This is a genomic window from Methanothrix sp., assembly GCA_029907715.1.
GTDB lineage: Archaea > Halobacteriota > Methanosarcinia > Methanotrichales > Methanotrichaceae > Methanothrix_B.
Genome location: JARYLI010000003.1, coordinates 57,672 through 162,233, shown reverse-complemented (window position 1 = coordinate 162,233; position 104,562 = coordinate 57,672). Strand labels below are relative to the sequence as shown.

Here is a 104,562-nt window from a genome sequence, read left to right as displayed (position 1 = left end):
ACTTCATGAACTCTCTTTCTACCCATAGTCTGGATAGATCAACGCAATGGTTAAAACATTTTGTTATGGAGCACTAGGATTGTTCTTGGAGATTACCGTTGTCTAAGCAAATCAGGGCCGCGTGCTCGATTCATTGAGCGTCTCTCAGGAATCGCCGATCACCGGCACTGTATCTCTAAATCCTGCGGTGCCAAATGCTGTTGATCTCAATGATACGAGTACACAACCCAGTAAAGACCCACCAGCCAGACCGGTGATCTAAGTCGGGCACAGACTATATCCCCTCAAATATTCGCCATCATGATATACCGAAAACTTTATATTCGACTCGAGCCTAAGTGTTAAACGGCAAAAGTCGAACTCGACACCCTCTTCTCATTGCTACTCCCTTCTACACCCTCCCGACTTTTGCCACCCCCTTAGTTTTTGGTGCTTGCCGGATGCCTCTGCCATGATTCTGCTCAGCGATTCCGCATGGGGGTTATCCGACCTGGCATCATGCCGAATAAGATCATGCGTCACCTACGCCGTCTCCTCGCGGCCCGGAGACCGGATCTCCGTCTCAGACCACCGGCGCGCATCACGCGAGTCGCTGCGATGAGGATCAAAGCAAGGAGCACAGCAGCTGCGATCCATGTTAGGGATGAACGGCCTCTGGAGATTCTCACAGGGAATGTCAGACGCTCCGCGCCCTCATCGTGGTTTATCAGGCATGAGATCCAGTACTGATCGAGGCTGGCATTCTTCTCCACATCGGCCCACACATCTATCAGAGCTGGCTCGCCGGGCATCAGGTCTCCGACCCATACAGCTGGCTGTGACGATCGAATGGGACTTGATGCGATGAGCCTCACAGTGCAGTTCCTCACCGGCCATGGCGACTGGTTTTTGATGACGATCCCCATGCTCCTGTTGGAGCCGGCCCGGAGTTCTCCATCGATATGAAGCACCCTGAGCCTTTCGCTTCTCCAAACCTCCAGAGGTATGCTCCTGTTCGCATTTCCAGGGACGTATAGCTGTACCGGCTTTCCTTTTGAGATCTTGGCATCTATCTGATGCTCGTAAGTTACATTCACGTTCAGGCTGCAGCCAGATGCATTGAAGTCCACGATCACAGGAAGATCGAGAACTGCATGGGAACCTGCCGGCAGCAGAGGCATGCTTCTCCTCTGAACAACCGGCCTCAATGCTCCATCAGATGATACCTCCACAACCACATTCAGAGCATCTGCAGCCCTCATCTCCTCCATCATCTCACCCTCCGGATCCTCACCGGAAAAGCCTGTGGGGATGAGAGCCTCGAGCCTGCCATCGTTTGAAATGAGGAGTTTCAGGATAAAAGGCGCTCCAGCATCGATAACAGGATTCACAGCTGAGATCTGTATATCAGGAGAGCCAGCAGCCTTGTAGCAGTCGTCTGCAAAGAGCATGAACTCCTGAGATGATACACAGGGTATGAGAATCAATGCAACGACCAGCAGGTAGCGGAGCATCCTGGTTGTATAGACCGCATGTACTTATAAGATTCACTCAAACCGGATCAGGATCCGGATGAGCGGAAGATGAACTTCAATATAAAGACGGCATCTACTTATAAGATTCACTTCAAGCCGCGGATTATCACACCGGCACGTTTCTCTGTGATGCAGCTGTGCTGGCGAAGAACGCAGCGGAGGCTATGATTATGGTCGTCGCCCCAGAGGGGAGATCAAAAGCATATGATACCAGAAGACCCGAGGTCACAAATATCATGCCCAGGATAACCGAGAGCGCGATTATCTTCCTGAGATCGCAGAGATGCTGCCTGCTTATGGCAGCGGGTATGGTGAGCATGGCGATCACCATTATTATCCCCACCATCTTTATCAGCATAACAACAGTGAACGCCACCATGCAGAGGAGCAGCATCTTCAGCCGGCTCACCGGCAGGCCCAGAGCCTCTCCGTAATGCGGATCGAACGAGAGTATCAGGAACTCCTTGTAAAGCGCAAGTGCCAGCAGTGTTATGACCACCGTCAGTACGATCATTATCCTCACATCGATCCAGGAGACCGCGAGTATGTTTCCGAAGAGGTAGTCGAAGAGGTCTCTGGAGTAACCGGTGCTCATGCTCATGAAAAGCACGCCAAGCGCCATTCCCATCGCGAGGAAGACGCCTATCGCGGTGTCCTCAGATACCTTAGATCTGCTCACAGCACCGATGCCCGCGGCGGATAGAACAGCCGCTACGAGGGCAAGGATGAGGGGATCGATCCCCAGGAGGTATCCCAGGCCGATGCCTCCGAAGGCAGCATGTGCGACACCATCGCCTATGAATACAATCCTGTTCAGAACTACGTACACTCCAACAACCCCGCAGAGCACGGAGAGCATCAGCCCCGCGACCAGAGCGGTTTTCATGAACTCATACTGCATCATCTCTTCTACCAAGGCGGTCACGGTATCACCTGTGCTCCCTCAGGACCCTGTGCGGAATCCCATGCGCGATTATATCGACTATGGGGCACCCATACGCCTGGACGAGGTCCTCCTCTGTGAGCTCCTTGGATCCATGGTAGTAAAGCCTCTGGTTCAAACACGCGACCTTCTCGACATGCGCTGAGATGGCGGAGAGGTCGTGTGATACCATTATTATGGTCATTCTGCTGTTCAGATGCTTCAGGAGATCATAGAACTCCCTCTGCTGCGCGACATCCACGCCAGCGGTCGGCTCATCAAGCAGAAGCAGCTTCGGATCGGATACGATCGCCCTGGCGACGAAGACCCTCTGCTGCTCGCCTCCTGAGAGAGCCCCGATCTCACGATCGGCCAGACCCAACATGCCGACGGCGTCGAGCGCGCTCCTCGCAGCCTCCATATCCTCTGTTCTGTACCGCCTGAGGATTCCCACGCGCGGGTACCTTCCCATGAGAACGACATCAATGACTTTTACAGGGAACCTCTGATCGAAGATGCTGTGCTGCGGCAGATAGCCAACCAGAGGTCTTGCAGCGACAGGATCCCTGCCGAAGACCCTGATCCGCCCGGAGGAGGGCTTCACGAGCCCGAGGATCGCCTTGAGAAGCGTTGATTTGCCGCCGCCGTTCGGCCCTATAAGTCCCAGAAAATCCCTCTCCTCCACCTCCAGCCAGACATCCTCCAGCACTATCCTGCCATCAAGCCTGACTGTGAGACCCTCAATAGAGACCGCCGACATCATGCTCCAATCGATTCCGCTATGAGATCTCCTACAGCTCTCATGTTATTTATATAATCACCTGCCAGGGGGTCGATCTCCACGACCTCACATCCAGCCTCTGATGCGATCACCTCTGCCATCTTCGGGTTGAACTCCGGCTCGACGAGTATCGCCTTTATGCTGTTATCCTTCACGGTTTTTACTATGTAGCCGATGCGCCTCGGTCCGGGCTCCCTCTCCCCCTCTTCTATCGCAACCTGCACCAGACCGTAATCTCTTGCAAGGTAGCTCCATGCTGGATGATCCACGACAAAGATGCGGCCCTCTGCGCCGGCCAGCCTGCTCCTGAGATATTCATCAAGGCCTCTGAGCTCCTTTATGTACGCATCTCTGTTATTCTCGTAGAACTCCCTGCCCTCGGGATCCACCTCGATCAGGGCACGACAGATGTTCTCAACCTGGATCTCAGCAGACCGGGGCGAGAGCCAGATATGGGGATCGGGGGTATCGTTCAGATATATCAGATCGACGCCCTCAGAGCTGTCCACAACCTTCAATCCCTCTGGTGAGAACCTATCCAGCCACAGCTCCAGACCTGCGCCGTTCCTCACATAGAGATCCGCGCTCTCAATACGCTTCATCTGCGTAGGTGTGGGCTCGAATGTGTGCGGTTCAGCCCCGGGCGGGAGCAGCACAATCACATCAACTCGATCCCCTCCGACTGCCCTGACAAACTCGCCCAGCGGCTGTATCGTGGCGACCACAAGAAGCTTATCGCCTCCGATATCCCCGCGGGGCTGCTCGATGCAGCCAGAGATGATCAGCGATAATACAATAACCATTGCTGCAGCACATGATTTATCGATTAGATGCATGCCGCACACCAAAACAACTCTGGGATTTCATTATGGATTGACGTTCAGATTTTATGAAATCATTCGGGGGATATCCTCAGATCTGCATTCCAGGAATCCTGTCGTTGCCTGATGAAATCTCTGTTCATTTCAGGAATCACATGGATGTTCCCCTTTTGTTGTTTTTTATATCCTCTCCATCCCTGCGGCTCCGCGCCTCGTGCCACTCAGCATCGATCCCGCGTTCAGCCATTGCACGCCGCAGCTCATCCATGAAGATTCCCATCCCCTGGATCTCCTCGTGCTCAGACTCCTGCACCCTTCCTCCCGTGTAGCCTGTGGTTGTGGTGAACACGCCGCAGCTCGGGCTTCCTGCAACACCCACGACCGCTATTCTGTAGCTTCTGGAGAGCATCTCCATTGCATCCAGCGAGGATAACATCAGCTCCCTGCAGAATCGCCTGTACTCTGGCACATCAAGCTGGTTCCTCGTCACAGCCCATCTGTCCAGACCCATGTAGATCACCTCAGGGCAGGGAAGCTGTATCAGTGGGCCTCTGTGACAGAGCTCAGGCTGCCCGAGCCCCCTGACCCTGACGAGTGGGTTCAGGAGGCAGTGGGAGATGACGTAAACGTATCCTTCCATCTCTTGAACTTCATGTACTGATAGAAGCGTATACCCTCGAGCTCATCGTAGAATACCAGGTTCTCTGACAGCTCACCGACCCGGATCTTGATGGTGTTGGTGTGGAACTCGTTGACGTATTCGATATCGGTTATGCGATCGAGCGGTATGCTCTGCACGCTGTCCCAGAGTATCCCGGCCCTCACAAAGTGCAGGTTCTTATCAGTGACGACCACCCAGCTCGATATCCTCACGTCGCCGCCGAGCCTCGCCAGAGCCAGCGTGTTTCTGTCGCAGTGCCGCTCCAGCAGCGCCGGGTACACCATCTGGACGCTTTCCCCTTCCTTTGCGAGCTTCTCCAGCGTGCGTCTGAGCTTTCGGGGCTGCTCTCCATCTCCCGATCCGGGCAAGGTATTCCTCCGTGATCCATCTCAGAATGGCAGTGCTCCCTGAGCTTCGACGAAACGAAGGTTTCGTGGGTCAGATCAGGTCACAATCTTCCTGAGCGCATCACTCTCTATCGCAAGCCTCACCTCTCTGGCCAGCCTCCTCCCTGTGGACATGCTTGTCCGCCAGAGCGCATTTCCGTACGGATGGCCCACAGCCATATGTACGTTTGTCCCTCCACCTATACGGGGCGCGACATCGTAGATGTAGAAGTTCAGGTCCTTGTCCACGCACGTCTGCAGGCAGAACGGGCCGATTATCCCCGGAGGATAGTACTCCTTGGTCGCTGCGACATATTTCTCGGCGAGATCAAACGCCTTCTCCAGTAAAGACTCTCTCAGCGTCGCGGAGTTGTGGCCGCAGACCGTGTACTCAGGGTTTATCTGCTTCTCATTCAGCCGAAGCTGCTGCGGCGCCGGAAGCCTCACATGCCCGTCAAGGCTCGTCTCAAACCTCCAGTCGATCCCGAGAAGCTCGATGCGATCCCTGAGAGGCGAGTAGAAGAAGTCCAGGTTGAATACGGGGCCTATTATGTACCTCTCTATCCTAGCGAGCTCGAGACCATCGCTGTCTATGACCCCTTGGCGGAGAAGAAGCTCTGACTTCTCATAGTACTCCTCTGTGGATGCTGCTGTGAAGAAACCCCTCTCAAGCGTTTTGACGGCATGTGGCAGTTTTACTATGACAAGACAGTCGATCTCATCCGGCTCTATCTGCTCCGGGTAGGGCAGACCCGCCTTCTCCAGCAGCCAGTAGTAGTCCATCTTGTCGCCCCGCTCCTCCGATCTCAGGAGATTCCTGCTGCCCACAAGTGGGACTTCAAACTCGTCCTCCACTGAATCTATCCCACAGTAAGATGTGAATGATCTGTTGGGAACAAAAAGGACGTTCTTTCTTAGTAGCATATCCTGCTGGTCGAGAATATCCTTGAACTTCTTTAAGATCACCACTTCATCTATCATTCCTGTGATTATCCTTCCATCCGGCGCCCGTTCCGCCCGGAAGTACTTCACATAGGTCCTCTCCCGTCCCTCCTGGCAGACAGCCAGGGTTCTGAACCCCTCCTCCACAGCGCCATCAGCGACATCGAGGGCGGAATGAGATGCGATCATGCCTATTCTGACATCATCCATCTCATATCCGTCCAGAATCTCATAGATCCTGCTGCGATCGATCAACTCGACACCTCAAAGCTGTATATGCTGACATGATTTATTATTTACCGATCTGGCCAGAGGCAACGTATAGCTCACCTTTGCCATTTTCAACCAGATCTCCAACATATTTTTTGTAAGTCAAACCACCCAGCTCCACGATCCCCTCGCAGGCGAAGCTGGGAAGCACACGCGCGCTCCCTGCGGTTATGCTGCCCTTGACCATTTCAGCCCCCGGGAGGTGGGCGTGTCCATGTATGCGGATGATACCTCCCTGGTTTGCGCATCCTGGGAAGTCGCCGGCATCTCCCATGACCTCGATCGTCCCGCCACAGAGATGCTCGCCAAGGAATGCACCTGCATTCCCCTTTATAATTATCTCTCCGCCGCGCATGCCACACCGCTCACCGCGGTAGCCGGCGCCAGCGTAGTTGCCCGCGTTCCCTTCGACAACGATCCTGCCGCCGCGCATCTCTCTGCCGAGCCAGTCTCCGGCATCTCCTTTTATCTCCAGTGTGCCACCTCGCATGCTGTTTCCTGCGTGCATTCCAGCATCTCCGATGATCTCCACAACGCCAGCGGACATGCTCTCACCAATGCGCTTGACCTTTGAGAGATCGCCCTCGAGAACGATTCTCGTGTTCTCTGGCTTATCCGGATCAGGATCGCCTGATATCAAAAAGATATCCGAGAGATGCAGTCTCCTGTTGCCCTGCCATACCTCGATCTCAGATATTTCCTTGATGCTGAGACCCGCAAGAACATCCGGAGATATCCTCTCCGCCTCCACCGGAACGCCGCGGTGATCTGGAAGTTTTATGGTGATGGTGCGCATCTCAGATCACCTCTTTCAGAGGCTGCACTCCTGCTCTCACCACAAACGGGTTTGATAAATAAGCGTCCTGCACCATGTAGTTCGACATTCTTATGCTGTAATACCTCTCGAACTTCTCTTTGAGAGCCGATAGCATGCGGTCCATCTCGCTCTCCGGAACAGCGGCATCGACCCAGTACGTCCTTCCTTGGGGCGCTGCGACCACTTCTCCATCTCTGACAACAACAACGCCACCTTTTATTGTGTACTTTGCTCTGGACATGCCGGCCTTCACCTTTGCATGATCCTTCGATGGGTCGATCTCATCAGGTTTGATGCTGTATATCGATATGTCCGCATCAGCGCCGGTGCCCAGATGCCCCTTGTCCTCGAGGCCCAGAATTCGCGCAGGTGCAGCTCTCGTCATTATCACGATCTCCGACCAGTCCATCTCCCTCTCGATTGAGGGCAGTGTGCTTCTCGATCTCACCACCTCATGCAGAGTCTTCATCTCCTCCTCGCGCTTCTCTCTGCTCATCAGCAGCGATATTATCTCAGGATAGTTGACGAACGGCCCTCCGTTCGGGTGGTCTGTTGTCATGACCACCTTCCACGGATCTCTGGTGAGAAGCGCGAGCTCCAGCCCTATGGCCCACTGGACTGCGTTGACTGGCATCTTTCTCATGTAGACCCATGGCACCACACCGCTGGACTCCTCGAGCTCTATATCGTGGTTCGACCACTTCTGATGCCCGATCCTGGCGTTCGCGTACTCCAGCGGCGCATCAGCTGTCATGGTTGTGGCGGGACCGAATATTATCTGGCCGAGATCCATCGTCGCATGATCTGTCTGGTTGAAGTAATCCGCTATCACAGATGCCTTTGACTCGAAGTCCTTCCAGCCTGTGCCTCCGTACGCGGAGAACTGCATGTGCGCGACGTGCACAACCTGCCGCATCCTGCTTGGCTTTATGTCCTTCAGCAGCTCCAGGGTCTCGATGGCTGTGGTGTAGTTCCCCGGTCTCCCCAGGTTGTTGAAGTGCAGATGTATCGAGTGCGGAAGCCTGAGGCGCTCGTTGACCTCTGCAAGCGCTCTTATTATCTGCGCGGGGGTCACATCAAAGTGCGGCACCGGGTCATGCACGCTCTTCACGTTCGAGCCGAAGCCCCAGGCCTCGCCGCCGCCAGGATTCACGATCTTAACGCCGTATCCGCGCGCGGCCCTCAAGCCCCACGCGACGTACGCAGCAAGTCTTCCCAGATCGTTCTCGCGCACGCACTCCATCACTGTCCAGTTGCTTCCGAAGAGCGTGAGGGCGCCCTTGTCAACGATCGGGATCTCCTCCAGCTCCTCATGCGTGTGGCGGGCCTCTATTATCGGCGTCGCGGCCTCGAACGCGGTGGTGTATCCGAGCCTGGCGTACCTGTAGCCTATGGCATAGCAGTTAGGCACTGTGTAACCCGTCGACGGCCTGCAGACCCTCGTCCTCGGCTCAGTTCCCATCCTGGAGTCGTCGGGGCGCATTATCCTTCCAGTGTTCAGCTTCGGCCCTGCGATGTGCGAGTGCGCATCCACGCCGCCAGGCATGACCAGAAGACCTCTGGCATCAATCACCTCCCCGCCGGCGTCCTCAGCTATCCGCCCGTTCTCTATGCATATATCCATCTCCTCGCCGAAGATCCCGTTGGCAGGATCGTAGACGATGCCCCCTTTAATTATCATCTCTGAGCCTCCTGACATTATCGAGAATCGCCTGGAGTATTTCCACATCTCCCGGGTATTCCGCATCAACAAGCTTTCTCAGCCGGAGCGAGAGGCCATCCATCCTGTAGGCAGTCCCCTCGACCTCGATGCCTGCGATCGCGCTTGGTATCACAACATCCGCGAACAGCGTCGTCGGATTCTCGAATGGATCTATCTGTATCACCGGCATCTCCGCGAGAGCCTCGACGCAGCCCCTGGGCAGGTTCGATGCCGGATCTGAGGCTATGATCAGGGCTGCATCGACATCACGCCTGCTCAGGAGATCGCAGCACGATGTCTCTCCGGGATTGTAGTATGGCGCACCACGGGCGTAATCAACAGCCATCGGATACCCGGAGGACCACGCCAGTACCTGTCCTGCGCCGGTGACGTTGTAGTGCCCCCTCATAGCCATTATCACGAACTTCGTGTGGCTGTTGAGCTCCGACACCAGGGAAAGAGCATTGTCGACGTTCTTGTACCTGCCCCTGCTGTGTGTCAACCCAAGACCGAAGAATATCGCGCCGAACTTCGCGCTCTTCATCATCTCCGCGATCTCGATGAGTTCTTTTTTGGAGACGCCCGCTACATCCTCCGGCAGAGACTCTGCCTTTCCTCCGATGATCATGCGCAGCGCGGATATTATCTCGTAGTCCGTCCCCGGCTGGATTCTCAGAAATCTGTCAGCGTTCCTGGCGGTTCTCGTCTCCCTCACATCGATGACCAGAACCTTTCTGTCCTTCCTCCCCTCAGGGATGAATCTGCCGGATGCATTGGACGAGTATCTGAGCGTGTGTCTCGGATGGGCCTCTGATGGGTTGCACCCCCAGAAGACTATGAGGTCTGCGCGGTTCTTTATCTGCCCGAGGGTGGAGCCGACGAGCCCCTTCTCCTCTATGCCTATGATGGATGGGCCGTGGCACACGGTCGCTGTGGTATCGACAACCCCGCCGATCTCCTCCGCGAGGATGATCCCCTTCTTAAGAGCCTCACATGTCGTAGAGGCCCAGCCATAGAGGAGGGGGTGCTTCGCGCTGACAAGAATCTCGGCCGCCTTTCTGTAAGCATCCTCGTAGCTCGTCTCCTTCAGAGTTCCATTCACGCGTATCATGGGCGATTTTATCCTGTTGTGACCCATGATCTTCGAGGATCCCAGCCTGCACGCCCCACGGACCCTTTCTATCCTGCCTTCATTCACCTCGACCTTTATATCATCACAGAGGCAGCCGCAGAAGGTGCAGAGCACATCTTCGATCTGCAATCTCATCGACCTCTCAACATCAGTTCGCGGATATCCAACACCTTCTCATCTGTGGGTGTGACCTCCACCTCCACACCCTTGAATCCGGGCATCCCGCAGCCCTTTGTATCTGTGCCTGTCAGCATGTTCGCCCACGGCCCCATGGGTATGAAAACCATGCCCTGTGGCAGTCCCCTGTCCACACCAGCCCTCAGCACCGCACTTCCATGTGGGCTGGTCAGAAGCAGATTCATACCATCTGAGAGCCCCAGCGCCCTGTAGTCCTCCTCAGAGAGATAACAGCATGAGACCTCGTTGATGTACAGTGGAGACATCTTATCCTCGCAGCCAGCTCCCTGCGCGAGGGTCCTTCCGGAGATCATGACAGCCATCAAACCGGATCACCCGCATTGTTAACCGGTACGCAATACTCATCTAAAAAGTGAGCGGTTTGGATGCTCTCAGATTGGATCCGGAATCAGGCATTCATCTGGATGTGAGGAACGAGAACAGGACTGCCAGTGCTTGAGCGTGGCCCCTTCTCAAGTCCCAGAGATCCGCAGCCTCTGGCCTGCAGCATCGAACCGTCGAGGCAGCAGATTCAAGTTCCACCGTTCAGCTGTTGTTGGACCACCAACAGCACGAGTCTCCTGCCAGCAAAGTGTAATAACCAATCGATCACATAATGCACTCCAGGAATGAGAGATGGATAGAAAGGAGCATCTGATCGAGGTCTGCCCTGTATGCGGGAGCTCTGATATCTACTACGAGGCGGGCGGTTATACCGGCAAGGTGTACCACTGCAAGAGATGCGGCTACATCGGCGCGCTGGTTGTGGAGGCAGACAGCGCTATGATAGAGGCGATACAATCCGAATACGAGATGGGGGCTGCGCGCAGGGGAGAGCCAGATGGGGATTGAAGCACGGACATCTGGAAAGATGATCATCAGATACCTGTAAAATCTGCAGGGAGTTCTGACATGAGGTTCTCTGACATCGGGGAGCGCTCGCTGATATTCAGGATCACCGGGTTACTTGGCGGGCTGGAGCATGACGACTGTGCGGTCATCGAACTCGATGGCGATTGTCTTGTGGTGACAACGGACATGCTCCACAGAGAGACCGATTTCCCGGCCCAGGCAACACCGTGGCAGATCGGCTGGATGAGCGCTGCGGTCAACCTGAGCGACATCGCGGCGATGGGCGCCGAGCCTCTCGGAATTCTGATCGCATCTGGAATACCGCCCGAGACAGACGTTGAGATCATTGATGAGATCTTCAGGGGCATCAGGGACTGTGTGAGGGCATACGGCACAGAGGTGCTCGGCGGCGACACTGATGCACACCGGGAACTCACAATATGCGGCACCGCTCTCGGGAGGGTCTCCAGGGAGAGGATCCTGAGGAGAAGGGGCGCGCGACCTGGGGACCTGCTCTGCACCACCGGCTCTCTCGGCGGAGCCGGAGCTGGACTGAAAGCTCTTGATATCGGGAGGTTTGATCTTGCGCGCCGGCTTCTTGAGCCGCGCCCGAGGGTGAGGGAGGGGATAGCCCTAGCGAGGACAGGAGCCGTTACAGCGATGATGGACAACAGCGATGGGCTCGCGCTATCACTTCACGATCTCGCCGATGCTGGAGGTACGGGTTTCATGGTCGAGTACTGGCGCATACCCCTTGCAGACGAGGTCAGAGAGATCGCTGAGAGCGATGAGGAGGCACTGGAGATGGTTCTCAGCGCAGGAGGCGACTTCGAGCTACTCTTCACCGTAAGAGAGGATATGATCGATGATGCGAGGAAGGCCTGCGAGCTCAGTGTGATAGGTCGTGCTGTGGAAGATGGCGTCTGGCTCGAGAGGGATGGCCGCAGGATTCCCATATCCAGGAGGGGATACGAGCACGGCTCGCGGGATGTGAGATCCGCTCCTGGGTGATTCGCATCCCTGAGGCCGCCACGTTACTGGCCGGGCAGACTGAAAAATGGTGATCCAGTTCGATACATCCTCAGACCACGAACGCCTTTCTGTTCAGAGATCTTTTGAGGATTCCTATCAACCCTCCTGTTCGGGGATCTGCAAGTGCTGCTGTATGCGTTAATCAAATAGGATTTATACCAAAGAGCTGGATTTTTAGGAATCCTCTTTTATCTTCTCCTCGACGCGTATGTATTCGATCGATGTATCTGGATAGCATCCATGCTCATCCTTCTCCAGGGATTTGACCATGTCCCATACTGTCAGAAGGGCCACAGATGCGCCTGTGAGAGCCTCCATCTCGACTCCCGTCCTGCCGACAGATGTCACCTTCACCCTGACGCGAACAGCTGAATCCTCCAAGGTGATCTCAGCATCGACCCCTGTGATCGGGATGTTATGACACATCGGTATAAGGCGCGGGGTCTCCTTCACAGCACTTATCGCGGAAATCCTGGCGGTCGTCAGGACATCTCCCTTGCTGACCATCCCGGACGCAATCGCCTCGATGGTGCTGCGTCTGAGCTTTATCAGGCCGGATGCAGTTGCGGTTCTCCTGACAGGAGGCTTGTCAGTGATATCGACCATACCGGTGTTGTCCCTTACGATGTTGTCTCTTACCATCATAATACCCCCGGTGCACGAGCATTGCAAATTTCATTTAACAGATTCAGATCATCATCGCCTCAGGTATCCTGTCTATGAGATCCGTGGCCACCATCCCGAAATCCTTCTCGCGATAGACGAGATCTCCCGCCCTGCCGTTGACGAATGCAGCCGCTGCAGCAGCCCTCATCGCATCCGCACGCGCGTAAAACGCTCCTGTTATGCCTGCAAGAACATCCCCTGTCCCTCCAACTGTCATGCCCGGGTTTCCTGTGGTGTTCCCCCTCACTACCTCTCCGTCTGTGATTATGTCCATTCTCCCCTTGAGAAGGACGACGAGCCCCCTCTCGCGTGCGAATCTCCTCACCACCTCAATCCTCTCCCTTCCCTTTGGGAGATCCAGTCCGCTTATGCGCCTGAACTCTCCGGCATGCGGCGTCACTATCCCCTTCAGCGGCATACCGGGCTGGAGCGCGTCGGCATCGATCACAACCCTATCGCACAGCGGGAGTATCTCCGATACCGCCTCGATTGTCTCCTCCTCTCTGCCCAGACCCATGCCGATGACGACAACATCATGTCTCGGTATCAGGCTCTTCAGGATCTCGAGGTCGGCCATGCACAGCCTGTCTGATGTCAGCGGCCTGACGATCATGTTCGGTGAAAACGAGGAGATCGTATCCGCGACGCTCCTCGGCGCTGCGACTGTGACTATGTCAGCGCCAGCGCGGAGTGCAGCCATCGCTGATAGAGCGGGCGCGCCAGTGTACGGCCCGCCTCCGATCACCAGTATCCTGCCGCTGTCGCCCTTGTGGCTCTCAGGCCCCCGTCTCCCCAGGAGCCTGAGATCACCGGGGCCGACGAGGAACTCGGCCATTCTCGGTATGCCGATACTCACGACCCTGAAATCTCCCTTCATCCCGATCTTCGGGCGGTGGAATGTTATTGTGATATCTGGAGTGACCTCCTTTCCGGTGCCCAATCCGCTCGGCACGTCGACAGAGAGAATATGCTTTCCACAGGAGTTGATGAGATCTATGACATCCCCCTCAAGCCCCTTTATCGGGCCGCGAACACCTGTTCCGAAGAGGGCGTCGACGACAACATCATATCCGCTCAGATCGATCTCGCTCACGTCCGTGATCTCCCTGAGATCGAGCTCGAGGCGCTTTAGAACATCCCAATTTCTCCTGGCCTCCTCGGTCGATATATCCCTCGCGCGCCCTATGAGGAACACAGTCACCTCGAGATCATCAAGGTGGCGTGCTGCCACAAAAGCATCTCCGCCGTTGTTTCCTCTGCCGGCGATTATGGCGATTCTCCTTCCTCCGATCCCCCTGATCTCACCCGCAAGTGCTGCTCCTGCATTCTCCATGAGCTGGAGCGTGGATATACCGAGATACGCGCAGTTCGCATCTATCGCGCCCATCTCCTCAGCTGAAATATAGCGCATGCATCGTCATTAGCGGCGATGCTGTTAAGGATATCGTTATGGTCATGTCTGAAAACGCTCTCGCTCATATGTACGTGGCAACTTGTAGGGCATGCGATGTGGTTGGTGATAGCACTCATTCATTCGACACGAACGCATAGCATGACCACTGCTCCTTCGGGCAAGTCATCAAATGGATAAGAGCGAACACCTAATCCTTATCCGGACAGGTCCCCAGAATTCATCGTAAGGTTTTTTAAACCATACCTTTCATACATGTACGTTACCTGGGGGTTGATACACATGAATCGGTTTCTGGGGATTGTCGAAAATGGCAGATTGAATATCATGATGCCGCGGGAGCACTGCTGCACCGTGAAGCTGACTCAGATAGCGAAACCTGCAATTTCCGCAGAGGAGCTTGCTGCATCACATGAGCTGGATCTGAGCCAGTATGAGGGATGTGCGATAATGGTGACAGGTGAGCTGCCGGAGAAGAGAGGCTGGATATTCGAGGCGAAGATAATAGACACAGCAGGGCCGATACTGACAGAGGTTGTGAAGAGTCTGTTCTGCTGATGGAGGTTAACAGTGCACAAACTTCAGTAAAGGAGAGCACTGGGGCCTGCAGGGCTCGCATGCATTCTCGATGCGAGCAGCATCTTTTTTTGAGCAAGAAACCGCTAAAGCAGAAACAGAGTACGATTTTTGGGTGCGTTCAGATGCTTACCACCGCTCCTCAGACCTTAAGCACTCCGACTCTCAGTATCTCTGAGAATGCATCGAAGACCTGCATCTCCGAATCGAACAGAAACCGACTCGATCCCACAGAATCGCAGACCTCTGATATCCTGGAGTTGTGCGCCTCGATCTTGGATCTGTAATCGTCTCTGAGCCTCTGGCTGACTCTTGTTATGAGAGATTCTCCGCTCTCCATATCGATGAACCTCGCATCTCCGGCTATTCCGAGATCGCGCTCCTCATGCGAGAGTATCTGCACAACGATGAGATCATGGCGTGACAATCTGTAGATCGCGGTCTCCACCTTATCGAGATCGTCCAGCATATCTGATATGAGAACAACAAGGCTGGTCGTCGAGATCATCCTGTCGAACTGGTCTGATGCCTTCAGTATATCCGTGCCGCCTGAGGGCTCTGTGCCGTCAAGCAGATCTATCGCCTTCAGTAGGTTTCCAACGCCCCTCACAGGCTCGCCTGCCCTGAGCTCCTCTGCGAAGGTGGAGACTGAGAACTTCTCGTTCTCCTGTGCTGCAATGAACGCAAAGCCTGCAGCGATTTTCGATGCAAGCTCGAACTTTCTGTTGAAGCGCATGCTGCCGCTCGAGTCCAGGAGGATGTGAACCAGAAGGCTCCGCTCCTCCTCATGCTCCCTGACGTAGAGCCGTTCCGTCCTCGCATATACCTTCCAGTCGACGAGCTTGAAGTCATCCCCCTTCCTGTACTCGCGGTATCCCACAGGGCTTATCCCGTGGCCGAACTGTATGGACCTTCTGGACCCGATATGTGCTGTGGATACCCTTTTTCTGACCAGCAGGCTGAAACGCTCAAGCTCCTTGAAAAACTCTGTATCCATATCAGATTTTCAACTCTTTCAGTATGTCGGTGATCACCTGGTCCTGAGTCAGGCCCCGTCGCTCAGCCTCGAATGTCAGTATGAGCCTGTGCCTCAGAACAGGATAAGCCATCACATGGAGATCCTCCCTGGATACGTAGTTCCTGCCATCGAGCAGAGCCCTTGATTTGGCTGCGAGGATGAGACCTATGCTGGCCCTGGGGCTGGCCCCGTATCTCACGCCATCCCATCTCCTCGTTGATACCACGAGCCGCACAGCGGCCTTTCTGAGATCCTCGGATATCGGCACCTCCCTCGCTATCTGCTGCAGCCCCAGGATCTCCTCCTTGCTCGCAACGCTCTGGACCCTTGGCTCCACCCGTCCAGTGTATCGCTCCATGATCTGGAACTCCTCATCAGGCGAGGGATAGTCCATCTTTATCTTCATGAGGAACCTGTCGAGCTGCGCCTCAGGCAGCGGGAACGTGCCCTCCATCTCTATCGGGTTCTGTGTTGCCAGAACGAAGAAGGGATCGTCGAGCCTGTATGTTCTGTTTCCAACAGTAACCTGCTTCTCCTGCATCGACTCGAGCATCGCAGACTGCGTCTTTGGCGAGGCTCTGTTTATCTCGTCCGCCAGGACTATGTTTGCGAATATCGGCCCGGGCTCGAACCTGAACCTCTTCTCCCCGTCGACCTCCTCGATGATCGTGGTTCCTGTGATATCAGCCGGCATCAGATCAGGCGTGCACTGTATCCGGCTGAAGCTCAGGCTCATGGTCTTCGCTGTGGTCTTTATCAGCAGGGTCTTCCCGAGGCCGGGGTTGGACTCGAGCAGCGCATGCCCTCCAGCGATTATGGAGGCAAGAAGCTGCTCTATCGCAACCCTCTGCCCGACCATGACCTTCTCGATCTCCCCACGTATCCCCCGGAATATTGCAGGTGCCCTTGCGTAAATGCTACTCAGATCCTCTGACATCTATCTCTCCAGCCCCAGCTCAACTCGGATACATACAATTTAATCTTTTGGAAGCCCGTCGCCTCCAGGCGATCACAGGAAACAGTAGTTTTAGAGAGATCTGTTGCCTGTATCATGTCTCGCATCATCTATGCTTGATCAGTCAAACTTTTATAACGAAACCGCTCAGCTGCTCCCATAGATTCTGATCCACTCAGAGAGCTTCAGCAAAATCGCAAGGCTTAAACCAGAGGGACGCGAAGAACATCATGAACCTTCCGGCTTGTATGGTGATTGTGATGGAGATAAAGGAAGGATCCCTGGTCAGGTACAACGGTACCGGGACTGTCGGGGTCGTCAAGCTCGTAAAAGAGGAGGATGGGGAGACCTGGGCGCTTCTGGATTCCACAGAGCTCTACTATCTGACATCCCACCTGGAGCCGATAGAGAAGGTCCCTGAGCGCAAGGAGCTCAGCGGAATGTCTCTTGAGGATCTTGCGGAGAGGATGAAGGAGCAGAAAGAGCTGATGGAACGTGCCAGGCTCCACGATGAGAACCTCGAGTGCGGCGGATGAGCGTAGGCTCTCGATAGGTGTTGTAATTCATGGTCCAGAGGTAGTGGATACTGGGTTTGCTTTACAGGCCATCGAATGGCTTGAGGGGCACGGCGATGTTGTGGCAGTCCTCGGCGGGACAATGGGCAGGGTTGCTGTTATCGATGCCGGTCTTGAGGGAAGGGTGGATATCAGCAAGCGACGAACTCCCAGCCAGTCTGTTCAGGACCTTCAGCACTCAGACCTCACAGTTCTTCTGAACCACGCTAAGAGCAGGGATACAGGGATTGTTTTTGGAGCAATCGTGGCTGGACGGGCTAGGCCCGCAAACCCCCTGATCCAAGCGGACTCCGGCGGGCGCTTCGTAGCAGCTCTTGCGAATCCGTCTGATCTCAGCAATGCCATCGCAGAGGGGCTCGCATCAGACTTCGGTTTTGAGATTCTTGATGTATGCATGACTGATGATAATTTGCGCCAGGAGGGCGATGTGATTGTGAGAAGGATGAGCGGGGTCCTGCCTGGGGAGAGGATCTCTGTCGACGGCACGGTTATCGGCACGGCCACTGATACCTGTGTGGAGATCATGGCGCGGGACGGGAGGATCGTTGGCGCAAGAGGAATGGATCTCAAAATGCATGGCCTGGAGAAGCTTCAGCATGTCGATCTGCGATCCGCGATTCTTCGAAGTGGGTCTGTGCGGAGAACTGCAGGGACTCTGAAGCCCAGGATTGGCTCCATGAGAACGAGCAGGAACGGCAGGTTTGCGATCATAGATCATGCTGCGGAGGCGTCATTCGAGCTCGCATCTGATGCATCATTTGTAATAACAATAGGCGACGATACAACAGCCATCGCCGGAGATGTTCTGTCCAGGCTCGGGATACCGGTACTGGGGATAGTCGATGGCGATCTCGACGGCATATGCAGCGGGCTTGTCATGCCTGAGGGGAGTGTGATCGTCAGGGTGATGGCCGGAAACGATGATAGCATCGGGAAGGCCATAAGATCGATATCGGAGAAGCGCAGGCCATCCAGCCTGGATGAGGCACTGGATATGGTAAGAGAGGCGGCGGGAGATCGCATCGTCTCCATAATCCGCTGCGATGGCAGATGATATCGCGGAATTCATCAGAGGGTCGATCAGGCTGCAGGTTTGACCGCCTGCTGAGGGCTGTGCATCTCTGCACATTCACAGAGAATCTCTCACAGCAAGGGCGCTGATAATCCTCTTCGCTGGATCCGGGTGGCTCCTGAATTTCCGCATGCAGCGATGCTGCTTATCACCTAGATGATCTGTAGGTCGCTTCTAGGTCTTATCTGACTCACATATAAAAATCAACCTTTTATTCTCTGGCCCCTCCCTCTGCATGTATGATGCTTAAAGAAATGATCATCGGACTGGTGATCGTCGCAGGCCTATCTGCTGCGATGAATCCAGAGGATTATGATGCGCTCTACCCGACAGAGTATCCGGATCAGCCGGTGGATTACTACCAGCCGCCACCTGATAGCGCATATTTCACAAATGAGGAGCCTGCAGATGCCGGGAGCCTGGTTGATCAGGGCGCGGTGGATGATCCATCAGTCCTGAGCAGTGTGCCTGAGGGGAATGGGCTGTGGATAGTTGATGGATTGAATTACGAGCACACGGTCAGCCTGAATGTGCCGACAAAGAGCTGGGCGAACCAGGAGATAGTGCCATCGGTAGGTGGTGACCTGGTCATATACTACGAGTATCCCACCGGCCAGATAGTCACGCAGCATCTGGGTCGCGTGCACCCCTACCACAGATACTGGGCATGGTTCTACGGGCCGTTCCCTGGCGTCTACAGGGTATGGTATGTGATAGACGGCGTTTATAGGAGCAACTACATCTGGTACTATGTCCGCGAGGACTGGCCATGGTGGTACGGAGGCTACACGTTCACAACATACTACTACACGCTTCCGGTCAGGTACTACTACAGGCCAATAGTGTATGAGCCGATAAGATGGACCTACAAGTACACGTGGGAGTGGGGCTCAACGGGCCACACATGGCATGATGGCAGGCACGATGGGTATCACAGGCATGATGGCAGGCATGAGTTCGTCACGACAATAATAGATCCTTGACTGCCCCTCGACTGAGTTCGGTGGGGCATCCTCTGCTGCAGAGGCCTGCTCAGATCTAACATTTTATAATGAAGTTTGCCCTTATCCATCTGATGCTTGCCCGAAGAAAAGTCATGCTATGCGCTCGTTTCGACTTATCTTCGACGTAGTCGAAGTCCTAGCGAGATAATGAGTGCGTTCAGCAACCGGCCTGCATGTCCTCAAGTTGCTGAATACATAAGAGCGACACCGATTTCTGACAGGATGTTCAGCGGTCCAACTCCCTGGATTTGAGAGCCAGCCCGAATGCACACCTGCTCGGGCGATTCATATCACAATCCGACCGTCATCTCCAAAACGGCTATATAGTATCAGAGCACAGAATATAAAAATCTGGAGGGATTCTTAAGCGCTTCTCCGCTGTAAATTAATCGATTGAATGTGGGAGTTTAATACAAATATGAATGATTTTTTTGGTCTGAAGACATGCAGAACACTGTGTAATAAATATGGTACGATGAATATGAAACCATTATGGATATCTTATGTGATGATGCTGTGTATTTTTTGCACACAATCATCAGCTCAGAGCTCTTATACGGATCCGATGGCAGGAGATCTGCTCTATTCAGATGACTTCTCTGATCCATCGAGCGGATGGCCGCGGGTGACCACAGAGAGCTACAGGATGGACTACATGAGTGGCATGTATCACATCTACGTCAACACCTCCAACACCGTAAAAAATGCCAAAGTGCCTGTGGAAAATGAATTCAGTGATTTCGTGCTTGAGACGACTGCATACGTGGTGGACGTGCCTGAGTATGGTGAGTTCGGGCTGAATCTCAGGAGAGATGCGGAGAGCGATGATTTCTACAGGCTTGTGCTGAACACCGATCACAAGTTCGCCTTCTTTAAATATAAAAATGAAGCTTGGACTGATCTCATACCCTGGACTAGGTCAGATGCAGTGGGCCTGGATGTGAACAAAATAAGGGTGGTGGCATCCGGAGATGATTTCACAATATACATAAACGACCGCTGGGTTGGAAGCTGCAAGGACAGCAGCATACGCTCTGGAGTCATAGATATATTCGGCGAGACACAGGATGCGTCGTACGTGCACGTCGCATTCGATGACCTGAAGATATGGTCTGTCAGGGGCGTACCGGAAGGCCATGTACCAGCAGGCGGAGAAATCCTGACGGTTGGTGCGGGTAAGCAGTACTCGCGGATCCAGGACGCCATAAATGCCTCCACTGAGGGAGACACGATCGAGGTCAACCCCGGCACGTACAGGGAGAACATCGTTATCGACAGGAAGCTCACGATACGCGGCATCGGTATGCCTGTGATAGATGCGGGCAGGCTTGGGGATGGCATCACAGTATCTGCGGATGGCGTCACTCTTGAGGGCCTGAGCGTGATCAATGGAAGGGGTGGATTTCTGGGATACTCCGGAATAATGGTCTACTCCAGCAGCAACGTCATAAGAAACAACAGCATAACGCTATGCGATAAGGGGATTGAGCTGTACGAGGCAGGCAGCAACCTGATCGAGGCGAATATCATAGAGGAGAACGATGACAATGGGATATACCTCCTGAGCGGATGTGATGAGAACACGATTAGAGGCAACAGGATATCGAGAAACGGCGGCGATGGGATACATGTTTATGAATCCAATCGGAACCTGATATCCAACAATGTGATTGCAGATAACATCGGTGATGATGCATACGACGATTACAATGCCACAGAGCTCGGGACCGGCGATGCCAACAGATGGGATGACGGATCCAGAGGCAACTACTACAGCGATAATCCCTGCACAGACTCGAACCGCGATGGAATCTGCGACTCTCCATACAGCATTCCAGGCGGTGATGGCGTTGACAGATTCCCGCTTGCATCGCCTTCGATTTCTGAAGAGGAACCGACGGAGGTGCCACCGGAGGAAAGCGGATCTGCCACACTCTCAGGCAGCCAGTCCGGGTCGGTATCTTTCGGCGGTGCTGCTGTTGATATACCCGCCGGATCCATTCCGCCCAACGAGGATGGCACCCCAGGAACAATGGTCGTCAGCATAGAGAGGACAGATATGAGGCCAGAGCTTGCGGAGGGTCTGTCTTCAGTTGGCGAGGTGTATCAGCTCGGGCCTGAGGGCACGGTATTTGAAAGACCGGTGCAGATCACCCTGAGGATACCTGAGGGAGTGGATCCGAACACAATCATCGGAGTGACGACCTTCAACGCCACCTCTGGAAAATGGGAGCTTATACCAGGCACTGTCGATCCGGATGAGAGGACTGTGACGGTATTCACTGATCACTTCTCACCATACTCTCTGGTCAGCGGAGATGATGAATGGATGAGAAGAAACGGCGGCTGGATCGAGGTGATCAATGCACACCGCTACAACAGCATGCCTTCTTACATCCCGTGTGCGAACGAAGAGGGCTGCAGGCGTCTTCCGACGCACACAGAGCACGGCATATGCATAAAGAACGCTGTCTTCAGAGATCCATCTGTGGCGAGCTTCTGGACCCCTCCGGGCAACTGGATGATACTGGCGTATGATGTGATGCCCTCAAGCACTGCAGGCGAGACCAGGACGCGCTTCTGGGTGCCTGCCGGCACTTACACGCTGACCGAGTTTCTCTTCGTGTCAGAGGTGAATCCTGGGGATCCGATGTACGTTCCATGCCATCATGCTAAGTCAAAGCAGACAAAGGTGTACCAGATAAATCCGGGAGATACCCTCCGGTTCGACCATCTGGATGAATCGTCACTCCAGGGGTCGACATGCTTCCTGGGCGGATACCCATGCAGGTCTGCAGTCGCCGCTGCTGCGAGGACCGGAAGGCAGACATCGGTCCACACAGGCGACATCCAGGTCACTCTGACGTGGTATGCGAACGCGGACATCGACCTCTATGTGGAGGATCCGAATGGAGATGTGGTATACTACAGCAACCCCCAGGTCCCGTCGGGAGGCCAGCTGGATCGCGACAACATGTGCTCCAACTTCGAGATGGGCAAGCCTGAGAACATATTCTGGCCGACTGGCGGCGCGCCGCCTGGTGTTTATAAGGTCAGTGTGAACTACTACAGCGATTGCGGCGACGTAGGAGCGGTGAGATGGACTGTGCGCACGGTTGTCGGCGGGGACGTGAAGACATACACGGGAGTCCTGAACACAGAGGGGGAGACGCAGGAGGTCACGACATTCGAGATCCGATAGCTTCATCACTGAAGAACACCCTAATGCTCCGCCCGTCAGTGGGCGGAGCCACTCATTCTGTTTTCAGATCGACATCCGAAAGCTCTTTTTTCCCCGCCTCTGAAATGCCATTTGCCTCATCGAGATGATGATAAGTGATGATGAGGGGTAGTGGGCGATATTATGAGATCGATTGCAGAGATAGACGAGCGGATACGCAGGGGTGAGGCTACTGTGCTCACCGCTGAGGAGGTGAGGGGTCTTGTGGAGGAGAACGCGATCAAAGAGCTTCAGGATGTGGATGTTATCACAACGGCCACGAGAGCTGTCATGAGCGGGACGTACGCCGTGCTCTCATTCGGATTCGCGGAAAAAGGCTCGTTCACCCGCGCGGTGAGCGCTAGGATCAATGGCGTGCCTGCGCATGTGGGTCCGTGCCCAAATGAGAGGCTGGGTCACATGGATCTCATCGTCTTCGGTACCGCACACAGGGACGGAAGGTACGGCGGTGGTCATCTGTTCAGAGACCTTGTTGCCGGAAGAAGTGTTTGTGTTGATGTGGAGACATCAGATGGGCGCAGCATATCGAGAGATATCACCATCGATGAGATACCGCATGCTAGGATCTTCGGCACGAGGCACGCGTTCATGAACTACTCCGCGTTCGTGAATGCGGGGAGTGATGCCCTGAGCACGATATTCCATGCGATCCCGTTTCCTCCGGACATGAGCGGTGCTTCTTTCTCAGGGTGTGGCATTCTGAACCCCCTCAAGAACGATCCACTCCTGGAGACGATAGGCATCGGAACGCGGGTTCTCATAAACGGGGCTGAGGGCTTCGTTATCGGGACAGGGACAAGAAGCACTCCCGAGAGGCCAAATCTATCCGGGTTCGCTGACATGCATCAGATGATGCCTGAGTTCATGGGAGGCTTCGTGACATCTGCAGGTCCGGAGTGCATAACCTCATGGGCCGTGCCGGTTCCTGTTCTGAGCAGGCACGTTCTCGATGCTGCTTTGCTTCCTGAAAGATCCATTCCGATGCCGGTGATGGACATCAGCACGCGATCCACTCTGTGGGCTGCGGATTACGCGCAGGTCTGGGAGGATGTGGATCTCGCTGTTCATGTGAGAGCGGATTCGTGCAGGGATTGCGGGGATTGCATCGCAGAGAGGAGATGCCCGATGGGCGCAATCGAAAGACCGGTGCGCATAGACAGGAGCCTGTGCTTCAACTGCGGCCTCTGCTCGGTGCTCTGCCCGGATGTCTTCCGCGCGCGGCTTGGCTCAATAAGATCGCCGGATGGTCTGGATATTCCCGTGACGTTGAGACAGTCAGACCGCCTGCGCGCTCTCAGGCTTGCGGAGATTCTCAAAAAGAGGATACTCGATGGGAGCTTCAGGATCTCCGCATGCGTGGAGAGGCTCTCTCCATGAACCTGCTCAGGATCCCCTCAGGGGATAGAGGAATCACAGGGACGTCTGCGTTTCCTGGCTCCACAGTGGCCACGACCACACCACTCCCGGAGAGGCTCATCCTGAGCTCTTCTTCGCTTGTCACAACCCTCACATCCCTCACACCTGCGCCACGCGCGACTGCAGCCAGATCTGTGCATCTGGATGTACATGTTGGCTGGCATCCCGTGGAACCATACACACGGTTGTCGAGCACGACGAGAAGGTAATTGGTCGGGGCAAAGCTCGCGATGGTCGCAAGCGTGCCGAGGTTCATGAGTACCGCTCCATCTCCATCGATTGCTACAACCCTCCTATCAGGAAGAGACAGCGAGAGACCCAGAGCTATGGAGGAGGCCAGACCCATCGATCCCAGCATGTAGAAGTTCTCCGGCCTGTCTCTGACGGAGAAAAGCTCCCTGCTCGGGTAACCCAGATTGCAGACTATGAGGGCATTCGATGCATCAGCCACCTCTGCTATGATCGCTATCGCATCTATCCTTCTCATCTGCCCTCCCAGAACTTTATGTCAAGCAGAACCGCAACAGGCCGCTTTTCATTCACTGCAAGGCTCCATGCGGCCTCTACCGTCCCCTCCGCTTCATTTGGTCGCGGCCTGAAGAATTTGATCCCCATCGTCTTCAGCAGCGGCTCTGTCAGCCTTCCCATGGGGATCTGACCCACAAGCCGCTCCCCCTCAGTCCCCCGGTGGCTTATCACCATCAGCAGCGGTATCCCGTAGAGCATGTTCAGGGACGCCAGGGCGTTTATGCTGTTCCCAAGACCTGAGTTCTGCATCGCAATCGCCGGGCTCCTGCCGCCCATGTATGCGCCAGCGCATACCCCGATGCCCTCCTCCTCTCTTGTGACAGGCACGTGGATGATATCAGGATCGGAGGAGAGGAGGCACAGAAGCTCCTGAAGGTTCACACAGGGAACGGATGCGACGAGGTTTATGCCTGCTCTCTTTAAACCTCTGTAGACCAGCTCACCTGGGCAGATATTGAACATGATTCGTGATCCGTTGCAGATCCGCAATAATGTCAGGCGCTAATGTTGATCGCGCCTGTATCATCTCCTCCGGTTCAGCTCTGCAGCTCTGAAGTTCTCCTCAGCCTCTTTATTCATGCCGAGCTTTTGCAACGCCAGGCCCTTGTTGTAAAGGGCGATAGAGTTGCCTGGATCCAGCTGGAGGGCCCTCTCATACATCGCCAGTGCCTCTTGGTACCTCTCCTGGTAGTAGAGGGCTATCCCCTTGCCTATCCAGGCACCTGCGTACGTCTGATTGATGATGATGGCCCTATCGAATGCTGATAGTGCGTCATCGAGCTTCCCCATGCTCACGAGCGTGTTGCCTTTGTTGCCCCAGGCCTCGTAGTTCATTGGATCTGCCTGGATTGCCGCATCGAAACACACGAGCGAATCGTTGTATCTCTGCATCGCCACCAGCACGATCCCCTTGTAGTTCCATGCCTCTGCATCAGATGCAGCGAGCTGTGTGGCCCTGTCGAAGCTCTGGTATGCATCTCTCAGCATGCCTCTTGCGAGCAGTATCTTTCCCCGGAGAAGCCAGGCCTGCTCGATGCTGCCGTCCATTCTGAGCGCAGTCTCTGTAAGATTCAGGGCCTGATCGTAATCCCTCGCAGCAAAAAGCGCCTTTGCATTGTCAACAAGCTCATTGGGCGTGTTCTGAGCCATGGATGCACCGAATAGGAGTACCAGCATGAGCAACACTGTCGTTTTTCTCATGCTGAGCTCCATGCAGCGGAGATCAAATATAGATTCCGGTCAGCATAACTAGCAGCTGCCCCCATGTTTAGTCCCGAAACTTTTGACCTTATATACCCAATCCTGCTGGGTGAGAAATCGTAACATGGTAGTAAAGCCGAACGAGCGCAAGATTCGGTATACAGTTCGGGAGAAGATCAAGAACAGGAGCAACAAAAGGATCGCAGCTGAGATGAAGGTGAGCGTCTCCACGGTTAAGCGTGTCTGGAGGCATTATCTGAGAAAGAGGGAGATGATATCGATAAAGATGTTTGGCCGGCCGAGGAAGGAGATCGATCCTGAGTTAGAGGATCTGGTACTCGAAGTCCACAAAGAGCAAAATTTGGGTGCAAGAAGTCTTGAGCAGATCGCCCTTATCCATTTGATGACTTACCCGAAGGAGCAGGGGTCATGCTATGCGTTCGTTTCGACGAATGAATGCTTTCAGCGACCACATTGCATGCTCTGCAAGTTGCTACGCACATAAGAGCGAATCGCTGAATACGGAAAAGTGCGCATGGTGAAACAGATCGTAACCGACCACGTTAGCCAGTTCCATGCCAGTAATAAAGACAAAAAAAATGGAAACAGCGAAAGCAGGTTCGAGACATTTCTTGCAGAAAACAGGAACATGCTCAATACGTTGAGGTAAATTGCCCTCTTGGCGGATTTCTGGATGAACGGCTCTGCCATAGCAGCTTCACTTGATCAGTAACTCAAGCACGCTCACCATATTGAGCAAATACGTTGCGCCGCGTAGAGCTACAATCGAGGGCAAGGTACTAATAATTGGTCGTACCTCTCTGGCTTGAGGGCCCGTGGTCTAGGTGGTTATGACATCGCCTTCACACGGCGGGGATCACGCGTTCGAATCGCGTCGGGCCCACTGCCCACAAGGCTCTTTTGCGGAATTCGCTTTCATTGTCATCTCACAAAAGCGTTTAACATGTGCTCTTTTGGCCGGCGCGCTGATGCGTCAGCATGTGAGATCCGAGGCATTGGTTGCGTATTCCTCAATACATCCAGGCCCACAGCGGCGTGCTCCTCTCTTTCAAACCATCAGACTGTGATCCTGGGGCAAAGCAGTATATCCATAAACAGCAGATCTTCAATCATATGACAGAGATCTCCATCTGCTTCGAGGTCCACCAGCCGTTCAGACTCAGGAAGGACTTCTTCTGGTCGGGCAGCATCTTCCGAAGGTCCAGTCCGCATTATGAGTTCTACTTTGATGATAAGGAGAACAGGAGCATATTCGAGAGGGTTGCACAGAAGTGCTACCTTCCTGCAAACAGGATCATACTTGATCTCATAAAACGCTTCTCTGATACAGACCGTCCGTTCAAGGTCGCATACAGCCTCTCGGGGGTGTTCGTGGATCAGTGCAGAATATACGGACCGGATGTCCTGGATACCTTCATCGAGCTGGTTGACACCGGCAACGTGGAGTTACTCGATCAGACCTACTACCATTCGCTCACAAGCCTCTTCGACAGGGAGGAGTTCAGCGAGCAGGTGAGGATGCACAGGGAGCTCATGTGGGACCTCTTCGGCGTCAGGCCTGCAGTCTTCGAGAACACGGAGCTTATCTACAACGATGAGATCGCGGCTATGGCCGAGCAGATGGGCTACAGGGGGATATTTGCAGAGGGTGTCATCGCGGATCCGAACCAAGTTTACAGGCCAGAGGGGTGCGAGAGGATATCACTGCTTCTCAGGAATTATCAGCTCACCGATGACATAGGATTCAGGTTCTCTTCGAGAAACTGGGAGGAGTTCCCGCTCACTGCGGACAAGTACGCAGCATGGCTCGCAGCAACCCCTGGAAGATGCATAAACCTCTTCATGGACTACGAGACCTTCGGGGAGCACCACTGGCCTGAGACGGGGATATTTGAGTTTCTGAGATACCTCCCGGGCGAGATCCTGAAATGGAGGAATCTGAGATTCGCCACACCAGCGGAGATCGTTGATATGGTAAAACCCTCAAGCACAGTGAGCGTGAGGAGTGCAAGATCATGGGCTGATCTCGAAAGGGACACCAGCTGCTGGCTTGGGAATGCCCTCCAGTGGGCATGCTACACGTACCTCCAGAATCTCCATGGTCCATCGCGGGAGGCCGGAGAGGAGGTGCTCAGGATATGGAGGCTTCTCGGCCTGAGCGATCACCTCTACTACATATTCACCCACGGCGGCGGCCCGGGAGAGGTGCACAGCTACTTCAGCCCGTACGGAAATCCGTATGATGCGGCTGTGACCTACTTCAGCGTGCTCTCAGACCTTCACCGCCGCCTCTCAGAGATCCTTGACATGGCAGATCATCCGTTTGTGCTCTCCGCAAAGGATGGCTCTGAGATCGGCAAAGCATGGAGCAGTCAGGGAATGGTGAGCCTGCTCAGAAGAGCGGATACTGATGCTCTTGAGCATCACGCATCCCTGGGGAGCTTCGCTACCTGGGCATCCCAGAGCCTGGAAGACGAGAGCCTGGCCGGAGCGCTCAGAAAAGCATCCAGGCTGAAGGGCGAGGATCTCAGGGGCGCTCTGCTGGATGCATTCAGCAGGAGAATAAATAGATCGGCCACAAAAAAGTGATGAGAGAAAGGTGAACCATGATCCCCTACAGCGATGGAATATCCAGGGAATGGATCGTGACCAATGGAATAGGCGGATATGCATCATCCACATCCATCGGTGCGAACACCAGGGCCTATCATGGTCTTCTGATCGCATCTCTGAGCCCACCGGTGGACAGATGGCTCCTCCTCTCCTCTCTTGATGAGACCGTTAACGGTATCGAGCTGGCGAACCATCAGTATCCCGGCGTGATACATCCGCAGGGGTTCCGGTATCTTGTATCATTCACCGCAGAGCCGGTGCCCACGTATCTGTACAGGGCGAACGATGTGGAGCTCAAAAAGCAGATCTTCATGATCCACGGGGAGAACACGACTGTTATCAGGTACCACATCTCCGGCGACTCCCGTATCAGGATCATGCCACTCGTCACATCGAGATGCTTCCACGCAGTATCGGGCAGGCCGGAGATGTGCCAGGAAGCGATGGAGAGAGGCACTCGCCTCAGATCGAGATGCGATCTGTATCTCCTCTCTGACTGCGCGAGATACGTGAGAAATGAGATGTGGTACCACAACTTTGAGTATGAGGTCGAGAGGGCGAGGGGGCTGGGCTGGAGGGAGGATCTCCTATGCCCCGGCTGGTTTGAGGCTGATGTGAAGGGCGAGCTTGATCTGAGCATCACCGCATCCACAGGAATGGTCGAAGCAAACGAATCTGTGATTGAAAATGAGATGAAGCGGCGCCGGGTGGTCCTCTCCACACTTCCTGAGGATATCAGATCGCTTGCCATCGCTGCGGACAGCTTTCTGGTCCGCCGCGGCAGCGGCATGAGCATAATCGCTGGCTACCACTGGTTCGACGACTGGGGCAGGGATGCCATGATCGCTCTTCCCGGCCTCCTCCTCTGCACCGGCAGGTTTGATGACGCCAGGGCTGTTCTCCGGACATTCTCAGAGCATGTGCGTGATGGCCTTGTTCCAAACGATCTCGGAGCGGGCTCCTACAACACCGTGGATGCATCGCTTCTCTTCATAAGAGCTGTGTGCGAGCACTTCAGGCTCACATCAGATCTCACATTTATCAGGGAGCTCTGGCCGACGCTGATGAGCATTATCGAATGCTACACCACCCGAACACCTGTGGGATACATGGACTCCGACCTTCTCATAGCATCCTCGGAGGGCGCGACTTGGATGGACGCGAGAGTTGATGGCAGGTGCGTTACTCCCCGGGCTGGAAAGTGCGTTGAGGTGAACGCGCTCTGGTACGAGGCTCTGAGATCGCTGGAGGCCATCAGCGAGGCGACGGGCATGGAGTGGAGGTGGCAGGGCCTAGCAGCGCGCGTCAGGCGTTCATTCAGGCGGTTCTGGAACACTGCAGGGTATCTTTACGATACGATAGATCCATACGATGGGTCGGTGAGACCGAATCAGGTGATAGCTGTTGCGTTCTCCCGGGGGCTTTTATCGCTGGACCGGACGCGTGCGGTTGTGAGAAATGCGACGGAGGAGCTTCTCACGCCCTACGGTCTCAGGACATTATCTCCGGGGGATCCCGCCTACATCGGGCGATACGAGGGCTCTCCCAGGGAGAGGGATCGTGCGTACCATCAGGGCACAGTATGGCCATGGCTGATCGGGCCTTACATAACCGCGTACCTCAGGGCAAACAGGTACAGCAAAAGGAGCAGGATGCACGCGATATCCCTCCTCAGGCCGCTCCTGGAGGAGAGCCGCTACGGCATTGGAACCATCGCAGAGGTGTATGATGGCGATCCACCGCACAGGCCGGGTGGATGCATATCACAGGCATGGTCTGTGGCTGAGGTGATACGCGCGTTCCTCGAGGCGAGAAACGGGATCGAGAGGCGATGCTGAATTTGAAGATGGGCGAAAGGCATATGGAGTCCATCTGGCTGCGATGATAAGAGATATGAGATATACAGCACGCCGGAGAGCTGCATATCACATATGAGGTTGTGAGATGGTACTCAGATACAGCATTCTTGGAGATGATCTCCAGGTCCTGGAGGTACAGCTGGCTCCGGGTGAGAGCATCAGGTCCGAGGCGGGCGCGATGCTCTTCATGGACGATGGGATAGAGATGAGCGCGTCCACCGGGGGCATCATAAAGGGGTTTAAGAGAGCGTTGGCCGGAGATGGTTTGTTCATAACAGAATTCACCAACCGATCCGATGATATGAAAAGGATTGCGTTCTCCGCGCCATTTCCGGGAAAGATACTGCCGCTGGACCTCGATGATCTCGACGGCCAGCTGCTCTGCCAGAGGGGAGCATTCCTGTGCGGGGAGAGCGGCGTGGAGATAGAGGTGGCGTTCACGAAGCGGCTTGGTGCAGGCTTCTTCGGTGGGGAGGGTTTCATCCTTCAAAGGCTGAAGGGCAGCGGGAAGGTGTTCATCCATGCTGGAGGTGCTCTCATGAGCAGGGATCTCGGGGCGGGAGAGGCGATAAGTGTCGATACCGGATGCCTTGTCGCCTTCTCGAGTGACGTGGATTACGATATACGTTTTGTGGGCGGTGTCAGAAACGCCCTCTTTGGAGGTGAGGGTCTGTTCCTGGCGAGGCTCAGGGGGCCAGGAAGGGTGTACCTGCAGAGCCTCCCGCTTTCCAGGCTCGCGGATCGAATACTTCAGGGGAGAGTGGTCAGCTCGAGCAGCAACACCGACTGAGCTCACGGATTAACGGGGTGCAGCTCGACAAAGAGGGCTTTTGCATTCTCCATATAGTACTTTATGAGACACCAGATCTCATGACGATTTGTTTATATCCAATCTCACACTCCTCGGTCGGAAAAGGTGATCGTGTTTGATGAGCATAAACGAGATGGGCTTTGAGGTCTTCGAGGAGATGCTGGATCTGGCTGATGATCTCAGAGTCGATGTTATAGAGCTGGATAACGGCGCGGTTGTTATAGATGCTGGCGTGAAGGCGCCCGGTGGCCTCTGGGCCGGCATATTCATCAGCAGGATATGCATGGCGGACCTGGCCGATATTCAGATCGTGCCCTATGATCTGAGGGGGATATCAGTTCCCGGGATACAGGTCACCACAGACCATCCTGCGGTATCCTGCATGGGGTCGCAGTGCGCGATGTGGCAGATCAAGGTCGATAAGTACTTCGCTATGGGCAGTGGGCCTGCAAGGGCTCTTGCCCGAAAGACGAAGGAGCTCTATGAGAGGATAGGATTCGATGAGTACTCGGACGTTGGGGCAGTTGTGCTGGAGTCCAGCAGGATTCCGGATGCTGCTGTAGCTGCCAGGATAGCTGAAATGTGCGGAATAGAGCCCTCAGACCTGAGAATCGCCGTCGCCCCGACTGACTCTGTGGCAGGCATGGTCCAGGTCTCGGCCAGGATTGTCGAGACAGGCATGCACAAGCTGTTCTCCATGGGTTTCGATATAACGAAGATAAAAAGCGGCTGGGGCGTGGCTCCAATCGCGCCGGTGGCCGGCGACGCGACAAGGTGCATGGGTGCGTCTAATGATGCAATAATCTACGGTGGTGACACGTACTACACCCTCGAGTACGAGAACCTGGATGAGCTCAAAGATTACATCAGAAAGATGCCATCCTCTGCTTCCAGGGATTATGGCGTGCCGTTTTACAATGCATTCAAGGCCGCAGGTTTCGACTTCTTCAAGGTCGACCACAACATCTTCGCCCCTGCGAGGGTGGTGATGAACGAGCTCAGATCGAGAACAACCATCGCGAGCGGAAGACTGAATCATGATGTTCTCATGGAATCATTTGGGATCCAGGTGCTTTGAACCAGCAGCTTACAATGAAAGCATGACATGGAGGTCAACCTTCGGTGTCGGGGTGTTTCCGGACGAAACCAACACCGCATCAAAGCTTTTCCTTTTGGCGTGCCTTTACTGTCGCATGCGGGGTAATAATGAAAAACGGAGTCATCCCGTCGGGGTTTGCAGGCTTTGAAGAACTCTAATAATCGAACGAGTGAGAGAGGTGCTGATCAACGTTCGGTAACAAAATATTTTAATCATTCTATCTCTTCGGAGACTGCAACTTCAGAGCTCTACTCTCAATCACTTTCGCCCCGCATGGGCAGATGATATTTAGCCAGGCAGCAGAACCACAACACGATGGACCGGTCGATCCTGGCTCAGGGAGCGAGCTTCGATCTCGAGGATCTTGATCACAGGGTTCAGACGCTCAGCAGAAGCACGAGATACGACAGATGCTGCCACAGAAGGAATGACGACTCGCTGATCTACAGCGCATCGGGGCGCAATGGCTGCCATATACGTCTCTTCCGGACGCTCTTCACCAACGAGTGCTACCATCAGTGCGGGTACTGCCCCAATGCAGGAAGGGTATCGAATGGATGCTCCTACACCCCAGAAGAGCTCTCCGATCTCGTGGTCAGGCTCAGAAGGGAAGGGCGCATCGATGGTCTCTTCCTGAGCTCTGGCGCAGGCAGGGATGAGGATTCAACGATGGAGGAGATGGTCGAGAGTGTGCGAAGACTCAGGGAGAGGCATGGGTTCTCAGGGTACATCCACCTCAAGATTCTTCCGGGTACATCCAGGCATCTGATAGAGCAGGCTGTGGAGCTCGCCGACAGGGTGAGCATAAACATCGAGGCCCCTTCCGGGGATGTGATGCAGGAACTCAGCCCCACGAAGGATTACGAAAGGGACATACTGGACAGGCAGATGTACATACGTGATATCCTGGCTAGACGCTCCAGAGGCTCCCAGACGACACAGCTTGTGGTCGGCGCAGCTGGCGAAACAGACCTCGAGATATTCCAGAGGGTCATAAAGGAGTACGGGGAGATTGGGGTTAGCAGGGTCTACTACAGCGCATTTGTCCCCCTCAAGGGGACGATCTTTGAGCAGAGAATGCCACAGGTGAGATGGCGCGAGAGCAGACTCTACCAGCTCGACTGGCTTTACAGGGTCTACGGGCTGTCCCCAGATGAGATCGAGAACGTCTTCGATGATGACGGATTTCTTATCAATCAGGATCCAAAGGTCACGCTGGCCAGGGAATCGCTCGACGGGCCGCTCGATGTGAATGAGGCCGACCTTCAGAGCCTGATCCGCGTGCCTGGCATAGGACCGGAGAGCGCACGCAGGATCATCTCATACAGAAGAAGGAAGAGGATAGAGTGCCCGTCGGATCTCATCAGGCTCGGCATCAGAAGGAAGGCGATACCGTATTTGAAGATAAATGGATGGGTGCAGAAGCGGCTGTTCTGAGAAGATCAGAGGGTTATCGTCCAGGGTTGATACCATGCAGGAGGAGCATTTTATAGCAGTTTCTCCACACAGGCTCTCATGAAGAAGAGAGTGCTATTCGTATGCGTGCACAACTCCGCTAGATCCCAGATGGCAGAGGCACTTCTCAGGGCGCTCAAAGGAGATAAGTATGAGGCGTACAGCGCAGGTACCGAGCCCACAGAGGTCGACCCGGATGCTGTGAGAGCGATGGCCGAGATCGGCATCGATATATCAGAGCAGAGATCGAAGGGGCTCGAGAGCCTCAATGATATCAATTTCGATACCATCGTAACCCTCTGCGACGCTGGAGATGCCTGTCCTTTCATCCCCGGAGTCCACATGCACAGAGCCTTCCCGGATCCTGCGGGTGGTGGGATCAGCGCTTTCAGGCGTGTGCGTGATGAGATAAAAAGATGGATCGAGGAGACGTTCTGAGCGGCAGGATCTGCCCGTCCGGAGAGGTGCAGGCTCAGATTATGTTGATGTATCGATCGATCTCCCACTGATGGACGTATGTGTTGTAGCTCCTCCACTCGAGGTTTCCGAGCCTGAGGAGGTTGTTGACGACATGCTCTCCCAGGGCCTCTCTGATTACATTGTCCTCCTCAAGGGCGAGGAGCGCCTCATGCAGGTTTGATGGCAGCGTCCTGACCCCCAGCCTCTTCAGCTCAGCCTCTGATAGCTCATAGAGGTTGACATCCATCGGCTCTCCCGGATCTATGCCTCTCCGTATTCCATCCAGACCGGCTGCAAGTATCGCTGCAAAAGCCAGGTATGGATTGCATGATGGATCAGGAGACCTGAACTCTATTCGTGTCGATAGGCCCCGCGCCGCAGGGACCCTTATTAGAGACGATCTGTTCGGCCCGGACCAGCTGATGTATACGGGTGCCTCAAATCCGGAGACGAGGCGCTTGTATGAGTTTATCAGCGGGTTTGTGACCGCAGTTACAGCAGGAACATGCTCGAGCAACCCTCCAACGAAGTACCGTCCTAGGTCGCTTAGGTTGTACGGCCTCTCGGGATCGAAGAATGCGTTCTCTCCCTTCCTGAATAGAGAGATGTTGACGTGCATTCCAGATCCCGCCTGGCCGTATATCGGCTTGGGCATGAACGTCGCGCGCAGGTTGTTCTTCAGGGCGATCGTCTTTGTGACGTACTTGAAGGTGACGACCTTATCAGCGTTGCGGAGGGCGTCATCATAAACGAAGTCTATCTCATGCTGGCCCCTTGCAACCTCATGATGCGCTGCCTCCACTGTGAACCCCATCTCTATGAGCACGCGCACGATCTCCCTCTTGACATCCTCTGCAAGATCCACAGGGCCGAGATCGAAATAGCCGCCGAAATCGTGTGGTCTCGTGCCGGATCCGTTCTCCCTCTCAAAGAGGAAGAACTCCAGCTCAGGGCCTACATTCATCGTGTAGCCCATCTTCGCAGCTGCATCGAGGTTTCTCCTGAGAACATACCTTGGATCCCCTTCGAAGGGAACACCTTTTGAGGTGTAAACATCACATATGAGCCTGGCCTCATTCGCCCCGCCCATGGATCTCCAGGGCAGTATGCAGAAGGTGTCCAGATCCGGCTTCAGTACCATATCCGATTCCTGGATCCTCGCGAAGCCCTCAATCGAGGAACCATCAAATGAGATGCCGGTCTTGAACGCCTTCCCGAGCTGGGTGACGGGTATCGCAACATTCTTTACTATACCCTGGATATCGGTGAACTGCAGCCTTATGAACTCGACATTCCTGTCGCGTATTATCTCCAACAGCCTCTCTTGGGTCTGCAAACACAACACCACCATCGTGGCGCAATTTCTGAGCGTGAGATGCTGACGATGGCGCTCAGAGTCGCCTGGTCTGTGGCATGATTGGGGGATGGCTTATAAATATTATCTGCACGCCTTTCCCGATCGAGTTGGGTGCAGATGGCTGGCGCAAGAATTCTTGTTGTCGATGCGGGGGGGAGGGGCAACGCGATAGCCCACGCTTTCGCAAGGAGCCCATCTGTCGAGAGGGTCTTCGTGGCTCCGGGAAACGCGGGGAGTGGCCTTCTGGAGAAATGCTCCCAGGCAGATGGCTCCCAGATCAAGGGCATCGATGAGATGCTGTCATTTGCAGAGAGGAACAGGATCGATCTCACTTTCGTGGGCCCGGAGGGGTATCTCTCAGCGGGCATAGTGGATGCATTTGAGGAGCGCGGGCTGGATATCGTGGGCCCAGAGAGGCGTGCTGCGGTGCTGGAGGGGTCCAAATGCTGGACGAAGGATCTCCTGAGCGAGATCGGGGTGCCTGTGCCGCCTTACAGGAACTTCGATGATCCCGATGAGGCGAAGGAGTTCGTGAATCAGTTCTACGATGCCAACCCCACAGAGAACCTAGTGGTAAAAGCGGACGGCCTCGCGGCAGGCAAGGGATCTGTGGTATGCTCCTCCAGGGAGGAGGCTCTCTCCACCGTGGACAGAATCATGGTCGACCCCAGGATCTTCGGGGATGCGGGCAGCAGGATTGAGATCGAGAGGAGGCTTGAGGGAAGGGAGCTGATGTTCTTCGCCATTGCGGATGGCAAAAACATACTTCCGCTTGAGTCGGCGATGGATTACAAGCAGGCCTTCGCGCCTGATGAGTTCACAGCGATAAGGCTCTTCAACAGGCTCTCGGGGAACCCGAACCTCGATAACAACCCGAACACGGGAGGAATGGGCGGCTTTTCCCCCCATCCCTGGCTGGACGATGAACTCAGAGATGTGATCATGTCCAGGATAGCCAGGCCGACGATGCGCAGGGTCTACGATATGGGTTTGAGGTACAGGGGGTTCATTTACTTCGGCCTGATGATCGTGGAGCATGATGGGGAGCGCGAGCCCTATGTCCTGGAGATCAACGTCCGCCTGGGGGATCCTGAGGCCGAGGTGATACTCCCCAGGCTCAGAACAGACATGTACGAGCTCTCACGTGCAGTTCTTGATCGGAGGCTCGACGAGATTGAGCTGGAGTGGAGTCCTGAGTATCATCTGGGTGTCTGCGCTGTTAGCGGCCGCGTCGTCAAGCCTCTCTCCAGCGGATCTGAGGAGCGGCCGGGTTATCCAGGAGCCCATTACACAAACATCCCGATAAGAGGCCTCGAGAAGGTTGATCCGGATGTTCTGGTATACCACAACGGCACTGCGTTTGGGGATTCTGGAAAGATCTACACCACCGGTGGAAGGGTACTGACACTGGTCGCAAAGGGAGCATCGCTTGCAGAGGCGAGATCGAAGGCATACGACAACATAAAGAGGATAAGGTTCAATGGGATGCGGTACCGGAGGGATATCGGTCTCGACTACATATGAACTGCAGCTGTGGGCTCTGGGATCAGCCGAAACGCATAAAGAGGTGGAAGTCCTGCATCTGAGGGCACAGGATCGTGGAGAACAAATGACGCGAGGTCACCTGTGTGGATGAAAATCGCATTCAATGCCATTTTCGTGCCAGATCTCAGAGAGCAGTCTTTCAAAGACAGCGGAGTCTGCCATGTACGTCCTTGGTATTGAGGGCACAGCCTGGAACCTGAGTGCAGCGATCGTGAACGAGGATGATGTGATCATAGAGAGGGCTGCAACATACACGCCTGCGAGGGGCGGCATACACCCAAGGGAGGCGGCGCAGCACCACTCAGAGCACATCGGCCCGCTGCTTGGAGAGGTGATCCGGGGCGCCAGAGATCTCGGAATAAAGATAGATGGGGTCGCGTTCTCACAGGGACCCGGCCTCGGGCCGTGCCTGAGGACTGTCGCGACTGCGGCCAGGGTTCTCGCCCTGAAGCTCGGTGTCCCCCTGGTCGGCGTGAACCACTGCATAGCTCATATCGAGATCGGGAAATGGAAGACCGGCGCCAGGGATCCGGCTGTGCTGTACGTGAGCGGTGGCAACTCCCAGGTTCTCGCCCTCAGGCGCGGCCGCTACAGGATCTTCGGCGAGACTCTGGATATCAGCGTGGGAAACATGCTGGACAAGTTCGCGCGCTCCGTTGGCCTGCCACATCCTGGAGGACCGAGGATCGAGGAGCTCGCGAGGAAGGCAAAGGGGTACATACCGCTTCCTTACACCGTCAAGGGGATGGACTTCTCATTCTCGGGGCTTGCGACTGCTGCGACAGAGGCCGCCAGGAGATACGATCTGGCGGATGTCTGCTACAGCCTCCAGGAGACCGCGTTCGCGATGCTCGTCGAGGTGACCGAGCGCGCTATGGCTCATGCAGAGAAGGACGAGGCGATGCTCGTCGGCGGCGTTGGGGCCAACCAGAGGCTCGGAGAGATGCTCAGGCTGATGTGCGAGGAGCGCGGTGCGAGATTTTATCTCCCGGAGAGACGCTTCATGGGCGATAATGGATCGATGATAGCATATACAGGTCTGGTGATGCTCAAGAGCGGCGTGAGCACGCCGGTTGAGAGCTCCGGCGTGAGGCCAAATTACAGGACAGATGAGGTTGAGGTCAGATGGGCGTGAGATTTGCTGTGGATAAATTTCTGTGTGAGACGGATTCGCTCTCTTTACACATCTCTTCAGGAGAGATGGCTGGCATGGCTGTCTGTCTTGGACAAACGATGCAGTTATGCCGCTCTTTGCGCATCTCTTCAGGAGGGCTGGCATGAGATCGCTCTTAAAAGCGATGGTTGCGCTCATTCTGTGTGCGTGCATGCAGCCGGGCTCCTGCGGTGTGACCGTAATGCTGACCACAGGAGAAGCGCTTCAGTTCGCCGGAAACCTCACGCTTGTGGTGGAGGATGTGGACCTGCAGGCAGGCAAGGTGTGGCTCACGCTTTACAGCAGCGGGTCTCCGGTCGCATCATCTGTCCTCGGGATCGGAGATCACTTTGTCCACTACGGCGTGAAGCGTATAGATCTCCAGGTCATCAACATCTACGCTGGCGGGGATAGAGATCTGGTCGTCCTGGATGTTATAGAGGGCATACTGGCTAGCCCCACAGAATCATTAAGGAATGTCAACCAAGAAGACGCAGAAGCTGCAAAAAATGTGAGGACAGCACCAGGTCTCGGGGCTGGGGAGACGCTCGTCGCGCTGGCCGTGGGCATTCTCGCTTCTGTATGGCATAGCTGAAGGTCACGGCCTGCCAAAGTGCTTCTCGAATACCGCTGGGATCTCATCGACCCTTCTCAAAACAAATGTCCCCTCCATCGCCTCAAGACGTTTCACATGCTCCACGTCCTCACGCCGGATCCGGAGCTTCAGATCCCTTCCGTCAGGCAGCCTAGTGGTGGTAACGCCCTCCTCGTAGTCTGATGGCATTATGTACAGCGGCACGTATGCCTTCTGCGCCATTATCGCTGCATTGGTCAGAAGCGTATCCGCCAGCCGCAGGGAGATCTTTGCCACAGTGTTGGATGTCGCAGGTGCTATGATGAGGAAAACAAACTTTCCCAGCTGCAGCTGTCCTGCCAGGAACGGGGCGTTCGCATTCGCCTCCACCCAGATCTTGTCGAAGTTCGCCTCCAGCTCGTTGAAGAGCTTGTAGTACTTGATCACCTGGTCCCCTGCCCTCGATATGTATACCCTGATATCCACAACATCCCTGTAGATCTCCTGGACGTTCTTCATCATGTCCACAATCTCTGGAAGCCTGTCACCACTTCCGGTTATTCCCCAGGCCACCTTTGGTTTTCTGTCAGGCATGATATACACGAAGCTCAGGATCTGCATAAAATTTTCGATAAAATTGCTGCGTTGAATAATTGTGACATAAAATGTCGATCGCTATCGATTTTTACTATAATTGTAATTTGTATGAAGTGAGTCTCTGCTATAGGATTCTCAAACATTATTCAACACAACAGATAAAATCCCAATTCGTCATTGAGGTCTACAGCATGTGATCACAAGGATTCGTGATCCCATGTCGTGATGCCAATTACTGAACGCTCTGATCCATTTGATAACTTGCCCATAGAATAACTGGTCCTGCTATGCATTCCTGCTGAACGAATAAGTGCGTTCAGCAGCCACATTGCACGCCAACAAGTTGCCAAACACATAAGAGCGTTCCTGAAATGCCATTCAGCGAAACGATCCGGCGACATGAACAGGCCATCCAGCAGCTTGAGCCCGCACGAGCATCGCGATATTCGACCTGAGATGGGCGGGGATAGTTCTTGTGTATCCTGGTCGTGGGGTCTATGGTGCCAGCGTCGAGCATCGCGATATTTGACCTGAGATGCAGCATTTGAAATAATTTATCGTTCTATTTGATTCATTTTCGTATTTAAATGTGTCATGGAACAAACAAACCGCATTATTTTTAATTTATATCTTTAGGGTAACAAATTAATATTATGATTTCGCCAGATGTCACAAATGAAGGAGGGATTTATACTTGGCAACGAATAAGGCGCTGGACTCCACCATCAAGGTGCTCGACACCACTGCGAATCCGGCCCCACTCGGGCTCATGGGCTTCGGCATGACCACAGTGCTCCTGAACCTGCACAATGCGGGTTACTTCGAGCTCAGCGCGATGATACTGGCCATGGGTATCTTCTACGGAGGCATAGCACAGATAATAGCCGGAATCATGGAGTGGAAGAAGGGGAACACCTTCGGAACCACAGCGTTCACCTCTTACGGCCTCTTCTGGCTCACGCTGGTCGGTCTGATACTCATGCCCGGCATGAATCTCGGAGAGAAGGCATCTCTCCCCGCAATGACAGCATACCTGTTCATGTGGGGATTGTTCACTGCAGTCATGTTCTTCGGGACACTGAGAGCGAACAGAGCCCTGCAGTTCGTCTTCCTCTCGCTGGCGATACTGTTCTTCCTGCTCGCGGCCAGAGATGCAACGGGCAGCGCTTCGATAGGGACGCTGGCTGGCTATGAAGGGATCATCTGCGGCCTCTCCGCGATATACACAGCCCTTGCCCAGGTTCTGAACGAGGCGCATGGAAGGGTCATACTCCCGCTCGGACAGGTGAAATGATCACACTGTCCACATTTTTCTCTGCACCCCGAATCGTACAGCGATTGACGTAACATCCGATTACTGAGGCATTCGGCTGTTGACCCGGCCGCTGGGGGCAGTCGGGATCAGCGCGCACAGGCATAACACCTCATGAATCCAGCTGCCTCGCATGCCGCACGCACACAGTGAGGGAATCTTGATATATCGATCTGCGGAATGAGTTCTTGGAGGGGTTCCGATCAAAGAGGAGATCTGGATTGAGAAGTACAGGCCCACGAGCCTGGATGAGATTGTGGGCCAGCCGGAGATAGTCAGGCGCCTCAAGTCGTACGTGGCCACGAGAAACCTGCCCCATCTCCTCTTCTCAGGGCCGCCGGGTGTCGGGAAGACAGCGGCTGCGATCAGCATAGTGCGCGAGATATTCGGCGAGGGATGGAGGGATAACTTCATCGAGCTAAATGCCTCTGACGAGCGCGGCATAGATGTCGTTCGCACAAAGGTCAAGGACTTCGCCCGGATGGCGCCTCTGGGAGGTGCCGAGTTCAAGGTGATATTTCTTGACGAGGCGGATGCGCTGACAAGCGATGCGCAGTCTGCTCTCAGGAGAACAATGGAGAGGTACAGCGCGACCTGCAGGTTCATACTCTCCTGCAACTACTCCTCGAAGATCATAGAGCCGATACAGTCGAGATGTGCGGTCTACCGATTCAGGGCTCTGACTCCGGAGGCCATCGAGAAGAGAATCAGGTACATCGCGGAGCAGGAGGGCGTGGAGGTAACTGAAGATGGCATCGAGGCCATAAACTATGTCGCAAGGGGAGACATGCGGAAGGCAATAAACGCGCTCCAGGCCGCGGCCCTGATAAGCGATAAGGTGGACATGAACACGATCTACCAGATAACATCGATGGCGAGGCCTGAGCAGATCAGGAATCTGATAAAAATGGCGATATCCGGGGATTTTGCGGGCGCGAGAAACGAGCTCGACGATCTTCTCCTTGTACAGGGGCTCTCAGGCCAGGACGTGGTGGTCCAGATCCACCGTGAGATGCTCGATCTGGATGTGCCTGATGCAGATAAGGTCAGGATGATCAACCGGATTGGAGAGATCGACTTCAGGATAACAGAGGGGGCGAACGAGAGGATACAGCTTGAGGCGCTGATAGCCTACATGGCCCTCACAGGGCTGTCAAAGTCGACTGCCACGTGATATCCATGGTAGGATTTAAAGTATTTGCTCAATATCGTGAGCGTACTTGAGTTACTGATCAAGTGAAGCCGCTATCATCGGGCATAGTCGTTCATCCAGAAATACTCCCATAGGGCAATTTACCTCAACGTATTGAGCATGTTCGATTTATAGTATTATAGCAACTTATGCGGAATACTATAAACAGCGCTCTTATCCATCCGATAACTTGCCCAAAGAGGCACTGGTCCTGCTATGCGTTCATGGCAGATGAACGAATGCTTACAGCAGCCAAACCACACAGCCCCCAAGTTGCCAACCACATAAGAGCGTTAAACAGATGTTCGGGCTCCGAAAGGCAGCAGCATGAACCTCTGCAGGGATGGAAAACCTGCACAGATCGATGCCTGTACAGGTCTCTCACTCAAACTCTGATCCTGCCATCCCTGGAGCGTCGCTCTTCAGATCTTCTGTATCTCCTCTGGTGTTGCTATCTTGACGCCCCTTGAGCTCAGAGTTCTCCTTGCGGCCTCTATATCATCGACACGCATTATAAGCATCGCCTTCTCCGATTTCGCGGTAACGAATGCATATGCGTAATCGATGTTGATGTTGTTCTCCCCCAGTGCGCTGACTATCTCGTATAGCCCGCCGGGCGTATCCCGCATCTCAACCGCAAGCACATCTGTCATCGATACAGTGAAGCCGGAGTTGCGCAGAACTTCATAACCCTTCTGCGGGTCATCAACAACCATTCGTATAACACCAAAATCGCCGGCCTCTGCAATGGTCATCGCTCTTATGTTGACACCAGCATCGGAAAGCGTCTTCGAGACCTTGGCCATCCTGCCAGGCCTGTTCTCAACGAAAAGTGATATCTGCTTTATCTCGCTCATCAAAAACCCCTCCATTACACCTTACGGGTATCTATGACCCTTTTTGCCTTTCCTTCTGAGCGCGGTATGACGCCCGGCTCCACCAGCTCAACCTCTGCGGATATGTTGAGCACATTCTTCAGCTCCTTGGATATCCTCCTGTTCAGCGCCATAAGATCGCCTATTCTGTCGCTGAAGCCCCTGTCGGTGAGTTCCACCCTGACCTTCATCACGTCAAGAGCGCCCTCTCTGCTGACAATAATCTGGTAGTGCGGCCCAACCTCGGGTATGTTCATAAGCACGGATTCAATCTGGCTGGGGAAGACGTTTATGCCGCGGATGACCAGCATGTCATCTGTTCTGCCGAGAACTCTCATTATCCTCGGGTGTGTGCGGCCGCATTCGCACGGCTCAGACTCCCTGATTGTGAGATCCCCTATCCTGTATCTTATGAGGGGCATCGCCCACTTGTTCAGCGTGGTGACGACCAGCTCTCCTGTTTCTCCATCCTCGACCTGTTCCCCTGTCTTCGGGTCGATGATCTCTATGAGAAACATATCTGCCCACACATGAATCCCGTTCTGGTGCTGGCACTCCGTGAAGAGCGGCCCGCTTATCTCGCTGGTCCCGTATATGTCGTAGGCCTTGATGCCTGTTATATCCTCTATCCTCCTTCTAGTCTCAAGAGACCACGGCTCTGCGCCGAAGATGCCTGCCCTGAGCTTTGTGTCCTCTCTTATGGACACACCCATCCTCTCAGCGACCTCTGCTATGTGGAGGAAGTATGATGGTGTGCATGCTATCGCGGTGCTCTCCAGGTCCTGCATCAGCTCGATCTGGCGCTCCGTGTTGCCCGTGCTTGTTGGGAGCACCGCGGCACCGATCCTCTCCGCCCCGTAATGGAGGCCGAGACCCCCTGTGAAGAGACCGTAGCCATAGCCGACCTGGATTACATCGTTTCTGCCCAGCCCGATGGATGTCAGGGCTCTCGCGAGCGACTCTGTCCAGGTCTCAATATCGCCCTTCGTGTATCCAACCACCGTCGGCTTGCCGGTTGTGCCGCTGGAGACATGATATCTCACGACCCAGTTCTTCGGAAGGCAGAACATTCCTGTTGGATATGTATTTCTAAGATCGACCTTTCTTGTGAACGGAAGCTTCGTTATGTCATCCAGCTCCTTCACGTCATCAGGTGTGACGCCTGCCTCAGCGAAGCGCTGCCTGTAAAACGACGAGTGATCATAGACGTATCTAGTTACGGCCTTCAGACGGTCAAGCTGGAGCGCTTTAAGATCCTCAGCTGGCATGCGCTCCATATGCGGATCCCAGTATCCAGACATCAGTATCTACCCGCGTGCTGTTATGTGCATCTATGATAAAAAAGAATCGATGAGCCAGAAAATTTGCGTCCGCTCTTTTGTATTAAGCAACCTGGAGGTCATGCAGGGAGGTTGCTGAACGCACTCATCCCTCGCCAGGCCTTCAACGCAGTCGAAGATAAGTCGAAAAGAGCGCATGGCAGGAGAAGTACCTCTTCAACAAGTTAACAGATGGATAAGAGCGTTTGCGTCCCTCTTTGTTTGGCGTCATCTGTGCTGCCGAATGCGCTCACCCCTCCCCCAGATCTGATGGCGGAAAGGTGCAACTGGTAAGTCAGCTGGTAACCAGGTTGTAAGGCATTCCCCGACGAGGGGATCGTCTGCCTGTTTTCCTGCAACAGCATGTGAGAACATGCTCAATACGTTGGGCTAAATTGCCATCTCGACGGATCTCTGGATGAACGACTCTGCCATAGCAGCTTCACTTGATCGGTACCTCAAGCACGCCCACCATATTGAGCAAATACGCATGTGGCAACACAGGAGTCATAAGGTGTTATGCCAAAGACCGGTTCATGACAAGTGGATCCGCGAACTGTTGGGGCACAACTAACGCGAAGTCATAAGGTGTTATGCCAAAGACCGGTTCATGACAGGCTGTTCTGATTCAAACCCGCAATCGCAGCCTGGAAGCAGTGAATGGTTTGCGCAGTGCAATGGTTTTACAAATGTTTTAATCATCGGGGCGCGCTTCCGCCCGAAGTGCAGGCAGGGTACACGCTGCCCCTCAGAGGATGATCTCGATGTTCAGCTCTTCTGCGAGCTCCTTGTACCTGTTTCTTATGGTGACCTCTGTCACGCCAGCGACGTCGGCCACCTCCCTCTGAGTCCTTCTGTCGTTGCACAGGATCGAGGCTATGTAGATGGCTGCCGCCGCAACACCGGTCGGGCCGCGTCCTGATGTTAGCTCCTTCTCCGCGGCCTGTCTCAGGATCTCTATGCCCTTCGCCTGGACATCGCCTTTGAGGTTGAGCCCAGAGCAGAATCTGGGGATGTAGTCGATCGGGCTCGTCGGCATGAGCTTGAGCGAGAGCTCGCGCGATACGAACCTGTATGTCCTTCCGATCTCCTTTCTGCTCACCCTGGATACCTCAGCGATCTCATCGAGCGTTCTCGGCACGTTGCACTGCCTGCATGCAGCGTAGAGCGCAGCAGCCGCGACGCCCTCTATGCTCCTGCCGCGGATCAGGTTCTTCTCGACGGCTCTCCTGTAGATCACAGCAGCGGTCTCCCGCACGTTTCTGGAGAGGCCTAGGGCGGACGCCATCCTGTCGAGCTCTGAAAGGGCGAATGCGAGGTTGCGCTCTGTGGCGTTACTGACCCTTATGCGCCTCTGCCACTTCCTCAGGCGGTAGAGCTGGGCACGGTTTTTCGAGGAGATAGTCTTCCCGTATGAGTCCCTGTTCCTCCAGTCGATCATCGTGGAGAGGCCCTTGTCATGGATGGTGTACGTCATCGGGGCTCCGACCCTCGATCTCTTCATCCTCTGATCGTGATCAAAGGCCCTCCACTCAGGACCCTGATCGATGAAGTTCTCGTCTATGACCAGGCCGCAGTCAGAGCATACAAGCTCCGCTCTCTCGTAGTCCCTGACCAGAGCACGACTTCCACACTCGGGACACTCTACAGTATACTTATCAAGCTCCTCCTCCTTCTCCTTCTCGCGCTGGAGCTTGATGCGCTCTTTTATCTTCTCCTGCTCTGTGCGCTCTATCTCTCTAATTCTCTCTATCTCTTCCACTTACCATCTCTCCTGGGAGATTCCACATAGAGCATGCTTCCGACGTGAACCGTCGTGTCGACTCCTCTGGCGGGTCTGACGATAACATACGGCCTCTCCAGAGGACCGAAGATATCCGAGACCTTACCGATCTTTGTGCTCTTTCGATCAACAACCACAGATCCAATCTTTGGAGGATCGGCTGCATCCCTGCGAACAATAAGTTTATTCTGAACCACATGGAGTGCTGTTCCCAGCCTCTTCAATAGTTCACCTCAGCAGGAATAGAGCACCACTAGTATATAAAGATTTCGAAAACCATTTATCTCATTAGGTTAACCTCCTGGCACCAGGAATGTTCGAAAGATTGTCTACGGTTCCGGATGCACAGGAGCTCATCGACAGGGCCTTCAGGCGCGGCTCAAAGGCTGTCAAAGCTGCCGGGAATGATGCAGCCTTTGTCGGCACAGCTGGCGGGGTCCTGGCCACCTCTCTATCATCAATCGTCAGGAGGTTTCCAACGTTTGAGAAACTGCCCGAGTTCTACTACGATCTTGTGGATGCGGTGGCTGGCGTGGATAGGCTCCGTGTATCACTCTCCAGGGTGGGATGGGCCTCAAAGCAGATACGCAGGATATCAAGGGACTACATGCTGAGCCCGAGGGGCGCTGAGGAGATGAGATCTGCTCTGGGGCGAATGGCATCCGTTCTCAGATCGATCGATGAGGATCTCGTCTTTCTGAACGAGGCAGCATCTCGTCTGAGGGAGATTCCCGGCATAGATCCCTCCCTTCCCACGATAATAATCGCAGGCTATCCAAATGTCGGGAAGTCCAGCTTTCTCGCCATGGTCACCAGGGCCAGGCCAAAGATCGCCAGCTATCCCTTCACAACACAGGGCCTGATCGTCGGTCACATCACCAGAGAGGATCAGAAATATCAGATCCTGGATACACCAGGGCTTCTGGACAGGCCGCTATCTGAGAGGAACGAGATCGAGAGGCAGGCTATCGCCGCCATGCGGCATCTCAGAGGCGTCGTGCTATTTCTCATAGATCCGACGGGCCACTGTGGCTATCCGCTCGATGCCCAGCTCAGGCTCCTGGAGGAGATACAGAGCTGGCTGGAGCTGCCCGTCGTTGTGGCATACAACAAGTCGGATATACCATCCGAGCATCCCAGAGATGGCATCAGGATATCAACGCTCACAGGAGAGGGTGTGCCGGAGGCTCTCGATATCTGCATGTCTATGATGAACGACGAGTCTCGCCTATAAACCTCACCAGTCCGGGTGAGACCTTCAGATCCTCAGAGAGACTCTCTGCGATATCCTCAGGGCTCATACCCGAGCTCATGAGCTCTGATATCCTCCGTAGATCCTGCTCCTCTATTATCAGGTACTCGCTCAGATCCTTCCTGTGGCCCCATACGTCGCCCTCTATCAGGGAGATCCCGTGGATCTGCAGAAACATCTTGCCGGCCTGTGAAAGCGTCCGATAGTAAGATGCTGGCACCTGTATCGCCTTGAGCTGAGGGCATCTCTGGAGAAGCCTGAAGATGTCCGCATTCGATGCCCTGAATGCGAGATGCACAAAGAGCTCATCCCTGCTCAGCCGTTCTATCTCGCTCTTGGAGCTTACCACTCTTATCCTCAATGTGGCTCACCCGGGTTGAATTTGCCATCCCATGGACCATCCCTGGATATAAATTTGGTGATCGAAGCAATATTGCTTTTCTAGAGCAAAAAGTGAACCGCTCTCGATGCAGCTTCACGTCCCGGATTTGCCGAATGGTTCCCAGGGAATCGGTGGTCTCGAGAATAGCTGGACAGGCTGTCGAGGATTCGAGCGCAGCGGTATGATGCTGAACCCCACTGGATGCATCTGATCTCAAAGATGTGATTGCACGATTGCATAGCTGGAGGCACCAGCAGAAAAATCTGTACACTCTCATACATCCGATAACCTGCCCGGCGAGGCACTTCTCCTGCCATGCGCTCGTTTCGACTTATCTTCGACTGCGTCGAAGAGTTTCGGCGAAGTCAAAACTGTCGAAATCATTCGATGTAGTCGAAGGCCCAGCGAGGGATGAGTGCGTTCAGCAACCTCCCTGCGCGACCTCCAGATTGCTGAATACAAAATAGCGAATCTGTATAAGTTTAGGGGGAGGAGGAACGCCTTTGAGCCAGATGTGATAACCATCGAATCAATCTGCCTGTGCTGCGTTGAATATAGTATTCCGCATAAGTTGATATAATATAACATATCACATAAAATAATCTATAAGGTATGACATATCCAGTAGCTTTTAAATGGATTTACATGAAGTGGCGCAAAGAACTATGATTAAGACCTAAAAGGTCGAAAACTATCGATTTTTACTATAATTACAACGCTCTTATCCATTTGATGACTTTCCCAAAGGAGCAGGGGTCATGCTATGCGTTCGTTTCGATGAATGAATGCTTTCAGCGACCACATTGCATGCTCTGCAAGTTGCTACGCACATAAGAGCGAATTACAATTTGTATGAATTGGGTCTATGCAGTCAGATTCTCAAACATCATTCAACACACCCTCTGCCTGGAAAAGTCTTAATACTCTCTATTCGGTAGTACTCACAGGTGTTCGTCCATGAGGGTACATCTCCTGTTTGTCTTTCTTCTGATACTGCTCACGACCACAGGCATTGCTCCAGCTAGCGAGGTGCTTCTTCTGAACTCCTACAACCCCGGCATGGCCTGGACAGATGATGTCACCAACGGTGTGCGCCTCAGGCTGGCGATCGATGCGCCGGATGCGAATCTCACGGTGGAGTACATGGACGCCAAGAAGATCCAGCTGAACGAGTCCAGAATGGAGTTCCTGAAGAGGCTGTACTCTGAGAGATACGGTGAGAGACAGTTCGATGTCATCATATCCTCAGATGACGACGCGTTCAGGTTTCTCCTGAAGAACAGGGACGAGCTCTTTCCCGGGGTTCCAGTGGTCTTCTGCGGCGTGAAGGACTTCAGGCCAGAAATGCTGAGCAATGTCAGTGGATTCACAGGGGTTCTCCTGAACGTGAGCATCGAGGATACGGTCGGTCTCATGCTCAGGCTTCATCCATCTGCAGATAAAATAGTGGTCGTGAATGACAACACCACCACAGGAAGGGCAAACAGGAGGGTGCTGGAGGGCGTTATACCAGAGTTCAATGTCACCTTTGAGGTTCTTGATGATGTGACGGCGGATGAGCTGCGCGAGAACGTATCCAGGCTCGGCCCTGACGCGCTTGTGCTACTTCTCACTTTCAACAGGGATCGCGCTGGAGGGGTCTTCACCTATGAGGAGAGCGCAGAGCTTCTCCGGCAGGCCAGCCGTGTTCCCGTCTACGGTGTGTGGAAGATGTGTCTGGGTCATGGCATAGTCGGAGGCAACCTCAGCAGTGGAAAGGCGCAGGGAGAGAAGGCCGCAGAGATCGCAGCGCGCATACTGCGGGGCGCAGATCCGGATAACATACCCATAACCGATAACAGTCCAAATGTTTACATGTTCGATATGGTCGAGCTTCGCAGATTCAACATCTCCCCCGGATCTCTGCCCGCGGGCAGCATCATAATAAATCAGCCGTTCCACGACAGGGCGGATCTGAGCCACATGAACCTCAGCTGGCACAACATGAGCGGCGCGAGCCTGAACCAGACGTACCTGAACGGCTCGGATCTGAGCGGCTCAAACCTTACTGGAGCATATCTCAGGTACAGCATGATATACGATGCGAACCTGAGCCTTGCAGACCTCTCCGGCGCGGATATCGAGGGCGCTGATATACACAACACAAATCTCCGCGAGGCCAGGCTGAGAGGCGCAAAGGTCATCAGTGCCGACCTGATAGGAAGCGATCTGAGCTGCGCAGATCTCACGGAGGCAGAGATGGAGAACGCCAGGCTGAGCGGGGCGACTCTCTTCGGCGCCAGGATGGACGGAGCAGATCTGAACGGCACCAAGATGGATGGATGCAATCTGAGCGGAGCTTTTCTCCGGAACGCATTCGTCTACCGTGCCACTCTCAGAGACGCGAATCTATCAGGGGCAAACATGAGCGGCTCAGATCTCAATGGCATTGACCTCACGCGCGCATCTCTCAGGTACTCGGATCTGAGAAGCACATCGATGCAGGACTCTGTGATGAGAGATGCGGATCTGACCGGATCCAAGCTCACAGGCGCCGTTATGATGCGATCCAACATCTCGGGCGCGAATCTCTCGTTCACAGACATCTCAAACACTGATATGCGAAGGTGCTGCATGCTCTTTACAGACCTGCGCGGCGCGAATCTTAGTGGTGCCAGGCTCGACTCATCAATGCTTTTCAGGGCAGATCTGACACGGGCATCTCTGGTCTCAGCAAGCCTCCGTGGTGTGGACCTCACAGAATCAGATCTATCAGAGGCTGATCTGAGGGATGCGGACCTCACGAGCGCCAGATTGAGCAGCGCTGTGCTTGAGGGCGCGGATATGAGCGGCGCCAGGCTGCTCGGCGCGGATCTCACACAGGCGAGGATGCATGATATGCTGTTAACGAGAGCCAACATGCTCGGCGTGCGTGCGAACTGGGTGGATCTGAGAAACAGCCGCTTGTCAGGAGCTTTTCTCACAAGAGCCGAGCTGTTTGGAGCAGATATGAGCGGCGCTGACCTGAGCGGCGCAGATCTCGTAAAGGCATATGCCCTGAGGGCAAACCTGTCGGGAGCAGATCTCACGAATGCGAGGCTGGACGATGCTGACTTCAGTGGGGCGATTCTCAGAGGTGTGATAATGTCAGGGATTGTGATTCACAGCGTCAACTTCGGACAGGCAGATCTCAGCCGGGCCGATATGTCTGGATGCCGCCTTGAGGCCCTCTACGTCTCGAATGCTGTGATGAGATCTGCGAAGATGAGAAATGCCATCCTGAGGGGCGTGATGCTGGAGAACTCAGATCTGAGCATGGCAGATCTGAGGAGAATAAAGGCGACAGGTGTGTATCTCACCAACACAAGCCTCTCCGGGGCAGACCTGCGAGACTCTGAGCTCTACTCGGTAGGATTTACGAATGTCGATCTGCGCGGAGCCAGGCTCGATGGAATAAAGTATGATAGACCAACGCTCGAGAGCCTGGCGCGGCAGAACCTCGACGGGGTGAGCATGAGCGATGATCTCAGGAGGGATATCGAGAGGGTCAGGAGTGAGGCCTCCTGACCTCATCGATGATAGGAAAGCAGGCAGAAGACCCCCTCCCCTTCAGGGGAGGTTTCGACTTACCTTCGACGTAGTCGAAGGCATGGCAATGAATGCTTTCAGCGACCACATTGCATGCAAGTTGCTGCGCACATAAAGAGCGTGCGCTCTTATCCATCTGATAACTTGCCCGAAGAGACACCAGTCAAGCTATGCGCTTGTGGCGAGCGGATGAATGCATTCAGCAACCTACCGCATGACCTTCAAGTTGCTGAATACATAAGAGCGAGAGCGTGAATGATTACAGCAGCCAGACCACACAGCCTCTAAGTTGCCAAACACAAAGAGCGAACGAATCATTCAGATCCATGCATATTCCTCTTGAAAACTCCACCTTCAACAGCCCCTGGTATCTCATCAGGCGATTCGAGGATCACGTAGCCCCTCTCCCTGAGGATCTCGATGTTTCTCAGATCTATGCTTCTCCGCCTGACGTTCATCCTCACAGCATCTATCGCACCGCTGCTGCAGAGAGGCAGGCATGTACCACATCCATCGCACAGCATCAGGTCTATGGAGCGAATGTCATCGCCTGATATCGCACCCTGAGGGCAGGCTCTCTGCGGAGGACAGACCTCGCATCCTCTGCACATCTCCCTGTTCACAGCATAGGGCGCTCTCGTCACAACCTCTCTCACATCAGTCGGCAGCACAAGCACCGGCACCTCTGCCTTCTCAGCCATCGCGGCTGCATTTGTGACGATCGTGTCCGCTATCCCGCATGCGATCTTCGCCACGGTGTTCGATGTGGCGGGCGCGATCAGCAGCACGTCAAACCTGCCCAGCATGAGCCTTCCGGTCATAGGAAAGCTCCTTCCAGATTCACTCTCCAGAAAGATCTCCTCCAGATAGCCTCCTCCGGAGATCTCGTGGAGTCCATCGAGCAGCCCGTACATGCGCAGAACCTCCTCGCCTGCTCTTGATACAAATGTGCACACTCTGTTCCGGGCTGCGACCTCGCGCATCGCCTTCACGCTCTCAGCCAGGTACTGGCCGCCGCCGGTTATTCCCCAGGCAACCCTTCTCATCCGGAGAATGATTGATTCAGATGGCTATATATCTGGTGCAGGCCTTTATAGAAACGTTATATTCGTTTGCTTCCGGAGGTCTCCATACGGCTGAGTTTGTGGTGGACCACATGCTGATGCGCCTGGGAAGATGGCTCAGGCTTGCGGGTCACGATGTGGAGAATCCAAGGTCCATGAGCGATGGCGATCTCATCGCGCAGGCAGGGGAGAGGAGAACGCTGCTCACACGCGACAGGTCTCTGGCAGAGCTTTGTGAGAGGGCTGGAGTGAGATGCATTCTCATAAGATCCTCTCATATCGATGACCAGCTGAGAGAGGTGCTGGAGAGAGGTATCAACCTCGATCTCAACCCGGAGAGGTGCACCATCTGCAACGGCGAGCTCCTCGATATGGGGAACAGGAGATGGATGTGCTCAAGGTGCGGAAAGATCTACTGGCAGGGGTCGCACTGGCGGGGGATCGAGGCGCGGCTCAGATCTCTGGGCTCTTAGGACGGTATCCGCCGGAGATCTCCCTGGAGTTGATGTACTCTGAGAGGCGCATCTCGCCGGGAGCTATCGACCACATGTGGTTGCGGTTGAAGCAGAGCTGTGGCTCATACCTGTCTCTGCTTTCCGGCTCTGTGAACGGATCTGCTGGAGGCAGCCTCTGCGGTACCGAGTTCAGGGTGCTCTCAAGCAGGCACCATGTGCCGCTCTCGTTCTGGTAGACCACCCAGCAGTGGCCGTATGTCGTGCTGCCCGTGACCACCTTCCCGATCACAACCCTGACACAGTGCTCGCTTATCCCGCTGGCGATCATCAGTGTGGCAAGCAGAAATGACGAATCCTCGCAGTCTCCCCTCCGCAGCGTCAGCGTCTCTGCCGGAAAGAGCCAGAAATCGGGCATGCCAAATGCCTTTTTATCGGAGACGTACTCGACATTCTCAGCCACATACTTCCAGACCTTCCAGGCCCTCTCATCGAACGTCCCTGCCGCCCTGGATGCCGGAAGGTCCATCTCCTTAAGGGCGAGCTTTATGACCTCGCTGTCCGGGTACGATATCCACTCCCTGATATCTGTGGGGATGAAGACGTTCTCATTCCCCAGAACAGCCCTCTTGCTCCAGACAATTGTATCCCTGACGATCGTATCGCCAGCCCAGTTGTATCTCAGAGCTACCCCCTCCAGAGAAACTGGTTCATTGATTATATTTAAATTTATCTACTGTAATGATCTTTTGTGAAGCCTTAAACCTTTGAACGCATATGCTCCACGTTCTGACGGGGTTTCAGCACAGGCTCCGTGGAGGTCTATCACCAGGTGGTGAGGAGCGCGAAAGCAATAACTGCTCGCTCTTATTCAGCAACTTGAAGGTCATGCGGTAGGTTGCTGAATGCACTCATCCGCTCGCCACGAGCGCATAGCGTGATTGGTGCCTCTTCGGGCAAGTTATCAGATGGATAAGAGCGTAACTGCTTCACAGCCATCAACCAGGCTGTGAGGTGCAGGAAAAAGACCAACAGACCTCTATCCGTTTCGATACCTTGTTTAAGACAGACACGTTTAGGGTGCCGCCCATTCCCAACTCAATGAAGGTATGCCCACTGTATCCGCATGATCAAAAAGTGGAACCTGGGGCCAGAATCATTCCGGGAGACCTGCAGCGCAGATCTCAGCCGGCCATCCCAGGAGATGCTGTCCTAAGGGCTTGTTGGAACTGTATGGTATGGAGGATTTGTTGAGTACTGCCTTATGTCGTATGTATCCCTGGTCCTGACGAACTGCTGAATGTCATATGTTGGCTTCTGCTTGAAATATGCCTGCGCATCATAAAGCGGCTTCTGTCTGAAGTACATCTCAACATCGTATATATCTCTGGTCCTGACGAACTGCTGAATGTCATATGTTGGCTTCTGCTTGAAATATGCCTGCACATCATAAAGCGGCTTCTGTCTGAAGTACATCTCAACATCGTATGCATCCCTGGTTCTGACGAACTGCTGTATATCATATGTCGGCTTCTGCTTGAAGTACTGATCCACATCGTATCCCTGGGCAACCTGCGAGTCCTCCTGAGACGAGGCTGTGAGCATCATTGCGGATAAAACCACCATCAGGAGCAGTGCATCACATATAACTCTCATGTTTGGTTCCTCCCTGCAACAAGCGTATGCAATCCCACATAACGCCATTGTATGTCAATGATTCATCAGGGGTTTTGTATATAACTTTAACCCGTGGCGCTGGGGGGGAGCGTGGATGCTCCAGAAAACGCTCACGCTCTTATCCATATGTTAACTTGCCCAATAGAAGCACTGGGCTTGCTGTGCATTCCAGGTAAATGAATAAGTGCGTTCAGCAGCCATATTGCACGACCCGCAAGTTGCCAAAGACATAAGAGCGAACGCTCATGACGTAAGCTCAGCCATGTGGGTGAAATGGCCCGGGTCTATTTTCGTACCAACAGCTCAGCAGGATTGAGTACCTGAACTGGATCGCTGGACTCAACAGCTACTGGCGGCGTGACCAAGAGCTGGTTTTGTGTCCGCATATGCTCCGAAGGGGATGCTGGACGCAGCAGCTACTGACGGGAGATCCAATGGGTCTGGACGGATCGAGCGCGCGAATTTAGGATACACGGCCGAACCCTCCGGACCTCGATGAAGTGCACAACGAAAGCGGTCCAGGGATATGGCTCACCGAGATCAGAGGTACTGTGCTGCAGAGCAGCGATCTCTGAGAGAGCTTCAGTGGTTTGAGCCCATGACCTGCTCCTGATTGTGAACTGCAGGGGGAGCATGCCGATTTGCTGGAGAATCGCACATCAAATGATATGCAGATGCACACTTTCTATAAATATCTACAAGTTTCAAAACAAATTATTTATATGATTACGTTATTTCTATTATATGTAAAAGCTCTTTGGTTAATGGTGGTCGTGGATGAAGGATTACACTGTAAAGGTGCTGGACGATCGGGATCTGGAGTTCATCGAGGCGCTGAGAAGCCTCGGTGTGCAGAGAAATGTCGCGGCTCTGGTCACGTATCTCTCAAACGCAAAGGAGGTCTCTTCGAGGGAGATCGAGATGGGCACGGGGCTGAGGCAGCCGGAGGTCAGCATAGGGATGAGATTTCTCAGACAGAACGGCTGGATCGAGGAGCGCGATGTCAAGGGCGAGGGCAAGGGCAGGCCCATGAAGGTGTACGCCCTCAAGGTCTCGATAGACGAGATCATAAAACACTTCGAGGATCAGAAGCTGAAGGAGTCTGCCAAGGCGATGGAGTCGATAAGGAAGCTCAGGGAGCTGACCTCCACAGCCTGATCTCTTTATAGAGAAAATATATTTAAGGTGGAGCAGAGATTCATCAGAGGGAGTAGCTGAGCAGCGGTGATGATCCTTGCGAGGTTCTGTTGGTGTGATAGTGGGTGAGACCAGCCCACTCCAGTTCAAATTCATGATCCACGGCGCTGTGGGCAGGGGCGACTATGTGAAGGTGAGGGGCGAGGGCAAGAGCTGGATACTCGCCCAGGTTGAGGAGATAAGGAGATCGAACACCGCGTACAGCATCGCCCACATGGAGAGGGGCTGCACACAGACGTGCAGGGAGTGGGTCGTTGCAGATGCACGTGTTATAGGAGTACCCTCAGAGGGTCGCATAAGATCGCCTGCAACGCCGCCCAGGCCGGGTGAGGAGGTTTATGCAGCAGATGAGAGGATGATAGCTGCTGCCCTGGGGCTTGCCAAAGGCGATATGTACATAGGCATCCTGAAGGGGCACGATCTCAGGGTGGAGCTCGATGCCAACACGCTTGTGCAGAAACACTGCAGCGTTCTGGCCAAGACCGGCAGCGGTAAATCGTACACTGCCGCGGTGATCCTGGAGGAGCTGCTAGATAAGGGTGTGGCGCTTCTCGTGATAGACACGCACGGCGAGTACGGCTCGATGAGGTACCCGAACAAGGAGGGGGACTTCAGCAGGTTCGGGGTTAAGCCAAAAGGCTACAACATAACCGTGTACACCCCAGCGAACCTTGCGGTGAACCCGAGGGCGGACAGGCCGTTCAGGTTCGATGGATTGAACCTCTCCGCCAGGGATATAGCCAGGATGCTCCCTGAGGACTCGACCAATGGATCTGTGGCTCTTCTATACGAGGCGATAGCTTCTTTGAAATCGGAGAGGGAGAGCTACGATCTCGAGGATATAATAAAGCAGGTTGAGAAGTCCACATCCAAGTCGAAGTGGACGCTGATCGGGCAGCTCGAGCAGCTCCTCGAGATGGGCATCTTTTCAGGGGAGCCAACGAGGCCTGAGGAGCTCCTCCAGCGGGGCCATGCGTCTGTGATCGACATGACCGGAGTTCCGCAGGAGATGCAGCCGATGATAGTCGCAAAGCTGCTAACAGACCTATTCGAGGCCCGGAAGCTTGGAAGGGTCTGCCCGGGGATGGTTGTCGTAGAGGAGGCGCACAACTACATACCTGAGAGGGGAACGGGCAAGGCAGCGTCAACATCCATAATAAGAACGATCGCTGCAGAGGGGCGCAAGTTTGGCATGGGTCTGATGATCATCAGCCAGAGGCCTGCGAGGGTCGACAAGAATGTCCTGTCACAGTGCAACACCCAGATAATAATGCGCGTGACAAATCCAAATGATCTAAAGGCTTTATCGAAGGGGCTGGAGGGTATGAGCTCCGAGCTCGAGGAGGAGATCAAGAGGCTGCCTCCAGGGACGGCGATGATCGTGAGCAATGAGATCGAGAGACCCATTGTTGTGAACATCAGGCCCAGAAGGTCGAGGCACGGCGGCGTCAGCACCCCGATAGTGATGACCGGGCAGCCGGTGAAAGGCCCTGCACCCAGGAGAGAGCCGCAGAAGGGGCCGGGTCTGTTCCTCAAGAAGGTTCTCGGCCCGAGAGGAGCATGATTGCGATTTGGCTCCTGCGGTTCAATCCTTCTGTTCGGCGACCCGCCGTAAAGATCTTCGAGCTGTGTCGGCTGGATGACGCCGCAGGGCAGCCCACCTAAAAACAAGCTGCCTGTCTCCACGGTCTCATGGCAGCCTCCGACCTCGCTTTTCTCTGTATGTGCTCCTCTGAAAGCCCCGATGCCTGTGTACGGGGATCCGGCCCTGCAGCCATGTCACGCTGCAGGGCCTGGCTCTGGATGCTTTATGTAGTCAGATGCACATCATTGACCGAGACGACTCCGGGCGATAGCGGCGAGAAGGGTACGTCTATGTACACGTCGTCATTGTAATCGTAGATTGGTACGCCATTCATCGTGTTGCCGTTTGCGTTGTAGAATCTGATCGTCGCTATGCTTTCCTGCCAGACGGGCGGATAGATCGGGAATCCAATTATCATCGGGATTATGAGTCTGTTATGATCCTCATGATAGTCCAGAACCTTGCTGCCTCCAGGCAGGTCCGTAATACCATCTTTATCCTCATCCACATCGCTCAGTCGCACATCATTTGTCGCCGTGATCCCGGCTGGAAGCAGGGTCTTCAGGTATATCAGATCATTGACATCGTATCCAGGCGAAGAGCCGTACAGATCCATAAAGTATATGCCTGCTATGAGTGGCGGTGCTGGCAAGGGCAGCAGTGGCTGGCCGCAGTCGATATCACGTGCCTTCACCTTGCTGCCAGCGGTCAGTCCCAGGTCTGGTATGGTTGTCAGACGAATATCATTCGCATTGATCGTGGCGGGAACCGCGCTTCCGAAGTGGAGGTAGACCATATCATCCTCATCGAAGATTTGCGGAGTCTGCCCGACATCCCAGTATCCTATGTCTATCGGCACCTGGGATCCGCCAAAGTCGACCAGAGGATGACCCAGATCTGGTGAGGTGTTATCCACCTTCGAACCGAAATCGTACGATGATGCGACCCCAATCAGTATCACAAAGCCCACCGTGAGATACAAAGTACTGCGGAACATGGAAGCCTCCTTTTTGAAATAGGCTAAACTTAATTTTAAAGTTTTCTTATATATGGCTTTTGGTTATGCATCGGAACCTGAAGGGCGAGGACGTCCCCCGGCAATAGTTTTATCTATCGCCATGTAGATCATGATATCATGAGGTGTCTCACCTATCCTTATCCGATCGAGACGCTCAGGCACTGGTACGTCACGCCTGTTGGTGGAAAATCCTCAGAGCTGGATCCTGGGGAGCTCGGGCTGAACCGTGAGGCGATAGTCGAGAACACCGATCTGATACCGTTCGAGGACAGGGTTCTGCTCTCCAGGCTTGAGGGTGGGAGCTCCAAACCGCTCTTCGCCAGGAAGTACTTCAGGATCGTCCCGCTCGACAGCTCCAAGCCAGACGCGCTATCGAAATCTCCACTTGGCGAGGCCATACTCCCTGCCTCTGATAACGAGACCGACCGGATAAAAGTTGGAGAGATGGTGGTGATAAACAGCGTCCTGAGCAGGGTGCACACCCGCGGACTCCCAGCGATCATCGACAGGATGATACGAAGCAGGTCTGACTCGCACCTGCTGGACGTGATCTACACGAAGGAGAGAAAGCAGAGCTGATATACATGAGATTGTCTGTGTTCTGAGGCGCGTTTCAGATCCGCTCTTATCCATCTGATGACTTGCCCAAATAGACTCAGGTCCTCCCATGCCATTCACGGCAGATAATTGCTACAGCAGCCAAACCACTCAGCCTCCAAGTTGCCAAATACATAAGAGCGTTCAGATCATCCTGCAACCCATCAAAGACTCAGCGCATGCCGGTGCGCATCGATCTTAACCGACAGATCGCATCAGAGGATTTTGCGCATTATCAGGGCTGCTTCACCATCTGAGTAGTAGCTTGGGATCACGTTATCAACCACGAAGCCCATGGATGAATAGAGGCTCTGCGCTCTTCTGTTCCCTATCCTTACCTCCAGCGTTGCGCTCACAGCGCCGAGCCTCCTGAAGAGACGGAGAATCGCAGAGAGCAGGCTCCTGCCGATACCTCGCCCCTGGTATGCAGACCTCACAGCGAGCCAGAATACCCTACCCTCGAGTGGTGTGTGCTTGAAACCTATCACAACACCCACGACCTCACCAGCGACCTCGGCGACAAGCATAGTCTGGGGATGGTACTCATGGAACGTCATGAATAGCTCCGGGCTGTAACCACCTCCGACCTCCCTGTCTATCTCCATAATGGATGGCAGATCCTTCAGATCGAACTGCCTGATCGCCGGCCGGAATATGCGACCCCTGCCGTCTGAGCTTCTCTCCATCGTCTGAAACGCCCTTTCAGTAGGGCAGAACGTTCGGCTTGCCCCTCGTCGATGGGATGTACGCCCAGTCAGAGGTTCTGTCCGTGTCCACGCCATCTGGATATCTGGACCAGTCTGAGCCATCATCCCTGTCGTCCATCAGCATCGGCGTCCTGTCAACCTCGTTGCCCACCTGGTCATAGAGTATCACAGTCGCATTGAACCCGTGATCCCATCTCTGGTCGCCGGTGAGAACCCTGTACTCGCCTGCCCTCAGGACCGTTCCAACAGGCACCGTGATAGTTCCGGACCATGGAAACTGTGCGCCTGATTCCCCGGGCACAGTGGAGATGACGACCGCCTGCCATCCTCCGATATCCACATCCTCATCACCGGAGTTGAAGAGCTCGATCCATTCCACCGCATACGGCTGGTCAGATGGTGGATTCAGCTCAAACTCATTTACGACCACGCTCCCCTCTGCGAGGGCGAGAAGACATATCACCGAAAGCAAACATCCAGCATTGCATATGTTACCTGACATTGGACATCACCCCTTCCATGGTGGCCAATGGATATGAGGATTCCTATCAGCATATCACGAAAAAATTTTATTTATAATAATATTATTTATCATGCAATCTTTAAACCCCGTGCTCCTTCCAGGCTGCTCTGTATGGCCATATCAACATCAGGAAGTGGAAAGCCCAAACTGTTCAGCTCCGAACCTTTGAGCTTCTACAGTCGGCGTTTTGACCGGGGTTTCAACATGGTTCATGGGGTACATGAAGTCAAGACTTGGGACTGGACACTTGAAAACCCAGACCTAAAAGATTATTAACATCCTGGTAATATACAGCGGGAGTTGATAACCATCTGGCCGATTCGCATCAACTGCTGGAGTCTGAAGACCGGAGTTTACGCTGCTCTGCACCCCCAGGAGGTTCTATGAACCGAAGAGATGCTGCAACCCTTGCGATCGCTGTTATGCTAAGCCTGGCCGTACGGCTTGCTCCTGCACTGTACAGGGGCGATATAATCTTCGACGGTTATGATGAGTACTATCATCTCAGGAGGATCTTTTACACATTCCACCACTTTCCACACACGCTCTGGTTCGATTCGTACATAAACTACCCTCATGGCCTTGAGATATCATGGCCTCCCCTCTTCGACATCGTCGTTGCGGCCCTAGCGCATGTTGCAGCACCTCTGATCGGTGAGAGCTCTGTGGAGACGGTCGCAGCGGTGATCTCCCCGATCCTGGGCGGCATTCTTGTGGTGGTTGTTTACGCCATCGCGCGAGAGGTTTTCGATGGGAGAACCGCTCTGATCTCGGCAATCCTCCTGGCTGTATGCCCCTACAGCGTCATCAGAACGTCGTTCGGCTCTCCGGATCATCACAGCCTTGAGGTACTCCTCTTCTCTTTGATAGTGCTGCTCCTGCTGTACACACTCAGAGGGGGGTACATCTGGAGCATTTTTGCGGGTATCGGAATGGCAGCTCTCGCCTACACATGGGCAGGTGCACCGATTTACCTTCTCATCATACCTTCATTTGCAGTTCTGCGAGCCGTTCTCAGCCTTAGGGAAGGCAGCTCCTTCGATTACAGGCCTATGCTCATGAGCCTCGCCCTCGCATCTGCTCTCGTCCTGCCATTCGGCTTCAGCAGCTGGCTGCACGTATCCTTTCTGGCCATCATGATCATCACCGCAACCGTCCTTGTGACGGCCATCGCACAGCAGCTGGCTCTCAGGAAGAATCTGCCATGGATCGTTCTGCCGGCGTCCCTTACCGCATTTGCTCTTATAATCATACTCATCAACCACAGCCGGCTCCAAAGCGCAATGGTCTACCTGATCGGTGGAGAGATGACAGGAAAGATAGCGGAGGCTGAGCCGCTCTTCGTTAATACAGACCCCTTCACGCCGCTGACGCTCTGGCTCCTCCTGTACATCCTGGGAACAGCTCTTCTCCTCCATGAGATCACAACGGGGGGTGTTAAGAGGGATGCCAGACTGATCCTCCTGATCTGGGCAGTCCTGGCGCTCGCCCTGACATTCGGCCAGAAGAGGTTCATCTACGTCTCATCAACAGTAGGGCCCATACTGATGGCTCTGCTGCTCATCAGGGCGATCATCTGGATCAGATCATACCCATCGCGCAGGTTTATCGCTGGAGCGGCCCTTGCCATCATGATAGCTCTTCCCATCATGGATCTCCCAGGAATAGTCAGCTCCGAGCCTGCGATCACGCAGGACTGGGTGGAGTCGCTCGAATGGTTGAGAAACAGCACACCTCAGACAGGCCACTTCGAGGAGCCGTTCCAGGTCCCTGAGTATGGCGTGATGTGCTGGTGGGACTACGGAAACTGGATTGTCTACATAGGAGAGCGGCCGGTGGTTGCAAACAACTTCCAGACAGGGGTCGTGGAGGGGTCGAGGTTCTTCTTATCCGAGAAAGAGGATTCGGCTGTGAGGATCCTGAACGACAGACGTGCCAGATATGTGATCACTGATCTCACAATGATCTATGGAAAGCTCCAGGCGATATGCAGCTGGCTCGGCGAGGATCCGTCCACATATCAGATGATCCACACAAAAGACGGTGTGCAGACCGTGCGCAATCTGCAGCGGCTCAACAGGACGATGCTTGCAGGTTTGCATCTTGGCGACTGCAGCTACATGGAGCACTTCCGTCTCATCCACGAGTCGAGGAGCTTTGCAGGGCCTTATGGTGAAAAGCCTGCAGCGATGATCAAGATCTTCGAATACGTCCCTGGAGCGGTCATCAGGGGGAGAGCAAATGATGACAGGATCATTGTCGCTGTCCTGAACCTCAGCTCGAACCTTGGCAGGCCCTTCCAGTACGTGAACTACGCTGTCCCGCGCAACGGGAGCTACGAGATCAGGGTCCCGTACTCGACTGAGGGCGCTTATGGCATAAAAGCTGCAGGGCCCTATCAGGTTGTTGAGATCACGCCAGCCACCGATGGCTCGGGGGCTGTGGCGTTCGTTAACATCACAGAGGAGGATGTCACGGAGGGCAGGATCGTGGAGCTAGGGCCGCCAGTCTCTGCCGTCCCTGAGCCATGAGTCGATGTCTGATGCCGCCCTCTTCCCCGCGCCCATCGCGCTTATCACGGTTGCGCTTCCAGTCGCTATATCCCCCCCTGCCCACACCCTCTCGATCGATGTTCTTCCTCTCTCATCCACGTCCACAGTGCCCCATCTTGTTGTTCTGAGACCTGGAACGCTTCTGAGCACGAGGGGATTTGGAACCGTGCCGATGGCTATGATCGCTGTATCGATCTCCATGCTGAACTCGGATCCCTTCTTCTCAACAGGTCTTCTCCTCCCGCTGGCATCCGGCTCCCCGAGTTCCATCCTGATGCACTCCATCGCTCTGACCATCCCATCGCCCTTGAACCCGACCGGGTTCGTGAGAAAATCGAAAATAACGCCCTCCTCCTTCGCGTTCTCGATCTCCTCAAGCCTGGCGGGCATCTCAGCCTCGGATCTCCGATAGACGATATGCACCTCTTCCGCCCCGAGCCGCAGAGCGGATCTGGCCGCATCCATGGCGACGTTGCCTCCCCCGATGACAGCGACCCTCCTGCCTCTCTTTATCGGGGTGTCGAAATCCGGGAACCTGTATGCCTTCATCAGGTTGATTCTTGTGAGATATTCATTCGCAGAGTATATCCCGCCGAGGTTCTCGCCAGGGACGTTCAGGAATCTCGGGGCCCCAGCGCCTATGCCCAGGAAGATGGCGTCATATCTTCTGAGAAGATCCTGGACCTTCACAGTCCTTCCAACTACAGAGTCGAGCTCTATCCTGACTCCCAGAGACCTAACGTAATCGACCTCCTTCTTAACAATGCTCTTGGGCAGCCTGAACTCCGGTATCCCATATGTGAGAACCCCACCAGCCTCGTGCAGAGCCTCGAATATCGTCACCTCATAACCCATCAGTGCGAGATCCGCTGCGCATGTGAGCCCTGCAGGACCGGAGCCAACGACCGCGATGCTCTTTCCTCTCGTGCTCTCCCTGAATTCCACGACATCATGACCGAAGTCGGCTGCGTATCTCTCGAGCCTCCCTATCGCGACAGGCTCGTCATTCCTTGAGAGAACACACCTGCTCTCGCACTGCTCCTCCTGAGGGCAGACCCTGCCGCATATCCCGGGCAGGCTGTTCCTGCGCTTGATTATCCTGAGCGCCTCATCAGCATCGCCTCTTCTGAGCGCATCTATGAACTGCGGGATCTCGACGCCGACAGGACAGCCCTCGACACATCCGGGCTTTTTGCACCCCAGACATCTATCAGCCTCGCGAAGCGCATCCTCATCGCTGTATCCTAGAGCCACCTCTGAGAAGTTCCTGCGCCTCACCTCAGGGGGCTGCTTTGGCATCTTCACTCTGGGCGACATTCGCCTCCCAGATGATTGATCTCTGCCAAATAGCTGACGGATATCTACAGATGCTCAGATCTGAGGGTCTGGAACATGCCACAAAACACGCAATTGTTCTCGGTTGCGGGCTCGAACCTGTGAATGATGTGCACGCACAAAGAATCTCAGAATTCCGTCTTTCGGGGACCTCCCAAGAGTTTAAGTATTTTTCACCACCTCCGCAGTATCATGCCTTTCTCTACAGTGGATGAGGCGATAAAGGACATTCGCGATGGAAAGTTCGTGATAGTGCTGGATGATGAATCAAGGGAGAACGAGGGAGATCTGGTGATGGCCGCTGAGAAGGTCACGCCGGAGGCCATCAACTTCATGGCGAAACATGCACGCGGCCTGATCTGCGTTCCGCTCACCGCCGAGCGCATCCGCCAGCTGGAGCTCCCGATGATGACGCAGCAGAACACGGAGAGCATGGGAACTGCGTTCACGGTATCGGTAGATGCCAGACGGGGTGTCACCACCGGAATCTCGGCGTTCGATCGCGCGACGACGATCAGGACGCTGATAGACCCATCCACAACACGCGCAGACCTCGCGACTCCCGGACACACATTCCCACTCCAGGCGCTCGACGGCGGAGTCCTGAGGCGGGCGGGGCATACAGAGGCTGCGGTGGACCTGGCTCGTCTCGCAGGTCTCTATCCGGCGGGCGTGATATGCGAGATCATGGCTGAGGACGGCACCATGGCGCGCCTTCCGGAGCTCGAGAGGTTCGCGGAGAAGCACGGTCTCAGGATGGTGACCATCGAGGATCTGATAAGATACAGGATCAGAAGGGAGCGGCTTGTAAGAAGAATCGCAGAGGTAGAGATGCCCACTGAATACGGCGATTTCAGGGCCATAGGGTACGAGAGCATGCTCGATGGGCAGTGTCATGTTGCTCTTGTGGCCGGCGATCCCGCAGCGGATGATGCCCTTGTCAGGGTGCACTCGCAGTGTCTCACAGGGGACACGTTCAGGTCGAAGAGGTGCGACTGCGGCGAGCAGCTGAGCAGGGCGCTGCGGATGATAAGCAGAAACGGAAATGGTGTTCTGGTTTACATGAACCAGGAGGGGCGCGGGATAGGTCTTGCGAACAAGCTTAGGGCCTACGAGCTCCAGGACGGCGGCAGCGATACGGTCGAGGCGAACCACAGGCTTGGATATCCCGCGGATCTGAGGGACTACGGGATAGGCGCCCAGATACTCCTGGATCTGGGGATAAGAAAAATAAGGCTCCTGACAAACAACCCCAGGAAGATCGTGGGCCTGCAGGGATACGGGCTGGAGATAGTGGAGCGGGTCCCCCTCGAGGTCGAGCCGAACGAGATCAACAGGCACTACCTCGAGACGAAGAGGGACAAGCTGCACCACATGCTTCTCCTCACAGATCCGAGGTAATTCATGGTGGGGGCGCCCTGGCACCCCACCATCATCATCTCCGGACTCTGGAGATGCCCTCACTCTATCGTAATCCTCTTCTTCGCGGATACGAGCTTTGGTACCACGATCTCCAGGATTCCGTCCTTGAGCTTGGCCTTCGCCTCCTCGGCCCTGACCTCGCCCGGCAGGGTTATGATCCTCTCGAAGCTGCCGCGCCTCTCCCTCAGGAAGTAGCTGCCCTCCTTCAGCTCCCTTCTGGCCTTCAGCCTCAGACCGTCCTCTGTGATCGTGACCTCCACATCCTTCTTGTCCACGCCGGGAAGGTCAACTGTTATCACAATATCATCATCCCTTTCCTCGATGTCGACCGGTGGGACCTCGCCCATCTCCTCCATCAGGCCGGTCAGACGCTCCTGGAACCTCCTCATCTCCTTCGAATCGATGCCCATCTCCTCAAGCATGCGGTTTATTCTCTTCTGGAACCATCTTATGTCTTCTGGGGATATCACAGCCATCAAATCACCATAAATAAATTGCATCTATTAATTTATCAGCCTTGCGATGTATATTAAGCGGACGACGAGGCTGAGGCTGCTGAACAGAGCTGCATGCTGAAAACGCCCGATGGGCCGTGCCCTCGTATCATTGGACTCCCTCTCAACCTGTCCACCGAGTTTCCAGCATCATAGGGAGCAGCACTACATTCTTAAATCTGAGACTGAGATTCAAATCACATGATAGAGATTGTGACCACCAGGGGCAGCGAGGTGGTGGATATCACCCCAAAGGTCCAGAGAGCTGTCAGGGAGAGCGGTGTGATCGATGGCATCTGTCTGGTGTACACGCTCCACACCACCACAGCGGTGATCGTGAACGAGGCAGAAAGCGGTCTTTTGATGGATATCATCGATAAGATAAAAGAGATCGTGCCGGGTGCAGGGTATGAGCATGGTGAGAATGGTCCTGCTCATCTTCAGGCATCGATCCTGGGCAACAGCGTTGCTCTTCCCGTCGAGAACGGCATGCCTCTCCTGGGAACGTGGCAGAGGATCCTCTTTGTGGAGCTGGACGGGCCGCGACGCAGGCGCGTTGGGGTGAAGGTAATCTGAAGAGGATCCCTAAAAACATGCTTTTTTGATATAAAACAGCATCTATACAATTACTTAGCGACATGGGCAGATCGTAGAAATGGGGGTTAATAGGAATACTCTGAAGTGTATTTGCTCAATATCGTGAGCGTGCTTGAGTTGCTGATCGAGTGGAGCCGATATGGCACAGTCATTCAAGAAATCTGTTGAGAGAGGAGCTCGCATCAACGTATTGAGCATGTTCTCCGAAGTGCAGGGGCAGTGTGCGAGCAACGGAAAACACAATGGCTTATGTGATCGCATCGTCTGATGTGGAGCTCCGGTAATCCGATACAATCGACTTCGTCCCTTTCCGTGAGGCTATCGATCCATGAATTGCAGAGATGTGTCGATGCTATTATCCATCTGATGACTCGCCAGAAGAGACACTTGTTCTGCTTTCATTTCTGGAGAATGAATGAGTGCTCACAGCAGCCGCACTTGCACGATCCCCAAGTTGCCAGACACGTAAGAGCTGTGATTCTGGATCTGATCTGCCTGAGGCTGCTTTGTTGAATAATGCTTGAGAATCTGGTGGCAGTGCTTCAATTCGTACAAAAATCGATAGCGATCGACCTTTTAAGTATTAATTATTCAACACAGCATATGAGGCAGAATGTGTTTCCGGCCGGCGCTGTCTGTGGAGATGCTCGCACCATGTCGAGAGAAAGATTAAATTTGTATTAGCGCCAGCAGGTCTGGCAGGAGGAGTTCTTTATGGCAGACTGCGATCTCTGTACTGTGGCAAAGCCGACTCTGATACCGATAAAGGTCAAGGTGCACACGCTTGCGAATCCCGAGGGCGCATACAAGGGCGTTTGCGAGAGCTGTCTCGAGGCGCTCAATGCTGCATGGGTGGAGCGGTTCGGTTCCAAGGAGAACAAGAAGTAGTATCTGCGGGGGCACTGGGCATCTGGCTGCAGAGAGAGGAGAAGATAGCGGTGGTCCTGCTTCTGATGGCCCTCTCCTCTCTGGCCGTCGCTTACTGGGCCTTTGGCGTCTCTGGATCAGACGATGAGATCTCGCTGAGCGGAAGGATTGTCAGCATCAGAGAGACCCGTACCGGCGGCCATCTCATAATCACGCTGGACTCAACCCCGATGCAGATCTTTCTGCCAGCGAGGGTGGCAGGTAAGGTCAGAGGGAGTCTGTCACCGGGTGATCTGGTACAGGTCAGAGGACGTGTCTCCGAGTACATGGGCAGAAGCGAGATTGAGGTGAGCAGGCCCTCGGATATAGCAAGGCTGTGATTGCAGGCGTGCAAGGGGGTTTTGCATATCTGGTCAAGAGCGCACTTTCAGCAGCTACGGCCTGCGGCATTCATCCTCTGGGCACAAAAATGGCGTCGGTTCATCCCCGTGATTCAGCGGATCGAACATGCTCAATACGTTGATGTGAGCTCCTCTCTCAACAGATTTCTTGAACGACTGTGCCATAGCGGCTCCACTCGATCAGCAACTCAAGCACGCTCACGATATTGAGCAAATACGCTGTATGGTTGGTTGACGTTGGTTTGCCAGAGTTCAACTCTTTGATGATTCAACCACATGAGCCGGGATGTGATTCCCATGAAGATCGTGCTCGTGAAGCCGGGCTCTCTGAAGAGGGATGAAGCCGGAAACATCCTTTACGCAAGCTCATCCGTGACGCTGATCATCTCAGACAGGATTCTGGTGGTGGATACCGGATCCGCCGATGAGAGAGGGCTGGTTTTTGATGGTCTGAGAAGAGCTGGAGCATCACCAGACGACATAGAGATCGTGGTCAACACACATCTGCATGAGGATCACACAGGCTGCAACGATATGTTCTGCAACGCGGATGTGCTCTCCTACCATACAGGTCTCCGCGAGGGCTGCGTTCTGGCGCAGGGCGTGAGGGTCATGGAGACACCAGGGCACACGCTGGACAGCATATCTGTTCTGTGCAGGGGGGATACGGTGATCGCTGGCGATGCTCTGCCGACCGCCGACAATCACATCAAGGATCTTCCGCCGAGAATACATGTGGACAGGGCGCTCGCCCTCAGGAGCATGCACAGGATCGCCGGCATTGCCAGGATTGTGGTTCCCGGGCACGGAATGCCATTCTCGATTCCTGATGGGCGCGACGCTGAGCTCAGATGATTCCCTCGGTTTCAGAGGCTCGATTAGCATTGTTCTGGCAAACATCACCATGGTCGGGCCACGCGCCTGAACTTCCAGAGTCTGTCCAGCTTCGCGGTCGCATCGACCCCGACCTTTGTCGTTATCCCATCCACAGATCTTGGATCCAGCGTGCTTCCTCTAACATCCGGATACACGTAAATGTCCTGATCGCCGCGAACCCGTGTCGCGATCGCATACTCCAGCTCCCTCGGATCGTGGATATCGATATCTGTATCGACAACAAGCACATGCTTCAGGCTCCCGTGAGCTGCCATCGCGGCCTTTATGGCCCTCAGCCCATCCTCCTCCTCACTCTTCTCTATCTGAACAACCGCGTGGAAGTACGTGCATCCGCCCTCTGTCAGAAGCACGTTCCTGATCCTCACGACCTTTGATGCCTCTCTATATATCAGCGGCTCGTAGGGCACACCCATAAGCATCCTGTGCTCACCACCTGCAGGAAGAAGCGCATGATAGATCGCGTCATCCCTCATCATTATCCTCGTGATCTCTATGACAGGCTCCTCCCTCACAAGATCCATCGTGCCGGTGATGTCCACAAACGGCCCCTCCTGTGCCCTCTTCTCTGTCAGGTAACCTTCCAGAACGATCTCTGCATGGGGAACCGGAACGCCGTTGTCAAGGGTCACAACCTCAACCGCATCTCCCCGCAGAGCGGATGCGTACTCGAACTCCTTGCCTTCAGGAACTCTTGTTGAGGCTGCTATGAGAACCACTGGATCGACGCCGATGGCGATCGCCACTGGAAGCCTCCTGCCAGTCTCGATGGCTCTGGAGTACATCTGATGTGTGTGCCTTCCCGGGACAAGCCTGGCGGCCAGCCTTGTCCTGTCGAGAACCATCAGTCTGTGAACGCATGCGTTGATCCTCTCATCCAGCCTGGCCACAACCACGCCAGATGTTATGTACCGCCCGCCGTCTCCTTTGAAATGCCTCAGCACCGGCAGTCGCGACAGATCCGGCTCCAGGACGTTCTCCTGGAACTGCGAGGAGTCAACCTCTCTGACATGTCCATCATATCCAACAGATGAAAGATCGCGCGCGAGGTTCCTGGCGTCCATCCTCAGGGCACGGGCCAGAAGCTCCCTGCTCCCGAGTATGTTTATGCAGCACATGTGGCCATCTGCGTTGTGAAACAGCATCGGTCCCCTTCCGGCTGCGCGCATGGCCAGCTCATATTCTGTGGATACATGCTCATGGACCTCCTCGAGAACGCCATCCGCGCGGAGATCCTCCAGGAAAGATCTGAGGCTCATGGTGGGAAGTTGGCAGCATGCTTAATATATTCCCGCTCCTCGAGGGGGTCTGCAGCACAAACAATGAATTTTATTTTTGTTAAAAGAAATCAATATTATAATAATATGAAAATAATATATATTATGTTCTTTTTATTAGATATCGAATTTAATTAGAATCAGTCGTGAAATATAATGATTAGAATCTCTTTCATTCAAAAACTATTTAAAGATATAACTCATTGGATATACTGATGGACCAATTAGTAGTGCTTCATGAGATATTCGAGTCGTTCTCCAGGGGCACCGGCGCCCTCCGCGAAATCGAGCCCAGGGCGGTCGAGGGCAGGTGCGCCAGCCTTGTTGTGAAGCTCCTGCAGAGCTGTCTCGATAATGATATCGATGAGGAGGTGTGTCGCGAGCTCTCCGAATGCCTTAGCAACATCTACGAGCTCAAGAGGCTTGGCGACATATGCCGGCGGGCGGGCATGCCGGAGATCGCGATGAAATGCTACGCGAAGGCTCTCTCCCAGGCGCAGGAGCCGCATGTGCGCTCTGTGCTGATGAACAACCTCGGCCAGGTCCATGCGCAGAAGGGCGACCTGGGCAAGGCGATTGTCTACTATAAAAAGGCACTGGAGGGCTTTGAGTACGCAGGAGATCCAAGCAGCGCTGCCCATGTCATGGGGAACCTCGCATCTGCGTACAGGCGTGCGTACCAGTGGGATCGGGCCGTGGAGTGCTACTTCAAGGGTCTGAAGGGGTTCGAGAAGCTCAACGACAGCTTCGGCGTAGCCCAGATGACCGGCTCCCTGGGAAGAGTCTACGCAGAGATGGGAGAGAGGGAGCTCGCTGTGCTCTATTATGAGAAGAGCCTGAGGATGTTTGAGAATCTTGGCGATCGCAGGAGCGCAGCCTGGCTTCTGAGCCGTCTTGGAAGGGTGTATGCAGAGATGGGGAGGTGGGACGACTCGAAGAGATGCTTCGAGAGGAGTCTGTCCATCTTCGAGGATCTCGGCCAGAGCCAGAACGCAGGCATAGTTCTCTCTAACCTCGGCCGCTTCTACCTCGAAAAGGGGGATACAGATTCCGCCAGGGATTCTCTGGAGCGATCCCTGAAGATTTTAAGAAAGGAAATGCTTCCCGTTTACCCCAACACGGTTGCTGCGCTGGCAGCCACGTACAGCCTGCTCGCGCGCAGGTACGCGGATGAGGGGGATGTGCGGCAGTCGTCGCAGCTTTATTCAAGAGCGTCTGACTGTTTCAGCGAGCTGGCGCATCATCCGAGGATCCTCATATCCGAGCTGAAGGCGGCGGCTGGCCAGGCGAGATCTCTGTCGTATCTTGTGAAGCTCCGCGCAGACCCGCGCGAGGACGAGGCCGTCGCGCTGTGCGAGAGAGCGATCTCCGCGCTCGAGAGCACGATCGCCAGCACCGCCTCGAAGGACAGAGAGAAGGTCGCATCACTCGTACGCTGCCTGCAAGGGATAAAGGAGCTCTGGAGCATAGACCTGTACACAGCAGAGCCGTGGCGGATACTCGGCATGGTCTCTGTGGCCTCAGAGTACCTGATGGGTGGCATTCGAGAGCTGGCCAGGAGCCCTGGATCGTATAAAGAGATGCATGAAGCGCTTGTCGCCATCAACGGGGCGCTGGATGATGAGAGGCAGCGGAGGGACTCTTCGGCGAACCTGAGGAGAGCTGCTGAGCATCTCAGGGCATCGCAGGTGGAGGGCTTCGAGAAGATCGCCGCGACGCTCGAGATGGCTGGAAGATCTGAGCTTGTTCATGGAATGAGCCCCTCTGACATACTGAACTACGGGGCACACAGAAAGGCCCTGATGAGCATCGGCTGGGCAGCCGCGCAGAGTCTGCTCTCGGAGATTGACAGGACCGGCTGGATCTATGCATGGGATGAGGCCATGAACCTCTCAGAGACCGGACCGGTTGGCAGGACCGAGCGGATAAGAAGAAAAGCGGAGAGCATCGCGGAGATGAAGGAGGTGCCTGTGGTCGAGATTGGCTCTGTGAATCTCAGGGGCCCTGCAGTTGATGTGCCGGGGGAGAACGCTGTCGGGAGCACATCCATCGTGCCCGCGCAGACCGTGCTTGTATCAGCTGCGGCACCATCGCTGCCCGTTCGTCCTGAGACCATCCGCGCTGCAACCACGCTGGAGGGTCCATACGTCATCGAGAGCTTCACGGATTTTGCGCAGGAAGATGCATTTTACGATGAGCCGCAGAGAGAGAGCGTGGATCCCAGCGCTGATACTGCTTACTCAGAGTCTGCCCATGTGGTTCACAGAAGCAATCTGAGGGATTCGATCGCCGCGAGGATCATCGTGGGGCTGATCGCGCTGGCCGGGACAGCATACGCGATAATGCATGTGATTCTGGGAGTCCTGTAATCATGAGGTGCAAGATTTTCAGCAAGCTGTCCCGCAGAGCAGATGGATGGGATGGGCCGGTCTCAGGGCATATCATGCAGCTTCTGGATGAACTCAAATCCAGGATGGGAACGGCTCATCTGTGGCCGGTCATCGGCGGCCTGTTCCGATGACCAGTCACATCTTAATAGTTTGCCATCCATAAAGCCAGCAGATGTTGCGCCAGAGGTTTGTTTTCGATACCACCGCCCTCACCGACTCGCAGGCTTGGGAGAGCGAGGGCTGCAGCACGCTCTGCGAGGGCATGTCTGCCATCCTACATCGTGTGGCACAGGCGAGGCTGCATCTGGGTATAAGCTGCTACGTTCCGTATCCATCGGTTTACAACGAGATAAGGGACTTCGTAAGGAACAACAACTGTGACATAGCCATACTGGGAAAGGTCGATACCTGGCTCGTCAAGAAGACTCCTGACAGGTACAGGGTCAAGATACCCTCGAAGATCTTCTACGAGTACGTGGACTACATGAGGAGCAGGATCAACAAGGGAATGAACGTGTCAGAGGAGGCGATATGGGAGGCTGTCTCGCGGTGTATAGCCTTAAATTCAACAGGCCAGAGCCTGGATCAGATGAGGGAGGAGATCGAGAGGGAGGTGGTGGGGAGCATAATAAGAAAGTTCCGCGAGAAGTACAGGTCGGCTCTGAGATACGGCATCCTCGACAGCGCCCCGGACATCGATGTTCTGCTGCTCGCAAAAGACCTGGATGCTGCAGTCGTATCCCAGGATCTCGGCATCCAGAGATGGGCGGAGCAGCTGGGTCTGAGGTTCATGGAGGCGAGGGCCTTCCCCCAGATGGTCAGGGAGTACATGAGCTTCGTTCCCCTCCACACAGAGGAGCTGGAGGACCGGATGGTCTGAGACAGTCTCACAATCCCTGAAGAAACCATGCATCGAATCACTGAGATCTGTATCCGTATCATTGAGAGGGAAAGCATGCGACCTCGCGGAACCTGTGGTCTGTTATCCGTAGAATGCAGATCCCTGAGAAGCCATTCAGTGATTTTGGCCCATGACCGGTATCTGCAGCGCCCGATCGAGCTGGCTTCATCCATCCACCAGCGATGCCAGCATGTGTTCATCCGAACACCCCACCGGCCCGTAACGTTTAAAACCTAAAAGCGCATGAGCACTCACTGCTGATGCGCCGATAGTGTAGCGGTTATCACTAGGCGTTGCCAACGCCTAAACTCGGGTTCGAATCCCGATCGGCGCATCTACATCCACTCAGGCTGGAATTACCCTCAGTGTCTTATGCTGGAGAGTGGGTATACGATGAAAGTGGTTTTGATGCTGCTGTTTTCTTCGGCTCTTCTATCAAATGCAACAACTCTTGATGCATCCATGAATCATACTGGCGCAGAAATTATAGTATTCCGCATAAGTTGATATAATATAACATATCACATAAAATAATCTATAAAGTATGACATATCCAGTAGCTTTTAAATGGATTTACATGAAGTGGCGCAAAGAACTATAAATAAAAATATACAAACATCGAGCGACGCTTGTATATAGAGAAGGGAACAATGTCAGGTTAGAATCGCATGATCTTTCGGATAAGACCCCAAAACCCGGACCATGCTGGCAGCATTTTCAATGCCATCGAGCGCCTCCCTCACAGCGCCGTCCTCCATGTGCCCCTCAAGGTCTATGAAGAAGTAGTAATCCCCCAGCTCCCTCCTGCTGGGCCTTGACTCTATCCTCGTGAGGTTGATGTTCCTGATCGCGAACTCTCTGAGAATGGAGAAGAGCGCTCCCGGCCTGTCCTTCTCCAGATAAACAACTATCGACGTTCTGTCATCGCCCGTTCTCCTCGGCATCCTCCTCGAGAGAACAACGAACCTCGTCACATTGTTCTTCGAGTCCTGTATGTCACTGTCAAGCACCTTGAGCCCGTATGTCCTTGCAGCCTCCAGGTTCGCTATCGCAGCCATCTCCGGGAACTCCTGAGCCAGCCTGGCTGCGTGGCTTGTTGAGCCTGTGGTTCTCACCTCGACACCCGGATACCTCCGCCGGATGTACTGCCTGCACTGCGCGAGCGCCTGGGGATGTGAGAGTATGATTCTTACGCTATCGGGATCACCCCTCCCCAGAAGACAGTGTCTTATCGGGATCACAACCTCTCCGCATATGAAAAGTGATCTTCTGAGCAGAAGATCCAGCGTCAGAGCCACAGATCCCTCCAGGCTGTTCTCCAGCGGAACGACTCCGGCATCAGCCTCACAGCTCTCCACAGCATCGAAGATGTCCTCTATATCATCATAGTAAACAAGCTCTGCATCCGGGAACCTCCTCGATGCGGCCATCTCCGAGTAGGAGCCCTTCGGGCCCAGAACGCCTATTCTCAAGAGGAACCACCCAGCTCTCTGAGAAGCTCAGACGCTCGCTCTATGTTTATCCTCCGTTCGGATGCCATCCTCTCCGCGATGATCTCCACCAGCTCCCCCTTTGCTCCGGCCTGGAGCGCGATGTTTCTCGCATGCAACGACATGTGCCCCCGCTGGATGCCCTCGGTGGCAAGCGCCCTGAGCGCTGCAAAGTTCTGGGCGAGGCCGACAGCTGCCATCACCCTGCTCAGCTCATCCGCCGATCTCACGCCCAGTATCCTCACAGCCGCCCTGGCCACGGGGTGCACCCGAGTGGCCCCGCCCACAAGGCCAACCGCCACAGGAAGCTCTATTGTGCCAACGAGATCTCCGTTGTCATCGATCTCGTATCTGGAGAGGGACGAGTACTGCCCGGATCTGGCTGCATATGCATGCGCTCCAGCCTCGACAGCGCGGGTATCATTGCCTGTCGCAAGAACAACAGCTGTAACCCCGTTCATGATCCCCTTGTTGTGCGTGGCAGCCCTGTACGGATCGACCTCGGCGAGCGCTGCGGCCTTGAAGACCGCAGAGACCACCTCTGCCCCACCTATTGCATCTGCCCTGAAAACCGCCCGCGCCCGGGCGAGACGCATGTCCGCGAGGTTCGAGATTATCCGAAGGTGAACCCTTCCGCCTGTCAGACGCTCGATCTCAGGGGCCACAGCCTCTGCCATTGTGTTCACAGCGTTCGCGCCCATCGCATCCCTGCAGTCGACAAGCAGATGCGTGACAACCATAGGGCCGGCTCTGGAATCGATGACATGCACCTCAAGGCCCACGGCCCCGCCGCCGAGCCTGACAAGCATCGGGTCGACCTCATTTGCAGCTCTCAACATCTCGGATGCGTGCTCCAGGATCCTGCACCTTGCTCCATATGGATCCTTCAGATCAACAGCCTGTATCTGTGCTCTCATCACAGGTCCTGTTGAGCTGGTGAAGAATCCGCCGCCATCGCGCGCCATCCTGGCGCCATTGCTGGCCGCTGCTATGACCGATGGCTCCTCTGTGGCCATTGGCACCAGCACCTCACGCCCGTCTATTATGAAGTTTGTAGCGATCCCTAGCGGAACCTGGAAGAGGCCGATCACATTCTCCACCATCTTATCTGCCTGTTCCAGGCTCAGACCGCTCTTTACCATCTCCTTTATCTCAGCATCACCGCAGGCCTCGACGATCTTTTCAAGCCGCTCATCAGGAGGCAGCTTGTAAAATCCCGGGAGTCTCGAACTCATCATCTCAATGCCCCATCCAGCCAGGGTCCAGGAAGGGAAAAACTTTATTCTATTCTCTCAGATTCATGAACATGACCTTTGCCTTTCCTGTGGCCCAGGAGATAGCGAAGCTCGAGAGGATCGTTGGCAGGCTCAGTCCTGTACAGAAGATGCTTCTGGGGACCGATGGCTCTGTGACGAGCCTGCTGGAGGTGATCACAGGCGAGCCTGTGGGGATCGAGACGCTGGAACAGAGGGTGGTGCCGGCGACTGAGGATGTCGCCAGAGAGCTCAACATAGAGGCTGGAGAGGACGTCAACTACCGTGTTGTCAGGCTTAAGAACGTCCGCACCGGCGAGACGCTGATACATGCGGTCTCATACACCCCACTGAAGCGGCTGGAGCCCGGGTTCAGGAACGACCTGATGCGCGCGGACATCCCGATAGGCCAGATACTCCACAAGCACCGCATAGAGTCACGCAGAGATATAACAAAGACAGAGTGCGAGCAGGCGGACGAGAGGATGAGCCAGCTCTTCAACATCTTTCCCAGGGAGCTGATGCTCTCCAGAAGGTACAAGATCATAAGAAAGGGCGAGCCGCTGATCGCCATAAGGGAGACGTTCCCCTACAACATGTTCCAGGACACGCGAAGGGTGATCGTAGAGACGCCTGCAAGGATCCACATGACGCTCACAGACCTCTGCGGCGAGGCCGGGCGGGTCGATGGTGGTGTGGGAATTGCGCTAGATAAGCCGAACATAGTCGTGGAGGGCGAGATCGACAGGGAGCTCTCTGTGGAGGGGACGCAGGCTGAGAGGGCGCTGGACGCAGCGAAAAAGGTCGCCGAGAGATTCGGACTGGGAGGAGCGCGCATATCTGTCAGAAGCTGCTACAGGACGCATGTGGGGCTCGGCAGCGGTACACAGCTTGCTGTGGCTGTTGGAAAGACGCTCTGCGAGCTTTACGGGCATAAGGCGAACATCAGGGAGATAGCATCTGCAGTCAGTCGCGGCGGGACCAGCGGGATAGGGGTCGCGGCATTTGAGATGGGCGGGTTTATAGTGGACGGCGGGCACACATTCGGCCCGGGCAGGGAGAAGTCCGACTTCAGGCCGTCCTCCGCCAGTGCTGGGGTCAGACCACCGCCCGTGATCGCGCGCCACGACTTTCCTGAGAGCTGGAGGATAGTGCTTGCTGTGCCGAACATAGAGAAGGGCGCATACGGCCAGCGCGAGGTCGATATATTCAGGGAGTACTGCCCTGTCCCGCTCTCAGAGGTCCAGGAGCTGTGCTACCAGATAATGGTCAGGATGATGCCATCTGTTATTGAGGAGGACCTCGATACCTTTGGGATGGCTGTTAACAGGATACAGCAGCTGGGCTTCAAACGTGTTGAGGTCGAGCTGCAGCATCCGATGGTCAAGATGCTGATGCAGGAGATGGTCTCGGCTGGAGCTGCATGCGCTGGCCTGAGCTCATTCGGCCCCACAGTTTACGCGATAACAGACACGAACACCAGGGAGATAGAGTCCGCGGCCCGTGATGTTATGGGCGATGTCGGCGGAGAGGTTATTATAACAAGATCGAGGAACCAGGGGGCCAGGATAAGAACCGCGTAGAAGGAGGATTTGAGATGAGATCTTTGCTTGAGAGGCTCAGCAATGCCCATGGAATCGCGGGGAGAGAGGGGAGTGTGATGCAGATCATAAGAGATGAGATCTCTCCCCACGTCGATGAAGTTCATACAGATACGCTGGGCAACCTGGTAGCTACCAGGAGGGGCAAAAGGCCCTCGGTGATGATCGCCGCACACGCCGATGAGATCGGCCTGATGGTCAAGTTTGTCGATGAGAAGGGATTTGTTTACTTCGTGAAGATCGGTGGGTGGTTCGACCAGACGCTTCTGAACCAGAGGGTGATACTTCACACAAAGAATGGTCCTGTTTTCGGCGTCATAGGCTCCAAACCTCCGCATGTGATGAAGGAGGAGGACAGGAAGAAGCCTGTCGATTCCAGGGATATGTTCATAGATGTCGGGGCGAGGGACCAGAACGAAGCGAGGGAGATGGGGATCATTCCTGGCGTGCCGATAACCATCGACAGATCATTTGTTCCACTCAGAGGTGACAGGGTCACAGGAAAGGCTTTTGACAACCGTGCCGGTGTGGCGATGATGATAGAGGCTATGAAGAGAACCAGGACCGAGTGCACAGTGTATGCAGTCAGCACGGTGATGGAGGAGGTTGGCCTGAAGGGTGCGAAGACATGCGCGTTTGGCATCAAGCCCGATCTTGCGATAGTCACAGACACGACAATCCCGGGAGACCATCCTGGTATAGAGAAAAAGGATTCTGCTCTCGAGATGGGGAAGGGGCCGGTCATAACAGTTGTGGACGCATCCGGACGCGGGCTGATAGCAGATCAAGATGTTCTCGACTGGCTCCAGGAGACCGCTGAGCAGTTCAGCATACCCGTACAGCTCGATGTCTCTGGTGGAGGAACGACGGATGCGACCGCGATCCAGCTCACAAGAGAGGGTGTGAAAACAGGAGTTGTGAGCATTGCCACCAGGTACATCCACTCGCCTGTGGAGGTCCTGAGCCTGGAGGATCTCGATAAAGGAGCGGAGCTGATCGCCAGGGCGCTGGAGACTGCTCCGAGATACTTCAGGCGTGAAGGTTAATCCTCTCTCCCACTTTTTCCCAGCCGGCGGAGCTGGAGGTCCTCCATCCTGGTTACTTCAGGGCATGAGGGCAGATCCTCTGGCCGGAGAGCAGATCTGTGGAGCCGAAGGCAGTCCCTAACCTGTTACCCATGGTGCCACAGCCGAAGAGCTGCCGGGCACCATTTTGGGAAATGCGATATCCCCTATTCGCTCTTAGGTATTCAGCAACTTGAAGGACATGCAGGCAGCTGAACGCACTCATTATCTCGCCAGGCGGGAGCGCATAGCGCGACTTTTCTTCGGGCAAGTCATCGGATGGATAAGAGCATCTCCTATTTTTGTGCTGTAATGGTTCAAGCAAAAGCGCTTCTCAGCCTTTCCTCGATCTCCTCGATGCTCAGCTCCTCCTGAGAGCCGCTAACCATGTTCCTGAGAACGAGCTTGCCGGAGTCGAGCTCCCTTCTTCCGACGATTATGACGTACTCGGCGTTGATTGCAGATGCGGATTTCAGCTGAGCGCTCAGAGACCGTCCCATGACATCGATGATCACAGGGAAGACATTCCTGAGACGCTTCGCTACCCGAATTGCATCGATCTTCACATCAGGAGTGAATGCCAGAACCACAGGAGGTCTTGGTCGATCAACCTCGCCCACAACCTCCATTATCCTGTCGAACCCAATGCCAAAGCCCGTGGAGAACGTCTCCGAACCTCCAAACAGACTTGCGAGCTCGTACGACCCGCCGCCGCATATCTGGTTCTGGGCTCCCAGGCCTGAGGCGTAGATCTCGAAGACCGTGCCGGTGTAGTACTCGAGTCCGCGCACTATCTCGAAGTCTACTGTCGCCTCGACGCCGTATGCATCGAGAAGCTCCAGCATCTCCCTGAAATCGCTCAGTTTAACCTCAGACTCCGGAGACCTGCCGGATCTCGCAGAGGCCCGTGCGCCCTCTCCCCCGCTCGCTCCAGATGTCTTCATTTGGGAATGAACACTCCCTACGACTTCTGAGATCTCAACAGATGAAATATCAGAGATGAGCTCCTCAGCCCTGTCGAGCGCATCCCTCCCCTTGAGACTGATCAGCTCCATGATACCGAGATCCTCAGCCCCTATGCTCTGGAGCAGCTCCCTGAGCGCATCTCTCTCCTTCTTGTCGATGAGCCTCATTATGCTCTGCCTGTGTGCCTCAGGGACCTTCTTCAGCATCGATCTCATCAGTCCCAGATACCCTATGTGGATATCTCCCCCGATTCCAACCGCCCTCAGGACCTCGTCAGCCATCGCTATGACCTCAGCCTCTGAGTCGGAGCGTTTCCCGCCGATCAGCTCGCAGCCTAGCTGCCAGAACTCCCTGAACCTGCCCTTCTGCGGCCTCTCATATCTGAAGCAGTTGGCGAAGTAGTACAGCCTTAATGGCTTTGGTGCGCTGTGAAGCTCGCTGACGTACATCCTCATAACAGGCGCGGTGAGCTCCGGCCTGAGGGCGATGTCCCGGCCGCCCTTGTCCTTGAAGCTGTATATCTCCTCTATGACCCCCTCACCTGATTTGAGCGTGAAGAGCTCGAGGTGCTCGAAGGTTGGGGTCGCAATCTCGCGGTAACCCCACCTCTCCATCACACCTATCATCTTCTCCCGAACAGCACGCCTCCTGTGGGCCTCCTCAGGCAGGAAGTCCCTGGTCCCTCTGGGTCTCTGGATCATCACACACGGATTCGCAAAAATGCCTTTATATCTTGCGGCTATACTGTGAATTGATGCTCCGCCTGATCGGCTGGTCTCTGATACTGATGGGGATACTCATCACAATCATCTCACTCCTCTCCTCTGATCTTTCAAGGAGCGAGTTCGGGGGAGTGCTTCTCATAGGCCCAATACCGATCGTCTTCGGATCCACGCCAGGCATGGCATTCGCAGCCATGCTTCTCGCGATAGCGCTCATGCTGATCTCAATAGCGCTCTGGAGGAGATAGATTTGCTGCTGCTTGGAATTCTAATGATGGTTGCGGGGATTCTGCTTCTGATGGCCGCTAGCGTAATGCCTGAGCGTGGGTACGAAGGAGGAGAGACGCCTGCAGACCGGAGGGGAGAGATCCGGGGAGGAGCGGTTGTGATGATCGGACCCATTCCCCTGGTGATCGGATCTGATCAAAGGACGGCTGCGATTCTGATGGCTCTGGCCATTGCTCTCATGGCCATCTGGCTGGTATCTGCATATCTGGGGCATTTCGCAGTGCTGTGAGGTATATAGTTCAGCCGCATCCTGGTCAGTACCGGCCTGAGAAGATGCGTTCGCGTGCACATGCGTGAAAGTGCTGTGATCATCAACCACAGATGGAAATGGTCGCATGGTTCAGGATGACATTTCTGCTTTCTGGGCGCTCAGCACAGAGGCTGTGATGAAAGAGCTCGCCACAGGACCAGCTGGCCTGAGCGAGTCTGAGGCTGGGGAGAGGCTCAGAAGGTATGGATCAAATATCCCCAGGCGGCGGAAGCAGCCAAAAGATCTCGTTCTTCTGCTATCCCAGTTCAGAAGCCCCATAATCATGCTGCTCGTCTTCGCCGCACTCCTCTCCTTATATCTGCACCAGAATTTAGAGGCAGGCCTTGTACTGGCAATAGTCTTTGCAAGCGGGATCCTGGGTTTCTGGCAGGAGAGAACTGCTGCAGGCACAATAGCCAGGCTTCTGGCGATGGTTCAGGTCAGGGCAACAGTCGTGAGGGCGGGCTCCAAGAAGGAGATCCCGGTTGAGTCTGTTGTGCCAGGGGACATAATCATTCTCAGAGCAGGAGATATAATTCCAGGAGACTGCCGCATCCTGGAGTCCAGAGATCTCTTCGTCAACGAGGCTGCACTCACAGGAGAGACGTATCCCGTTGAGAAAACGACTGAAATCCTGCCTGAGGACACACCCATGGCAGAAAGGCGCAACAGCCTGTTCATGGGAACAAATGTCGTCAGCGGGACCGCAACCGCGATCGTGGTGCATACAGGAAGGCGGACCGAGTTCGGCAGGATATCGCATCATCTGGAGCTCGGAAGGCCAGAGACGGACTTCGAGAGGGGCCTCAGGAGCTTTGGGTATTTTCTCATGGAGCTCACACTGCTGCTTGTGGTGGCGATCTTCGCCATCAATGTCTATCTGGATAGGCCTGTACTCGAGTCGTTTCTCTTCTCCCTTGCTCTTGCAGTAGGCCTGACACCACAGCTTCTGCCGGCGATAGTGAGCGTTAACCTGGCACACGGAGCGAGGGAGATGGCCGCAGTCCGGGTGATCGTCAAGCGGCTCGCCTCCATAGAGAACTTCGGCAGCATGAACGTACTCTGCTGCGACAAAACCGGAACGCTCACCGAAGGCGCAGCGAAGATGCATGCCGCTTTGGATGTGGATGGAAGAGAGAACCAGGATGTTTTCCTCTTCGCATATCTCAACGCATTCTACGAAACCGGCTTCACAAATCCCATGGATCAGGCCATACTCAGCTATCGCCACCCGGACATATCCGGCTTCAAGAAGCTGGACGAAATCCCCTACGACTTTGTTCGCAAGAGGTTGAGCATACTCGTCTCAAGAGAGGGAGAGAAGCTGCTGATCACCAAGGGTGCCCTGAGAAGCATTCTGGAGATATGCAGCTCAGTCCGGACCTCTGATGGCATCGTGGATATCGATCCCGTCAAAGAGAACATACAGCAGATGTTCAGCGATTTCAGCAGCAAGGGATACAGGGTGCTGGGTCTTGCCTGCAGGAAGATTTCTGGAGAATCCGTGACAAAGGATGACGAGAGCGATATGACCTTTCTCGGCTTTCTCATATTCTTTGATCCCCCAAAGGAGGGCATAGCCGGTACGGTGGCAAACCTCGCAGGCCTTGGCGTGAACCTGAAGATGATCACAGGGGACAGCAAACTTGTGGCATCAACCGTTGGTGAAGAGGTCGGCCTGAGAAAGGGTACAGTTCTCACAGGCAGCGACCTCAGACGGATCAGTGACGAGGCTCTTCAGAGACTGGTTCGTGATGTTGATATCTTCGCTGAGGTCGAGCCGAACCAAAAGGAGCGGATAATCCTCGCTCTGAGGAGGAACGGCGATGTTGTTGGCTACATGGGAGATGGCATCAATGATGTATCTGCCCTGCACGCCTCAGACATCAGCATCTCTGTTGAGAATGCGGTGGATATCGCCAAGGACGCGGCTGATATCGTCCTCATGGAAAAAGATCTGAACGTTCTTGTCAGGGGTGTGGTCGCGGGTCGAAAGACGTTCGCCAACACCATGAAGTATGTCTTCATGGCGACATCTGCCAACTTCGGCAACATGTTCAGCATGGCCCTCCTCTCGCTCTTCCTGCCGTTTCTCCCGATGCTTCCAGTCCAGGTGCTCCTGACAAATCTCCTCACCGATCTGCCGGAGATGGCCATAGCCAGCGATTCTGTCGATCCGGAATATCTGATTAAGCCCAGGCGTTGGTCGATAAGGCTCATCCGCGACTTCATGGCTGTATTCGGGTTGCTGAGCTCCCTGTTCGACTATCTGACCTTCGGAGCGCTTCTGTTTCTGCTCCACGCCAACACAGCCCAGTTCCGAACAGGCTGGTTCATCGAATCTGTTATATCCGCCTCGATGGTCGTTCTGGTCATACGCACACGTCGGCCTTTCTTCAGATCTGTGCCCAGCAGATACCTCGTCGCATCAACCCTGGGGGTGGGTGTGGTCACATTTCTGCTGCCCTACACGTCTCTCGGGAGGCTGTTCGTTTTCACGCCGCTTCCCCTGAGCTTCCTGACTGCAACCATCGTGATTGTGGCCATCTATGTTCTCACGGCAGAGCTGGCCAAGAGTCTCTTCTACAGAAGATCTGCTGTGGCTGTATGAGGGGTGCATGAGCACAGCCGATCGAAAAAAGACCTGCTGAGGATGGGAGGTGAAGTCCACGCCTGGAAACACCGCAGACCGCATAAAGGCTAAATAGAGCATCGCCAAATGGTCCAGAGCTGCTTTAACTGGAGGACTGGGTGTGATCGTCGAGGTTCCAGGACAGTACAACCCCAAGAATGTCGAGGATGAGGTCAGAGAGTTCTGGCATAGAGAGGATACCTACCACAAGGTCAGGAGACTGAGATCCGGAGGAAGGCGGTTCTTCTTCGTCGACGGCCCTCCTTACACGACTGGCAGGATTCACCTCGGCACAGCCTGGAACAAGGTGATCAAGGACTCGATTCTGAGATACATGTCCATGAAGGGGCACGAGCTCAAGGACCGGGCCGGCTGGGACATGCACGGTCTCCCGATAGAGGTCAAGGTCGAGGAGCATCTCGGATTCAGGAGCAAGAAGGATATCGAGACATATGGGGTGGACAGGTTCATCGAGCAGTGCAAGAGCTTCGCATTGAGGCAGAAGGACGAGATGACGGAGCAGTTCAAGTCCCTGGGGGTATGGCTCGACTGGGATAACCCGTACATGACTCTGAAGAATGAGTATATAGAGGCAGCATGGTGGACGCTGAAGAGAGCGCATGAACGGGGGCTGCTGGAGAGGGGTTTGAGGGTGGTGAACTGGTGTCCGAGGTGCCAGACAGCCATCGCAGACTCCGAGGTCGAGTACTGGGATGAGAAAGATCCCTCGATATACGTCAAGTTCCCTGTGGAGGGTGAGGATAACACATACATCGTGATATGGACCACAACACCCTGGACCATTCCCGCAAACGTCGCTGTCGCTGTTCATAAGGACTTCATGTACTCAAAGGTTCGCGCCTGGCGCAGGGATGGCACGTACGAGATACTCATAATGGCAACAGATCTCATCGAGAATGTCCTGAAACAGGGGAGGTACGTGGATTATGAGATACTGGAGAGCATGAGGGGAGAGGATCTGCTCTCGCTGACGTACAGAAACCCGCTGCAGGATCTGGTCCCCACGCAGAGGGATTTCGTCCACGGGGTTCATCTTGCTGATTTTGTAACCGCCGAGAACACCGGAATCGTGCACATAGCACCAGGCCACGGCCTCGAGGATTACGAGCTCGGCCTCGAGAAGAGGCTTCCGATATTCTGTCCGGTCGGGGAGGACGGTAGATACACATCAGAGGCCGGCGAGAAATACGAGGGGAAGTACGTCAGGGATGCAAACCCGGAGGTCGTGGAGGATCTCATGGAGAGGGGCGCGCTTCTCGCGAGCGGAGAGCTCGTCCACAGATATGGCCACTGCTGGAGGTGCAAGACACCGATAATATTCATAGCCACAAGGCAGTGGTTCATCAGGATATCCGATCTCAGGGATCAGATGCTCCGGGAGATCGAGAGGGTCTCCTGGTACCCGGAGTGGGCAGGATCAGCTAGATTCAAAGACTGGATATCGAACGCCAGAGACTGGTGCATATCCAGGCAGCGATACTGGGGGATACCCCTCCCAATCTGGATCTGCAGGAGCTGCGGCGCTATTGATGTCATCGGCACAGCCGCGGAGCTTGAGATGCGCGCAGGCCGGACTGTGGAGGATCTGCACCGGCCAGCGGTGGATGATGTGAGGCTGAGATGCAGCTGCGGCGGCCAAATGGAGAGAGTGCCGGATGTCTTCGATGTGTGGTTCGACAGCGCTGTCGCCTCGTGGGCCACGCTGAACTTCCCAAGGGATGAGAAGGAGTTCAGCGTCTGGTGGCCTGCTGATTTCATAACAGAGGGGCATGACCAGACAAGGGGCTGGTTCTACTCGCAGCTCGGCGCGAGCATGGTTGCATTCGGCAGAGCCCCGTATAAGAGCGTCCTCATGCACGGGTTCACGCTCGACGAGCAGGGAAGGAAGATGTCAAAGAGCATAGGAAACGTGGTACACCCAGAGGATGTCGTTGGGAGATACGGTGCTGACACCCTGCGCTTCTACGTCCTCTCATCGAATGCACCCTGGGAGGATCTCCACTTCAGCTGGGAGGGGGCGATGAATGTCAACCGTATGCTCAACATACTCTGGAACGCCTACCGCTTCCCCCTGCCCTACATGATTCTTGACAAATTTGACATATCGAAGGCAGATACGAGCAGGTACAACCTCAGACCTGAGGACCGCTGGATCATCTCAAGGGTGAACTCGCTGGCAAAGGAGATCGAGGAGAACATGGCGGGGTACATGCTTCACAGAGTTACAAGATCTCTGCAGGATTTCGTCCTCGAGGACCTCTCGAGATGGTACATCCAGCTCGTGCGTCCAAGGACTTGGATCGAGACCGATGATCCGGACAAGCTCGCTGCCTATGCAACTCTCTACACAGTCATGTCGACCCTGGTGAAGCTCATGGCGCCGTTCACGCCTTTCCTGGCTGAGAGCATCTATCAGAACCTCGTTAGGGGTCTGGATCCATGCGCTCCGGAGTCTGTCCACATGTGCGACTGGCCAGGCTACAGGGAGGATCTGATAGATAAAAGGCTCGAGGAGAGCATGAGCTACGTAAGGGAGATCTCTGAGGCTGTAGCCAATGCAAGGCAGAAGGGCGGAAGAAAGCTTCGCTGGCCGGTCTCCAGGATAATAATCTCATCTGATGAGCAGCTCGATCTCATGGATCTCATCCATGTTCTCAGGTCGCAGACCAACTCCAAGGATGTGGTCATCCTGCCTCCGGGAGAGAAGCCTGAGATGAATCTGGAGATCTCCGTCGTCCAGAAGAAGATAGGGCCTGTCTTCAAGGGAGAGTCGAAGGATGTGGTCGAGGCTCTTGAATCCATGAATCCGAGGGAGGTAAAGCGGATCATCGAGAGCGGAGAGCCCATTGAGTGGAAGGGCAAAAGCTACAGGATCACAGGCGAGATGGTCGAGTTCAGGGAGATACCTCCTGCGAACCTGATACCGGCTGAGTTCTCGAAGGGCATGGTGTACGTGGATACAACACTAACCGACGAACTCAAAGCAGAGGGATACACGCGCGAGATAATACGGAGGATACAGGACATGAGGAAGGAGCTGGATCTGAAGGTGGATGAGATGATCAGGGTCTCCGTAGCTCTGGACAGCAGTGAGGTTCTGGGACTCGTCTCAGGCTGGAAGGACCACATAAGCAGCGAGGTGAGGGCGACTCTTTTAAGAATGGGAAATGATTTAGATATTGAGGGAGAACTCACCAGAAACTGGGAGGTTGACGGCGTAAATATAAGGGTCTCAGTGGCAAGAGCCTGAAACTCCCGGCCGAAGCGAGATCTCCCCTCTTGGAGAGGAACTCAAATGTCAGATGAAATCTACGAGGGTGCTGGTGAGGATAGCGTTGTGCCTGTGCGCGTTAAGGGTGTCTACATAGCAGAGACGCTTGGCGGAGCCCCCTCACCCGTGGTCCTCCTGGAGGATGAGAAGTCACGTATAGTTCCGATATTCGTCGGGCTCTCAGAGGCGATATCCATCCACAACGCCCTCTCCGGGGAGGTCTCGCCCAGGCCGATGACGCACGATCTCTTCATATCTGTCCTGGAATGCCTGGAGGCGACGATCTCGGATGTGCTCATAGACGACCTCGAGGGGGGCATATACTATGCCAGGCTCTCGCTCGTGCACGGCTCCAAGAGGAGCGAGCTCGATGCAAGGCCGAGCGACTGTCTGGCGCTGGCGATAAGGGCCAAGGCGCCGATCCACATCCAGGAGAGGATCATAGAGATCTCGGGGATGGACAGGAGCGAGATGGAAGGTCTCAGGCGGCTCGACAGCTACATGCACTGACGTGATGGTGATCTTTTGCTGCAGGTCATCTTTCTGGGCACAGCTGGCTCTCTGCCCACGCCTGACAGGAGCCTGCCGGCCATTCTTGTGAACAGGGAGGGTGATCTCCTCCTCTTCGACTGCGGTGAGGGTACTCAGAGACAGATGATGATCGCGAGGACCGGCATGATGCGGCTGAGCCATATATTTTTGACCCACCTTCATGCGGACCACATACTCGGTATACCCGGGCTCCTGGAGACGATGGCGTTCCAGGGCAGGGAGGCCCCGCTTGTGATAGCCGGCCCTCCGCGCACGGCTAGGATGGTGGGCATCCTGAACAGCCTCGGATGCTGCGCTCGGGATTTTGAGGTCAGGGCGCTGGAGCTGAGGCCGGGGGATGGCTTGCGAATGAGCGGATACACTGTAACAGCAATCGCAACAGAGCACAGCGTGCCCAGCCTGGGGTACATGCTGCTGGAGGATATGCGGCCCGGAAGGTTCAACAGGGAGCGCGCGATAGAGCTCGGTGTTCCTGTTGGTCCGATGTTCGGAAGGCTCCAGAGGGGGGAGAGCGTGGAGATCGACGGGAGGGTTGTGAGGCCGGAGGACGTCCTGGGCGCTCCCCGACCCGGCAGGAAGATCGTTTACAGCGGGGACACCAGGCCGACCAGGGAGATCGAGGAGGCGAGCAGGAACGCTGACCTGCTCATACATGACGGCGCGCTGGCCGATGATATGATCGACTGGGCGGTGGAGACGAAGCACACAACCGCGGGAGAGGCTGCTGCGCTCGCGGCAAGGGCCGGAGTGAGAAGACTGGTTCTCACACACATCAGCTCCCGGTACTCAGAGGACACGACGCCGCTTCTGAACGATGCCCGGAAGGTCTTCCCTGAGACTCTGATAGCATCGGATCTGATGAGGATCGATGTGCCTCTCAGGGACGGGTGAATCTCCACTGGCAAGCACATATCGCTGCATTTATTGAGAAAATGCGATGCATGTTCCATGCATGCGCGCTGGAAAACAACCAGCCGACACCGCCAACCTGGCGGCCCCCTTCAGCATCCCTTCTGCAGGAATCCTTATAGTATTCCATCATCATCTTCTCGCCGATGATAAAGAGGATTCCCTCCGGGTGCCAGAGCATCGATGATCTCCTCGGTGGCGGATTTGAGGCCGGAATAATAACACAGATATACGGCGAATCCGGCACCGGGAAGACCAACATAGTGATACAGCTATCGGTGCAGGCAGTGAGGCTCGGATCGCGTGTTATATTCATAGATACCGAGGGCTTCTCTCCTGACCGGTTCGTCCAGATCGCGGGGGAGAACGCGAAGGAGATCGCCTCGAAGATCGTGGTATTCCAGCCGCTCAGCCTAGAGCAGCAGCACATGGCGATCAGGGATGCATCCAGAATCGTCGGTCAGGGCTTCGGGCTCGTTGTTCTCGATTCCGCGACATCTCTCTACAGAGCTGCTCTGGAGTCGACAGATAACCGCCAGATAAAACGATCGCTGACATCACAGCTCTCAGAGCTCCAGGAGATCGCCAGAAGGCACAGCATACCTGTGGTGATAACGAATCAGGTTTACATGGATGTCGACACTGGCATCCTCAGGCCTGTTGGGGGCACATCGATGGAGCATCTCTGCAAGGCGATACTTGCGCTGGAGAGGCTTGGAGAGGGGCGGAGGAGGATGCGAGTGGTGAAGCACAGGTCGCAGCCTGAGGGGGAGGCGGCAGAATTTCTGATAACATCCAGCGGTTTGGTCTGAAGCTCCACCAGGACTCTCATCTGGAGCAACAGCCACTGCTCTTTTCTGAAAGGTTTCATTCCCCGATTCGGCGGTTCGGTAGTCTCGCAGAAAGGTTGGATGACGCTGGTTTGGTTGCTGGAGCTCGCCTGTCCGATGGTTCAACCAGATGAGCCTCCTGGGAAATGATTTTATAGTCCTCTGCGTCACTTCATGTAAATGAATTTAAAAGATATTGTATATGTCATACTTCATAGATGATTTTATGCAACATGCTATATTATATTAACTTATGCGTGATACTATAATTGCCATATTTTTATCTTGCTTGAACACCCAGAACCTCGCGCTCCAGCATGCCGCAGGCTTTTATTTCAGCCTCTCGACCTCTATCACGCGAAGCGGGACGGATCCCAGAGCTTTTCCGATCATCGCCTTTGCGATCCTTCCCGCGTGCTCCTCGCTCTCGGCGTTGAATATCTTAATCTCGAATATCAGGCCGACCAGGGCGGTCCCTGCAACGATAAGGACACCCTCCAGCGGCTCCTCACAGCTCGGGCAGTAGCTCTGGCCGACCTCGACCTCGACGTACTCCATGCTGCTCTGGTTGAGCCTCTTGCCAGCCTCGGAGATCGCAACACCGATGGCATCATCAGCAGACTTCACGTCCCTGACTATCCACGCGCCCTCTAGAGTTACCAAGAAGTTGGACATCTCATCGCTCCTGGAGAGCGATAAGGATATCTAAGTTGCGGATCAATGGACTGGAAGGTGATGCGAATGGTCCAGATACCAGGCAGAGTTGGCAAAAGTTCTGGAATGCCACTGAGCACCGAGAAGGAGTTCGAACAGGAGATATACGTGACGCGCGGCGAGATGGCGAGGTTCATTCGTGATCTGGCATCTGCGATCGAGGCTGGTGGCAGGGTCGATGTCTCAAGGGACGACTGGACGCTGGGCGTCACTCCCATGGAACCCCTGAAGATCGAGATACAGTACAAGGGCCAGAAGAGGGAGCTGGAGATCCAGCTGAAGCTGAAGGAGTTTCCGTAACTGCGAGGCCTGCTGGCTGCAGAAGAGCGAATATGCACGGGATCGGTCTGATGAAACTGCATCCCATGTGCAGTCCGGGCGCTGGCGAAATCTCATGCTGGAAGCCTGCACATGGGTGTTCGATATGCTGTACCAGCGCGAGATGGCGTGGATAAGCAGATGGGAACACCTGGCAGGTCATCATAAATATTTTTAAATTGCGAGCAGCGATGCAGGCCTATGGATGCAGACTTGCATCAACAGTGCCTTAAAATTATAAAAATATGGGAGATCAGTAAATCGCGATCTTCGAGCTCCTCAGGATGAGAACAGGCCTGCTTGCCGTGTTTGCCACTCCGTATGCCGTGCTTCCGATCCTGCCCTTCTTGATAGCGGTTGCGCCCTGCGAGCTCATCGCGATCAGGGAGACGTCCTCCTGCGCAGCGACAGATCTTATCTGCTCGCAGGCCTCGCCGACCACGACCTTTGTGCTAACATTCAGCCCGCCCTTTCTGAGCTCCGCCGCGATCTCGTTCAGCCGCTCCGTCCCGTATTTCACCGCGGAATCGATCTCCTCCTGAGTTTCGCCTCTGGAGACCACATGGAGCAGCATCAGCTCGCCGATCCCGTTTATGTTCTTCAGGAACGAGAGCGCTGCCTCGGCAGGCTGGGAGAAGTCCGTCGGATAAAGCACTTTGTGCAGCAGCCTCGCGCAGTATATGCCAACCGGCCTCCCTTCCATCATCATGTACCTCATCAGAAGGAGGTGCGTGTTGCCGTAGCGCAGAACGTTTCTGGAGACGCTCCCCAGAAGCACGCTCTCGATCAGGCTCTTGCCCCTTGCACCCATCGCCACCAGAGAGACATTCTCCTCATCTGCCACCTTCTGTATGGCGCTGGCCACCTCTCCCTCCAGGACGGAGACCGCCCTCACCTTGACGTTCATTCCCTGCAGCGGGGCTGCCTCCCCCTCCAGCCTCTTCTCTGCCTCCCTGATCTCTGCAACCGGGTCCCAGACCCTGGCAAGCGGGTCCCTGCTGATGACATGAAGGAGAACAACGTCCTTCACACCCGGAATCTGACCAGCGCACTCTATGACCTTTCTCGCATGCTTAGAAAAGTCCGTGGGGATCAATATCTTCTCAAACATCATCTTCACCAGGCTTTCACATCTTTCTGCAAAGCTGCAATGCTATCAATATACGTCTTTACCTTTATTAGTTTTGCCGGCACTGAAGATCGATCCCGATTGTTCACTGGCGTCATCGTTCCTCTTGAATCCTCTGGGGATCGCATGCTTACTGCATCGCTGTGAACAACAGCCTGTGACAGCCATGGGCCGGGCGATGAGTTGTGCCCATCTCATCTCTGCTCACCATACGCCCGGGATCTGCGTCCCGCACCTGGGGCACCTGCCATCGACTATGCTGTTGAGCGTCACACGGTATGCGAAACGCTCGACAAGGAGCTCACCGCAGTTGTGGCAGTGAGTGTTCTCCCCCTCGCCCGGGATGTTCCCCGCGTAGATGTAGCGGATGCCTGCATCTCTGCCGATGCCGATGGCCCTCCGGATCGTGGCCGCGCTCGTTGGCGGCGCATCTCTGAGCCTGTACGTGGGATGGAAGGCGGAGACATGCCATGGAATATCGACGCTCACGCCTGCGAGGAATTCGGCTATCTCCCTGAGCTGTTTATCAGAGTCGTTGTATCCGGGAATCACAAGAGTCGTGACCTCAGTCCACACCCCAAGCTTCGGGAATAGCTCGATGTTTCTCTTCACGGGCTCCACCCTGGCGCTGCATATCTTTCTGTAGAACTCATCATCGCCCTTAAGATCGATGTTGATCGCGTCCAGGTATGGAGAGATCTCCCTCGCAGCCTCCTCAGTCATGTAGCCGTTGCTGACGAAGTTGTTCTTGAGCCCGAACTCTTTAGCTTTGACAGCGGTATCGAGCGCGAACTCGAAGAATATCGTGGGCTCTGTGTATGTGTAGGATATCGATTGGACTCCGGCCTCGAGGGCCTCCGCGACGATATCCTCAGGAGCCCTTTCGCTGCCGATGATCATGCCCCTGTCCACGGGCATCTGGGAGATGTCAGCATTCTGGCAGTGCCTGCACCTGAAGTTGCAGCCAACTGTGGCGATCGAGTAGCTCCTGCTGCCCGGCTGGAAGTGAAACAGGGGCTTTTTCTCCACAGGATCGACATGCTCAGCCACAATCCTGCCGTAAACGAGCGAGTAGAGGGTCCCGTCGATGTTCTCCCTGACACCGCAGATGCCCCTGCGACCAGGATGAATCCTGCAGCTGTGGTTGCAGAGGTTGCATCTGACATCGCCACCCTCAAGCCTCTCGTAAAACATGGCCTCTCTCATTTCAGCCATGATAACAGAAACGTCCTCTTAAATTATATACTCTCCTGAGAGGATCTCAGAGATGTGCAGCATGGGATATGCGGCGCCAGCGAGTCCATTATAACAGCGATCCGATCAGCTCATACACTGGGCTGAATTCAGATTAAAAGACACTCTTAAAGACCCTCTCTGCGTCCCGGCGGAGATGCTAACCCTAACCCCTCACAGCCTTTCGCCAGAGCTTTTCCGCCTTATCCGGGATCGACTCTATCTGCTCGTGGATATCAAGACGGTGCTTTATGTCAGCTGCCTTTATGCGCAGCTCCACCGACTCGCGCATGAGCTCTCTGGCCTTTGTCCTCAGCTCCTCAGACTCTATCCAGAGGGCCTCGGCCTGCTCCGGATCGAGCTGCCGAATATCCACAGACCTCTTCCGGAGCGAATCCGACTCCTCCATGGCAGATGCTGAATCTGCTCTCAGCTGCTCAGAGCGCTTCAGGAGATCCTCCATCTCCCTGCGCATCTCATCGTAGCTTTTCACTGCGAACCTGCCATCGAAGATAGAACCACCTCAGGTCATCTCTAAGAGCATCCTGTGGAACCGGAGATCACCGGTGAGCTCAGGATGGAACGCAAGACCGATGATGTTCCTCTGCCTGACTGCAACCGTGCGGCCGCCAAAGCGCGCGATCTCCTGCACACCCTCGCCGCATCTCAGGACAACGGGCGCGCGAATGAATACAGCCCTGTACGGCCTGTCGAATCCTTCCACGTTTATCTCAGCCTCGAACGACTCGCGCTGCGGGCCGAAGGCGTTTCTTCCCACCGAGATATCAATCAGTCCGAGAGGTCTGACGTTGCCTGCATCGATCTCCTTCGCGGCAAGCACAAGACCCGCACATGTTGCGAGCACGGGCACATCATTAGCAGCCGCCTGCTTTATCTCGGCGGCGATTCCCGTCCTCTCGAGCTGCCGGCCGATCGTTGTGCTCTCGCCTCCAGGGATCACTATGCCAGAGCATGTGGGTATGATGCCTGCCCGACGTACGGGGACTGCCTGGCCGCCTGCGGCCTCTATGGCGCTGATGTGCTCCGAGACGTCTCCCTGGAGTGCTATGACCCCTATCCTCCTCACGTTACCTCCCAGGCAGAAGCCCAGACCTCTGAGAGAAGAGCCGGCTCACCATCCTCTAGCCTGCAGCGCCTCTCCTTCCTGAAGGGTGGTGACATCTATGCCCTTCATCGCCCTTCCAAGACCTCTTGAGACCCTGGCCAGAACCTCCGGCTCGTCGTAGTGATGCACAGCCTCGACTATTGCTGCAGCCATCGCCTCCGGGTTCTCCGACTTGAATATGCCGGATCCGACAAACACGCCATCAGCGCCCAGCTGCATCATCAGAGCGGCGTCTGCTGGTGTTGCTATGCCACCGGCAGCAAAGTTCACCACAGGCAGCCGCTGGATCCGGGCGCACTCCGCAACCAGCTCTGGGTCGGCCTCGATCTCGCGCGCGAACTTCATCAGCTCCTCGCTGTTCATGCCCTTGAGCTTCCGGATGTCGCCCATGATCATCTTCATATGCCTCACGGCCTGGCTGACATCACCTGTACCCGCCTCGCCCTTGGTACGTATCATGGCTGCGCCTTCCTTGATACGCCTGAGGGCCTCCCCGAGGTTCCTGGCGCCGCATACGAATGGGACTTTGAATCTGGTCTTGTCGATGTGGAACTCGTCTGCAGGGGTGAGAACCTCCGACTCGTCGATCATATCCACCCCTATGGCCTCGAGGATCTGAGCCTCGACGAAGTGTCCGATCCTGACCTTGGCCATGACAGGTATGGTCACCGCATCTATGATCTCCTCGATGACCTTTGGATCTGCCATCCTGGCCACGCCGCCCATCTTTCTGATGTCAGCAGGAACCGCATGGAGTGCCATGACAGCGACAGCTCCTGCCTCCTCAGCGATCATGGCCTGCTCAGGGGTGGTGACGTCCATGATGACTCCACCCTTCTGCATCTTGGCAAAGCCGCGCTTCAGCAGCTCCGTACCGAATCGAAGATTCTCCAGCTCCATGATGATTTCATACCTCGAACGGTGAACTAGCAGCATTTACGGTAAATAAACTTTGCCCCGCGCACCGAACGCGCGTGTTCTCGCCTGCCTGGGACGGCATGTGACAGGGAGTAACCGGGCGCAAACTCCGGTCTTCATTCCGGAGAGGTACTGTGAGGTGGGGGAGGGGGCGGCCATCGCCAGAGCAGTTTTGATCCCAGACGCGCTTTGATGAAGCCGTGCCTGGGGCCGTGGCCGGATGATGTCACTCGACTGCTATGGCCTCTACTGGATCCAGCCTTGATGCCCTGTAGGCAGGATAGAGTCCAGCCACCAGATTGACAATCATGGAGTATATCACCGCCCAGAAGAAGAACTCCGGCTTCATCACCACCGTCATCCTCGATACCATGTATATCTCGCTGGGCAGCTCCACAGGATACATCATGATTAGCCTGGCTGCGATGTACGCCAGGATGCACCCGATGAGGGCAGACGGTGGAGCGAGAATCAGGCTCTCAAGAATGAATATCTTCATTATCGAGAGGCTGGTGGCACCCATGGCCATCAGTATACCTATCTCCTTCGTCCTGCGGGTTATTATCATTATCATTGTATTGGCTATACCGAATCCCGCTATCGCGAATATGAGAATGTAGAATATGACCACAAAGCGTGACTGCGTCTCGAGTAGGTTCAGTATATCACGGTTGATGTCAACCCAGCTCCTGGCAGTGTAGCTGGTTTTCCTGTTGATCTCCTCTGCGAGATGCGGTGCCCCGTACAGGTCGGAGAGCCTCACAGAGACCTCTGACACAACATCCCCCTCACCGAGGATATCCTGTGCGGTCTTCAGCGGGATGTAAACGAGAGTTTTGTCGCTTGCTGTGCCGGTCTCTATGATGCCTGCGACCTTGAGTCTGATGGATCTGTTCTGCCTGATCAGCTCTATCCTGTCGCCGCTCGAAGCCCTGATCTCCTCAGCAAGCCTGCTGCCAATAACAGCTGAGTATCTGCTCAGCTCAAGATCCCTGAAGCTACCCTCGATCAGATCCCTCTCAACCCTCATCAGAGGACCCTCATCGGATGCGATGACACCCATGACCTCCACCCCCCTTGCCCTGTCCCTGTGCTCGACGACCGCCTTCCCTCTGAGCCTGGGGGAGACAGCTTCCACCCCCGGGTACGTCCATACTGTGGCAGAGAGCGTTCTGTAGAGGTGTATCTCGTTCTCGCCCTCCTTCGGCTCGATAACTACATGGGGGTTGTTCTCGATGGTTGTGCTCATGATCTCCTCCCTGAAACCGCCCATCAGGCCCATCATGACGACGATAATCGCCACAGCCAGGGCTACAGAGAGCACCGTGAAGAAAGCCATCCTGGGGTTTCTGACGATGTGGTGGGATGCAATGATATGCTCAAACATCTCGCTCATCCACGCAGGGCGATTACAGGATCGAGCTTCGATGCCTTGTGCGCGGGATACACGCCCGCGGCCAGGCTCAGCAGAACCGCGACCAGCACTATGATCAGGATTTTCCAGGGGTCTATCACCACAGGCAGCACAAACTCCTCCCAGCCGGGTGCCTCGACTTCGAACCCCATGCCCTTGAGGTAGAGAGAAAGAGCCACGCCACCCACAGCGCCGCATATGCCGCCAATGAGGCCCAGAACAGTGCTCTGGATGAGGAATATGTTGCGTATCATCACACCTGTTGCCCCCTCAGCCATGAGCATGCCTATCTCAGATGTCTTCTCGAGAACAAGCATGTACATCACGCTCGCTATCCCGAAGGCTGCAATGATCATTATGAGAAGCATGATGATGTTGTTCTCAAAGTTCTCTATTGCGATGGTCCTGAGGATCTCTGGGTAAAGCTGCTGCCAGCTCTCTGCCTTGTAGCCCGTCGCAGAAATTTCCCTGCTGATCCGATCCGCCATGTAGATGTCCTGGAGCTTGATATCTATGCCGTTTATGACATCCCCCTCACCCACGAAGTTCCTGGCCGTCCGGAGCGAGACGAATGCCATCTCCTCAGGAAAGCCCTGTGGCGGATCGAAGATGCAGGCGATCATGAGATTGAGCGGGTTTGCATCCGGAAACCTCGCGTCCACAGTATCGTCCAGCTCCACATCCAGCTTCTCGGCGAGCTTCTTCGACATCGCTATTCTGTTCTCCTGCTGGATCGACTCAAGATCTCCATAGATCACACGCTCTTCTATGCTCGGGTAGATCCGTTCCATCTCTGATGGTATCACGCCAATGAGAATGACGTTCTCCACGTTGTTCTTGTGTGAAAGCGATGCGGATGTGCTCAGACGTGGAGAGACTGCGGTAACGCCCTCAAGCTTCCATATCCTCTCCATGAGCGTTCTGTAGAGGTAGATGTACTCCTCACCCTCCTTCGGGCTCACGCTGACATGCGCGAGGTCCTTTACGATTATGTCGAGGAGATACTCCTGAAAGCCAGCTTGGAGCGATACAGAGGTCACGCTAACAGCCACCGCCAGCCCGATTGCAATCACAGAGAGGGCAGTCTGACGCCTCCGGCTTCTGATATACCGGAATGCTATGAATTTCTCGAACAGATAGCCACGCCCCTGCTGAACTTTTTCAGCCTCTGGAGCAGCTTGCTCCAGAGGCTGTCCCTCCCTCCTCCTGTATCATTGCTATCAAGAACACATATTATTCCGTAAATAAAATCGAAGTTATGATCTGCTCCCGCCTCTCGAAAAAGCCAGTGTGTGATAGGTGGAACTTCCAGGATCCTCGGGCCGGGGTGGGGACGCAGTGGGACCGCACGCTTCTCCCCTGCAACCTCAAAGTATTTTAAACTTGGGGGCAGGGGTTCATCTGTTTGCTCATATCCATGTGATAACCTACCTTTATAGGCACCACGCGCCTCCTGGCGCGCGAATGAACGCAGCCGGCAACCGGCCTGCATCTCCTTCAAGTTGCTGGATACATAAGAGCGTGCGCTTTTACTTATCTCCGCTTGGTTCAAATTGCCCTGGTATTATCATGAAAGAGCTCGACTGTCATCATGAGTCTTGCGAATCCGCACACTTTGACGCTTTCATCCTTTTGGCACGCTTTTATTACATGTGCAGTCATCATGAGTCCGGACAGTTTGAACGCTGTGGATTTCAATGATCCAGGCACACGACACAGGAGGTTAGCTCTCCGTCTCATGCTTTCATCGACTTCGGAAATTATCCTTGATTGAGCTTCGCAAATCATCCTGCAGCAGTCTCCGCCCATCTCATGCTTTCATCGACTTCGGAAATTATCCTGCACACTTAGCCGAAACGCGGGCCTCGTACTGCTCCTCAGGATCTTGGAGTCGCAGGAAAAAGCCTTCAACTGTAAAGGCAACATTGTGGGGATGCAAGCGATGAGGTAACCTATAAATAGTTAAAAAATACACTTCCATCAAATGGAGCTCAAATTAACATCAAAAGAGAAGCTGGTACTTTACGGTCTGACCAGATACCCAGGGCTCAGCGATATTGATCTGGCTTCCTTTATTGATGTAGACAGATCCACAATATTCAAAAGCAAACGCAAGTTTCGCGACTGGCAGCTGATAAGGCTTCTGAACGTTCCATCCGTCGGGGCTCTGGGCGCTGAGATCCTCAGCGTGGTTTTCATGCGTTTCTCTCCGGGGATCGATGGCAGGGAATCCCTGTCTGAATGGACAAAGAGCCCAAGCTGTGTCTACTGTGTGGCAACAGCTACAGATGCGTTCTCTCTGGTTTATTCAAGAAACCTGACAGAGTTCAAGAAAAAATCTGAAAGTATTCTGAGCAGATACCGGCAGAGCGGCGTGCTTGAGGAGTTCAGGTGTGTGCATCTCTGTGTGGAGCTTGCGAGCTATCAGTACAATGTTCCTGAAGCAGTATGCGAGATATTCGGGCTTGACAGAAAGGATGTTCCAGCTCGCCCTGTCCCGCTGATGCCCGCAGATACCTCAAGGATGTCTGAGAAGGACAGGCTCACGCTATACGCCTTCGTCAGATACCCAAGCCTCTCAGACCTGGAGCTCTCAAAGAGGACCGGGATATCCAGGCCGACAATATCCGGGAAGAGGAGCAGGTTCTTTGATGCCAGCATCCTCCTCAGAGAGGTGCATGTTGAATGGCAGAGGATATGCTGTGAGCTCATGTGCTTCTACCATCTTCGCATGAGGCGGGATGTGAGCCCCCAGGATGCAGGATCTCTCCTGAGCATGATGGGGTCGCAGCTGTTCTACCACATGCAGCCCGGGGACGTCTGCGGCGCGATGCTCTCATCCAGCTACTCTGATCTCAAGGATGGGTTGGATGCATTTGTCAACAGCGCATTTGAGAGGGGCCTCATGGATGGCAGACCATACATGGTCATCATGCCGCTGAGAGCTATGAGAGTGGAGAAGCTCGATTACGCGCCTGCTGTTGCTGAGATGCTGGGGATTGAAAAGGAGATATGAGCGAGATAGTGATAATCTGCTCATCATCTGATCCGGCCAGCTCGAACATAGCCTCGAGGCTGCTTGAGCTGGTGGAGTGGGAGGAGCATGGGGATCTCAGGTTTCACAAAAGCTGCTGCATGCTGTGCATCGAGGGTGAGCTTGTGGGGCTCAGGAACCTGGAGGGTATGCTGGATCGTATGGGCCTCTCGCCGAGGCTGATAGTCTTCGCATCCAGGCACAAATCAAAAGAGGCAGTGGCATGGCTCGGAGGGCACTTCACCGGCGTCGTTCAGGAGGGATCTTTTGAGCTCTCCAGACCAGCGCCATATGCCCTGAAAAGACTGCTCATGGCCCTGCAGCGTGACTCCCCATCAGGATTTCGCCTCTCCGCCGAGGCCACACACCACGGGCCTGTGGATCTGCGCACACCATCGCTGTTCGCCGAGATAGGCTCATGTGAGCAGCACTGGACCGACCCAGCAGCAGGAACCGCGGTCGCACGGGCGATTCTCGAGCTTGAGAGATATGAGGAGCATGCTGGTGAACCGGTGCTTCTGGGAGTTGGCGGTGGTCACTATGTTCAGAGGCAGACCGATCTGATGCTCTCAGGGCATGTCGCATTCGGTCACATGTTCTCGAAGTACCAGGCATCGATGCTCAGCCTTGATGTGATGAGGAGAGCGGCTGAGCTCTCAGGAGCGTCCGGCGTCTATCTGGATGGCAAATCATTCCGCTCAGAGGAGCGCAGGAGGCTTGAGGAGATCGCATCGAGCCTCGACCTGAAGGTGATGAGCAAAAAGGATGTGATGTCTCTTCTGTGAAAATCCAGCTCAAAAAGGTATGCGAGGGCTGCGTTAAGGTCGTGCTCCGAATCGTCGAGTTCAGACGCGTGCGACCCTGGGAGATCTGCTGGCATTATGCAAGTGTCCACCAGCTACGACAGCCTTTTCCAGTACTGCAGCCCACAAACCTGAGCTCAATCCTCCATCTCTTTGAACAGCTTGCTTATGCCACTCTTGGCGATCGAGAATGTCGGGACGCCCCCTGTGATCATGCATACCTCCAGAGTTTCCAGGATCTCCTCCTTTGTTGCGCCATAATTCACAGCAACCTTTGCCTGTGGGTATACACAGTCCTCACACATTCTCGTTATAACACAGGCCAGCGCTATGAGCCTCTTCGTCTTTTTGTCGAGGGCGCCATCCTCAAGGAGCACCCTGTCGAGCCTCTCGATGAGCTCAACGAGCTCAGGCCTGTGGTCGTATATCGCCTTGAGCGTCTCGGGGACATATCCACCCATCTTATCCCCAAGAGCTCGCATTATCTCGCCATGTCTGTCTCCACACCCACACATAATTTTTACCTCCATCTCTGCTCCGAACAGCTTCTCACAAGCACAGATTCTGCCGTTCTATCCACAGGCCCTCCTGCTGGAGAGATGCCTCTGAATTTTACGAGCTTTATGTCAATTTGTTTTATTTCTCTGAGATATATGGTTTGCGGGATTGCTGTGGCCGAAATCCGGTCTGCTCCGAAATGGTCCTCACTTTTCCAGGACGATTGTCACTATATCCCCATCGCTCAGGATGTGATCGAGACCTGCGCGCTGACCGTTGTGTTTTGCAGATGTCCCCCAGACAGTGGCGTACCTGAACCGCTGCCTGAAGTCCTTGTGGATCCTGTCGCACAGGTCGCCTATGTTTGCTCCCTTTCTCATTATCATGGGCTCGTCGAGATCTGGAGGCCTTCCCTGCGGCTTCATGAACACCCTTATGAGCTCCAGCCGGTCGAATATCTCGTCCTTCAGCCTGTCGAGGCCTGTGCCATCGATGGCCGATACCGGTATCACATCACCATCGTGATCCCGCTTCTCAGGATCCAGGATATCCACCTTGTTCATCACATGTATGGCCTTTATGTAGCGCCTGTTGGCCTCGAGGGCATCGATGAACCTCTCCTGGCTGAGCCTCTCCCTTATCAGGACATCTGCGCTGTGTATCCTGTACTCCCTGAGTATCGCCTCGATCGATCCCTTGTCTATCCCGGGGTCTACGGTGCTCGTCACACTTATGCCGCCTCTAGATGTTTTTCTTATCAGAACCGATGGGGGATTCTGGTTCAGGCGGACACCGCTCTGGTAGAGCCTGTTAAGGTATGGATCGAGCGATCCTCCATACGGCTCCGTGACGAGCAGCACCAGATCAGAGTCCCTCACCGCGGACAGTGCATCACCTGAGACCGTTATATCAGGTACATCTAGAATCTGTATCTTGGCGCCCCTGTGCTGCAGGATTCCGGGGGTTATCTCCATGGAGTACGGATCCTCGCTGGTCCTGGCCCCGGTGAGCCGGCTCACAAGTGTGGACTTTCCGGCGCCCACCGGCCCCACAAGAGTGACCGTGGCATCCCCGGATTTTCTGACGCCTCCCCCCTTCTTCGCCCTGGAAGCCGCCCGTCTCTCCTGTTCCTCGCGCAGCCTGGCTATCTTCGCCTTCAGGCGGCCTATGTGGTGCTCAGTCGCCTTGTTCTTCTGCGTTCTGAGGATCTCCTCCTCAAGGGCCCTGATCTCCTCCTCGATGCTCATCGGGCCAGCCCCACAGCTGATCTGTTCGATCGATTGACGGCCATATATCCTGAGGATCAGAGAATGTCGGTATCCGCTAAAAGAGTTTCGATGAGCTCGATTAGGAGCTGAAAAACACATGACCTCCTGGAGCTACCAGGAGATCGCCCTCCAGAGCCAGTTGCATATGAGAGTCCAGAACTTCTCGAATCCCGATCCCTTCTCGATCTTCATCCTCTCCTTCTCAGAGTACTTCTTGCTCTTGGTCCATGACATGCCTATCACAGATGCTAGTGAATGGCATCGTCATATAATCGTAACGGTTGACGGGCTGTTTATATGGGATCGTGGCACAGTCTGCGATTGCATGCAAGCTGACGCCCCCATTCACATCCTGCACATGCCTCATCCGTGAATGTGGGTGTGAGCGTGCTCTTCTCTGTGCAGATGTGGATGCCTGTGGATCAGCCTGCCATGGCGGTGCATATGCTCATGGATTAGATTCGTCTCCAGAAGCAGATCTATGTCGTTCAGAACATCATCGACGTCTCTGTCCACAACAATCCTGTGGTTCTCCCCTATGACAACCGCCCTCCTGCTTATCTTATCTATTATGTCCAGGTCGTGTGTGGCGGTGATGATGGTCTTCCCGCAGCTGGCAAGCTCATTGAGAAGCTCGATCAGCCAGAGCTGACTGCGCGGATCCAGTCCAGCGGTCGGCTCATCGAGCAGGAGCACGTCCGGATTCGTCGCGAGCACAGATGCTATGCAGACCTTTTTCTTCTCGCCGCCGCTGAGCGTGTGAGGCGCCCTCTCCCTGAGCTTGGTTATGCCGAGCATCTCCATCAGCTCCTCCACTCTTTCCCGGACCTCCCCCATTGGCATATCCAGCTGCAGGGGGCCGAATGCTATCTCGTCGAAGACCGTGGATGAGAAGAGCTGAACATCGGGGTTCTGGAATACGAATCCCACCTTGCTGCGGAAGAAACGCTTGAAATCGTTGTCTTTGAGCGTGCCGAATATCTCCTCATTCACCTGGGTTCCGAATGCATAGTACCTGCCCGACGTTGGATAAATGAGAGCATCAATTATGGCGAGGAGCGTCGACTTTCCCGAGCCGTTGGCACCCAGGAGTGCGACCTGCTCCCCCTGGCAGATCCTCAGATTTATGTCCTCCAGCGCCTTCAGCCTGCCATTGTAGATGTAGGATACATCCTGCAGATCGAATATCACGTTCATTTCAAACCATCTCATCCCTTCGCCATGCCGTGCGCCAGGAGCATAATGCTGATCACCACAGAGACCCCAAGAGCGATGTAGTCGCGGCTTCTCATGGCGAATTCATAGCTGAGCCTGACATCGCCGCTGAATCCTCTGGATATCATCGCCATGTGGACCTTCTCGCTCATGTCGAGCGCCTTTATAAGCATGTAGCCTATTCTGCCCCCGACCCATCTCTGCTCTGCCATGGTGCCTCTGCTCTTGATGGTCCTGCTCCTCTTCGCGATGTAGAGATCCCTGACCATCTCCATGAAGAGAAAGATGTACCTGTTGGCCATCTCGAGCGTGAGAACGTAGACCTTCGGCACGCCGATGGATCTCAGGGATTTGAAGAGCACCTTCTGAGGGGTCGTGAGGAACAGCAGCACGACTGCAGAGACGCATGCTGCAACCCGGAGGGTGAAGAGAACCGCTGCCCTGCTGCCCTGAGATGTTATGTATATGCTCTCCGGAATCGCGAAAGGCCCGATGTGCACGCTCCGGCCGAGATCAACCAGAGGCAGGAGGACGTCACCGGGCAGGAAGATGTTGAGCGTCATCGGGATGGCTATCACACCTGTGAAGATCGGTATGAACAGCCACACCCTTTTTATAAAAAATGCTATACTTATTGAGCTCAGATACGCAAAAATCAGTGTCGCAAGATAAAATAAAGCTATAATCTCCAGGTTTCTCGTCATACTTATTGCGAATATCAGGAAGAGCATCGAGATCAGCTTGACTCTTGGGTCGAGGCTCTGCAGAAGACCTCTTCTTGAGGAGATCTCCTCAGTTGTCATCGCCTCCTGGAAGAATGTGATGATGCCGTCTATCGTCTTTTTGACGAAGTCCTTCCTCGCGGGAGGCGGCGGAGCAAACTCCGCATGTGTTAGACTGACGCTCTTCATCCAATCAGGTATCATGATGCAACCTGGTGTGACTCTTTTGTGAAGACGTATTAATATCTTCCTGAGGATCATCCGATTTGACGGGGCACCAGATATGTGATGGACGATAGGGCATGCAGCTCACCGGAGACTCGGAGTCACCTCAGGTCTCGGATATGCGGACACGAGCCTTTGCGCTTTCGCTCTTATCCAGCCGATGACCTGCCCGCAGAGAGCAGTCATGCTATGCTCTCGTTTCGACTTATCTTCGACGTAGTCGAAGCCTAGCGAGGGATTATAGTTCTTTGCGCCACTTCATGTAAATCCATTTAAAAGCTACTGGATATGTCATATTTCATAGATGATTTTATGTGACATGTGATATTATATCAACTTATGCGGAATACTATAATAGTCTTATCTCGCCTCAGCACTGCTATCAGGACTCAAGTCCACAGGCGGTCGATTTGAATCAAACTCTCCACTATGGGGAGATCTCAATTTGTCAAATTTCATGGTCAATATATTTGCAGAAAATCCTTAATCGATGACAAATGAATTGCCCTTGCATTACCATGAAAGAGATCGACTGCCATCACGAATTGCACGAATCCACACGCTTTGATGCTTTCATTCTTTTGGCGTGCCCCTGCTGTAGCATGCGGGTTTCCAAGCGTGCAGAGCGGATGGCAAGCTTTAAAGCCTGAAGGGTATGATTGGAGACCATGCGCATAATAGCGATATCGGTTCTGCTCATGCTTTTTGCGCTCGCCGGAGCTGCTCATGCTGGGTGTCCCACAGGGACAGGCGGCGTGAACTGGCTTGGTGGGTATGAAATAGGCTCTGATACAGGCACCCCAGTCGGCTTTGAGAGGCCGAATATGGGCATGCCGAAACCCGTGACAAAGCCAGACATGTCGATGCCGGAGCCAGGGCCTGTAAGGACGACCACCGGGTCGGGCAATGCTTCTGCAGCAAATGAGACCAACACGACTGAAGAGAGTGTCGATACTGTAAAGCAGCGGGCTCAGATCAACCTGAGCGGAAGCTGGAGCATGAACCTATCTGACGGCAGACATGTGGAGCTTCTGCTGTATCCTGTTGGCACGGTATTTTACGGTACGGGCAGCCTTATCGAGGGGAACTCGACGATCCCGCTCAAGGCCAGGGGCTCAGTGGGAGAAGATGTGCGCCTCGACCTGATCCAGGTCTTCGACGGTGAGAAGTACAGAGAGGATGTGCTATACAAGCTGACCCTGGTGCAGGAGAACAACACGATATCAGGGAGCTACAGCAGGTTCGGCACC

97 protein-coding genes and 2 tRNA genes (1 of these 99 cut by a window edge) are annotated in these 104,562 nt (G+C 54.7%); 49 read left to right on the top strand and 50 right to left on the bottom strand.

Going from position 1 to position 104,562, the window contains the following annotated elements; translation table 11 throughout:
• Nucleotides 1-518 precede the first annotated feature (518 nt).
• The 11 genes from QHG98_03755 to QHG98_03705 all read right to left on the bottom strand — a co-directional run bounded on the left by QHG98_03755 (nt 519) and on the right by QHG98_03705 (nt 10,448).
• A complete protein-coding gene (locus QHG98_03755; GenBank protein MDH7596845.1) occupies nt 519-1,493 on the bottom strand; it encodes a hypothetical protein in 975 nt (324 codons plus the stop codon).
• Between the two features lie 127 nt (nt 1,494-1,620).
• A complete protein-coding gene (locus QHG98_03750) occupies nt 1,621-2,439 on the bottom strand; it encodes a metal ABC transporter permease (protein ID MDH7596844.1) in 819 nt (272 codons plus the stop codon).
• A 4-nt stretch (nt 2,440-2,443) separates the two neighbouring features.
• Nucleotides 2,444-3,196 (bottom strand): metal ABC transporter ATP-binding protein, encoded by a 753-nt coding sequence (locus QHG98_03745; GenBank protein ID MDH7596843.1) that lies wholly within the window; start codon nt 3,194-3,196, stop codon nt 2,444-2,446.
• Nucleotides 3,196-4,053 (bottom strand): metal ABC transporter substrate-binding protein, encoded by an 858-nt coding sequence (locus tag QHG98_03740; protein ID MDH7596842.1) that lies wholly within the window; start codon nt 4,051-4,053, stop codon nt 3,196-3,198. Before QHG98_03740 ends, QHG98_03745 begins: the two co-directional genes overlap by 1 nt.
• Before the next feature lie 136 nt (nt 4,054-4,189).
• On the bottom strand, nt 4,190-4,678 hold the full coding sequence (locus tag QHG98_03735) for a 2-thiouracil desulfurase family protein (GenBank protein ID MDH7596841.1): 489 nt from the start codon (nt 4,676-4,678) through the stop codon (nt 4,190-4,192).
• The gene (locus tag QHG98_03730) at nt 4,639-5,067 is read right to left on the bottom strand and encodes a hypothetical protein (protein MDH7596840.1); all 429 of its coding nucleotides are present in this window, start codon (nt 5,065-5,067) and stop codon (nt 4,639-4,641) included. The genes QHG98_03735 and QHG98_03730 overlap by 40 nt, the downstream gene beginning before the upstream one ends.
• Before the next feature lie 75 nt (nt 5,068-5,142).
• A complete protein-coding gene (locus tag QHG98_03725) occupies nt 5,143-6,282 on the bottom strand; it encodes a formate--phosphoribosylaminoimidazolecarboxamide ligase family protein (protein ID MDH7596839.1) in 1,140 nt (379 codons plus the stop codon).
• Between the two features lie 37 nt (nt 6,283-6,319).
• A complete protein-coding gene (locus tag QHG98_03720; protein ID MDH7596838.1) occupies nt 6,320-7,093 on the bottom strand; it encodes a formylmethanofuran dehydrogenase subunit C in 774 nt (257 codons plus the stop codon).
• A gap of 1 nt (nt 7,094) precedes the next feature.
• Complete coding sequence (locus tag QHG98_03715) at nt 7,095-8,795, bottom strand: formylmethanofuran dehydrogenase subunit A (GenBank protein MDH7596837.1); 1,701 nt, start codon at nt 8,793-8,795, stop codon at nt 7,095-7,097.
• Entirely contained in the window at nt 8,785-10,083 is a 1,299-nt protein-coding gene (locus QHG98_03710) for a formylmethanofuran dehydrogenase subunit B (protein ID MDH7596836.1), read from the bottom strand. The genes QHG98_03715 and QHG98_03710 overlap by 11 nt, the downstream gene beginning before the upstream one ends.
• Complete coding sequence (locus QHG98_03705) at nt 10,080-10,448, bottom strand: molybdopterin dinucleotide binding domain-containing protein (GenBank protein ID MDH7596835.1); 369 nt, start codon at nt 10,446-10,448, stop codon at nt 10,080-10,082. Before QHG98_03705 ends, QHG98_03710 begins: the two co-directional genes overlap by 4 nt.
• Nucleotides 10,449-10,761: 313 nt before the next feature.
• Between QHG98_03705 and QHG98_03700 the strand changes: the two genes are divergently transcribed.
• Both QHG98_03700 and thiL read left to right on the top strand, forming a co-directional pair.
• Nucleotides 10,762-10,977, top strand: a complete 216-nt coding sequence (locus QHG98_03700; protein ID MDH7596834.1) for a hypothetical protein — start codon at nt 10,762-10,764, stop codon at nt 10,975-10,977.
• 60 nt (nt 10,978-11,037) lie between these two features.
• Complete coding sequence (gene thiL / locus QHG98_03695; GenBank protein MDH7596833.1) at nt 11,038-11,988, top strand: thiamine-phosphate kinase; 951 nt, start codon at nt 11,038-11,040, stop codon at nt 11,986-11,988.
• Nucleotides 11,989-12,183: 195 nt separating this feature from the next.
• Here the strand turns inward: thiL and moaC are convergent, their stop codons facing one another.
• Together moaC and QHG98_03685 are read right to left on the bottom strand one after the other, a co-directional pair.
• Nucleotides 12,184-12,654 (bottom strand): cyclic pyranopterin monophosphate synthase MoaC, encoded by a 471-nt coding sequence (gene moaC / locus QHG98_03690; protein MDH7596832.1) that lies wholly within the window; start codon nt 12,652-12,654, stop codon nt 12,184-12,186.
• Nucleotides 12,655-12,697: 43 nt separating this feature from the next.
• Entirely contained in the window at nt 12,698-14,086 is a 1,389-nt protein-coding gene (locus QHG98_03685) for an NAD(P)H-hydrate dehydratase (GenBank protein MDH7596831.1), read from the bottom strand.
• 255 nt (nt 14,087-14,341) lie between these two features.
• Between QHG98_03685 and QHG98_03680 the strand changes: the two genes are divergently transcribed.
• Nucleotides 14,342-14,644: a hypothetical protein gene (locus tag QHG98_03680; protein ID MDH7596830.1), complete on the top strand. Its 303-nt coding sequence runs from the start codon at nt 14,342-14,344 to the stop codon at nt 14,642-14,644.
• A gap of 160 nt (nt 14,645-14,804) precedes the next feature.
• Here the strand turns inward: QHG98_03680 and QHG98_03675 are convergent, their stop codons facing one another.
• Both QHG98_03675 and QHG98_03670 read right to left on the bottom strand, forming a co-directional pair.
• On the bottom strand, nt 14,805-15,659 hold the full coding sequence (locus QHG98_03675; protein ID MDH7596829.1) for a DUF58 domain-containing protein: 855 nt from the start codon (nt 15,657-15,659) through the stop codon (nt 14,805-14,807).
• A 1-nt stretch (nt 15,660) separates the two neighbouring features.
• On the bottom strand, nt 15,661-16,617 hold the full coding sequence (locus QHG98_03670; GenBank protein MDH7596828.1) for a MoxR family ATPase: 957 nt from the start codon (nt 16,615-16,617) through the stop codon (nt 15,661-15,663).
• A 278-nt stretch (nt 16,618-16,895) separates the two neighbouring features.
• Here QHG98_03670 and QHG98_03665 point away from each other — a divergent pair, with 278 nt between their 5' ends.
• The 5 genes from QHG98_03665 (at nt 16,896) to QHG98_03645 (ending at nt 23,904) form a co-directional block, all read left to right on the top strand.
• Complete coding sequence (locus tag QHG98_03665) at nt 16,896-17,171, top strand: DUF2098 domain-containing protein (GenBank protein MDH7596827.1); 276 nt, start codon at nt 16,896-16,898, stop codon at nt 17,169-17,171.
• The gene (locus QHG98_03660) at nt 17,146-18,264 is read left to right on the top strand and encodes a DUF2117 domain-containing protein (protein MDH7596826.1); all 1,119 of its coding nucleotides are present in this window, start codon (nt 17,146-17,148) and stop codon (nt 18,262-18,264) included. The genes QHG98_03665 and QHG98_03660 overlap by 26 nt, the downstream gene beginning before the upstream one ends.
• Before the next feature lie 257 nt (nt 18,265-18,521).
• On the top strand, nt 18,522-19,265 hold the full coding sequence (locus tag QHG98_03655; protein MDH7596825.1) for a hypothetical protein: 744 nt from the start codon (nt 18,522-18,524) through the stop codon (nt 19,263-19,265).
• A 586-nt stretch (nt 19,266-19,851) separates the two neighbouring features.
• Nucleotides 19,852-22,488 carry a right-handed parallel beta-helix repeat-containing protein gene (locus QHG98_03650; protein ID MDH7596824.1) on the top strand — a complete coding sequence of 879 codons (2,637 nt, stop codon included), beginning with the start codon at nt 19,852-19,854 and terminating at the stop codon, nt 22,486-22,488.
• 162 nt (nt 22,489-22,650) lie between these two features.
• On the top strand, nt 22,651-23,904 hold the full coding sequence (locus QHG98_03645) for a methanogenesis marker 16 metalloprotein (GenBank protein ID MDH7596823.1): 1,254 nt from the start codon (nt 22,651-22,653) through the stop codon (nt 23,902-23,904).
• Here the strand turns inward: QHG98_03645 and comE are convergent.
• Genes comE through QHG98_03630 form a run of 3 tightly spaced genes read right to left on the bottom strand, consistent with a single transcriptional unit; the run spans nt 23,867 to nt 25,671 of the window.
• Complete coding sequence (comE, locus tag QHG98_03640) at nt 23,867-24,430, bottom strand: sulfopyruvate decarboxylase subunit beta (protein MDH7596822.1); 564 nt, start codon at nt 24,428-24,430, stop codon at nt 23,867-23,869. The genes QHG98_03645 and comE overlap by 38 nt on opposite strands.
• Nucleotides 24,427-24,933, bottom strand: coding sequence for a sulfopyruvate decarboxylase subunit alpha (gene comD, locus QHG98_03635; GenBank protein ID MDH7596821.1), 507 nt, complete (start codon nt 24,931-24,933; stop codon nt 24,427-24,429). The genes comE and comD overlap by 4 nt, the downstream gene beginning before the upstream one ends.
• A 60-nt stretch (nt 24,934-24,993) precedes the next feature.
• Nucleotides 24,994-25,671: a tetratricopeptide repeat protein gene (locus QHG98_03630; protein MDH7596820.1), complete on the bottom strand. Its 678-nt coding sequence runs from the start codon at nt 25,669-25,671 to the stop codon at nt 24,994-24,996.
• A 124-nt stretch (nt 25,672-25,795) separates the two neighbouring features.
• Between QHG98_03630 and QHG98_03625 the strand changes: the two genes are divergently transcribed.
• The 8 genes from QHG98_03625 (at nt 25,796) to QHG98_03590 (ending at nt 33,967) form a co-directional block, all read left to right on the top strand.
• Nucleotides 25,796-26,176 (top strand): hypothetical protein, encoded by a 381-nt coding sequence (locus tag QHG98_03625; protein ID MDH7596819.1) that lies wholly within the window; start codon nt 25,796-25,798, stop codon nt 26,174-26,176.
• 325 nt (nt 26,177-26,501) lie between these two features.
• Nucleotides 26,502-26,575: transfer RNA gene (locus QHG98_03620), tRNA-Val, on the top strand.
• A 230-nt stretch (nt 26,576-26,805) separates the two neighbouring features.
• Nucleotides 26,806-28,281 carry a glycoside hydrolase family 57 protein gene (locus QHG98_03615; protein MDH7596818.1) on the top strand — a complete coding sequence of 492 codons (1,476 nt, stop codon included), beginning with the start codon at nt 26,806-26,808 and terminating at the stop codon, nt 28,279-28,281.
• Between the two features lie 17 nt (nt 28,282-28,298).
• Entirely contained in the window at nt 28,299-30,143 is a 1,845-nt protein-coding gene (locus QHG98_03610) for an amylo-alpha-1,6-glucosidase (protein ID MDH7596817.1), read from the top strand.
• A 106-nt stretch (nt 30,144-30,249) separates the two neighbouring features.
• A complete protein-coding gene (locus QHG98_03605) occupies nt 30,250-30,954 on the top strand; it encodes a TIGR00266 family protein (GenBank protein ID MDH7596816.1) in 705 nt (234 codons plus the stop codon).
• A 139-nt stretch (nt 30,955-31,093) separates the two neighbouring features.
• The gene (mch, locus tag QHG98_03600) at nt 31,094-32,053 is read left to right on the top strand and encodes a methenyltetrahydromethanopterin cyclohydrolase (protein ID MDH7596815.1); all 960 of its coding nucleotides are present in this window, start codon (nt 31,094-31,096) and stop codon (nt 32,051-32,053) included.
• Nucleotides 32,054-32,389: 336 nt separating this feature from the next.
• A complete protein-coding gene (locus tag QHG98_03595; protein ID MDH7596814.1) occupies nt 32,390-33,511 on the top strand; it encodes a radical SAM protein in 1,122 nt (373 codons plus the stop codon).
• 78 nt (nt 33,512-33,589) lie between these two features.
• A complete protein-coding gene (locus tag QHG98_03590; protein MDH7596813.1) occupies nt 33,590-33,967 on the top strand; it encodes an arsenate reductase ArsC in 378 nt (125 codons plus the stop codon).
• Between the two features lie 34 nt (nt 33,968-34,001).
• Here the strand turns inward: QHG98_03590 and glnA are convergent, their stop codons facing one another.
• Nucleotides 34,002-35,303, bottom strand: coding sequence for a type I glutamate--ammonia ligase (gene glnA / locus QHG98_03585; protein ID MDH7596812.1), 1,302 nt, complete (start codon nt 35,301-35,303; stop codon nt 34,002-34,004).
• A 159-nt stretch (nt 35,304-35,462) separates the two neighbouring features.
• Here glnA and purD point away from each other — a divergent pair, with 159 nt between their 5' ends.
• The 3 genes from purD to QHG98_03570 all read left to right on the top strand — a co-directional run bounded on the left by purD (nt 35,463) and on the right by QHG98_03570 (nt 38,638).
• Complete coding sequence (purD, locus tag QHG98_03580) at nt 35,463-36,869, top strand: phosphoribosylamine--glycine ligase (GenBank protein MDH7596811.1); 1,407 nt, start codon at nt 35,463-35,465, stop codon at nt 36,867-36,869.
• A gap of 181 nt (nt 36,870-37,050) precedes the next feature.
• Nucleotides 37,051-38,025 carry a bifunctional N(6)-L-threonylcarbamoyladenine synthase/serine/threonine protein kinase gene (locus QHG98_03575; protein MDH7596810.1) on the top strand — a complete coding sequence of 325 codons (975 nt, stop codon included), beginning with the start codon at nt 37,051-37,053 and terminating at the stop codon, nt 38,023-38,025.
• Between the two features lie 142 nt (nt 38,026-38,167).
• Complete coding sequence (locus QHG98_03570; protein ID MDH7596809.1) at nt 38,168-38,638, top strand: hypothetical protein; 471 nt, start codon at nt 38,168-38,170, stop codon at nt 38,636-38,638.
• 3 nt (nt 38,639-38,641) lie between these two features.
• On the opposite strand, the gene afpA is transcribed toward QHG98_03570, so the two are convergent.
• Nucleotides 38,642-39,211: an archaeoflavoprotein AfpA gene (gene afpA / locus QHG98_03565; GenBank protein ID MDH7596808.1), complete on the bottom strand. Its 570-nt coding sequence runs from the start codon at nt 39,209-39,211 to the stop codon at nt 38,642-38,644.
• A gap of 697 nt (nt 39,212-39,908) precedes the next feature.
• On the opposite strand from afpA, the gene QHG98_03560 reads away from it, so the two are divergent.
• Both QHG98_03560 and QHG98_03555 read left to right on the top strand, forming a co-directional pair.
• A complete protein-coding gene (locus tag QHG98_03560) occupies nt 39,909-40,508 on the top strand; it encodes an acetate uptake transporter (protein MDH7596807.1) in 600 nt (199 codons plus the stop codon).
• Between the two features lie 220 nt (nt 40,509-40,728).
• Entirely contained in the window at nt 40,729-41,700 is a 972-nt protein-coding gene (locus tag QHG98_03555) for a replication factor C small subunit (GenBank protein ID MDH7596806.1), read from the top strand.
• Between the two features lie 440 nt (nt 41,701-42,140).
• Here QHG98_03555 and QHG98_03550 read toward each other — a convergent pair whose 3' ends face one another.
• From QHG98_03550 to QHG98_03535, 4 genes are all read right to left on the bottom strand, one after another.
• A complete protein-coding gene (locus tag QHG98_03550) occupies nt 42,141-42,575 on the bottom strand; it encodes an ACT domain-containing protein (GenBank protein ID MDH7596805.1) in 435 nt (144 codons plus the stop codon).
• Between the two features lie 14 nt (nt 42,576-42,589).
• Entirely contained in the window at nt 42,590-43,894 is a 1,305-nt protein-coding gene (locus tag QHG98_03545; GenBank protein MDH7596804.1) for a phenylacetate--CoA ligase, read from the bottom strand.
• Nucleotides 43,895-44,660: 766 nt separating this feature from the next.
• Nucleotides 44,661-45,674 carry a transcription initiation factor IIB gene (locus QHG98_03540; protein MDH7596803.1) on the bottom strand — a complete coding sequence of 338 codons (1,014 nt, stop codon included), beginning with the start codon at nt 45,672-45,674 and terminating at the stop codon, nt 44,661-44,663.
• On the bottom strand, nt 45,662-45,919 hold the full coding sequence (locus tag QHG98_03535; protein MDH7596802.1) for a Gar1/Naf1 family protein: 258 nt from the start codon (nt 45,917-45,919) through the stop codon (nt 45,662-45,664). Before QHG98_03535 ends, QHG98_03540 begins: the two co-directional genes overlap by 13 nt.
• Before the next feature lie 89 nt (nt 45,920-46,008).
• Between QHG98_03535 and QHG98_03530 the strand changes: the two genes are divergently transcribed.
• Nucleotides 46,009-46,929, top strand: coding sequence for a 50S ribosome-binding GTPase (locus QHG98_03530; protein MDH7596801.1), 921 nt, complete (start codon nt 46,009-46,011; stop codon nt 46,927-46,929).
• On the opposite strand, the gene QHG98_03525 is transcribed toward QHG98_03530, so the two are convergent.
• Nucleotides 46,901-47,308 (bottom strand): DUF1699 family protein, encoded by a 408-nt coding sequence (locus QHG98_03525; GenBank protein ID MDH7596800.1) that lies wholly within the window; start codon nt 47,306-47,308, stop codon nt 46,901-46,903. The two genes, QHG98_03530 and QHG98_03525, sit on opposite strands and share 29 nt — an antisense overlap.
• Nucleotides 47,309-48,286: 978 nt before the next feature.
• Here QHG98_03525 and QHG98_03520 point away from each other — a divergent pair.
• Nucleotides 48,287-50,875 carry a pentapeptide repeat-containing protein gene (locus tag QHG98_03520; GenBank protein ID MDH7596799.1) on the top strand — a complete coding sequence of 863 codons (2,589 nt, stop codon included), beginning with the start codon at nt 48,287-48,289 and terminating at the stop codon, nt 50,873-50,875.
• A 335-nt stretch (nt 50,876-51,210) separates the two neighbouring features.
• Here QHG98_03520 and QHG98_03515 read toward each other — a convergent pair whose 3' ends face one another.
• Entirely contained in the window at nt 51,211-51,942 is a 732-nt protein-coding gene (locus QHG98_03515; protein MDH7596798.1) for a dihydromethanopterin reductase (acceptor), read from the bottom strand.
• A 20-nt stretch (nt 51,943-51,962) separates the two neighbouring features.
• Between QHG98_03515 and QHG98_03510 the strand changes: the two genes are divergently transcribed.
• Nucleotides 51,963-52,433, top strand: a complete 471-nt coding sequence (locus tag QHG98_03510) for a Mut7-C RNAse domain-containing protein (GenBank protein MDH7596797.1) — start codon at nt 51,963-51,965, stop codon at nt 52,431-52,433.
• Here QHG98_03510 and QHG98_03505 read toward each other — a convergent pair.
• Nucleotides 52,414-52,941 carry a transglutaminase-like domain-containing protein gene (locus tag QHG98_03505; protein MDH7596796.1) on the bottom strand — a complete coding sequence of 176 codons (528 nt, stop codon included), beginning with the start codon at nt 52,939-52,941 and terminating at the stop codon, nt 52,414-52,416. The two genes, QHG98_03510 and QHG98_03505, sit on opposite strands and share 20 nt — an antisense overlap.
• Before the next feature lie 683 nt (nt 52,942-53,624).
• On the bottom strand, nt 53,625-54,068 hold the full coding sequence (locus QHG98_03500) for a hypothetical protein (GenBank protein MDH7596795.1): 444 nt from the start codon (nt 54,066-54,068) through the stop codon (nt 53,625-53,627).
• Between the two features lie 798 nt (nt 54,069-54,866).
• On the opposite strand from QHG98_03500, the gene QHG98_03495 reads away from it, so the two are divergent.
• Both QHG98_03495 and QHG98_03490 read left to right on the top strand, forming a co-directional pair.
• Nucleotides 54,867-55,247, top strand: coding sequence for an ArsR family transcriptional regulator (locus QHG98_03495; protein ID MDH7596794.1), 381 nt, complete (start codon nt 54,867-54,869; stop codon nt 55,245-55,247).
• Between the two features lie 76 nt (nt 55,248-55,323).
• Entirely contained in the window at nt 55,324-56,850 is a 1,527-nt protein-coding gene (locus QHG98_03490; GenBank protein MDH7596793.1) for a DUF87 domain-containing protein, read from the top strand.
• A 244-nt stretch (nt 56,851-57,094) separates the two neighbouring features.
• Here QHG98_03490 and QHG98_03485 read toward each other — a convergent pair whose 3' ends face one another.
• The gene (locus QHG98_03485) at nt 57,095-57,868 is read right to left on the bottom strand and encodes a hypothetical protein (GenBank protein ID MDH7596792.1); all 774 of its coding nucleotides are present in this window, start codon (nt 57,866-57,868) and stop codon (nt 57,095-57,097) included.
• A gap of 138 nt (nt 57,869-58,006) precedes the next feature.
• On the opposite strand from QHG98_03485, the gene QHG98_03480 reads away from it, so the two are divergent.
• A complete protein-coding gene (locus tag QHG98_03480) occupies nt 58,007-58,468 on the top strand; it encodes a hypothetical protein (GenBank protein ID MDH7596791.1) in 462 nt (153 codons plus the stop codon).
• A gap of 233 nt (nt 58,469-58,701) precedes the next feature.
• Here the strand turns inward: QHG98_03480 and QHG98_03475 are convergent, their stop codons facing one another.
• Both QHG98_03475 and QHG98_03470 read right to left on the bottom strand, forming a co-directional pair.
• Entirely contained in the window at nt 58,702-59,172 is a 471-nt protein-coding gene (locus tag QHG98_03475; GenBank protein ID MDH7596790.1) for a GNAT family N-acetyltransferase, read from the bottom strand.
• Between the two features lie 16 nt (nt 59,173-59,188).
• Nucleotides 59,189-59,656 (bottom strand): lamin tail domain-containing protein, encoded by a 468-nt coding sequence (locus QHG98_03470; GenBank protein ID MDH7596789.1) that lies wholly within the window; start codon nt 59,654-59,656, stop codon nt 59,189-59,191.
• A 443-nt stretch (nt 59,657-60,099) separates the two neighbouring features.
• Between QHG98_03470 and QHG98_03465 the strand changes: the two genes are divergently transcribed.
• Nucleotides 60,100-62,247: an STT3 domain-containing protein gene (locus tag QHG98_03465; GenBank protein MDH7596788.1), complete on the top strand. Its 2,148-nt coding sequence runs from the start codon at nt 60,100-60,102 to the stop codon at nt 62,245-62,247.
• Here the strand turns inward: QHG98_03465 and gltA are convergent.
• A complete protein-coding gene (gene gltA, locus QHG98_03460) occupies nt 62,212-63,585 on the bottom strand; it encodes an NADPH-dependent glutamate synthase (GenBank protein MDH7596787.1) in 1,374 nt (457 codons plus the stop codon). The genes QHG98_03465 and gltA overlap by 36 nt on opposite strands.
• Nucleotides 63,586-63,795: 210 nt before the next feature.
• On the opposite strand from gltA, the gene QHG98_03455 reads away from it, so the two are divergent.
• Nucleotides 63,796-65,004: a bifunctional 3,4-dihydroxy-2-butanone-4-phosphate synthase/GTP cyclohydrolase II gene (locus tag QHG98_03455; GenBank protein ID MDH7596786.1), complete on the top strand. Its 1,209-nt coding sequence runs from the start codon at nt 63,796-63,798 to the stop codon at nt 65,002-65,004.
• Between the two features lie 59 nt (nt 65,005-65,063).
• Here the strand turns inward: QHG98_03455 and QHG98_03450 are convergent, their stop codons facing one another.
• A complete protein-coding gene (locus QHG98_03450; protein MDH7596785.1) occupies nt 65,064-65,501 on the bottom strand; it encodes an Hsp20/alpha crystallin family protein in 438 nt (145 codons plus the stop codon).
• Between the two features lie 219 nt (nt 65,502-65,720).
• Here QHG98_03450 and QHG98_03445 point away from each other — a divergent pair, with 219 nt between their 5' ends.
• The 4 genes from QHG98_03445 to QHG98_03430 all read left to right on the top strand — a co-directional run bounded on the left by QHG98_03445 (nt 65,721) and on the right by QHG98_03430 (nt 68,239).
• Complete coding sequence (locus tag QHG98_03445; protein ID MDH7596784.1) at nt 65,721-66,095, top strand: secondary thiamine-phosphate synthase enzyme YjbQ; 375 nt, start codon at nt 65,721-65,723, stop codon at nt 66,093-66,095.
• Nucleotides 66,096-66,830: 735 nt separating this feature from the next.
• Nucleotides 66,831-67,004, top strand: a complete 174-nt coding sequence (gene fpoO / locus QHG98_03440; GenBank protein ID MDH7596783.1) for a F420H2 dehydrogenase subunit FpoO — start codon at nt 66,831-66,833, stop codon at nt 67,002-67,004.
• A gap of 50 nt (nt 67,005-67,054) precedes the next feature.
• Nucleotides 67,055-67,363 (top strand): OB-fold nucleic acid binding domain-containing protein, encoded by a 309-nt coding sequence (locus tag QHG98_03435; protein ID MDH7596782.1) that lies wholly within the window; start codon nt 67,055-67,057, stop codon nt 67,361-67,363.
• A 297-nt stretch (nt 67,364-67,660) separates the two neighbouring features.
• Nucleotides 67,661-68,239 carry an MBL fold metallo-hydrolase gene (locus QHG98_03430; protein MDH7596781.1) on the top strand — a complete coding sequence of 193 codons (579 nt, stop codon included), beginning with the start codon at nt 67,661-67,663 and terminating at the stop codon, nt 68,237-68,239.
• Between the two features lie 44 nt (nt 68,240-68,283).
• Here the strand turns inward: QHG98_03430 and QHG98_03425 are convergent, their stop codons facing one another.
• On the bottom strand, nt 68,284-69,537 hold the full coding sequence (locus QHG98_03425) for a UbiD family decarboxylase (protein ID MDH7596780.1): 1,254 nt from the start codon (nt 69,535-69,537) through the stop codon (nt 68,284-68,286).
• A 233-nt stretch (nt 69,538-69,770) separates the two neighbouring features.
• Here QHG98_03425 and QHG98_03420 point away from each other — a divergent pair, with 233 nt between their 5' ends.
• From QHG98_03420 to QHG98_03410, 3 genes are all read left to right on the top strand, one after another.
• Nucleotides 69,771-71,924 carry a tetratricopeptide repeat protein gene (locus QHG98_03420; protein MDH7596779.1) on the top strand — a complete coding sequence of 718 codons (2,154 nt, stop codon included), beginning with the start codon at nt 69,771-69,773 and terminating at the stop codon, nt 71,922-71,924.
• 193 nt (nt 71,925-72,117) lie between these two features.
• Nucleotides 72,118-72,825, top strand: a complete 708-nt coding sequence (locus QHG98_03415; protein ID MDH7596778.1) for an RNA ligase partner protein — start codon at nt 72,118-72,120, stop codon at nt 72,823-72,825.
• Nucleotides 72,826-73,108: 283 nt separating this feature from the next.
• Nucleotides 73,109-73,180, top strand: a tRNA-Gly gene (locus tag QHG98_03410).
• 319 nt (nt 73,181-73,499) lie between these two features.
• On the opposite strand, the gene pheA is transcribed toward QHG98_03410, so the two are convergent.
• Together pheA and QHG98_03400 are read right to left on the bottom strand one after the other, a co-directional pair.
• On the bottom strand, nt 73,500-74,318 hold the full coding sequence (gene pheA, locus QHG98_03405) for a prephenate dehydratase (GenBank protein ID MDH7596777.1): 819 nt from the start codon (nt 74,316-74,318) through the stop codon (nt 73,500-73,502).
• Nucleotides 74,315-75,571 carry a hydroxymethylglutaryl-CoA reductase, degradative gene (locus QHG98_03400; GenBank protein ID MDH7596776.1) on the bottom strand — a complete coding sequence of 419 codons (1,257 nt, stop codon included), beginning with the start codon at nt 75,569-75,571 and terminating at the stop codon, nt 74,315-74,317. Before QHG98_03400 ends, pheA begins: the two co-directional genes overlap by 4 nt.
• A gap of 71 nt (nt 75,572-75,642) precedes the next feature.
• Between QHG98_03400 and QHG98_03395 the strand changes: the two genes are divergently transcribed.
• Nucleotides 75,643-77,172 carry a beta-ribofuranosylaminobenzene 5'-phosphate synthase gene (locus QHG98_03395; protein MDH7596775.1) on the top strand — a complete coding sequence of 510 codons (1,530 nt, stop codon included), beginning with the start codon at nt 75,643-75,645 and terminating at the stop codon, nt 77,170-77,172.
• Between the two features lie 14 nt (nt 77,173-77,186).
• Nucleotides 77,187-78,236 (top strand): M42 family metallopeptidase, encoded by a 1,050-nt coding sequence (locus QHG98_03390; protein ID MDH7596774.1) that lies wholly within the window; start codon nt 77,187-77,189, stop codon nt 78,234-78,236.
• Between the two features lie 335 nt (nt 78,237-78,571).
• Here QHG98_03390 and hisS read toward each other — a convergent pair whose 3' ends face one another.
• On the bottom strand, nt 78,572-79,921 hold the full coding sequence (hisS, locus tag QHG98_03385; GenBank protein MDH7596773.1) for a histidine--tRNA ligase: 1,350 nt from the start codon (nt 79,919-79,921) through the stop codon (nt 78,572-78,574).
• A 53-nt stretch (nt 79,922-79,974) separates the two neighbouring features.
• Between hisS and QHG98_03380 the strand changes: the two genes are divergently transcribed.
• From QHG98_03380 to radB, 7 genes are all read left to right on the top strand, one after another.
• Nucleotides 79,975-80,190 (top strand): DUF131 domain-containing protein, encoded by a 216-nt coding sequence (locus QHG98_03380; protein ID MDH7596772.1) that lies wholly within the window; start codon nt 79,975-79,977, stop codon nt 80,188-80,190.
• Between the two features lie 2 nt (nt 80,191-80,192).
• Nucleotides 80,193-80,459 carry a DUF131 domain-containing protein gene (locus QHG98_03375; protein MDH7596771.1) on the top strand — a complete coding sequence of 89 codons (267 nt, stop codon included), beginning with the start codon at nt 80,193-80,195 and terminating at the stop codon, nt 80,457-80,459.
• A 106-nt stretch (nt 80,460-80,565) separates the two neighbouring features.
• The gene (gene mgtA / locus QHG98_03370; GenBank protein MDH7596770.1) at nt 80,566-83,091 is read left to right on the top strand and encodes a magnesium-translocating P-type ATPase; all 2,526 of its coding nucleotides are present in this window, start codon (nt 80,566-80,568) and stop codon (nt 83,089-83,091) included.
• 142 nt (nt 83,092-83,233) lie between these two features.
• Nucleotides 83,234-86,383 carry an isoleucine--tRNA ligase gene (gene ileS, locus QHG98_03365; GenBank protein ID MDH7596769.1) on the top strand — a complete coding sequence of 1,050 codons (3,150 nt, stop codon included), beginning with the start codon at nt 83,234-83,236 and terminating at the stop codon, nt 86,381-86,383.
• Nucleotides 86,384-86,428: 45 nt separating this feature from the next.
• Nucleotides 86,429-86,914, top strand: a complete 486-nt coding sequence (locus QHG98_03360; GenBank protein ID MDH7596768.1) for a bifunctional nuclease family protein — start codon at nt 86,429-86,431, stop codon at nt 86,912-86,914.
• Between the two features lie 15 nt (nt 86,915-86,929).
• Nucleotides 86,930-87,847 carry a ribonuclease Z gene (locus QHG98_03355; protein MDH7596767.1) on the top strand — a complete coding sequence of 306 codons (918 nt, stop codon included), beginning with the start codon at nt 86,930-86,932 and terminating at the stop codon, nt 87,845-87,847.
• A 164-nt stretch (nt 87,848-88,011) separates the two neighbouring features.
• Nucleotides 88,012-88,677: a DNA repair and recombination protein RadB gene (gene radB, locus QHG98_03350; protein MDH7596766.1), complete on the top strand. Its 666-nt coding sequence runs from the start codon at nt 88,012-88,014 to the stop codon at nt 88,675-88,677.
• A 348-nt stretch (nt 88,678-89,025) separates the two neighbouring features.
• On the opposite strand, the gene QHG98_03345 is transcribed toward radB, so the two are convergent.
• Nucleotides 89,026-89,370, bottom strand: coding sequence for a DUF555 domain-containing protein (locus QHG98_03345; GenBank protein MDH7596765.1), 345 nt, complete (start codon nt 89,368-89,370; stop codon nt 89,026-89,028).
• A gap of 66 nt (nt 89,371-89,436) precedes the next feature.
• Here QHG98_03345 and QHG98_03340 point away from each other — a divergent pair, with 66 nt between their 5' ends.
• Nucleotides 89,437-89,709, top strand: coding sequence for an amphi-Trp domain-containing protein (locus QHG98_03340; GenBank protein MDH7596764.1), 273 nt, complete (start codon nt 89,437-89,439; stop codon nt 89,707-89,709).
• A 271-nt stretch (nt 89,710-89,980) separates the two neighbouring features.
• Here QHG98_03340 and QHG98_03335 read toward each other — a convergent pair whose 3' ends face one another.
• From QHG98_03335 to QHG98_03305, 7 genes are all read right to left on the bottom strand, one after another.
• Entirely contained in the window at nt 89,981-90,838 is an 858-nt protein-coding gene (locus QHG98_03335) for a universal stress protein (protein MDH7596763.1), read from the bottom strand.
• 222 nt (nt 90,839-91,060) lie between these two features.
• The gene (gene amrS / locus QHG98_03330; GenBank protein MDH7596762.1) at nt 91,061-92,071 is read right to left on the bottom strand and encodes an AmmeMemoRadiSam system radical SAM enzyme; all 1,011 of its coding nucleotides are present in this window, start codon (nt 92,069-92,071) and stop codon (nt 91,061-91,063) included.
• A gap of 184 nt (nt 92,072-92,255) precedes the next feature.
• Nucleotides 92,256-92,582: a hypothetical protein gene (locus tag QHG98_03325; GenBank protein ID MDH7596761.1), complete on the bottom strand. Its 327-nt coding sequence runs from the start codon at nt 92,580-92,582 to the stop codon at nt 92,256-92,258.
• A 30-nt stretch (nt 92,583-92,612) separates the two neighbouring features.
• Nucleotides 92,613-93,176, bottom strand: a complete 564-nt coding sequence (gene pdxT / locus QHG98_03320) for a pyridoxal 5'-phosphate synthase glutaminase subunit PdxT (GenBank protein MDH7596760.1) — start codon at nt 93,174-93,176, stop codon at nt 92,613-92,615.
• Nucleotides 93,177-93,221: 45 nt separating this feature from the next.
• On the bottom strand, nt 93,222-94,115 hold the full coding sequence (gene pdxS, locus QHG98_03315) for a pyridoxal 5'-phosphate synthase lyase subunit PdxS (protein ID MDH7596759.1): 894 nt from the start codon (nt 94,113-94,115) through the stop codon (nt 93,222-93,224).
• Between the two features lie 244 nt (nt 94,116-94,359).
• Nucleotides 94,360-95,520, bottom strand: coding sequence for an ABC transporter permease (locus tag QHG98_03310; protein MDH7596758.1), 1,161 nt, complete (start codon nt 95,518-95,520; stop codon nt 94,360-94,362).
• A 5-nt stretch (nt 95,521-95,525) separates the two neighbouring features.
• Entirely contained in the window at nt 95,526-96,620 is a 1,095-nt protein-coding gene (locus tag QHG98_03305) for an ABC transporter permease (protein MDH7596757.1), read from the bottom strand.
• A 911-nt stretch (nt 96,621-97,531) separates the two neighbouring features.
• On the opposite strand from QHG98_03305, the gene QHG98_03300 reads away from it, so the two are divergent.
• Together QHG98_03300 and QHG98_03295 are read left to right on the top strand one after the other, a co-directional pair.
• A complete protein-coding gene (locus tag QHG98_03300) occupies nt 97,532-98,563 on the top strand; it encodes an Lrp/AsnC family transcriptional regulator (protein ID MDH7596756.1) in 1,032 nt (343 codons plus the stop codon).
• Nucleotides 98,560-99,366, top strand: a complete 807-nt coding sequence (locus QHG98_03295) for a D-aminoacyl-tRNA deacylase (protein MDH7596755.1) — start codon at nt 98,560-98,562, stop codon at nt 99,364-99,366. Before QHG98_03300 ends, QHG98_03295 begins: the two co-directional genes overlap by 4 nt.
• Before the next feature lie 155 nt (nt 99,367-99,521).
• Here QHG98_03295 and QHG98_03290 read toward each other — a convergent pair whose 3' ends face one another.
• The 5 genes from QHG98_03290 to cbiQ form a co-directional block, all read right to left on the bottom strand.
• Entirely contained in the window at nt 99,522-99,914 is a 393-nt protein-coding gene (locus tag QHG98_03290) for a carboxymuconolactone decarboxylase family protein (protein ID MDH7596754.1), read from the bottom strand.
• 174 nt (nt 99,915-100,088) lie between these two features.
• The gene (locus tag QHG98_03285) at nt 100,089-101,129 is read right to left on the bottom strand and encodes a TGS domain-containing protein (GenBank protein MDH7596753.1); all 1,041 of its coding nucleotides are present in this window, start codon (nt 101,127-101,129) and stop codon (nt 100,089-100,091) included.
• Between the two features lie 132 nt (nt 101,130-101,261).
• A complete protein-coding gene (locus tag QHG98_03280) occupies nt 101,262-101,393 on the bottom strand; it encodes a hypothetical protein (GenBank protein MDH7596752.1) in 132 nt (43 codons plus the stop codon).
• 120 nt (nt 101,394-101,513) lie between these two features.
• Nucleotides 101,514-102,362, bottom strand: coding sequence for an ABC transporter ATP-binding protein (locus tag QHG98_03275; protein ID MDH7596751.1), 849 nt, complete (start codon nt 102,360-102,362; stop codon nt 101,514-101,516).
• A complete protein-coding gene (cbiQ, locus tag QHG98_03270; GenBank protein MDH7596750.1) occupies nt 102,359-103,291 on the bottom strand; it encodes a cobalt ECF transporter T component CbiQ in 933 nt (310 codons plus the stop codon). Before cbiQ ends, QHG98_03275 begins: the two co-directional genes overlap by 4 nt.
• A gap of 689 nt (nt 103,292-103,980) precedes the next feature.
• On the opposite strand from cbiQ, the gene QHG98_03265 reads away from it, so the two are divergent.
• A protein-coding gene (locus QHG98_03265) for a hypothetical protein (GenBank protein MDH7596749.1) crosses the window boundary here: on the top strand, nt 103,981-104,562 show its 5' portion. 60 nt of this gene lie beyond the right edge of the window; the window shows 582 of its 642 coding nt (coding positions 1-582); the start codon lies at nt 103,981-103,983; its stop codon lies off the right edge, out of view.

What these genes read in the sequence shown, in the direction of transcription:
- fpoO (MDH7596783.1), top strand. Translation starts at nt 66,831, where the DNA reads ATGGCAGACTGCGATCTCTGTACTGTGGCAAAGCCGACTCTGATACCG.
- QHG98_03670 (MDH7596828.1), bottom strand. Translation starts at nt 16,617, where the DNA reads ATGTCAGAGGATCTGAGTAGCATTTACGCAAGGGCACCTGCAATATTC.
- QHG98_03485 (MDH7596792.1), bottom strand. Translation starts at nt 57,868, where the DNA reads ATGTTCCGCAGTACTTTGTATCTCACGGTGGGCTTTGTGATACTGATT.
- QHG98_03500 (MDH7596795.1), bottom strand. Translation starts at nt 54,068, where the DNA reads ATGAGAGTTATATGTGATGCACTGCTCCTGATGGTGGTTTTATCCGCA.
- afpA (MDH7596808.1), bottom strand. Translation starts at nt 39,211, where the DNA reads ATGCCTGACAGAAAACCAAAGGTGGCCTGGGGAATAACCGGAAGTGGT.
- radB (MDH7596766.1), top strand. Translation starts at nt 88,012, where the DNA reads ATGATAAAGAGGATTCCCTCCGGGTGCCAGAGCATCGATGATCTCCTC.
- QHG98_03340 (MDH7596764.1), top strand. Translation starts at nt 89,437, where the DNA reads ATGGTCCAGATACCAGGCAGAGTTGGCAAAAGTTCTGGAATGCCACTG.
- QHG98_03660 (MDH7596826.1), top strand. Translation starts at nt 17,146, where the DNA reads ATGAGAACCTCGAGTGCGGCGGATGAGCGTAGGCTCTCGATAGGTGTT.
- QHG98_03335 (MDH7596763.1), bottom strand. Translation starts at nt 90,838, where the DNA reads ATGTTTGAGAAGATATTGATCCCCACGGACTTTTCTAAGCATGCGAGA.
- QHG98_03285 (MDH7596753.1), bottom strand. Translation starts at nt 101,129, where the DNA reads ATGAGCATCGAGGAGGAGATCAGGGCCCTTGAGGAGGAGATCCTCAGA.
- QHG98_03575 (MDH7596810.1), top strand. Translation starts at nt 37,051, where the DNA reads ATGTACGTCCTTGGTATTGAGGGCACAGCCTGGAACCTGAGTGCAGCG.
- hisS (MDH7596773.1), bottom strand. Translation starts at nt 79,921, where the DNA reads ATGATCCAGAGACCCAGAGGGACCAGGGACTTCCTGCCTGAGGAGGCC.
- QHG98_03415 (MDH7596778.1), top strand. Translation starts at nt 72,118, where the DNA reads ATGTTGCGCCAGAGGTTTGTTTTCGATACCACCGCCCTCACCGACTCG.
- QHG98_03275 (MDH7596751.1), bottom strand. Translation starts at nt 102,362, where the DNA reads ATGAGATGGTTTGAAATGAACGTGATATTCGATCTGCAGGATGTATCC.
- QHG98_03505 (MDH7596796.1), bottom strand. Translation starts at nt 52,941, where the DNA reads ATGGACCTTCCGGCATCCAGGGCGGCAGGGACGTTCGATGAGAGGGCC.
- QHG98_03295 (MDH7596755.1), top strand. Translation starts at nt 98,560, where the DNA reads ATGAGCGAGATAGTGATAATCTGCTCATCATCTGATCCGGCCAGCTCG.
- QHG98_03610 (MDH7596817.1), top strand. Translation starts at nt 28,299, where the DNA reads ATGATCCCCTACAGCGATGGAATATCCAGGGAATGGATCGTGACCAAT.
- comE (MDH7596822.1), bottom strand. Translation starts at nt 24,430, where the DNA reads ATGAGAAGGATAGATGCGATAGCGATCATAGCAGAGGTGGCTGATGCA.
- QHG98_03595 (MDH7596814.1), top strand. Translation starts at nt 32,390, where the DNA reads ATGGACCGGTCGATCCTGGCTCAGGGAGCGAGCTTCGATCTCGAGGAT.
- QHG98_03515 (MDH7596798.1), bottom strand. Translation starts at nt 51,942, where the DNA reads ATGAGAAGGGTTGCCTGGGGAATAACCGGCGGCGGCCAGTACCTGGCT.
- QHG98_03475 (MDH7596790.1), bottom strand. Translation starts at nt 59,172, where the DNA reads ATGGAGAGAAGCTCAGACGGCAGGGGTCGCATATTCCGGCCGGCGATC.
- mch (MDH7596815.1), top strand. Translation starts at nt 31,094, where the DNA reads ATGAGCATAAACGAGATGGGCTTTGAGGTCTTCGAGGAGATGCTGGAT.
- QHG98_03545 (MDH7596804.1), bottom strand. Translation starts at nt 43,894, where the DNA reads ATGTCTGGATACTGGGATCCGCATATGGAGCGCATGCCAGCTGAGGAT.
- QHG98_03520 (MDH7596799.1), top strand. Translation starts at nt 48,287, where the DNA reads ATGAGGGTACATCTCCTGTTTGTCTTTCTTCTGATACTGCTCACGACC.
- QHG98_03550 (MDH7596805.1), bottom strand. Translation starts at nt 42,575, where the DNA reads ATGAGCGAGATAAAGCAGATATCACTTTTCGTTGAGAACAGGCCTGGC.
- QHG98_03650 (MDH7596824.1), top strand. Translation starts at nt 19,852, where the DNA reads ATGGCAGGAGATCTGCTCTATTCAGATGACTTCTCTGATCCATCGAGC.
- QHG98_03450 (MDH7596785.1), bottom strand. Translation starts at nt 65,501, where the DNA reads ATGGCTGTGATATCCCCAGAAGACATAAGATGGTTCCAGAAGAGAATA.
- QHG98_03420 (MDH7596779.1), top strand. Translation starts at nt 69,771, where the DNA reads ATGGACCAATTAGTAGTGCTTCATGAGATATTCGAGTCGTTCTCCAGG.
- thiL (MDH7596833.1), top strand. Translation starts at nt 11,038, where the DNA reads ATGAGGTTCTCTGACATCGGGGAGCGCTCGCTGATATTCAGGATCACC.
- QHG98_03495 (MDH7596794.1), top strand. Translation starts at nt 54,867, where the DNA reads ATGAAGGATTACACTGTAAAGGTGCTGGACGATCGGGATCTGGAGTTC.
- QHG98_03755 (MDH7596845.1), bottom strand. Translation starts at nt 1,493, where the DNA reads ATGCTCCGCTACCTGCTGGTCGTTGCATTGATTCTCATACCCTGTGTA.
- QHG98_03570 (MDH7596809.1), top strand. Translation starts at nt 38,168, where the DNA reads ATGAGATCGCTCTTAAAAGCGATGGTTGCGCTCATTCTGTGTGCGTGC.
- mgtA (MDH7596770.1), top strand. Translation starts at nt 80,566, where the DNA reads ATGGTTCAGGATGACATTTCTGCTTTCTGGGCGCTCAGCACAGAGGCT.
- QHG98_03675 (MDH7596829.1), bottom strand. Translation starts at nt 15,659, where the DNA reads ATGGATACAGAGTTTTTCAAGGAGCTTGAGCGTTTCAGCCTGCTGGTC.
- QHG98_03740 (MDH7596842.1), bottom strand. Translation starts at nt 4,053, where the DNA reads ATGCATCTAATCGATAAATCATGTGCTGCAGCAATGGTTATTGTATTA.
- QHG98_03605 (MDH7596816.1), top strand. Translation starts at nt 30,250, where the DNA reads ATGGTACTCAGATACAGCATTCTTGGAGATGATCTCCAGGTCCTGGAG.
- QHG98_03710 (MDH7596836.1), bottom strand. Translation starts at nt 10,083, where the DNA reads ATGAGATTGCAGATCGAAGATGTGCTCTGCACCTTCTGCGGCTGCCTC.
- QHG98_03300 (MDH7596756.1), top strand. Translation starts at nt 97,532, where the DNA reads ATGGAGCTCAAATTAACATCAAAAGAGAAGCTGGTACTTTACGGTCTG.
- QHG98_03290 (MDH7596754.1), bottom strand. Translation starts at nt 99,914, where the DNA reads ATGGAGGTAAAAATTATGTGTGGGTGTGGAGACAGACATGGCGAGATA.
- amrS (MDH7596762.1), bottom strand. Translation starts at nt 92,071, where the DNA reads ATGGCTGAAATGAGAGAGGCCATGTTTTACGAGAGGCTTGAGGGTGGC.
- QHG98_03530 (MDH7596801.1), top strand. Translation starts at nt 46,009, where the DNA reads ATGTTCGAAAGATTGTCTACGGTTCCGGATGCACAGGAGCTCATCGAC.
- QHG98_03625 (MDH7596819.1), top strand. Translation starts at nt 25,796, where the DNA reads ATGGTAGTAAAGCCGAACGAGCGCAAGATTCGGTATACAGTTCGGGAG.
- moaC (MDH7596832.1), bottom strand. Translation starts at nt 12,654, where the DNA reads ATGATGGTAAGAGACAACATCGTAAGGGACAACACCGGTATGGTCGAT.
- QHG98_03390 (MDH7596774.1), top strand. Translation starts at nt 77,187, where the DNA reads ATGAGATCTTTGCTTGAGAGGCTCAGCAATGCCCATGGAATCGCGGGG.
- QHG98_03590 (MDH7596813.1), top strand. Translation starts at nt 33,590, where the DNA reads ATGAAGAAGAGAGTGCTATTCGTATGCGTGCACAACTCCGCTAGATCC.
- QHG98_03465 (MDH7596788.1), top strand. Translation starts at nt 60,100, where the DNA reads ATGAACCGAAGAGATGCTGCAACCCTTGCGATCGCTGTTATGCTAAGC.
- QHG98_03735 (MDH7596841.1), bottom strand. Translation starts at nt 4,678, where the DNA reads ATGGAAGGATACGTTTACGTCATCTCCCACTGCCTCCTGAACCCACTC.
- purD (MDH7596811.1), top strand. Translation starts at nt 35,463, where the DNA reads ATGGCTGGCGCAAGAATTCTTGTTGTCGATGCGGGGGGGAGGGGCAAC.
- QHG98_03630 (MDH7596820.1), bottom strand. Translation starts at nt 25,671, where the DNA reads ATGAGAAAAACGACAGTGTTGCTCATGCTGGTACTCCTATTCGGTGCA.
- QHG98_03395 (MDH7596775.1), top strand. Translation starts at nt 75,643, where the DNA reads ATGACCTTTGCCTTTCCTGTGGCCCAGGAGATAGCGAAGCTCGAGAGG.
- QHG98_03720 (MDH7596838.1), bottom strand. Translation starts at nt 7,093, where the DNA reads ATGCGCACCATCACCATAAAACTTCCAGATCACCGCGGCGTTCCGGTG.
- QHG98_03680 (MDH7596830.1), top strand. Translation starts at nt 14,342, where the DNA reads ATGTACGTTACCTGGGGGTTGATACACATGAATCGGTTTCTGGGGATT.
- QHG98_03615 (MDH7596818.1), top strand. Translation starts at nt 26,806, where the DNA reads ATGACAGAGATCTCCATCTGCTTCGAGGTCCACCAGCCGTTCAGACTC.
- QHG98_03430 (MDH7596781.1), top strand. Translation starts at nt 67,661, where the DNA reads ATGAGCCGGGATGTGATTCCCATGAAGATCGTGCTCGTGAAGCCGGGC.
- QHG98_03715 (MDH7596837.1), bottom strand. Translation starts at nt 8,795, where the DNA reads ATGATAATTAAAGGGGGCATCGTCTACGATCCTGCCAACGGGATCTTC.
- QHG98_03665 (MDH7596827.1), top strand. Translation starts at nt 16,896, where the DNA reads ATGGAGATAAAGGAAGGATCCCTGGTCAGGTACAACGGTACCGGGACT.
- QHG98_03425 (MDH7596780.1), bottom strand. Translation starts at nt 69,537, where the DNA reads ATGAGCCTCAGATCTTTCCTGGAGGATCTCCGCGCGGATGGCGTTCTC.
- QHG98_03745 (MDH7596843.1), bottom strand. Translation starts at nt 3,196, where the DNA reads ATGTCGGCGGTCTCTATTGAGGGTCTCACAGTCAGGCTTGATGGCAGG.
- QHG98_03345 (MDH7596765.1), bottom strand. Translation starts at nt 89,370, where the DNA reads ATGTCCAACTTCTTGGTAACTCTAGAGGGCGCGTGGATAGTCAGGGAC.
- QHG98_03645 (MDH7596823.1), top strand. Translation starts at nt 22,651, where the DNA reads ATGAGATCGATTGCAGAGATAGACGAGCGGATACGCAGGGGTGAGGCT.
- QHG98_03380 (MDH7596772.1), top strand. Translation starts at nt 79,975, where the DNA reads ATGCTCCGCCTGATCGGCTGGTCTCTGATACTGATGGGGATACTCATC.
- QHG98_03685 (MDH7596831.1), bottom strand. Translation starts at nt 14,086, where the DNA reads ATGCGCTATATTTCAGCTGAGGAGATGGGCGCGATAGATGCGAACTGC.
- pdxS (MDH7596759.1), bottom strand. Translation starts at nt 94,115, where the DNA reads ATGGAGCTGGAGAATCTTCGATTCGGTACGGAGCTGCTGAAGCGCGGC.
- QHG98_03445 (MDH7596784.1), top strand. Translation starts at nt 65,721, where the DNA reads ATGATAGAGATTGTGACCACCAGGGGCAGCGAGGTGGTGGATATCACC.
- QHG98_03655 (MDH7596825.1), top strand. Translation starts at nt 18,522, where the DNA reads ATGATGCTTAAAGAAATGATCATCGGACTGGTGATCGTCGCAGGCCTA.
- QHG98_03310 (MDH7596758.1), bottom strand. Translation starts at nt 95,520, where the DNA reads ATGTTTGAGCATATCATTGCATCCCACCACATCGTCAGAAACCCCAGG.
- gltA (MDH7596787.1), bottom strand. Translation starts at nt 63,585, where the DNA reads ATGTCGCCCAGAGTGAAGATGCCAAAGCAGCCCCCTGAGGTGAGGCGC.
- QHG98_03480 (MDH7596791.1), top strand. Translation starts at nt 58,007, where the DNA reads ATGAGGTGTCTCACCTATCCTTATCCGATCGAGACGCTCAGGCACTGG.
- QHG98_03455 (MDH7596786.1), top strand. Translation starts at nt 63,796, where the DNA reads ATGCCTTTCTCTACAGTGGATGAGGCGATAAAGGACATTCGCGATGGA.
- comD (MDH7596821.1), bottom strand. Translation starts at nt 24,933, where the DNA reads ATGTTCAATATCTGCCCAGGTGAGCTGGTCTACAGAGGTTTAAAGAGA.
- QHG98_03705 (MDH7596835.1), bottom strand. Translation starts at nt 10,448, where the DNA reads ATGGCTGTCATGATCTCCGGAAGGACCCTCGCGCAGGGAGCTGGCTGC.
- QHG98_03700 (MDH7596834.1), top strand. Translation starts at nt 10,762, where the DNA reads ATGGATAGAAAGGAGCATCTGATCGAGGTCTGCCCTGTATGCGGGAGC.
- QHG98_03360 (MDH7596768.1), top strand. Translation starts at nt 86,429, where the DNA reads ATGTCAGATGAAATCTACGAGGGTGCTGGTGAGGATAGCGTTGTGCCT.
- cbiQ (MDH7596750.1), bottom strand. Translation starts at nt 103,291, where the DNA reads ATGATACCTGATTGGATGAAGAGCGTCAGTCTAACACATGCGGAGTTT.
- QHG98_03510 (MDH7596797.1), top strand. Translation starts at nt 51,963, where the DNA reads ATGGCTATATATCTGGTGCAGGCCTTTATAGAAACGTTATATTCGTTT.
- QHG98_03400 (MDH7596776.1), bottom strand. Translation starts at nt 75,571, where the DNA reads ATGAGTTCGAGACTCCCGGGATTTTACAAGCTGCCTCCTGATGAGCGG.